The organism is Stenotrophomonas sp. PAMC25021 (genome assembly GCF_004795795.1).
Lineage (GTDB): Bacteria > Pseudomonadota > Gammaproteobacteria > Xanthomonadales > Xanthomonadaceae > Stenotrophomonas > Stenotrophomonas muris.
The window spans coordinates 2024217-2130000 of the sequence record NZ_CP039255.1 but is presented as its reverse complement, the minus strand read 5'-3'; the positions used below and the strand labels follow the sequence as shown (position 1 = coordinate 2130000).

The following is a 105784-nucleotide window of genomic DNA, read 5'->3' as shown; positions in this document are numbered from 1 at the left end:
CGCGCCACGGTGTGCTGGCCGGCCAGGCGGATCATGTCGGCCGCGCCCATCTTGCCGAACCACTCCGAGTTGAAGCGGACTTCGGTACGGCTGCGGTCGAGCACCTTGAACACCTGTTCCTCGTAGGTACGGGCGTTGGCCAGCACGTCATCGCGGCTGAGCGGCTTGCGGGTCAGGCTCTTGCCGGACGGGTCGCCGATCATGCCGGTGAAGTCGCCGATCAGGAAAATGACCTGGTGGCCCAGGTCCTGGAACTGGCGCATCTTGTTCAGCAGCACCGTATGGCCCAGGTGCAGGTCGGGCGCGGTGGGGTCGAAGCCGGCCTTGATCCGCAGCGGACGGCCTTCCTGCAGGCGCGCACGCAGATCCTCGAGCTTGAGGATCTCGTCGGCACCACGGCCGATCAGGGCAAGGGCTTCTTCAATCGAGGACACGTGACTACTCCCGGCAACGCCGATTCTTGTGTGGGGTGTTAAAGCGAAGTTAACCCGATTGGCTTCACAAAAGCCAATGGGCACAAGGGTTTGACGCGGTTTTCTGAGGTGTCTATGGTAACCGGCGATCAGGCCCGCACTCCCAGGCCGCCAGGAAAAAACCGCCGATGCACAATTCCGAACAAGGGCGCGCACGCAAGCAGCGCTTCCAGGAACGCCTCCACGTCCTGCACGACAACACCCTGCATCGGAAGCTCAGGCAACATCTTCCCGCCGCCTTCAATGAGCGCTGGACCCGCCGCCATTGGATGCATGCCAGCCTGTTTGCGACCATCGGCGCCCTGGTGGCGACGATCGTCCCCGGTTTCTCGCACACCATCGATGCGCCTTACGCCGACAGCCACACCAGCCTGGCGCTGCCGTTGCCGCCGCTGACCATGGCCCGCCAGCAGCAGGTGCCGGGTGACAGCTGGCAGGTGCTGCGCGTGCAGCGTGGCCAGACCCTGAGCGACCTGTTCGACAAGGCTGGCATTCCGGCCACCACCCTGCACCGGGTGCTGGACCACCCCGGCGCGCGTGAGGCGTTGACCAAGCTGCGCCCGGGTGCCGAGATCGCCTTCGACATGCCGCTGTCCGGCGACCTGCGCAGCATCCGTTTCGACCGCGATGCCGACAACCGCGTGGAACTGAGCCTGGCCGGCGATGACATCAAGGAGAAAGTGACCAAGCGCGAGTCCTCCACGCGCACCGTGGTCACCAGCGGCGAGATCACCAGTTCGCTGTATGCCGCGGCCCGACGGGCCGGGCTGTCGCCGTCGGCGATCGCGACGATGACCGACGACATCTTCAAGTACGACATCGACTTCTCCAAGGACCTGCAGCCGGGCGACCGCTTCAGCGTGGTGATGGATGAAACCTGGCGCGAAGGCGAGAAGGTGGACACCAGCAAGATCCTGGCGGCGACCTTCACCACCGGTGGCAAGACCTATTCCGGCTTCCGCTTCGACCGCAACGGCAAGTCCGAGTACTACGACATCAACGGCCGTTCGCTGAAGAAGAGCTTCATCCGCATGCCGATCCCGTTCGCGCGGCTGAGTTCGACCTTCGGCGCACGCAAGCACCCGGTGCTGGGCAAGATGCGCATGCACAAGGGCGTGGACTACGCCGCGCGCACCGGCACTCCGATCATGGCCGCCGGCGATGCCCGCGTGCAGTTCGCCGGCGTGCAGCGCGGCTACGGCAACGTGGTGATCCTCGACCATGGCCGCGGCCACACCACCCTGTACGGCCACATGTCGCGCTTTGCGAACATCAAGACCGGCCAGCGCGTGGCCCAGGGCACGGTGATCGGCTACGTCGGTTCGACCGGCCTGGCGACCGGGCCGCACCTGCACTACGAATTCCGCGTCAACGGCGAGCACCGCAACCCGCTGACCGTGACCATGCCGCCGCCGGAACCGCTGAAGGGCGCCGAGCTGGTCGCCTTCCGCGCGCAGACCGCGCCGGCGATGGCGCGCATCCAGGGCATGGAGAAGCTGATCTACGCCGACGCCAGCCCGGCACCGACCAGCCGCGACGAGGCTGCGCCCGAGGTGGCCAGCGCCAAGGACAAGCAGGCGACCGGCCGCAAGCGCGGCTGAGCGTCTTGCGTTGACGAAGAAGGACGCGGCAGCCCAAGCTTGCCGCGTCCTTTTTTTATGCCTGCCATGAACACGACTGCCGACGCTGACGCCCCCCTGTACCTTGGCCTGATGTCGGGCACCAGCGCCGATGGCATCGATGCCGCGCTGGTGCAGTTCCCCGCCGGCGGTGGCTGCCGCTTCGTGCACGGCCTGACCGCCCGCTGGGAGCCGGTGCTGCGCGCGCGGCTGGTGGCGCTGGGCGAAGGTGGCCCGCTGGAGTCGCTGGAGGAACTGGGCGAACTGGACGCGCGGATCGCGATCAACTTCGCCGGGGCCGCCAATCAACTGCTGGCCGAGGCCGGCGTGGACCGCAGCCAAGTGCGCGCGATCGGCTCGCACGGCCAGACCGTGCGCCACCGCCCGCTGGCCGACCCGGCGTTCACCGTGCAGCTGGGCGACGGCAACCGCATTGCCGAACTGACCGGGATCACGACGGTATCCGACTTCCGCCGCCGCGACGTGGCGGCCGGGGGCCACGGTGCGCCGCTGATGCCGGCCTTCCACCTGGGCATGCTGGGCACCGCCGACGAAGACCGCGCGGTGCTCAACCTGGGCGGCATCGCCAACCTGACCCTGATCCCGCGCGAAGGCGCGGTGCGTGGCTTCGATACCGGCCCGGCCAATGCGCTGATGGACGCCTGGTGCCAGCGCCATACCGGCCGCACCTTCGATGCCGATGGCGCTTACGCTGCCAGTGGCACGTTGGACGAGGGCCTGCTGGCCGGCTGGTGCTCGGACCCGTGGTTCGCGCTGCCGCCGCCGAAGAGCACCGGGCGCGAACAGTTTCACCTGTCCTGGGCCGAAGCCCACATGGGGGAAGGCGAGTACGCCGCTGCCGATGTGCAGGCCACCCTGCTGGAGCTGACCGTGGCGACCGTGGCCGATGCGTTGCTGGCGCAGCAGCCGCAGACCCGGCGCCTGCTGGTCTGTGGCGGCGGCGTGCGCAACCGGCAGCTGATGAAGCGGCTGGCGGCGCGGCTGCCGGAGGTGCAGGTTGAGTCCAGCGCGGTGCATGGGCTGGACCCGGAGTACGTGGAGGCGATGGGTTTCGCCTGGCTGGCGCAGCGGACGATGGACGGGCTGGCGGGCAACCTGCCGAGCGTGACCGGGGCAACGGGCCCGCGGATCCTGGGGGCGATCCACCTGGCGTGAGGTGGGCCGTCCGCGCAGGTGAGGCGCCGTTGTAGAGCCGAGCCCTGCTCGGCTTAGCGCGGGCCGGGCCAAGAGCAGCCGAGCATGGCTCGGCTCTACAAAGGCGCTAATCGAAGCCCTGCCCTGCCGGCAGGGCCTGCAGGGCGGCAATCGCGGCGGAGAGGGCGTCCACTTCGGGATCGCCGAAGCCGGAGCGGACCTCCAGTTCACTGCTGAACAGCCCCTGCTCCAGCAAGGCGGCGCAGGTCTGTTCGTGGGTCCAGCCGCGGGCGACCGCGACCCGTCGGATGCGTTCCAGCAGCAGCGGGTCCAGGTCCCGCAGCACAACGTCGGCCATGCTCACTTCCCCGTTCGCAAGGCACCGCCCCCTCGGCGCGTCGGGGGCGATGATCCCGCAGTCCGGGCGGGCAGGCAATCAGGCGACCGGCGGCGGCCCGCGATCGGCGATCCGCGGCCACAGCCACGCCAGCAGCAGCAGGGTTGGCACCACGGTGATCGAGCTGAGGATGAAGAACGTGCTGTAGGACGTGGCTTCGACGATGTAGCCGGAGACGCCACCGACGAACTTGCCCGGCAGGTTGGCCAGCGAGACCAGCAATGCGTACTGGGTGGCGGTGAAGTTGCGGTCGGTCAGCGACGACATGAAGGCCACCAGCACGGTGCCGGCAAAGCCCTGGAACAGGTTGTCGGCACTGAGCGCGGCGTAGAACGCCCACAGCTTGCCCGGATTGTGCGCCATCAGCAGGAAGGCCAGGTTGGACAGCGCCACGCCAAGCGCGGCCACCAGCAGCATGCGGCGGAAGCCGAACGCAGCCACCGCGATGCCGCCAAGGAACGCGCCGCCGATGCCCATCCACACACCGAACAGCTTGGAGACGGTGGCGATGTCGGCCTTGTCGAACCCCGAGTCGAGATAGAACGGCCCGGCCATCACTCCGATCACCTGGTCGGGAAACTTGAACAGGCCGACGAACGCCAGCAGCACCAGCGCCAGTGCCACGCCATTGCGGCTGAAGAAGCTGGAGATGGGCTGGACGAACGCTTCGGCAATATCGATGCGGCGCTGCACGGCGGTGGCCGGGCGCTGCGGTTCGGCGCACAGCAGGGTGGTGACGATCGGCAGCAGCATCAGCGCGGCCATCGCCAGGTAGGCGACGATCCAGCCTTCGAACTGGGCCAGGTACAGCGCGCCGGCACCGGCCAGGATCAGGCCGATCCGGTAGCCCAGCGTATAGGTGGCGGCCAGCGCCGCCTGGGCGGTCTGCGGCGCGATCTCGATGCGGTAGGCATCGACGGCCGAATCCTGGGTGGCGCCGGCGAACGACGCCACCAGCACCCACATCACCAACGGCCACACGCCCTGTTCGGGCCGCACGAAGGCCAGCGCGACCAGCCCGACCAGCACCAGCACCTGCGACACCAGCAGCCAGGAGCGGCGGCGGCCGAGCCGCCCCAGCAGCGGGAAGGCGTAGCGGTCCAGCAGCGGTGCCCACAGAAACTTGAGCAGGTAGAAGAAGCTGGCCAGGCTGATCAGGCCGATGCTGCCCAGGTCCAGCCCGACGTCGCGCAGGCGCGTGGACAGGGTCTGCGAGGCGATCAGCAGGAACGGCAGGCCACTGCCGAAGCCGAGCATGGCCATGGTCAGCGCCGACGGGGTACCGAAGGCGCGCTTGATGCCGGCCCAGCCCTTGTAGCTGACCGGCGTGGCGGCCTCGGTCACAGGTCGTAGTCCACGGTGAACGGGGCGTGGTCGGAGAAGCGCTCGTCGCGGTAGATCGAGCAGCTGCGCAGTCGGTCACGCAGGCCCGGGGTGATGAACTGGTAGTCGATGCGCCAACCGACATTGTTGGCACGGGCGGCGCCGCGGTTGCTCCACCAGGTGTAGTCCTCTCCGGTGGGGTTGAGCAGGCGGTAGGCATCGGCCCACCCACGGCCGCCGGCGACATCGGTGGCCTGGCCGTGGTCGGCGCACAGCGCGTTGAGCCAGTCGCGCTCCTCCGGCAGGCAGCCGGAGTTCTTCTGGTTGGACTTCCAGTTCTTGATGTCCAGCGCCGAACGCACGATGTTCCAGTCACCGCACAGCACGTAGTCGCGGCCGCTGCGCGCCCACGCTTCGAGGATCGGCCGCAGCCATTCCATCACTTCGAACTTGAAGCCCTGGCGCAGGTCGCCCGAGCTGCCCGATGGGATATAGAAGGAAACCACGCTGAGATTGCCGTAGCGCGCCTCGATGTAGCGGCCTTCGTCGTCGAACGGCGCCCAACCCAGCGAGGTGATGACCTGATCTGGTTCGCGCTTGCTGTAGATCGCCACGCCGCTGTAGCCCTTCTTGGTGATGGCATCGCGATAGAAGCAGTGGTGGCCGTCCGGACGGAACATCGGGTCGGTCAGCTGGTCTTCCTGGGCCTTGGTTTCCTGGATGCACAGGACGTCGGCGTCCTGGGCACGGAACCAGTCGAGGAAGCCCTTGGTCGCGGCGGAACGGATGCCATTGGCGTTGAAACTGATGATGCGCATGCGGGGGACCTGCGGCGGGAAACCGGGCAAGCATACCGGTTGCCTGCAGGGCTGCGCAGTCCGCCAGGCCGGGCCTGGACGGCTTTCACATGGCGCTGGACGAGCGCAAAACGCCCAGCTGGATTAGGATTTGTGCTCCAAATGAAGATGAATCGAGTTTTGATGAGCGACCACCGCCACCGTTTCCTGCAGCTGGCCCTGACTGCCGACGCCCTGCGCTTCGGCCAGTTCACCCTCAAGTCCGGCCGGCTGAGCCCCTATTTCTTCAACGCCGGTCGTTTCGACTCCGGTTCGCTGCTGTCGCAGCTCGGCGCCTGCTACGCCGATGCCATCGATGCCACCGGGATCAAGTACGACGTGGTGTTCGGCCCGGCCTACAAGGGCATTCCGCTGGCCACCGCGATGGCCTGCGAGCTGGCCCAGCGTGGCCGCGACCTGCCGCTGTCGTTCAACCGCAAGGAAGCCAAGGACCATGGTGAAGGCGGCCAGCTGATCGGCGCCGACCTGAATGGCAAGCGCGTGCTGATCGTCGATGACGTGATCACCGCCGGTACCGCGATCCGCGAAGCGCTGGGCATCATCCGCGCTGCCGGCGGCACCCCGGCCGGCATCGTGGTGGCACTGGACCGCCAGGAGATCGCCTCGGAAGCCGACCGTCGCTCGGCGGCACAGTCGGTGGCCGAAGAAGCCGGCATTCCGGTGATCGCCGTGGCGTCGCTGGCCGATCTGCTTGATTTCGCCTCCGGCAACCCGGAACTTGTCGGTTACCGGCAGCCGCTGGAAGCCTACCGGGCCCAGTACGGCGTCCGTTCGATCCGCTGACCGACCAGGGGAAAGGTCATGTCCCGAGTTCCTGCTGTTCTCTTTGCCGGCCTGCTGCTGGCCGTGCCGTTCACCGTGCCGGCGCAGTCGCGCGACGGCGGCAAGGTGGAAAAGAAGCTGTACTGCTGGAACGAGGGCAAGGAGCGGATCTGCAGTGATTCGCTGCCGGCCGATGCGGTCAATCACGCCCGCGAGGAGTTCAACGCGAAGAGCGGCCTGCGCAATGCGCAGGTCCAGCGCGCGTTGACCGACGAGGAGCGCGCCGCAGCCAGCACCGTGGCACAGCAGCAGCAGCTGGACCTGATGGCCGAGCAGACCCGCCAGCGCACCGAGCAGGCGATGCTGTCCACCTATGGCAGCGAGGACGACCTGCGCCGGGTGTTCGCCGAACGCCAGGAAGTGCTGGACAACAACCTGAAGACCGCCGAGTACAACGTCACCAGCCTGCGCGAATCGCTGGTGGCGCTGCTGTCGGCCGCCGGTGACCGCGAACTGGCCGGTGGCAAGGTGGCCGACAAGCAGGCCGAGGCGATCCGCCAGCGGCATATACAACTGCAGTCGCAGCAACGCCTGCAGGCCGGGTTCCTGCAGCAGCAGCAGGCGCTGAAGGCCGAGATCGACAGCACGCTGCAGCGCTATCGCGAGCTGAAGGGCGTGGCGCAGGCGAGCCAGGCGCCGTGATTCGCCTGTAGCGCCGGGCCACGCTCGGCTCCGCGTGACCTTGGGAAAGGGCAGCCGAGCATGGGCTCGGCTCTACAGCAGGCGGCGCCTGGTTACGGGTTGGCCCACGGAATTTATGCACTCTTTACGCGTCGGCCCGGTCCGGCGCGTAGTGCGTTTATGGGCGGCAGGACGACGATGACGGCCTGAGGTGGAGGGGTTCCACCAGGTCGCTATTGAAATGTCCCCCTGGCTGTCTTTGTTGTGTGGCGTGCTGGTGCTGGTCGCCGCCGCCTATCTTCTCTATGTCGTGCTGCGGCCCGAATCGTTCTAACGGAGCCGGCCATGACTGAGATGCTTGCCATTCTTGCCGCCAGCCTGCTGCTGGCGTGGCCGCTGGGCCTGTACCTGGCCCGCGTGATGCGCGGCACGCCGATGAAGGTCGACGTGCTGTTCAACTGGATCGAAAAGCCGTTTTACAAGGTGTTCGGCGTCGATCCCTCGCGCGCGATGTCCTGGCGCGGCTACGTGCTGGCCTTCGTGCTGAGCAACGTGGTGGTCGCTGTGTTGACCCAGGCGGTGTTCATGACCCAGGCCTGGTTGCCACTGAACCCGGACCAGATCCCGAACATGCGCTGGGACACCGCGCTGCACACGATGATCTCGTTCCTGACCAACACCAACCAGCAGCACTATTCGGGCCAGGCGCAGCTGTCCTACCTCTCGCAGATGACCGGCATCACCGGCCTGCAGGTGGTGACGCCGATGATGGGCCTGGCGCTGGCGGTGGCGACGCTGCGCGCGTTGTTCTCGCGTGCGCCGCAGGCTGCGGCGGCCACCGGTGCCGGCGATGACCGCCAGGTGGCGGTAGGCAACTACTACGTGGACGTGGTGCGCCTGTGCGTGCGTTTCCTGTTGCCGCTGTGCCTGGTGTGGACCCTGCTGCTGACCAGCCAGGGTGTGCCGTCGACGATGGCCGGTGGCCCGCAGGCCACGCCGATCGATGCCAGCGCCGGCATGACCGGACAGAAGCTGCCGCTGGGCCCGGTGGCGGCGATGGTCGCGGCCAAGCAGCTTGGCGCCAACGGTGGCGGCTGGTACGGCCCGAACAGCAGCTTCCCGCTGGAGAACCCGACCCCGCTGTCGAACGCGCTGGAAATCGTCGGCATCCTGCTGGTGCCGATGGCGGTGATCTTCATGATCGGCGCGTTCACCGGCCGGCGTCGCTTCGGCGCCCTGGTGTTCAGCTGCATGCTGGGCATGTCGCTGCTTTCCACCGGCGCGATGATGTGGAGCGAAGGGCATAGCGCCAGCGCCGCCACCCCGCTGCTGATGGAAGGCAAGGAGGTGCGCTTCGGCGCCGAAGGCACGGCGCTGTGGGCGGCGGTGACTACCCAGGTCTCCAATGGCTCGGTGAACGGCATGCACGATTCGCTGGCGCCGCTGAGCGGCGGCATCGCGATGGTCAACATGCTGGTCAGCGCGATCTGGGGCGGCATCGGCTGTGGCCTGCAGCAGTTCATCGTCTATCTGCTGCTGGGTGTGTTCCTGGCCGGGTTGATGACCGGGCGCACGCCGGAACTGTTCGGCCGCAAGCTGGAGACGCCCCAGGTGCGCCTGCTGGCCCTGCTGGTGCTGCTGCAGCCGATCACCCTGCTGGTGTTCACTGCGATCACCCTGGCCGTGCCCGGCCTGGCCGGCACCTCCAACCCCGGCTTCCATGGCATCAGCCAGGTGTTCTACGAGTATGTCTCGGCCTACGCCAACAACGGTTCGGGCTTCGAAGGACTGGGTGACGCCACGCTGTGGTGGAACCTGAGCTGCTCGCTGGTACTGCTGCTGGGCCGCTTCCCGCTGCTGATCATTCCGCTGGTGGTGGCCGCACAGCTGGCCGCCAAGCGCCAGGCGCCGGAGTCTGCCGGCAGCCTGCAGATCGAAACCCCGACCTTCGCCCTGACCCTGGTCTCGGTGATCGTCATCCTGACCGTGCTGCAGTTCATGCCGGCGCTGGTACTCGGCCCGATCGCCGATCACCTGAGCCTGGGGCTGCGCTGAGGACACCCTGATGAGTACCCAAGCAAGTTCAACCCGTAGTACCCATGCACCGCGCCCTGCCCTGCTTGATGGCGCCGGCCTGCGCCGTGCGCTGGTCGAAGCGGTGCGCAAGCTGGCGCCGATGCATCTGGTGCGCAGCCCGGTGATGGCGGTGGTGATGGCCGGCACGATCGTCGCCGCGATCGTCACCCTGACCGGCAATGCACCGCTGGGCTTCGGCCTGGCAGTGACCGCCATCCTGCTGGTGACCGTGCTGTTCGGCAATTTCGCCGAGGCAGTGGCCGAAGCGCGTGGCCGTGGCCAGGCCGCCTCGCTGCGCCGTGCCCGCCAGGACCTGGTGGCGCGCCGGCTGGCGGCGCCGCAGCCGGGCGCAGCCGAAGCCCAGGTGCCTGCCGCCGAGCTGCGCCCGGGCGACCATGTGATCGTCAGTGCCGGTGAGCTGGTGCCGGCCGATGGCGAGATCGTGCAGGGCCTGGCCACCATCAACGAAGCGGCAGTAACCGGCGAATCGGCACCGGTGCTGCGCGAGGCCGGTACCGACCGTTCCGGTGTGATCGGTGGCACCAAGGTGCTGTCCGACCAGATCATCGTGCGGGTGACCGCCGAGCCGGGCCACAGCTTCCTGGACCGCATGATCGCGCTGGTGGAAGGTGCCAATCGCCAGAAGACCCCCAACGAGATCGCGCTGACCCTGCTGCTGGCGGCGATGACGCTGACCTTCTTGGTGGTGGTGGCCACGTTGCCGGCGATCGGCGCGGCCGTGGGCGTGCAGGTCGATCCACTGCTGCTGATCGCACTGCTGGTGTGCCTGATCCCGACCACCATCGGCGGCCTGCTGCCGGCCATCGGCATCGCCGGCATGAACCGTGCGCTGGCCGCCAACGTGCTGGCCAAGTCGGGCAAGGCAGTGGAAGTGGCCGGCGACGTCGACGTGCTGCTGCTGGACAAGACCGGCACCATCACCTACGGCGACCGCCAGGCCAGCCACTTCCATCCGCTGGCCGGCATCGACGCCAGCCAGCTGCGCGAGGCGGCACTGCTGTCCTCGCTGGCCGACCCGACCCCGGAAGGCAAGTCGATCGTGCGCCTGGCGCGCGAACAGGGCTGCGCCACCGCCGAGCCGGACCGTGCCGACTACCTGGCCTTCAGTGCCCAGACCCGGATGTCCGGCGTCGATCTGGAACATGGGCGGCAGATCCGCAAGGGCGCTGCCGATGCGATCCGCACCCACGTGCAGGCGCTCGGCGGCAGCGTGCCGGCTGAACTGGCCGGCCGCGTCGAGCAGGTCGCGCGCAATGGCGCCACCCCGCTGGTGGTGGCCGAGGGCCGCCACGTGCTGGGCGTGATCGAGCTGTCGGACGTGGTCAAGCACGGCATGCGCGAGAAGTTCGCACAGCTGCGGGCGATGGGTATCCGCACGGTGATGATCACCGGCGACAACCCGCTGACCGCCGCCGCCATCGCTGCCGAAGCGGGCGTTGATGACTACATCGCCGAGGCCCGTCCGGAAGACAAGCTGGCACGCATCCGCCAGGAACAGGCCGGTGGCCGCCTGGTGGCGATGGTGGGCGATGGCACCAACGATGCTCCCGCGCTGGCCCAGGCCGACATCGGCCTGGCGATGAACTCCGGCACGCAGGCGGCGAAGGAGGCCGGCAACATGGTCGACCTCGATTCAGACCCGGCCAAGCTGCTGGCGGTCGTGGAAGTGGGCAAGCAGCAGCTGATCACCCGCGGTGCGCTGACCACCTTCTCGCTGGCCAACGACGTGTCCAAGTACTTCGCGATCCTGCCGGCGCTGTTTGCCGCTGCGGTTCCGGCCATGGCCGCACTGAACGTGATGCAGCTGTCGAGCCCACGCAACGCGGTGCTGGCGGCGCTGATCTTCAACGCGCTGGTGATTCCCGCGCTGATCCCGCTCGCCCTGCGTGGCGTGCGCTTCCGTCCGGCCACGGCCACCGCGCTGCTGCGCCGGAACATGCTGGTGTACGGCCTCGGCGGCGTGCTGTTGCCGTTCGCGGCGATCAAGCTGATCGACCTCTTCCTTGTCCTGGTATTCGGCGCATGAACCGTTCTGCTTCCACCTCCACCTCCCTGCCCCGCGAACCGAAGGCCGAAGCCCGCGTGGCCAGCCTGCAGGACGGCGCCGGCTGGCGCCCGGCGATCGGCCTGGGCCTGGCCACCCTGCTGCTGGCCGGCGCGGTCTACGCCGGCATCGCCACCGGTTTCGCCGGCCTGGCCTACCCCACCCAGGCCGAGGGCAGCCTGCTGCGCGATGGCAGCGGCCAGGTGCGCGGCTCGGCATGGTTGTCGCAGCCGTTCACCGGCGATGGCTACTTCCAGGCACGGCCGTCGGCGGCCAACTACGACCCGATGGCCGCGGCCGGTTCCAACCTGGCGCGCAGCAACCCGGCGCTGGCCGAGCGTGTTGCCGCCAGCACGGCGGCGGTGGCCGCGCGCGAAGGTGTCGCCCCGGCGCAGGTGCCGGCCGACCTGGTCACCCAGTCCGGCGGCGGGCTGGATCCGCAGCTGTCGCCGGCGGCGGCGCAGCTGCAGGTGGCACGCGTGGCACGTGCCCGCGGCCTGCCGGTCGAGCGCGTGCAGGCCTTGGTGCAGGCACATACTGAAGGGCGCCAGTGGGGCGTGTTCGGCCAGCCGCGGGTGAACGTGGTGACGCTGAACTTCGCGCTGGACCATGCGGCCAAGGCGCCGTGATGCCGGCCTGCATCGGCTGCGCGCACAATGGCGGCCATGACAGCGGCCCCCATGACTGATGCGCGTACCCGCCAGGCCGATGCCCTGGTGGAAGGCCTGCAACGCGAAGCCGGTGGCAAGCTGACCGTGTTCCTCGGCGCTGCGCCGGGTGTGGGCAAGACCTACACCATGCTGACCCGTGCCCAGGAGCAGCTGCGCCGCGGCGTGGACCTGGTGGTCGGGCTGGTGGAAACCCATGGCCGCGCCGAAACCCAGGCCCTGCTGGAAGGCCTGCCGCAGCTGCCGTTGAAGGACGTGGCCTATCACGGCCACGCCCTGCAGGAGATGGACCTGGATGCCGTGCTGGCACGGCATCCAGCGCTGGTGCTGGTGGACGAACTGGCCCATCGCAATGCGCCCGGCAGCCGCCATGAGCGGCGCTGGCAGGATGTGATGGAGCTGCTCGACGCCGGCATCGACGTCTGGACCACGGTCAACATCCAGCATCTGGAAAGCCTCAACGACGTGGTGATGCGCATCACCGGCGTGCGGGTCAGCGAGACCGTGCCCGATGGCGTGCTCGATCGCCTGCACGACATCGTGCTGGTCGATCTGCCGCCGCGCGAACTGATCGCGCGCCTGCAGCAGGGCAAGGTCTATGTGCCCGAACAGGCCGCGCAGGCGCTGCAGGCGTTCTTCTCGTCGGCCAACCTGACCGCCCTGCGTGAGCTGGCGATGCAGGAAGCCGCCGACCGCGTCGACAGCAGCCTGCGTGAAACCCGCGCCGCACGGGGCGAAGGCAACCTGCCGCTGCGGCGCGGCGTGCTGGTGGCCATCGATGGCGGCGGCCAGAGCGAGTACCTGGTGCGGGTGGCGCGCCGCATCGCCGAGCGCCGCGACGCACCGTGGACGGTGGTGACCGTGCAGGGCCGGCGCCAGGACGAGGCCACGCGGCGCGAGATCGATGCGGCCTTCGCCCTGGCACGGCGCCTGGGCGGCGACGCCGAACTGCTGCACGGATCGAGCATCGCCGATGCCCTGCTCGACCATGCAGCGCACAACGGCGTATCGACCCTGGTGCTGGGGCGCACCCGTGAGCGCCCGCTGGCGCGGATGTTCAACCGAACCCTGACCCAGCAGCTGATCCAGCGCGGCGCGCACTACGAGATCACCATCATCAGCACGCCGCAGGCCCGGGCGCGCTCGCGCCGCGAAGGTCTGCTGCCACCGATGCGCGGCATCAGCTACGAGCCGGTACAGGCACTGATCGCCACCGCGCTGGCCTGTGCGGTGGCTTGGCTGGCCGAACGCTGGGTCGGCATGGCCGACCTGTCGATGGTGTTCATCGTGGCAGTGGTGCTGGTGGCGGCGCGCACGCGTGCCAGCGTGGCGGTGATGGCGGCGATCCTGTGCTTCCTGGCCTACAACTTCCTGTTCATCGCGCCCCGCTTCACCTTCGCCATCGGTGCGCGCCAGGGCGTGATCACTGTGTTCCTGTTCCTGGCCGCCGCCTTGGTGGCCGGACGGCTGGCCTCGCGCCTGCGCATGCAGGTCATTGCGCTGCGTGCGGCCAATCGCCATGCACGTGCACGCCAGCAGCTGGGCCGTCAGCTGGCCAGCGCCGCTGGCAACGGCGAGGTGGCACAGGCAGGTCGGCATGCCTTGGAGCAGGCGATGGATGTGCCGGCGTGGCTGCGGATCGGCGCGGACACTGCCGCCGGTGGCCGCAGCCAACCCGGCGATACCGACCTGGCTGCCGCCGACTGGGCGCTGCGCCACGGCCAGCCCAGCGGCCGCTTCACCGACACCCTGGCCGGTGCGCAGTGGTGGTTCCTGCCATTGCTGGATGGCGAAGATCGCGCGATCGGCGTGGCCGGCCTGTACCTGCCCGGCGCACAGGCACGCCTGCTGCCCGAACAGCGGCAGCTTGCCGAAGCGATGGTCGATGACATCGCGCAGGCCGCACTGCGTACCCGGCTGGTGGCCGAACTGGAACAGGCGCATGTCAGCAACGAGACCGAGCGGTTGCGCTCGGCCCTGCTCTCTTCGGTGTCGCACGACCTGCGCTCTCCACTGGCGGCGATGATCGGTTCGGCCGACAGCCTGGCCAGTTACGGCGCGGCGATGGACACGGCCGATCGCCGTGCCCTGCTGGACACCATCCTGGTCGAAGGCGAGCGGCTGGACCGCTACATCCAGAACCTGCTGGACATGACCCGCCTTGGCCACGAAGGTCTGAAGATCAACCGTGACTGGATCGGCGTGGACGAACTGATCGGCTCGGCCGCACGGCGCCTGCAGCGCTACCAGCCCAAGGTGCGGCTGGAGCTGGACATTCCGTCCACGCTGGCGCCGATCTGGGTACACCCGGCGCTGGTCGAACAGGCCGTGTTCAACGTGATGGAGAACGCGGCCAAGTTCTCGCCGCCCGACGCCGCCGTGCAGGTGCAGGCGCGCGAACTGGACGGCCAGCTGCGCATCGACGTGATCGATGCCGGCCCCGGCATTCCCGACGACGAGCGCGCGCGCATCTTCGACATGTTCTACAGCGTCGAGCGCGGCGACCGCGGCCGCCACGGCACCGGCCTGGGCCTGACCATCTGCCAGGGCATGATCGGCGCACATGGCGGCAGCGTGCAGGCGCTGCCCGGACGCGACGGTCGCGGTACCCTGATCCGCATCACCCTGCCCCTGCTCAAGCCAGCCTCCCACGATGAGCCCGACCCCGATTGACGCCAGCGTGCCGGCCGCGCGCGTGCTGGTGATCGATGATGAAACCCAGATCCGCCGGTTCCTGGACATCAGCCTGCGCGCGCAGGGCTACCAGGTGCGACAGGCCGCCACCGGCCAGGAAGGCCTGCAGCTGGCCGCCAGCGAGGACATGGACCTGGTGATCCTGGATATCGGCCTGCCGGACATGGAAGGCCACGAGGTACTTGAACAGCTGCGGCAGTGGAGCCAGGTGCCGGTGATCATGCTGACCGTGCGCGCCGGCGAAGCCGAGAAGGTGCGCGCACTGGATACCGGCGCCAACGACTACGTGACCAAGCCGTTCGGCACGCAGGAACTGATGGCGCGGGTGCGGGCGCTGCTGCGCACGCGCAGCGTACCCAGTGATGGCACGCCGCCGGTGTTCGACGACGGCCACCTGCGCGTGGACCTGGTGCGCCGCGAAGTCGCCCTGCAGGGTGAACCGGTGGCGTTGACCCGCAAGGAGTACGCGTTGCTGTCGCTGCTGCTGCGCAATGCCGGGCGGGTGGTGACACAGCCGCAGATCCTGCAGGAGATCTGGGGGCCGACCCACCAGCACGATACCCATTACCTGCGCATCCTGGTCGGCAAGCTGCGGCACAAGCTGGGCGATTCGGCGCTGGATTCACGCTACCTGTTCACCGAACCGGGCGTGGGCTTGCGATTCAAGGGGTGAGGGTGTGCCGAACAACGGTCGGCACCCACCAAAGCAAATTCGGAAGAGCATCCACGCATGGCGTGGATCTCTGCTGTGTCGACCAAGGTCGACACCTACCAGGAGCAGTTCATGCGGTTCGGACAGATCGCGGAAATCTGTCGAAGGCGGGGTGGGTCCGGTTGCGGGGGCGTGAGCCGCATGGATGCGGCGACCGAGCTTACATGGGTGAGGGCGCTTTGCTTGCGAAGCACTGCTTCGCAAGCGCCCGAACGCCCAGCCGCCAGCGGCTGGGCCGGGCCCCGGAGGGGGACTTGCAGCGTCCCCCGTAACCGGACCCACCCCGCATCCTACGGATAGCCGGCCTTTGACGTTGACGTTGATTCGGCGGGTGCCGGGCGCCGCCCGGCCCCACCTCAGAACCCCAGCGGGGTGTCGCCCAGCACCGGCTGCAGCTGGCTGCGGAACAAGGCCTTGATGCGCTCCAGTGCGGCCTCGTCGTTGCCTTCGAAGCGCAGCACCAGCACCGGCGTGGTGTTGGAGGCGCGCACCAGGCCCCAGCCATCGGCGAAGTCCACGCGCAGGCCATCGATGGTCGACAGGCGGCCCCCCACATACGGGTTGTCCGGCGACTGCGCCGCCGCCACCAGCATCGCCACCAGCGCATGCGGCGTCCCGTCGGCCACCGCTACCTTCAGCTCCGGCGTGGCGACCATTTCCGGCAGTTCGCCCAGCACTTCGTCCGGGGTCTCCTCGCGCTGGGCCAGGATCTCCAGCAGGCGCGCAGCGGCGTACAGGCCGTCGTCGAAACCGAACCAGCGTTCCTTGAAGAAGAAGTGGCCGCTCATCTCACCGGCCAGCTCGGCATCGGTCTCGCGCATCTTCGCCTTCATCAGCGAATGCCCGGTCTTCCACATCAGCGGGCTGCCACCGTTGCGCAGCACATGGTCGGACAGCTTGCCGGTGCACTTGACGTCGTAGATCACCATCGCGCCCGGATTGCGCATCAGCACGTCGGCAGCGAACAGCATCAGCAGGCGGTCGGCATAGATGATCCTGCCTTCGCCGGTGACCACGCCCAACCGGTCGCCGTCGCCATCGAAGGCTACGCCGAGGTCGGCGCCGAAGCGCTTGACCGTCTGCACCAGGTCTTCCAGGTTGGTCGGCTCGCTCGGGTCGGGATGATGGTTGGGGAAGGTGCCGTCGACATCGCAGTACAGCGGAATGACGTCGGCGCCGATTGCTTCCAGCAGCTGCGGGGCCAGTGCGCCGGCCACGCCATTGCCGGCATCGGCCACGACCTTCAGCGGACGGTCCAGCTGCACGTCATCGGCGATGCGCTGGATGTAGTCGGCACTGACATCGCGCTGCTGGTAGTCACCCGGCTCGGCGGACTGCACCAGGCGGCCCTCGACGATGCGCTGGTAGAGATCGGTGATCGCGTCGCCGGACAGCGTCTCGCCGCCGATCACCACCTTGAAGCCGTTGTACTCGGGCGGGTTGTGGCTGCCGGTGACCGCCACGCAGGTGCCGGTACGCAGATGGAAGGCGGCGTAGTACACGAGCGGGGTCGGCGCCAGGCCGATGTCGATCACCGCGCAGCCGGCACGGCGCAGGCCCTCGGCCAGCCCGGCCGTCAGCTCGGGTCCGGACAGGCGGCCATCGCGCCCGATCACCACCTCGCGCAGGCCCTGCTCCAGTGCCACGGTGCCGATGGCCTGGCCGATCAGCGCCGCGGTCTTCGGTGTCAGTTCGCTGCCCACCATGCCGCGGATGTCATAGGCGCGGAAGATGCCGGCGGCCAGCTCTTCGGCAGGCACCGGCGGTGGCGGCGGTGGCGTGGCATCGCCACTGCCGGTCACGGCGGCCACCGGTGGCGGCGCCTGCTGCAGGCTCTCGCTCAGGGTCGGGCCATGGTCGGCCTCGGACGCGGCGGCGCGGCGCGGCAACGGCAGCGACTTCGGCAGCCGGTCGCGCCCCACCACCAGCAACACGGCAATGAACGCCAGCAGCAACGCCACAATGGCGCTGGCCAGCGCGCCCAGGCCGAGCGGACCGGCCTCGACATTCGGCACCGACGCGACCAGCCGCAACGGCGTGCCTGCAACCGGGCGCGCCAGCGCTTCCGCACTTTCGGCCAGGCTCGGGTCGCCCTGGGTGACCAGATCGAATGCTCCCTGGCGCAGGCCGAGGAAGCCGGCGGACGGCGCGCTGACCTGGTCGAGCGGCGACGTCAGCCGCAGCAGCGGTTGGCGGACATAGATGACGGCCGGCCCCAGGCTGCCCAGCTGCACCGGCGCGGCCAGGCCCAGGCGGTTGCCGCCGCCGTCGCGGACCACGCGCAGGCTTGGCCTGGCCTCGGCCAGCGCCGCTTCCAGCAGCGCCAGGCGGGAATACCCGAAGGTGGCCGGATCGGCATAGGCGTTGGCCAGATCGGCCGCCAGCACCTCGACCTGCTCGACTCCGGTCCAGCTCTCGCGAACGGCCAGCGCCGCCGCAGCGGCGTCGCCGGCCTGCAGCGCCTGCTGCACGCGATCGTTCTTCAACTGCTGCTGCAGCTGCTGCAACTGGCCCGCAGCAGCCTGCTGCAGGCCCTGCACGGCCTGGTCACGCGCCTCTTCCAGCGCCTGCCCGTTGGCCTCCTGCCGCCATTGCTGCACCGCGCTCCATCCGAACCAGCCGGCCAACAGGATCAACAGCACCCCCAGTAGAGGTGCACTGCGACCCAACGACCGTCCCCGCTGTCCTTCCCCGATGCCGCTCATCGATGTCCCCTGTCAACGCACCCCGGTATGGCCGAATCCACCCGCGCCCCGCACGCTGTCGGTGAAAGTATCCACTACCTGCAGGCTGACGCGGGCGATCGGAACCACCACCAGCTGCGCGATGCGATCGCCCGGCTCGATGGTGAAGGCCTCGCGGCCACGGTTCCAGACGCTGATCAGCAGCGGCCCCTGGTAGTCGGCATCGATCAGGCCGGTGCCGTTGCCCAGCACGATGCCATGCCGATGGCCCAGCCCGGAACGCGGCAGGATCACCGCGCACAGGTTCGGGTCGGCAATATGGATGGCCAGGCCGCTGGGCACCAGCGCGGTGTCGCCCGGCTGCAGGGTCAGCGCGGTATCCAGCGCCGCGCGCAGGTCCATGCCGGCACTGGCCTCGGTGGCATAGGCCGGCAGCGGCCAGCTGTCGCCGAAGCGCGGATCGAGCAGCTTGACCTGCAGCGGGTGGGAAGTGGATGCCTGGGTCATGCCTGGAGTCTCCGCGCGATCAGCGCCAGCAGTTGTTCGGCCAGCTCGCGCTTGGAAGTGGCCGGGAATACCTGTTCGCCGTCCTGCCAGAAGGCCGTGGCGGCATTGTTGTCGCTCTCGAAACCGCCGCCACTGATGCCGACCTGGTTGGCGATCACCAGGTCCAGGCGCTTGTCGACCAGTTTGCCGCGCGCGTATTTCTCCACGTCGTGGGTCTCGGCGGCGAAGCCGACCACCAGCTTCAGCGACTGCGTCTGTGCAGCGACTTCGGCGAGGATGTCCGGCGTGCGCACCAGTTCGATCACCAGCGACTGGCTGTCGGCGGTCTTCTTCAGCTTCTGCGCGGCGACCTGGCGCGGCGTGTAGTCGGACACCGCGGCGGCACCGATATAGATGTCGGCGGGCAGCGACTTCAGTACGGCATCGCGCATCTGCGCGGCCGAGCGCACGTCGATACGCTGCACGCCCGGCGGCGTCGGCAGCTGTACCGGACCGCTGACCAGCACCACCTGCGCGCCCAGCGCGGCAGCAGCGGCGGCCAGGGCAAAGCCCATCTTGCCGCTGCTGCGGTTGCCGACGTAACGCACCGGATCGATGTCTTCGTAGGTCGGGCCGGCACTGATCAGCAGGCGCAGCCCCTGCAGGGCACGGGTTTCCGGCGCGGCAACCGTCGCAGCGGCGCCGCCATTGGCGGCCAGCGCGGCCACGATGTCGCCGGGTTCGGCCAGCCGGCCGGGACCGGATTCACCTTCGGCCAGCGGGCCATCGACCGGGCCGATCACCTGCGCACCACGCTGGCGCAGCAGGGCGATGTTGGCTTGGGTGGCCGGATGCAGCCACATGCGATGGTTCATCGCCGGGCAGATCGTCAGCGGTGCGGTGCTGGCCAGGCACAGGGTGCTGACCAGGTCATCGGCATGGCCCTGGGCCAGCCGGGCCAGCAGATCGGCGGTTCCCGGCGCGACCACGATGCGGTCCGCCCAGCGGGCCAGCTCGATGTGGCCCATGGCCTGTTCGGCGGCGCTGTCCCACAGCGTGGTGCGGGTCGGCTGCCCGGACAGGGCCTGGAAACTGAGGGGGGTGACGAACTGCTGGGCGCCGGCGGTCATCGCCACCTGCACCTGGGCGCCCGCATCACGCAGGCGTCGCACCAGTTCCAGGGCCTTGTAGGCCGCGATCCCGCCTCCGACGCACAACAGCAGTTTCTGGCCTTCCAGCGCGCGGCCGGGCGCGGGGGAAGCGTTGGGGGAGTCAGCCACCTGGAATTCCTGTGCAAACGAGGGCATTAGCTTACCCGATGGTCGGTAATGTCCCGGTGCACAGCGCACATAGCGGGCAGCTATCAGCAGATGGGACTTGCACCACAGCGCTTCCGGGGTTCAAGACACTGCGATTCGGAACTTTCCTATACCTGTAGGCCGGCCACGTTTGCAGAATCGTCAGTGGCCGCCGCAGGTGTGCCGCTTCGCTTTTCGAGGATTCCGCGTGCACCCGCGCATCATCATCGCCGACGACCATCCCGTCGTCCTGCACGGCATCCGCATCGTGCTGCAGACCCACCTGATGGAGGTCGTCGGCAGCGCGCGTGACGGCGCCGAGCTGCTGCAGCTGGTCGAGCACCACGGCTGCGACGCGGTGCTGACCGACCTCTCCATGCCGGGCACCGGCCCGGATGGCCCGGAACTGATCGCTGAACTGCGCGCACGCCACCCGCGCATGCCCGTGGTGGTGCTTACCGGCGCCCGCCACCCCGGCCTGCTCGATGGCCTGCTGCGTGAGGGTGTCAGCGGCCTGGTCGACAAGTGCGCCGATTTCGGCGAGTTGCCGCAGGCCCTGAACGCGGCCATGGCAGGGCAGGTGTTCGTCTCGCAGCAGCTGCGCCACCACCTGCAGGCGCGCGACCTGATGTTCGCGCGCGAACCGGCGGCGCTGTCCGCCCGCGAACAGGAAGTGCTGGACCTGTTGGCCGCCGGGCTGAAAGTGAACGCCATCGCCGTCCACTGCGGCCGCAGCCCCAAGACGATCAGCCGGCAGAAGGCCGAGGCCAAGCGCAAGCTGGGGCTGCAGAACAACCAGGAGCTGTTCGCCTACCTGCAGTCGCGACGCGACTGAGGCAACGGCCGACCCGGGCATGCGTCCTGCCCTGATGGGCCGCATCGCCCCCACTGGCGATGATGCAGGCATGCCCATCCACGACTGGCCCGAACAGGAACGTCCCCGCGAGAAGCTGATCGCACGCGGCCCCGCCACGCTGTCCGACGCAGAACTGCTGGCACTGTTCCTCGGCTCCGGCTTCGGTGGACGCGATGCGGTGCAGACCGCGCGCGACCTGCTGCAGGCGCACGGTCCCCTGCGTGTGCTGCTGGACCGCCCGGCCCGCGAGCTGGCCCGGTTGCCGGGGCTGGGCCCTGCTCGAAGCTGTGCACTGGCCGCCGGGCTGGAACTGGCCCACCGCTATCTGGCGGCCGAACTTCAGCAGGGCGAGGCCGTCGGCAACAACCCGGCTGCGGTCGGCCGCTATCTGCAGCACCGCCTGCGCGGCCAGGCCCGCGAGATCTTCATGGCGCTGTTCCTGGACAACCGCCACCGCCTGATCGCCTGCGAAGAACTGTTCCAGGGCACCATCAATGCCGCCCCGGTCTATCCCCGCGAGGTGGTGCGTCGAGCCCTGCTGCACAATGCGGCAGCGGTGATCCTCAGCCACAATCATCCTTCCGGCGACCCCGAGCCCTCCGGCGCCGACACCCGCATCACCGATGAACTGCAGCAGGCGCTGGCACTGGTGGACGTGCGCCTGCTCGACCACTTCGTGGTCGGCGAGGGCCGCCCCGTTTCATTTGCTGAACGGGGCCTGCTGTCCCCGCCCCAGCCGCGCCTGTTCGGCTGAACGGCCCTGGTCAGGGCCGGGCGGGCGCCCCGCAGGCATGTCCTGGTCAGCGTGGGCGCGGGCATCTGCGCTAAAATGGGCGATTCCGCCGCTCATTCTCACAGCAGGCCTCGTGAAAAATCTCCTCCGCGCCCTGATCAGCCAAGGCATCGAAGCCTTGCGCGCCAATGGCACCCTGCCCGCCGACTCCCTGCCGCCGGACTTCGTGGTCGAGCGCCCGAAGACCCGTGACCACGGCGACTTCGCCACCAACGCCGCGATGCTGCTGGCCAAGGCCGCGCGCAGCAATCCGCGCGCACTGGCACAGGCGCTGGTCGAGGCGCTGCCGCGCAGCGAGGACGTCAGCAAGGTCGAGATCGCCGGCCCCGGCTTCATCAACTTCCATCTGGCCCCGGCCGCGTACCAGCGCGAAACCGCCTCGGTCATCAAGGAAGCCCACGACTACGGCCGCAACCTGTCCGGCAATGGCCGCACGGTGGGCGTGGAGTATGTGTCGGCCAACCCGACCGGCCCGCTGCATGTCGGCCATGGCCGCGCAGCGGCGATCGGCGACTGCGTGGCCCGCGTGCTCGATGCCAACGGCTGGAACGCCAAGCGCGAGTTCTACTACAACGACGCTGGCGTGCAGATCGAGAACCTGGCGCTGTCCACCCAGGCGCGGATCAAGGGCATCGCACCCGATCAGGACGGCTGGCCGGAAGGCGGCTACCGCGGTGAGTACATCGCCGATGTCGCCCGCGCCTACATGGCCGGTGCCAGCGTCGACCTGGAAGGCAGCACCGTGGTCGGCGCCAAGGACCCGGACGACATGCAGGCAATCCGCCGCTTCGCCGTGGCCTACCTGCGCAACGAGCAGAACCTGGACCTGGCCGCGTTCGGTGTCGACTTCGACATCTACTTCCTGGAAAGCTCGCTGTACGCCGACGGCAAGGTTGCCGAAGCGGTGGCCAAGCTGCAGGCGTCCGGCCACACCTATGAGGAAGGCGGCGCGCTGTGGCTGCGCAGCACCGACTTCGGTGACGACAAGGACCGCGTGATGCGCAAGTCCGACGGCACCTTCACCTACTTCGTGCCGGACGTGGCCTACCACCTGTCCAAGTGGCAGCGCGGCTACGAGCGCGCGATCACCGAACTGGGCGCCGACCATCACGGCTCGCTGGCGCGCGTGCGCGCCGGCCTGCAGGCGATGGAAGTGGGCATCCCGCAGGGCTGGCCGGAATACGTGCTGCACCAGATGGTCACGGTCATGCGCGGCGGCGAGGAAGTGAAGCTGTCCAAGCGTGCCGGCAGCTACTTCACCCTGCGCGACCTGATCGAGGAAGCCGGCCGCGATGCGACCCGCTGGTTCCTGATCGCGCGCAAGCCCGATTCGCAGCTGACCTTCGACATCGACCTGGCGCGCCAGCAGAGCAACGACAATCCGGTGTTCTACGTGCAGTACGCGCACGCCCGTGTCTGCAGCCTGCTGCGCCAGGCGCAGGAAAAGGGCCTGGTGTACGAGCAGGGCAATGGCCTGGCCAACCTTGGCCACCTGGCCGACGATGCCTCGCTGCTGTTGATGAACGAGATCTCGCGCTATCCGGAAGTGGTGGAAGCGGCCGGCGTGGCGCTGGAGCCGCACCTGGTGGCGCAGTACCTGCGTGAATTGGCGCATGCCTTCCACACGTGGTATCACGGGACGCCGGTGCTGGTGGAAGACGCCGCCGATCGCAACGCCAAGCTGACCCTGGCCTGCGCGGCGCGCCAGGTGCTGGCCAACGGCCTTGAACTCCTGGGCGTGAGCGCCCCGGAAAAAATGTAAGCATCAGGAGACGCAGTACACATGGCAGCACGACGCGGCAAAACCCAGGCACGACGCAACAGCAGCAGCCAGGGCACACCCGGATGGGTGTGGCTGGTGGCCGGTGTGGCGATCGCCGCCGTGGTGTTCCTGGCGGCGCCGAACCTGTTCAAGGGCGAAGGCGACGGCTTCCTGCGCGCCGGTCCGCAGCCGAACCCGAACGCGCAGCCGGCCCCGGTTGCTGATGCAGACAGCGATGTCGGCAGCCAGCCAGCCGCGCAGCCGGCCACGCCGAAGCCGGCCGAACCGGAGAAGCCCGCGGCGACGCAGTACGACTTCTACACCCTGCTGCCGGGCAAGGAAGTGGAAATGTCCGACGCCGAACTGGCCGCCAGCGCGCGTGCCGAGGACCAGCGCCGGGCCAAGGCCGAAGCGTCGCGCGCGCAGGCCGCGCTGGAGGGCAAGCCGGTGCCGCCGGCGAGCACGGCCACGCCGGCACCGACCGCAACGGCCAGCGTCGCCAGCACCGCACCGGTGACCGCGAGCAACCGTCCGCTGCCGGCACCGCTGAGCGAGCGCCCGGCCGCGGCAACCCCGCCGGCCAGCACCGCACCGGCGTCGACCAGCACGGCCGCCACCCCCGCGCCGCGCGCGGAAGCCGCGCCCACCGCGCCGGCGACCACTGCCGCACCGGCGCCCGCCGACAACGCCCGCTACATCCTGCAGGCAGGTGCCTTCGGTGCGTCCGGCGACGCCGAAGCCACCAAGGCCAAGCTGGCCATGATGGGCCTGGCGGCACGCGTGGAGTCGGCGCAGATCAACGGCAAGACCGTGTATCGCGTGCGCATGGGGCCGTACGGCAGCGCCGGCGAACTGTCTGAAGCGAAGCAGAAGCTGGATGGCACCGGCCTGCAGGCGATGGCCATCAAGGCGCAGTGACGTTCTGCGGGACTGCATGAAGAAAGCCGGGCATTGCCCGGCTTTTTTTGTTTCTGCCGAGTCGAGCATGGCTCGACTCCACACACGGCGTCAGCCCTCGCGGGCGACCTGGAACCCGGCGAAGGACTGGCTGACCGGCATCAGCTCCAGGCGATTGATGTTCAGGTGCGGTGGCAGCGTGGCCACCCAGAAGATCTGTTCGGCGATGTCTTCGGCGGTCATCGGATTGGCACCGCTGTACAGCTTGTCCGATGCATTCTGGTCGCCATGGGTGCGGACCACGGTGAACTCGGTCTCGGCCATGCCCGGCTCGATCGTGGTCACGCGCACGCCGGTGCCGTGCAGGTCCGAACGCAGGCCCAGCGAGAACTGGCTGACGAAGGCCTTGGTGCCACCGTAGGCGTTGCCACCCGGGTACGGGTAGACGCCGGCCACCGACGAGATGTTGATGATCGCACCCTTGCGCTCCACCAGCTGCGGCAACAGGCGGTGGGTCAGGGTCACCAGCGCGGTGATGTTGGTGTCGATCATCGTGGTCCAGTCCGACAGCCTGGCGCTCTGTGCCGGTGCGGTGCCCTGCGCCAGACCGGCGTTATTGACCAGCAGGTCGATCTCGCCGAAGGCCGGCGGCAGCGCCAGCAGGGCCGCCTCCATCGCCACCGGATCGCGGATGTCGAAGGCGGCGGCGTGCACCACGTCCTTGCCATAGCGCTCGACCAGCGGTTGCAGGCGTTCGCCGCGGCGGCCGGTGGCGATCACTTTCCAGCCGGCCTGGGCGAAGCGGTGGACGGCGGCGGCGCCGAAGCCGGACGTGGCGCCGGTAATCAGGACAGTGCGGGTCATCAGGCAACTCCAGGGGGAAAACCAGATCCCCATTCTGGCACCGTCCGGCAGCACCCGTGTTGCCGGATCGGCCAGATCCGGGGCGGCGACCCCACGTGTCGGGGTGACCGGTACAATTGCGCCATGATCAACAATGATGTCCTGCGCAGCGTGCGCTACTCCCTGGACCTGGGTGACCAGCACGTGGTCACCCTGTGCCAGATGGCCGACCCGGCCTTCGCCGTGGATACCGAGCAGGTGAAGGCCTGGCTGCGCCGCGAGGACGAAGCCGGTTTCGAGGCGATGAACGACAGCGCACTGGCGCACTTCCTCGATGGCCTGATCGTGCACCTGCGCGGTCGCGACGAGAGCCAGCCGCAGCGTGCGGTGGAAACCCGCATCGACAACAACCTGGTGCTGAAGAAGCTGCGCGTGGCCTTCCAGCTGCGCGACGTGGACCTGATGGAGATCTTCGCCAGCGCCGGCTTCAACGTGTCCAAGTCGGAAGTCGGTGCGTTGTTCCGCCAGCCCGGGCACACCAACTACCGGCGCTGCCTGGACCAGATGCTGCGCAACTTCCTCAAGGGCCTGAGCCTGCGCCTGCGCGGCTGAGCACGGCCTCGACGAAGGCGCGCGCGGCCGGCGTCGGCAGCCGCTGCCAGACCAGGTGTACGCGCCGGGTCGGGGTCGGCTGCAGTGGAATCTGAACCACGCCCTGGAAACCTTCGGCGATCAACGCCGGCACGATGCCCACCGCCAATCCGTGGCGGACGAAGCGCTCGACCAGTTCCATCAGGTTGACCTCGAAACGCACCGTGTGCGGCAGGCCAGCGGCGGCGAAGGCATCGTCGGTCTGCCGGCGCGCACCGGTACCGCGCGGGAAGTCGACCAGCGCTTCATCCTGCAGTGCGGTCAATGGCAGCCGCGTGCGCCCGGCGAGCCGGTGCGACGGCGCCAGTACCGCTACCAGATCCTCCTCCTGCAGCACCTGGTGGCAGACGCCATCCAGCGCTGCCGACGGCGCCAGGCCGACCAGTGCCACATCCAGCGCGCGCGACTGCACCTGTGCGATCAGGTCTTCGCTCTTGTCCACGCGCAGCTGGAACTCCACCTGTGGGTGCACCCGCTGGAAGGCCGCCAGCATCGCCACGACGTCGATGTCGGTCAGCGAAGAAATCTGCCCGATGGCCAGCAGGCCACGCACTTCGCCACTGACGGCGGCCACGTCGGCGCGCAGGTGGCGCAGGCTGGCCAGCACCTGGCGTGCGTGCACCAGCAACGTCTCGCCGGCGGCGGTAGCCCGCACCTGGCGTGGCAGGCGCTCGAACAGCGTGGCACCCAGTTCCTGTTCCAGGTGGGCGATCTGGTGGCTGAGCGCGGACTGCACCACGTGGCAGCGCTCGGCGGCACGGGTGAAGTTGCCCTCCTCGGCCAGGGCGACGGCAAACTCGAGCTGCTTGAGGTTCATCCAGCTATCTTGTTTTCAGATGACAAGGATGATGATGATTCATTTCCATCATGACCGCAGCAGGCGGACACTGTGCACCCCGCTTCCTGGAACACCGCGTGAGCCCCTCCCTTCCCCCTCTGCACCGCTGGCAGGTGCTGCTGATGTCGGTCGCCACCGGCGTGGCCGTGGCCAGCAACTACTATGCGCAACCGCTGCTGCACACCATCGCAGATGCCTTCGGCGTGCCGTTCGGCCAGGTCGGCATGGTGGTTACCGCAGCACAGCTGAGCTATGCCGCCGGACTGATCCTGCTGGTGCCACTGGGTGACCTGTTCGAGCGCCGCCGCTTGATCGTGGTGATGAGCCTGCTGTCGGCCGGTGGCCTGGTGATCAGTGCCTGCGCGCCGTCGCTGGCCTGGCTGCTGGTCGGGACCGCAATCACCGGACTGTTTTCGGTGGTGGCACAGGTGCTGGTGCCGTTCGCGGCCACGCTGGCCGCGCCGGAACATCGTGGCCGCGTGGTCGGCACGCTGATGAGTGGCCTGCTGCTGGGCATCCTGCTGGCGCGTACCGTGGCCGGCCTGCTTTCCAGCCTGGGTGACTGGCGCCTGGTGTATGCCATCGCTGCCGGCACCCTGGTGCTGACCGCACTGGCATTGCAGCGCGGCCTGCCGCGATTCCACCACAGCGCCGGCCTGGGCTATTTCGCCTTGCTGCGCTCGATCGGCGTGCTGTTCGTGCAGGAGCCGGTGCTGCGCCAGCGCACCCTGCTGGGCGCCTGCAGCTTTGCCATGTTCGCGATTTTCTGGACCCCGCTCGCGTTCCTGCTGGCGCAGCCACCGTACGCCTACAGCGATGCCACCATCGGCCTGTTCGGGCTGGTCGGTGCAGCCGGTACGCTGGCGGCCGGCCTGGCCGGGCGCATGTCCGATCGCGGCCAGACCGGACGCGCCACTGCCATCGCGCTGGTGCTGTTGCTGCTGTCGTGGCTGCCACTGGGGCTGTCGGCCCACTCGCTGCTGGCGCTGCTGATCGGCGTGGTGGTGCTGGACCTGGCCGCACAGCTGCTGCACGTCAGCAACCAGAATCTGATCTATGCGCTGCAGCCCGCGGCGCGCAACCGCCTCAATGCCGGCTACATGACCGGCTACTTCATCGGCGGCTCGCTGGGTTCGCTGCTGTCGGCGCAGGTCTACCAGCGCTACGGTTGGACCGGCGTCTGCGTGGCCGGTGCCGCCGTGGCCGTGCTGGCCCTGCTGCTGTGGCTGCCCGGCGCGCTGCGCGCGCGCCAGGCGGCATCGTCGAACTAGAAGCTGCCCTGCAGCGCCAGCTCCCAGCGTCCACCGGCATTGCCCGGGAACAGTCGCTTGGCCGCGCTGTCGGTGTCATGCACGGTGGCGCGCAGCTCCCATGCCGGAGTCAGCGTGGCAATGGCACTGAGCTGGCCATGCAGGTAATCCGGGCCCTGCGCGGTGGCCAGCCAGTACTGGCCCACCGCTGCTTCCAGGCGGACGCGTTCGTGCAGCGGCACACGCACGCCCAGCTGGGCATAGGTTCCGCGATGGCCACCGGCCAACGCATCGTTGGAATGCGCGACCTGCAGCCAGGCGCGCTGCTTCCAGGTCACGGTGGTGTTGAGTTCGGTCCAGTCCAGCGCACGACCGGTACCCGGATACACATAGCGGGTCAGGTTCGCATCCAGCGTCCAGTCCGGTGCCAGCGCGCCGGACCAGCCCGCCACCAGGTCGAACTCGCTGCGCGCGCCATTGTCCGGCTTGAACGAGACGTTGGACCCCCACACGCTGGCGTACCAGCCCGATGGGATCGAGATCTTCGCGCCGGCTTGCACCGCCGGGTCACCATCGCTCTGCGAGCTGCCGCGCCACACGTAGTCACTGGTCAAGGCCGCACTGCCACTGACCTGCACCTGTGCCTGCGCGCTGCCCATGCCAAGCAGCCCTGCCAGGGCGGCCACCACCGCCGCCATCATCCCCTTGCTGTTCACTGCACTGTGTTCCTCGTCGAAGGCGGTCATGCCGCCGGGACGGCAGTGTCCAGCGCGTGGCCGTAACGGATCGAGGGTGCGGCCCGGGCCGCGGCGCAAATTCGGCGTAAATCCCGTGGATCGGGGCCATGCGCCAGCGGCGCGGTATCATGGCGCCCTGTTTCCAGGAACCAACCGCGTGGACGCCATCCTGACCCCGGTATCGATCGGCGAGCTGATCGACAAGATCACCATTCTCCAGATCAAGGCCGAGCGCATCGACGATGCCGCCAAGCTGGCCAACGTGCGCACCGAGCTGGACGGCCTGCTGCCCCTGTTGCAGCAGCAGCTGCAGGCACAGCCGGCCCTGGCCGCGCTGCAGCAGCAGTTGAAGGCGATCAACGAGCGTATGTGGGACATCCAGGACCAGCTGCGCGACAAGGAAGCGGCCCAGGTGTTCGATGATGCATTCATCCAGCTGGCACGCGGTGTCTATGGCACCAATGGCGAGCGCGTGCAGGTGAAGAACGAGATCAACCGCTTGGCCGGTTCTGCACTGGTGGAAGAGAAGCAGTACCAGGGCGAGTAACGCCGCTCATCCGCATTCCAGCAGGTGGCGGAAGCGGAACAGGTCACCGTCCCCGCGGATGCCGAGCTTGCGGTAGGCCGAGGTTTTCTGCGAGCTGATCGTGCTGGCTGAACGCCCCGATCGCAGGGCCATTTCGCTGGTGCTGACCCCTTTCAGCACCAGCCCGAGCACTTCCCGTTCGCGCTGGCTCAACGGCACCAGTGCCGGGGCCGGCATTCTGCGTGCACGCGTGCCCGGCAGGTTCAGTTCCGCGCGCAGCTCTGGTGGCACGAAGCGCCCTCCCCGGGCGACCACATCAATGGCACGCAGCAGCACGTCCGGTGGCGTCGACTTGGACAGGAAGCCGCGCGCACCGGCACGCATCGCGGTGGCCACCGTGCTGGCATTGCAGTGTGCCGAGAGCACCAGCACCGGCAGTGCCGGCCAGCGCTGCGACAGCACGTGCAACAGGGCCAACCCATCGCCCAGGTCGCCCATGGGCAACGCATCGATCAGCAGCAGGTCGACACACGTCGGGCTGCGCTCCAGCAGGTGCAGCAGGTGCGCCTCGCTGGACAGGCTCACCCGTACCTGCACACCCGCGTGCTGGCGCAGCAGCACTTCCACGCCCAACCGCAGTACCGGGTGCGGGTCCAGCAGCGCCAGGCGTCGTGGCCGATCAGGCAGCAGAGGCGGGAGGGTCAGCGGCATTGCGGCATGTCCAGGCAACATGGGACATCCAACGTAGGTCGGTGCCCGCAGCGGCGGAATCCAATTCCTTGCAATGGCTGGCCCGCGCATTCCGCCAGTCAGACAGCATTCCGGTTTGCCACGGCGCAAACGCAACAGGCCCGGCAAATGCCGGGCCTGTTGGGGCGTCTCCAGCGCGCAATCGCGCCGAGGCAGCAATTACCAGCTGAAGCGCGGGCCGACGGTGTATTCCTTGTCGCCGTGGCGGTTCATCTTCAGCTCGCCGTTCAGGCCCCAGTTCTGGTTCAGCTTGACCTGACCACCCAGGCGGCCGTACCACTGGCCATCCGGATTGACGCCGTGCTTCTTGGCGTAGTCTTCGTAACCGACCATGCCGTAGACCTCGGCGTGGGCGCCGAAGGCAGTGCGGATACCGGCTTCAGCGCTGTAGCCGTTGAAGTCCAGACCGTGCTTGCGGTCGAACTTCTGGTAGGCAACGCGGGCAACGAAGTCGGTGCTCGGAGCGATTTCAACGTTGTAGCCGGCACCGACCTTCCACTGGTCAACCTTCAGGTTGGTGTGGTCGATTTCCTGGCGGCTGTATTCGCCGAAGGCGTGGAAGTTCGGCAGGAAGCCGTAGGAACCCTTCACGCCCCAGCCGTCGGCCTTGATGCCTTCAACGTCGGTCTTGGCGTAGTCGGCTTCGGCGTAGTTGTAGGACAGGTTCTCAGCAGCCGAAGCGGTGAACGGCAGGGCAGCGGCCAGGGCCAGAGCAATCAGCGAATTCTTCATGGGGGTACACCTTTACTTTCTTATGGTGTGCAGCAGCGCCAGGGCGCCATCGCATCGGGAATGTAAATTCTCCGTTATTCGCCACAACGCTCCCTGAAAACAGCGGTCTTCGCATTGCTGAATTTTTTGGCTTGATTCAGGCTGCGTCTGGCATACGCGCGCGGCGCGCGTGCATTTTTCAGGTTTCTTCACCGTCCACCGTTGTCGATCCCCGATCCCCTGGTTCGTCGTGTACCTGAAGGCCGTGCATGTGGCACGGTCCATCCGGAGGCAGGCAATGAGCTACATCGACGGTTTCGTCCTGGCGGTGCCCACCGCCAACAAGGAGAAGTTCCTCGCCCATGCACGCACAGGGGATCCCGTTTTCATCGAGTACGGCGCGCTGCGCGTGGTCGAGTGCTGGGGCGATGACGTGCCGCACGGCAAGACCACCGACTTCTTCGGCGCGGTGAAAGCCACGCCGGATGAGACGGTGGTGTTTTCCTGGATCGAATGGCCGGACAAGCCGACCCGCGACGCCGGCATGAAGAAGATTATGGAGGACCCGCGGTTTGATCCAACGAAGAATCCGATGCCGTTCGACGGCGCGCGGATGATCTACGGCGGCTTCGTGCCGCTCTACGAGCTGACGCGCTGAACCCGGCGGACGTGCTCAGCGCGCGTCCGTTTCATCGCTGGCAGCAGCATGGCCGGCGCCCAGTGCGGCGCCGGCACCGAGGCCCATGCCGCCCATGCCGGCGCCCATTCCACCACCACCGCCACCGCCTGCACGGCCGCCCTTGGCATCGCCGTCGTTACGGCCCTTGCCGCCACCACTGGCAACGGGCCGGGTCGGCCCCTGCGGTGGAATCTGCAGATCGGCCGGAATCGGGGCCAGATCCAGCGCTTCGCGCACGAAGTCGCGCAGCGAGACCACCAGTTCGTGGGTATGCACCGGCCGCCCCTGTGCCAGTTCGTTGGCGGCACGCGTGGCCAGCCGCACCTGTTCGTCGGTGCCCAGCAGCAGGATGTCCGACAGCGCGGCCTCGACCGCATCGCGGATGCGCCGCGCACGGTCCGAGCGCGGCTCGGCGATGCCGTCGGCATCTTCGCGCTGGCGCAGGTCGCGACGATGGCTGGGATCCACGCCCAGCTCGCCGGTGAACGAACCGCCCAGGGTCTTGTAGGCGGCCATCAGCGTGCGCAGCCGTTCGTTGATCTGCCGGTTCTCGCGCTCGCGGCGCTGCTGCAGGGTCTGCATCACCAGCAGGCGGATGCCGACGCCGAGCAGGGTGATCAGGACCAGGCCGGCCAACGTGGACAGCACGCCCTGCCAGGAACTGAAGTCGATACCGCGCATGATCGGGGCTCCGGCGGGAAGAACCTGCATCTTGCCCCAGGTAGCGCCCCAGAAACGCGAAAGGCCCTACCACCCGGTGGGTGGCAGGGCCTTCGGTCACGGCGCGATTACTTGCGCTTGGCGACCTTGCGCACGGCCTTCTTGGCCGGAGCCTTCTTGGCGGCGACCTTCTTCAGCGGCGCAGCCTTCCTGGCGACCGTCTTGCGGGTGGCGGCAACCTTCCTGCCCACCGCCTTCTTGGCGACGGCGGTCTTCTTGCCGACAGCCTTCTTGGCGACGGCGGCCTTCTTGCCAACAGCCTTCTTGGCGACGGCAGCCTTCTTGCCGACAACCTTCTTGGCGGCCGCGGTCTTCTTGGTGGCGACCTTCTTGGTGACGGCAACCTTCTTGCCGACAACCTTCTTCGCAGCCACGGCCTTCTTGCCGGCGACCTTCTTGGCGGCGACGGTCTTCTTGGCCACAGCCTTCTTGGCGGTGGCGACCTTCTTGCCGACCACCTTCTTGGCGGCCGCGGTCTTCTTGGCAACGGTCTTCTTCGCGACGGCGGCCTTCTTGGTGGCGGCCTTCTTCACGGTGGCGACCTTCTTGCCGGCAGCCTTGGTGGCCTTCTTGGCGGCAGCGGCCTTCTTGGTCACAGCCTTGCCTGCAGCGGCCTTCTTCTTGGCCACTTCCTTCTTCAGGGCAGCGGCTTCGGCCTTGGCGTTCTTCTTGGCCGCTTCCAGCTTCTTCTTGGCATTGGCAACGGTCTTGCCGACCGACTTGGCGGCCTTGTCGGCCTTCTTGGCAACGGTCTTCTCGACCTTGGCCACGGCCTTCTTGGCCTTGGCAACGCGGGTACCGGCCGCCTTGGTGGCGCGCTTGACGGTCTTCTTGACCGACTTCACGGCGTCTTCGGCGGCGTGGGCGATGGTCTCGCCAACGTTGGTGGCGGCTTCTTTGACGTTCTCGACGGCGTCGGTCACGACCGACACACCATTACCGTTGCTCATGTTGCCCTCCTGGGGGCCTTAAGTATCAAAACGGGGCGATGCTATACCGACATTGACGATCGTGGAACGGGGCACGCGCCCGCAATCGCATCTGATGCGACGGCCATGGTGTAGCCCACCACTGCCGCAGAAGCGGCGGGTTCACAGGAAACCCCTTTTTTTAAGGGCTACGCCACAGCAAGCGCGTGGTCGAAGATGGCCGTTGCGTGCCGTTGCACGGACGCGGCATCCGATGCGTGCTGTGGCGCATTGCGGCACCCGGTTGCGCGGAACTGCGCAGGTATCGGTCTGTGTCGGCGCCCCCGGCGATCGTCTTCGGTGGTGCAGGCGTCGCCTGTGCGGTGTCGCCACAGCCATGCTGTCAGCCTCCTCACTCGCCTTTCGCGGCCTGCGGTTTTCATGGCGCATTTATCCAGATCGCGACACACTCATTCAGCTTGTTTTACCGTAGGGCCGAATCGCCCCCACCCACGCCAGCGAACCGACAACCATGCGACCGCTTCCCACCCTGCTTACGCTCGCAATCGCCGCCGCCTTCGGTGGCTTCGTTGCCACCGGCATCAATGCCCACCTGGACAACCGTGCCGATGCAGCACCGCTGCCAGCGGTGCTGCCGACCACCGCCGCGTTGCCGGCCGCGGTGGCCGGACAGGCGGTGCCTTCGCTGGCGCCGATGCTGGAAAAGGCGATGCCGGCCGTGGTCAGCGTCAACACCAAGCAGGTGGTGCGCGTGCGCAACCCGTTCTTCAACGACCCGTTCTTCCGCCGCCTGTTCCCGGATATCCCGCAGGAGCGCATCAACGAATCGCTGGGCTCGGGCGTGATCATCGACGCCAAGGAAGGCCTGGTGCTGACCAACCACCATGTCATCGACAACGCCGATGACGTGCAGGTGACACTGGCCGACGGGCGCACGGTGAAGGCCGAGTTCCTCGGTTCGGACCGCGATACCGACATCGCGCTGATCCGCATCCCGGCGCAGAACCTGACCGACATCAAGCTCGGCAACAGCGACCAGCTGCGGGTCGGTGACTTCGTGGTGGCCATCGGCAACCCGTTCGGCTTCAGCCAGACGGTCACCTCGGGCATCGTCTCGGCGGTGGGCCGCAGCGGCATCCGTGGCCTGGGCTACCAGAACTTCATCCAGACCGATGCGTCAATCAACCCCGGCAATTCCGGTGGCGCCCTGGTCGACCTGCAGGGCCAGCTGGTCGGCATCAATACCGCCAGCTTCAACCCGCAGGGCAGCATGGCCGGCAACATCGGCCTGGGCCTGGCGATTCCGTCCAACCTGGCGCGCAGCGTGGTCGACCAGCTGGTCAAGCACGGCGTGGTGGTACGCGGCACGCTGGGCGTGGAGAGCCAGAACCTGACCGCGCAGATCGCGCAGGGGCTGGGCCTGGGCGAAACGCGCGGTGCGCTGATCACCCGCGTGCTGGCCGGTTCGGCGGCCGCCGCGGCCGGGTTGAAGCCGGGCGACGTGGTGGTCTCGGCCAACGGTCAACGCGTGGACAGCGCCGAAGCCCTGCACAACGTGGAAGGCCTGGCTGCGGTCGGCAGCCCGATGACGCTGGATGTACGCCGCGAAGGCAAGCCCGTGCAGATCAAGGCCACGCTGAAGGAACAGGCGCGTGCGGTCACCGGCGAGAGCCTGGACCCGCGGTTGACCGGTGCCACCTTCGTCGACCTGCCCGAGTCGCTGCGACAGTCGGGTGTCGGCGGCGTGCTGGTCAGCGAGGTCAAGCGTGGCAGCCGCGCGGCCAGCAACGGCCTGCAGCAGGGCGACATCATCACCGACGCCACCGTGGGTGAATTCGCCGACCTGGCCAGCTGGCGCGCCAACTTCCAGCAGCGCCCGCCGACCCTGGTGGTGCGCGTGCTGCGCAACAATGGCCAGCAGCAGGGCCAGCTCGTGATGCGCTGATCGCCCTGCCGTAACACCCCCTATACCCCGGCAATGCTATTGCTGTCAGTCCAGGTCGGCACCGCCGACACCCGTTCCCCCATCGCAACAGGAGTGATTCGATGAGCCCCACCAATACCGAGAACCTGAAGGAACACCTGGGTGAAGCCGGTTCCCACCTGAAGCAGGCCGCCACGGCCGCCGGCGGTGCGATCAAGGGCGCAACCGGTGCCGCGACCGACGAGCTGCGCATCGGCAAGGCCAACGTCAAGGCCGAACTGTCCGACAGCGCACTGTCTGGCCTGGCCGCCGCCGAATTCGGTGGTGCCGCTGCCAAGGAACAGGTTGACGCGTTGATGGACAAGGGCAAGGACCTGATCGACAGCGCCGCCGAGTTGATCCGTGAGCGTCCGCTGGCTTCGTTCGGCGTCGCCTTCGCTGCCGGCTGGATCATCGCCAAGCTGGCCCGCGGCAGCAGCGACAAGTAAGCCGCGGCGTGAGCGAAGACAACGCGCAAGCCCCTGATCCGGCGGCCACCCCGCCGCTGGATGAGAGCATCCGCCAGGTCGGCGCGGCCGGTCGTGCAGCCGCCGATTCGGCCAAGCACACCGTGCGCTCGCTGCGCCGGCTGGCCTCGGCCGACTTCGCCCTGGCCCGCAGCGCCTTCGGCCGTGCGCTGGCCTGGGCCGGCGTGGCGATCGTATTTGGTGCCTCGGCCTGGCTGCTGATGGCGGCCACCCTCATCGCCCTGCTGCAGAGCTGGGGCCTTAGCTGGCTGCAGGCGCTGCTGATCACCTCGCTGCTGAGCCTGGCCGTCACCGGCTACGCGATCTGGCGGGTGTCCTACTTCTTCCACCACACCGGCATGCATGCCACCCGGCGCCAGCTGTCACGCCTGGGCCTGTTCGACGAGCCCAGCGAAGACGACCCCGATGCCGGCGTGCAGCTGCCCGAGGGCAAGCCATGAAGTTCGGCGCGCTGCAGCGGCGGGTGAAACGCTGCGAACAGGTGGTGACCGTGCGCTTGGGCGAGACCCAGGACCACTGGTCCACGCTCAGCGACGTCTGGCGAAAGGGCTGGTCGCCGTTGCGCATCGTGGTGGTCGGCCTGGCCGGTGGCTTCATCGCCGGCAAGCTGGAAGTGCCCGGCAAGGTCAACGGTGCGCGCTGGCTGCAGATGGTCGGTTCGGTCTCGAACCTGTTCGCCAGTGCCCAGGCGGCGTTTGCCACGGCGATGGCGGCACAGGCTGCAGCGACCGCCGACGACGCGGCCGAAGAAGCCGACGATGCCAGCGAACAGGCACAGGCGGCGGCCTCCGCCGCCAACGCACGGCCGGCACCTGCCCCCCGCCCGGAACCCGAACCGGAACCGCGCGAACCGCGCCCGGCCGAAGCCGCCACCGAGCTGTCCGAACGTTGATCCATGCACTCCGCCGCGCCGATCGCGGCCGGCGGATAATGCGCTCCCCTTCCCGGTTGGTGCGTCGATGAGCGAGTCCCTCCTGTCCCCGTCACCAGCCGATCCGCAGGATGCGGAGGCACCGCTGCCGCCCCCGTCGCGTCCACGCGGGCCGATGTCGCTGGTGGTCCTGGCCACCCTGGCGGTGGGCTACACGCTGTGGGCCGCGCAGGACATCATCCTGCCGGTGCTGCTGGCGGTGTTCTTCGCACTGGTCGGCAACCCGATCCTGCGCCTGCTGCAGAAGCTGTGGATTCCGCGCGCGCTGGGCGCACTGCTGATCCTCGGCGCCGGGCTGGGCGTGACCGGGTCGCTGGCGGTGCAGTTGATCGGTCCGGCGATGGAATGGGCGCAGGAAGCACCGCAGCAGCTGCGCAAGGTGGCCCGGCAGGTGCAGGACCTGACCAAGCCGGTGCAGCAGGCCAACCAGGCGGCGGAAAACTTCGCCCGCGTGGCCGGCGGTGACAGCAACCACAAGGTGCAGGTGATCCGCACCCAGCTGGACGATCCATACCGCATGCTGACCCGTGCACCGCGCCTGGCCGCGTCGGTGCTGGCGGTGGTGCTGCTGACCCTGTTCTTCATGATCTACGGGCAGAGCCTGCAGCGCGCAGCGATCGCCCTGTTCCCGAACCGCCAGCAGCAGCGGTTCACCACCGACATCCTGCGTTCGATCGAACGGGAGGTCTCGCGTTACGTGCTGACCATCAGCGTCATCAACACCCTGGTCGGGCTGGTGTTCGCCGGCGTGCTGATGCTGCTCGGCATCGGCCTGCAGGAAGCACTGCTGTGGGGCACGGTGGCTGCACTACTGAACTTCGCCCCGTACGTGGGTCCGCTGATCGGCGTGGCGCTGATGCTGTTGATGGGCTTCGTCGAGTTCCGCGACCCGCTGCAGGCCCTGCTGCCGGCCGCCGCCTACCTGGGCCTGCACACCCTGGAAGGGCAGATGGTGACCCCGATCGTGCTGGGCCGTCGGATGAAGCTGTCGCCGCTGGTGCTGATCCTGGCGCTGATGGTGTTCGGCTGGGCCTGGGGCATGATCGGGCTGCTGCTGGCAGTGCCGCTGCTGGTGTGCATCAAGCTGGTGCTGGCACGCCTGGATGGCATGCAGGGCTGGGCACGCCTGCTGGAGTGACGGCATCAACAACGGATGGACGCAGGTGGCGGAACCAGAAACAGGGACGAAGTGGCAGACTATGGCGCCCTACCCGGATGGATCCGCTCGTATGAACTCTCTCGCCACGCGTTGCCTTGCCTTGGCCTGCATTGCCGCTCCCGCGTTCGCCGCGACGCCGCCGACTGCCGATCAGGCGCGCACCCAGCTTGCTGAGGCGGTTACCTGCAAGCGGCACCTCACGCCCATGCAGTTCGACGCCATGGCCCGGATGCTGGCACCGGCCCCGGCAAGGGCGCAGGACGGCGAATCCAGCGGCGAGTTCCGGCTGACCACGCCCTTGATGGTGCTGGGCCAGCCCGTGAACCGGCTGCAGTCCTATGACGGCGACAGCGGCGAGGATGGCATCGACAGTTTCACCGCGTACTTCAGCTCGGCCAGTGTGGAACAGGTCGCGGCACTGGCGAAGATGTCCGACCCGGTGGCAGGCACCTACACGAAGGAAGTTGGGCGGCACAACCTGGACGTGCAGCAGTTCGACGGCCAGACCACCATCGCCTGCTCGTACAACCTGCGCTGACCCGGCCCAGCCACAGTGCCCACCCGCCCGCCGCGCCGCATGAAAGCCCGCGCGGGCAGGGGTAGAATGGCGAGGTGAATTTCCCCGTCCAAGCCATCACCCTCGACCTTGACGACACGCTGTGGCCGTTCGCTCCGATCGGCGCCCGCATCGAACAGGTCCTGCACGCCTGGATGTGCGAACACAGCCCCGCTACCGCCGCGATGTATCCGGTGGAGGCGATGCGCGAACTGCGCGAGCGGCTGTACCACGCCCATCCGCACCTCCACCACGACCTGAGTGCGCTGCGCCGGCTGACCCTGCACGAAGCACTGCACACCAGCGGTGCCAGCCTCGATCTGCTGGAGCCTGCGTATGAAGTGTTCTACGCCGCGCGCAACCAGGTGGAGTGCTATCCCGATGCGATCGACGCGCTGGCGCGCATTGCCGCACGGGTACCGGTGGCGGCGCTGAGCAACGGCAACGCCGACCTGGAGCGGATCGGCCTGGCCCATCATTTCGCCTTCCAGCTGGGTTCGCGCGAACACGGCGCGGCCAAGCCCGAAGCCAGCATCTTCCATGCCGCGTGCACCCGCCTGGGTGTGGCACCGGCACAGGTGCTGCACGTCGGCGACCATGCCGACATGGACGTGGCCGGGGCGATTGCCGCCGGCCTGCGCGGCTGCTGGATCAACCGCGACGCAGCCACCTGGACCCATCCGCAGCTGCAGCCGGACCTGCAGTTCGACACCCTTACCGGCCTGGCCGACTGGTTGGATGCCAACCTCGACGCCGCCGCACCCCGGAGTACCTGACGCATGAGCGAGATCACTGGTTTCACCGCCGACACCGCTGCGGCGCTGCCGTTGTACGTGCTGGACCGCGAGCAGTTCGCCGCCTGGAAGGACAGCCAGCCGGCTGCCACGCAGGCGTGGCTGGCATCGCAGGGCTTCAACGCCGGCGCCCACAGCGTGGCACTGCTGCCGGGCGCCGATGGCCTGGCCGGTGCCGTGATGGGCGTGGGTGATCGTGCCGATGCCTACAGCTATGCGCATGCGCCGCACGCGCTGCCGGAAGGCAGCGTCTGGCAGCTGGCCAATGAACTGCCGGCCGCCGAACTGGCGCTGCTGCAGCTGGGCTGGGGCCTGGGCAGCTACCGCTTTGACCGCTATCGCAAGCGCAACCGCGCACCGGCGCAGCTGGCGGCCTCGCCGACCGGCGAAGTGGCCGACCTGATCGCCGCCAGCCTGCGCGTGCGCGACTGGGTCAACACCCCGACCGAAGACATGGGCCCGCAGCAGCTGGAAGACGCCGCGCGCGCGCTGGCCGATGCACATGGTGCGCACATCGAGGCGATTACCGGCGACGAACTGCTGAAGCAGAATTTCCCGGCCATCCACGCCGTGGGCCGCGCTTCGCATCGTGCGCCGCGTCTGGTCGTGCTGCGCTGGGGCAGGGAAACCGACCCGGCGCTGGTGCTGGTGGGCAAGGGCGTGTGCTTCGATACCGGCGGGCTGGACATCAAGCCGGCCGACGGCATGCGCAACATGAAGAAGGACATGGGCGGCGCCGCGCACGCACTGGCCCTGGCCGGCCTGGTGATGGCACGTGGGCTGCCGGTGCGGCTGACCCTGCTGGTGCCGGCGGTGGAAAACGCGATCGGTCCGGATGCCTTCCGCCCGGGCGAAGTCATCGCCACCCGCAAGGGCCTGAGCGTGGAGATCGACAACACCGATGCCGAAGGCCGCGTGATCCTGTGCGATGCGCTGACCTTCGCCGGTGAGCAGAAGCCGGACCTGGTGCTGGACTTCGCCACCCTCACCGGTGCCGCGCGCATCGCACTGGGCCCGGACCTGCCGGCACTGTTCAGCAACGACGACACGGTGGCCCAGCAGTGGCTGCAGGCCGGTGACGCGACCCGCGACCCGGTCTGGCGCATGCCGCTGTGGCGCCCCTACCTGCGCTACCTGAGCAGCGGCATCGCCGACCTGGCCAACGCCGGTTCGCGCATGGCCGGCTCGGTGACCGCCGCGCTGTACCTGGAACGCTTCCTGGAAGACGGCCAGCGCTGGGCGCACCTGGATGTGTATGCCTGGAACGACGGCGAGCGCCCGGGCCGTCCGGCCGGTGGCGAAGCGCTGGCGCTGCGCTCGGCGTGGGCGATGCTGAAGCAGCGCTACAGCTGATCGGGTGGGTGCCGACCGTTGGTCGGCACCCCGTCCCCGGAAAATCTGACGAAAAATTGAATTTCGGCCCCGGCCGGGTTCTGCGAGGATGTGTGGGTCGACCACCCACACGCTCCGTGAAGGCAGGACTCCGACCATGTCGCTCTTCCGCTACACCCGCGCTGGCCAGACGCCGGGCGCGCCACGCAAGCATTCACCCCTGCTCTGGATCGCACTGATCGCACTCATTCTGGGTGCGGTCGCGCTGGCCTTCGCCTGGCTGGCCGGCTGGATTGGAAACCGCCTGACCGCGCAGCGCTTCACCGACACCATCGAGGCCACCGGCCCGGCCCACCCGGGCTTCCGCCGCGCGCACAGCAAGGGCATCTGCGTGAGCGGCTGGTTCGAACCCAGCGCGCAGGCCCCCACCCTGTCCAGCGCACGGGTGTTCTCGCAACGCCGCGTGCCGGTGATGGGCCGCCTGTCGATCGGCGGCGGCGACCCCTACGGCGCCGACAACACCGCACGCGTGCGCAGCCTCGCGGTGCAGATGGTCAGCGATGATGGCCAGGAATGGCGCATGGCGATGAACAGCTTCCCGTTCTTCGCCGTGCCCAGCGCAGAGGCGTTCTACGAGCAGACCCGCGCCTCCATTCCCGACCCGGCCACCGGCAAGCCCGATCCGCAGAAGATGGCCGCGGTGCTGGCCAAATACCCCAGTGCGCAGGCTTTCCAGCAGTGGGCCAAGACCGCGCCGTGGACCAGCAGCTGGGCCGACACCACCTTCAACAGCGTCAACAGCTTCTGGTTCACCAATGCGCAGGGCCAGAAGCGCGCGGTGCGCTGGCGCTGGCAGCCGCAGGCGCCGGTGGTGGAGATGGATGCGGAAACCCGCAAGCAGGCCAGCGTCGATTTCCTCAGCCAGGAACTGCAGCAGCGCCTGGCCAGCGGCCCGGTGCGCTGGAACCTGGTCGTGACCACCGCCGAGCCGGGCGATGCCATCGATGATCCGTCGGTACCGTGGCCCGAATCGCGTGATCAGGTAGTGGCCGGCGTACTCAGCCTGGACCGCATGCAGTCGCAGGAACAGGGCGCCTGCGGGCAGATCAATTTCGATCCGCTGATCCTGCCCAGCGGCGTGCGTGGCAGTGACGATCCGATCCTGGCGGCCCGCTCGGCCGTGTATTCGCAGTCCTTCAACCGCCGCGAACGCGAGCGCGCCACCGGCAACGTCGAGCAACGGAAGGAGGCCGCACGATGAGCACCGGCAACGGCCACTTCAACCTGCTGGCGCGGGTGCTGCACTGGTCCATGGCGCTGATGATCGTCGCCATGCTGTTCATTGGCGTGACCATGGTCGCCTCGCTGCACCTGCGGCCGATGCTGATCGACCTGCACCGCCCATTGGGCATCACTATCGGCGTACTGGTGTTGCTGCGCCTGTACAACCGGCTGCGTCATCGCCCACCGCCGCTGCCGGCGGATCTTCCTGTGTGGCAGGTGATGGCGGCCAAGGCCTCGCACTGGATGCTGTACGCGCTGATGCTGGCGATGCCGCTGATCGGCTGGGCGATGCTGTCGGCCGGCGGTTACCCGATCGTGCTGTGGGGTGGCCTGCACCTGCCGCCGATCGTGCCGCATACCCCGGCGCTGTATGCCGCGTTGCGCAATGCGCACAGCCTGCTGGCCTATGTGTTGTTTGCCACGGTGCTGATGCATGTGGGTGCGGCGCTGTTCCACCTGTGGGTGCGGCGTGACGGGGTGTTCCAGGCGATGGCGCGCGGGAAGAATTGAAAGGATTCGCCGGGCGTTCCCGGCGGATTGTTTCCGCGACCGCGGGGGGTGTCACTTTTCTTTTCGCGCGAAAAGAAAAGTAACCAAAAGAAACGCGCCGCCAGAGCGCGAGCCGGTGCTGCGCACCGGTGCCCTGTGCTTCTCGGTGAATCAGGGGACGGCGCCGAACTCGCTACGCTCAAACACCGGCGCCTCTTCGCCCCTGATTCCCCTGCGATGCTCGGCTCGCTCAAGGCGGACCCAACATCAAGAGCGACAGCTGCACCCAGTAGATCCACGCCATGCGTGGATGCTGTTGCCGTTGATCTTGACCTTCCAGTCCGCCTTGAGCGAGCCGAGCACCGCAGGTCCGGCGAGGGCGAAGAGGTGCGGGTGTCTGAGCGCAGCGAGTTCCCGCGCCGTCCCTCGACGGACCGAGGAGCGCAGGGCACCGGCGTGCGAAGCACGCCGGCTCGCGGCCGGCGGAGCGCTTCTTTGGTTACTTTCTTTGCGCGCAAAGAAAGTGACATCCCTCCGTGGTCGCGGAAACGAAATCACCGGGAACAGCAGGACGCCCCTACAACCACCCCTTCTGCCGCGCCAGCCGGTACGCCTCGATCCGGTTGGCCACGCCCAGCTTGCCGATGCACTCGGACAGGTAATTGCGCACCGTACCGTGCGACAACCCCAGCTGCTCGGCGATCTCGCTGGCGGTGCGGCCCTCGCCCGCCAGCCGCAGTACGCGGCGCTCGCGGTCGGTCAGCGGATCGGCCTGCGACCACGCATCCAGTGCCAGCTGCGGGTCGATCGCGCGGATGCCCTGTTTCACCTTGCGCAGGGCATCGGCCAGGTTCTCGGCCGGTGCATCCTTCAGCAGGTAGCCCAGCACGCCGGCTTCCAGCGCGCGGCGCAGGAAACCGGCGCGGGCGAAGGTGGTCACGATCACCACCTTGATCGGCAGCTCGTGGCGCGCGATGCGCTGGGCAAGCTCGAGCCCGGACAGGCCGGGCATCTCGATGTCGGTGACCAGGATGTCCGGTTGCAGCTGCTGCAGCATCCGCCACGCGGTTTCGCCATCGGCGGCGCTGCCCAGCACCTCGATATCCGGCTCCAGGCCCAGCAACGCCGACAGTGCACCGCGCACCATCGCCTGATCCTCGGCCAGCAGGATGCGGATCATGCGGCACCGTCCTGTGCCAGCGACGGCGGCGCTCCCGGCGGCAACGGTGTGGTCGCGGCAGCCAGTGGCACGCGCACGGTCAGTCGCGTGCCCTCGCCCTTTGCGGACTGTACCTGCAGGCTGCCCCCCAGGGCGGCCACGCGTTCGCGCATGCCGCTCAGCCCGTTGCCCTCGGCCTGCACGCCGCCACGGCCATCGTCGCGGATCTGCATCGCCAGCATGCGTCCCTCCAGCATGAACTCCACCCGTGCCTGTGTCGCCTGTGCATGGCGCACGATATTGGTTGCGGCCTCGCGCAGCACCAGCGCCAGCCCGCGTTCGACATCCACCGGCATCGCCGGTGGTGGTGCGTATTGAAGGTGGACCTGCTGGCATTCCAGCAGCAGCCGCGCCGATGCCAGCTCACCGGCCAGGTCGCTGGCGCGGATGCCGGTAACCGCGCTGCGCACCTGTGCCAGCGCTTCGCGGGCGATGGCCTCGGCCTCGCCGATCTCCAGCCGCGCGCGCACGTCGCCGCGGTCGTGCAGCTTGCGCGCCAGCTCCAGCTTCAATGTGATCAGCGACAGGGTGTGGCCGAGCAGGTCATGCAGGTCGCGGCCGATGCGTTCGCGCTCGGCAGTGGCCGCCAGCCGCCGCACCTCGTCCTGCGACAGCTGCAGTGCCGCATCCTTCTGCTGGTTGAGCGCTTCCACGTTCACGACCAGCCCCACGATGTAGGCCACGGCCGGGATCCAGACCAGGCTCTGCCACGGGTACTGGAACAGCAGCGCGAGGCTGCAGAACAGAAGGTTCAGGCCAGTGAGCTGCAGCAGATACTGCCACCAGCCACCGCGTCCGCTCACCCGCAGCAGCACGCAGCCGAACACGAAGTAGGTCAGCCCGGACGGATACCAGGGCAGCAGCACCAGCGACATCGCGATCAGGCCCAGCGCATAGCGCGGAGCGTGATGGCGCGGCGCCACCATCACCTTGGCGTACAGCAGCAGGAACACCGGATAGCTGGCCAGCGTCAGCAGCAGCCAGCGCAGGGTGAAGCCGTGGCCAAGCAAGGGTGTCAGGAAGATCCACACCGACCACAGCAGGTGGACTGCCTCGCTCCAGGGCGATTTTCCCCGGCGCAGCGTATCGGCCACCGCCGAGTCCGGCGCGGGGCGCAGCAGCGAGGCAAGCCATGTCGACGGCACGGGCGGTTCCAGGCGGGGACGATCGCCGCCGATCATGCCAGTTCAGCCGCCTGCGCGCAGGCGCCACCACCGGCCGGGCGGCACCGGCGCAACCGAGCGCGGATCACGGTACGCTTGGCGGCGCGGCTGTGGCGGGCCAGCGACGGGGTGATCGGATCCATGGGCGGTACCGGTAGCGGGGACGTTGCCATCCTGTGCCGCCGTGGTCACGTTTCGCAGTTGCCGCCGTCAGTGTCATCGGGTGACAGCTGTCACTGCCGTCATCGCTGTGCCTGCCTGCATGCTGTGCCGCACGCTCCACCGCCGGAACCGCCGCCGTCCGCCCTTCCGGCCACACCCGCCCAAACGCCTGTGATGGAACGAATGAACGCTTCTGCCGAGCTGTTGAAGGAACTCCGTATCGACCGCAAATCGCCGCCGCCCGCCTCCGGCGGCAGTGGCGGTGGCCGCCGCTGGCTGTGGATCGCGATCATCGTGGTCGTGTTGTTGCTGGCCGCTGTCGGCTTCGCCCTGTTCGGGCGTACGCCGGCAGTGGACGTGGAAACCGCCCCCGCCGTGGCCATCCAGCAGGGCAGCGCCAGCAGTTCGGTGCTCGATGCCAGTGGCTACGTGGTCGCCCGGCGCATGGCCACGGTATCGGCCAAGATCACCGGCAAGGTGCGCGAGGTGATGATCGAGGAAGGCATGCGCGTGGAACAGGGCCAGATCATGGCCACCCTGGACCCGATCGATGCCGACGCGCAGCGCAGCCTGTATGCCTCGCAGCTGCAGGCCGCACGCAGCCAGGTGGCCGGGCTGGAAGCGCAGCAGAGGCAGGCGGCCGCTGAAGCCAGCCGCCTGCAGGCACTGGTCGGCCAGCAGCTGGTGTCGCGCTCGCAGTACGACCAGACGGTGGCCCAGCGTGACAGCCTGCGTGCACAGCTGGACACCGCACAGCGCAACGTCAAGGTGGCCAACGACCAGCTGGCCATCGCCGATCTGGGCGTGGACAACAACATCGTGCGCGCGCCGTTCTCCGGCGTGGTCACTGCCAAGGCCGCGCAGCCCGGCGAAATCGTCTCGCCGCTGTCGGCGGGCGGTGGGTTCACCCGTACCGGCATCGGCACCATCGTCGACATGGACTCGCTGGAGATCGAAGTCGAGGTCGGCGAGGCCTTCATCGGCCGCGTGCAGCCGAAGATGCCGGTCGAAGCCACGCTCAACGCCTATCCGGAGTGGAAGATTCCGGGCGAGGTGATCGCCATCATCCCCACCGCCGACCGCGGCAAGGCCACGGTGAAGGTGCGCGTGGCGCTGAAGGTGAAGGACCCGCGCATCGTGCCGGAGATGGGCGTGCGCGTCAGCTTCCTGGAGCAGGCGCAGCCGCAGGCGGCCGCCAAACCGCAGGGCGTGCGCGTGCCGGCGGGCGCCGTGGTCCAGCGCGAGGGCGCCTCGGTTGCCTTCGTGCTGGGTGACGAAAGCCGCGTGCAGCAGCGCACGGTCGAGGCCGGCCAGGCGATGGGCAAGGACCGCCAGATCCTCAAGGGCGTGAGCGCAGGTGAATCGGTGGTACTGAACCCGCCGGACACCCTGCGCGATGGCGCCAAGGTGCAACAGAAACAAGCGCAGTAGCGGCCTGGCGCCCACGGGCGCCGCCGGCAGCACCGCTCGACGCACGCCTGCGGCCCCTGCCGTGGCGCTTCCCCGTTTCCCGCCTTCCGTGGAGAACCACCCATGTCGACCCTGGTTTCACTGCGCAACATCACCAAGACCTACCAGCGTGGCCCCGAGAAAGTGCAGGTGCTGCACGGCATCGACCTGGACATCGCCAGCGGCGACTTCGTCGCGCTGATGGGCCCGTCCGGCTCGGGCAAGACCACCCTGCTCAACCTGATCGGCGGCCTGGACAACCCCAGCGGCGGCGAGATCAGCATCGAGGGCGAGCGCATCGACCAGATGAGCGGCGGCCAGCTGTCGACCTGGCGCAGCCACCACGTCGGCTTCGTGTTCCAGTTCTACAACCTGATGCCGATGCTGACCGCGCAGAAGAACGTGGAACTGCCGCTGCTGCTGACCCACCTCAATGCGGCGCAGCGCCGCCGCAACGCCGAGATCGCGCTGACCCTGGTCGGCCTGGCCGACCGCCGCAGCCACCGCCCGAATGAACTGTCCGGCGGCCAGCAGCAGCGCGTGGCAATCGCCCGGGCGATCGTCTCCGACCCGACCTTCCTGATCTGCGACGAACCGACCGGCGACCTCGACCGCCAGTCCGCCGAGGAGATCCTCGGCCTGCTGCAGCAGCTCAACCGGGAGCATGGCAAGACCATCATCATGGTCACCCATGACCCGAAGGCCGCCGAGTACGCCACGCACACGGTGCACCTGGACAAGGGCGAGCTGGCCGACGCGCCGCTGGCCCACTGACGGAGGCCACGGCGATGAAATACTTCTCGTTGGTGTGGGCGCAGCTGTTCCGCAGCCGTACCCGCACGTTGCTGACCCTGCTCTCCGTGGTGGCCGCGTTCCTGCTGTTCGGCATGCTCGATTCGGTGCGCGTGGCATTCACCTCCGGCGGCAGCGTGGAAGGCGCCAACCGCCTGGTGGTCGCATCGCGGCTGTCGATCACCCAGTCGCTGCCGATCCGCCTGGAGGCCCAGGTGCGGCAGGTGGCCGGCGTGCGCGACGTGGCCTATGGCATGTGGTTCGGCGGCATCTACCAGGACCCGAAGAACTTCTTCCCGAACTTCTCGGTGTCCCCCAACTACTTCGATGTCTACCGCGAGCTGCAGATCGACCCGGCACAGCTGGAAGACTGGAAGCAGACCCGTACCGGCGCCATCGTCGGCGAAACCCTGGCCAAGCAGTTCGGCTGGAAGATCGGCGACACCATCCCGCTGCAGGCCACGATCTTCCCGCGTGGCGGCAGCAACGACTGGCCGCTGGTGCTCAAGGGCATCTACCGTTCCAAGGACCGTGCGCTGGCCGCCAACGAAGAACGCCAGTTGATGATGAACTGGAAGTACTTCGATGAATCCAACGACTACATCAAGAACCAGGTGAGCTGGTACACGGTAACGCTGGACAACCCGGACCACTCTTCGCGGGTGGCGCAGGCGATCGACGCGATCTCGGCCAACTCCGACCACGAGACCAAGACCCAGACCGAATCGGCGTTCCAGCAGGCCTTCGTCAAGCAGTTCGCGGATATCGGCATGATCGTCACCTCGATCATGGGCGCGGTGTTCTTCACCCTGCTGCTGTTGACCGGCAACACCATGGCGCAGGCCGTGCGCGAGCGCGTGCCGGAGCTGGCCACGCTGAAAACGCTGGGCTTCAAGGACAGCACCGTGCTGACCCTGGTGATGGTGGAATCGGTGCTGCTGATCGGCCTGGGCGGCCTGATCGGCATGGGCCTGGCCGCGCTGATCCTGCCGGCCATCGGCCCGAAGAGCATGGGCATGCTGCCGCCGCACGTGCCGACGCCAACCTGGCTGATGGGGCTGGGCCTGATCGTGGTGATCGGCATCATCGTCGGCCTGTTGCCGGCGCTGCGTGCCAAGCGCCTGAAGATCGTCGACGCACTGGCCGGTCGCTGAGGAGAACACAGACATGTTCAAGAGCAAACTCAAGAAGTGGCTGGGCAACGGCGTGACGGTGCTGCTGCTGGCGGTCGGCCTGGTGCTGTGGATCAGCCTGCCGTGGACCGGCGTGCTGGCCGTGACCGTGGTGGTGGCCCTGTGGCTGCTGCTGACCCGCGGGGGGCGACTGGCGCTGGCCGCCACCCGTATCGGCGTGGCCAGCCTGCCGCAGCGCTGGGGCGCGTCCTCGGTGATCGTGGTCGGCATCGCCGGCGTGGTCGGCGTGCTGGTGGCAATGCTGGCGATGGGCGAAGGCTTCCAGGCCACGCTCAACAACACCGGCGATGACACCACTGCCATCGTGCTGCGCGGTGGCTCGCAGGCCGAGACCAACTCAGTGATCACCCGCGAGCAGGTACCGATGCTGTCCACCCTGCCCGGCATCAGCCGCGATGCGCAGGGCCGGCCGCTGCTGTCGCCGGAGCTGTCGCAGGTGGTCAACCTGGTGTCGAAGTCCGATGGCACCGACGTCAACGCGCAGTTCCGCGGCGTGGGCCCGCAGGCATGGGCGGTGCATGACAAGGTCAGGATCGTCGAGGGGCGCAAGTTCGCCACTGGCCTGCGCGAGATCGTGGTCGGCCAGGGCGCCAAGGGCCAGTTCCGCGACATGGAGGTGGGCAGGACACTGACCCTGGGCAACCAGACCTGGACCGTAGTGGGTGTGTTCGCCACCGGCGATGCGCATGATTCGGAACTGTGGACCGACGCCGATACGCTGGCCACCACCTACCAGCGCAGCGCCTGGCAGTCGATCAGCGTGCGCACCGAGGGCAAGGCAGGCTTCGATCAGTTCAAGGCCGCCGTCGCCGCCGACCCGCGCCTGAAACTGGACGTGGAAACCACCCGCGTGTACTACAGCAAGCAGGGCGGCGGGCTGACCAAGTTGATCGACATCCTTGGCAAGGTGATCGGCACGATCATGGCGGTCGGTGCGGTGTTTGGCGCGCTCAACACCATGTATGCGGCCGTCGCCACGCGCGCCCGCGAAATCGCCACCATGCGTGCGATCGGCTTCCGCGGCCTGCCGGTGGTGACGGCAGTGATGCTGGAGACGATGCTGCTGGCGCTGCTCGGTGGCCTGCTCGGCTGTGCGGTGGCGTGGCTGCTGTTCAACGGCTACAGCGTGTCCACCATCGGCAGCAACTTCAGCGCAGTGGTGTTCAAGTTCCATGTGTCGCCGGAACTGCTGTGGACCGGCCTGAAATGGGCACTGGGCATCGGCCTGGTCGGCGGCCTGTTCCCGGCACTGCGCGCGGCACGTCTGCCGATCACCACGGCGCTGCGCGAAACCTGAGCATCGCGCAGCGGTGGACTGCGCATCACGCAAGGGGACGGAGCGAAGGCTCCGTCCCTTTCACGTTGCCGAACTCAGAAATCCGCCGCCGCAGCATCAGACGGCGGGGCCGCGCGCGGCCAGATGCTGGCGAAGGACCTCCTCGGGCGGATACGCCGTGCCCAGCGCGTGCTGCTCGCCTGTGTGCCGGTCGACGAAGATCGGCCCATTGCCGGCCAATGCATCCGAGATTTCGCCGGATTGCAGGTAGCGCAGCGACTGGAAGCAGAACAGCCAGCCTTCGACCACTTCGTGCTCATGCGTGATGGCAACCGGCTCATCGTCGCTGGCAAGTGCAGCCTCCACGCGACGGCGTGCTTCTTCAAGCTGGATCATTCCTTCGTCTCCTGCCTTCGATGACAAGGCGAAGAGCATTTCATGCGGGCAGGTGCATCACAACGCCTGCGCGCCTGCATACAAGCGCGTACTGCGACGCGTTGTCGCAACCACTCAAGCGTGCCAGCTTCGTGCCGCTATCGATGCCTCTGCCCATCGCAAACGCAGCGCGCGTGACGCTGCGCACAGCGCATCTGTGGATTGTTGGTTGCGATTCATTTTCGCGCACTTCCAGCAGCGCCGAGACAAACAGTTACGAATGGAAACATTCTAGAATCGCGCCCCCCACGTTGGTTTGCAGCACCCCACGCGCCCATAGAACGGGCGCTTGTTTTTACCGAAACACGAGATTTCACGGATGTCCCTGAAAACCAATCCGCTGCGCAACGCGATCGTCATCGCGCTGGCCGCCAGCTGCACCACCCCCGCCTTCGCACAGAGCACCAGCGATACCCCGACCAACCTCGACCGCATCGAAATCACCGGCTCGCGCATCCGCCAGGCCAGTGTCGAAACCGCACAGCCGGTGGTCGCGCTCAACCGCGCCGAGATCGAGAAGAAGGGCTACGTCAACGTCGCTGACATCCTGCAGGACATTCCTGCCGCCGGTGCGCCGAGCATGAGCCGCGCCTCGTCGCTGACCTCCTCGCGCGACTTCGGCGGCATGTACGTCAGCCTGCGCAACCTGGGCCCGGAACGCAGCCTGGTGCTGATCGACGGCCGCCGCATGGGCGTCAGCGCCGGCGGTTACTCCGACCTGGCCTCGATCCCGTCGTCCATCGTCGAGCGCGTGGAAGTGCTGACCGACGGCGCCTCCGCGCTGTACGGCTCCGATGCCATCGCCGGCGTGGTCAACATCATCACCCGCAAGAATTTCGATGGTAGCGAAGCCAGCGTCTATGTCGGCCAGTACGGCCAGGGTGACGGCCAGAAGCGCGCCTACAGCGCGACCTTCGGCAAGACCTTCGAGCGCGGCTGGTTCAGCGTGGGCGCCGAGCGCACCAAGGAAGATGAGGTGCTGGGCAAGGACCGCGAGTTCAGCCGTTACACCAACGGCCCGCGCCACCCCAACGATGGCCTCAATGGCAACACCCCGTGGGGCTACGTCACCGTCGGTGGCAAGAACCTGACGGTAGGCCCGGGCGGCGACCCGGGCAAGGCCGGCAACTTCCATGCGCCGGACCCGGCTGATGGTGCCAACACCAAGTCGAACATGAGCCTGCTGACAGGCCTGGAACGCACCTCGGTGTTCGCCAACGGTGGCTTCTCGATCACCGACAACCTGCGCATCGTCGCCGACGCGTTGTACAGCAAGCGCGAGTCGACCAAGCACCTGGCCGGTTACCCGTACTCGGTCAGCGCCGCACAGGCCCGCAATGGCAGCCGTGCCGCCCTGTCCAAGGACAGCGCGTTCAACCTGTGGGGCCAGGATGCGCTGTTCGCGCACCGTACCGAGGAACTGCCGCGCGGCACCGAGAACAACCTGGAAACCAAGCGCGCCAGCATTGGTCTGGAAGGCAGCTTCGAAACCGGTTCGCGGTACTGGGACTGGAACGTCAACTACATGTACAACCGCAACGAAGGCGAGCGCATCGGTACCGGCAGCATGTACCAGCCGCACGTCAACCTGGCCGTCGGCCCGTCCTTCATGGACGGCAACGTGGCCCGCTGCGGTGCGCCGGGCGCGGTGATCGCCGGCTGCGTGCCGTGGAACCCGGCCGCCCCGATGGGTTACACCGGACCCGGCTCGCTGAGCAACCAGGACGTGCAGGACTACCTGTTCACCCGCTTCGTCGACAAGATGCAGAGCACCACCAAGGTCGCCAGCGGCAACATCTCCGGCTCGCTGTTCACCCTGCCGGCCGGCGACATCCTGGCCGCGATGGGCTTCGAGCACCGCAGCGAAGAAGCCAGCTACACTCCGGACACGATGGTGCAGAAGGGCGAGATCGCCGGCACCAGCGGCCAGCCGACCCGCGGCAACTACTCGCTCAACGAGGTCTACCTGGAGCTGCAGGTGCCGCTGCTGGCCGACCTGCCGTTCGCCCGCGAACTGTCGCTGGACATGGCCGGCCGCTACTCGGACTACAACAACTTCGGTTCGACCACCAACAGCAAGTTCGGCCTGAAGTGGAAGCCGATCGACAGCCTGCTGGTGCGCGCCACCTACGGCACCGGCTTCCGTGCGCCGACCGTGGATGACCTGTACGGCGGCACCGTCAGCAGCCGCGACTCGTTCACCGATCCGTGCGATACCTCCTTCGGTACCGCCGCCACCAGCCCGACCGTCGCTGCCCGCTGCCAGGCGCTGAAGGTGCCGGCCAACTTCCGCCAGCTCAACAGCGATGGCAGCGTGGCCACCAAGCCCGGCCAGCAGGCCACCACCGATTTCAGCTCGGGTTCCAACCCGGGCCTGAAGCCGGAAACCGCCAAGACCTGGACCGTCGGCCTGGTCTACAGCCCGGACTTCGTGCAGGGCCTGGACGTCAGCCTGGACTGGTGGAAGATCCGCATCGACAACGCCATCGTCGGTGAGTCGGCCACCAACATCCTGGAACAGTGCTACGTGCAGGGTTCGGATGCCGCCTGCGGCCGCTTCACCCGTGGCAGCAACGGCCAGGTCAACTCGCTGGACCGCTCGCTGGTCAACGCGGGCTACCGCGAAACCGCCGGCTATGACATCAACGTGCGCTACCGCCTGCCGGAAACCGCGTTCGGCAAGTTCGCCGTCAACTGGAACACCACGTACACCGACTACCTGGAGCAGCGCAACGACAGCGCCGCGACCACCCCGGTGGAACAGCGTACCGGTTGGGCCGGCGACTTCCGCGTGCGCTCCACCTTCAACCTGGATTGGCAGTACGGCGACCTCGGCATCGGCTGGACCGCGCGCTACTACTCCAGCATGAAGGAGAAGTGCTCGTACATGGATGAGTGCAACATGCCGGGCTTCAACTCGTCGTACACCAGCGCGTCGCCGACCAACAAGGTGGGCTCCAACACCTTCCACGACCTGCAGCTGCGTTACAGCCTGCCGTGGGATGGCACCGTGTCGCTGGGCGTGAACAACGTGTTCAACCACCAGGGTCCGATCATGTACAGCCAGCCGAACAGCAGCTTCACCTACTACGGTGGCTTCGACATCGGCCGCTTCATGTACATGAAGTACCAGCAGCGCTTCTAAGCCTGCAACCGCGTTCCCGCCACGGCCATCCCTCTCTCCTGGCCGTGGACGGAAGCAGAACGGCGCCCCTCGGGGCGCCGTTCTTTTTTGGGTGGAAGCGGGTCGGATCCCTTCGCCCTGCGAAGGGCTCTGACCCCCCGCGACGGATAGAACAGGGTCAGAGCCCTCCGCGTTGCGGAGGGATCCGACCCCGCAGCCCCGCCGGCGCTAGCGCTTGGCGCGCATCGTGCGGATGTTGTCGCCGACGAACAGGATCAGGCCGGCCCAGATCGCGGCAAAACCGATCGCCTTGGCGGTATCGAACGCTTCGTGGAAGAAGAACACGCCCAGCAGCAGCTGCAGGCTCGGTGCGATGTACTGCAGGATGCCGACCAGCGACAGTGGAATGCGCTTCACGCCGTAGGCAAAGCCGATAAGCGGTACGGCGGTGACTGCGCCACCGAAGATCAGCAGCAGGTCGTTGCGCCAGCCCCAGCCATGGAAGAACGCACCGCCATGGCCGTTTTCCGCCCAGATCGCGAAGGCCAGCGCCGGCAGGAACAGGTACATGCTTTCCACGCCCAGGCCGGCCACCGGGTCGACCGAGACCAGCTTGCGCAACAGCCCATACAGGCCGAACGAACAAGCCAGGCCGAGCGCGATCCACGGCGGTGTGCCGGCGTCGATGGTCAGCCAGGCCACGCCCACCGCCGCCATCGCCACCGCCACCCATTGCAGGCGGCGCAGGCGTTCCTTCAGCACCAGCACGCCCAGCAGCACGTTCACCAGCGGGTTGATGAAGTAGCCCAGGCTGGTCTCGATGACATGGCCGGCGTTGACCGCCCAGATGTACAGGCCCCAGTTGAAGGCGATGGTCAGGCTCGACACCAGCAGGATCGGCAGCGCGCGCGGCTGCGCGGCGATCTTCTGCCACCAGCCCAGGCGCGAGCTGATCAGCAGCCAGCCCAGCACCAGCACGGTGCTCCAGATGATGCGGTGGGCGATGATCTGGAACGAAGGCACCTCGTTGAGCAGGTGCCAGTACACCGGCACCAGGCCCCAGATCACGAAGGTGGACGCGGTGACCAGCAGGCCCCGGCGTTGTTCTTTCTCGTCCATGCTCATCTCTTTCGCGTCCTTGCCATCGTCAGTACCACCACACCCAGGAGAATCACCGCCATCGCCAGCAGGTCGCGCCAGCCGAAGCGTTCACCGTTGAGCAGCGCGCCGAGCAGCACCGCGATCACCGGGTTGACGTACGCATAGCTGCCGGCCAGCGCCGGACGCACGTTCTGCAGCAGCCACACGTAGGCAGTGAACGCGACGATGGAGCCGAACACGCACAGGTACGCCATCGCCAGCAGGCCACCGGTATCGGGCAGCGTGCTCGGGCGCTCGCCGACCGCCAGGCCGATCAGCACCAGCAGCACGCCACCGCAGATCATCTGCCCGGCCGCGGTCATGAACGGGCCCGGCAGGTCCAGCCCGCGTGCCCACACCGAACCGAAGGCCCAGCCGATCGGCGCGATCAGCAGCAGCACCAGCCCGGTCGGCGAGGCGGTCAGGCTGCTGCCGGCATTGAGCCAGACCACACCGAGGAAGCCGATGGCGATGCCCAGCCACTCACCGCGGCTGGCATGCTGCCCGCGCAGCGCCGAGAACAGCGCCATCCACAGTGGCACCGAGGCCACCGCGGTGGCGGCCAGGCCCGAGGACACCTCACGCTCGGCCAGCACCACCATGCCGTTGCCCAGCACCAGCATGGTCACGCCCATGATGACCAGGTTGCGCCATTGCCGCAGGGTCGGGTTCGGCAGCTTCCAGAACAGGCGCAGCGCCAGGAACATCAGGCCGCCGGCAATGATGAAGCGGCTGCCGGAGACCATCGTCAGCGGCAGTGCGCCGCCGTGCAGGGCCTTGGCGATGCCCAGGTAGGTCGAGCCCCAGACCACGTAGACCAGCAGCAGTGCCAGCGCGACAAGGCCACCCCGGGGGGCAGCCGCAGACGAAGAGGGGGGAACCGACATGACACACCAGGGAGCCGGGGGAAGGCGGATTCTAGGACGTTTTGAGTATGGTCCGGGACCCCATACGGTGGCACGCTGTCATCCATCCATGCACCCTGCTCTGGTCTGCTACCCCGTGTTGACGGTCGATGCAGTACCAAGAGGGCTGCCCGGCCGCGCCGCCCCAAGGCCGGGCGCCGTTTTCCCTGCGCACGGACGCGCCGCATCGAGGATTCCCACCCAGATGAGCACCACGCCCCAACCTGCTGTCCCCGCGAACGACCGCGCCGCCCTGCGGCGGTCGATCTCCAACACCCTCAAAGGCTCCGCCGGCAACCTGGTGGAGTGGTACGACGTCTACGTGTACTCGGTGTTCGCCGTGTACTTCGAATCGCAGTTCTTCTCGCCCGACGACAAGAACTCCACGATGTACGTGTGGGCGATCTTCGCCGCGACCTTCCTGATGCGCCCGATCGGCGCCTGGTTCTTCGGCCGCTTCGCCGACCGCCATGGCCGCCGCCTGGCGCTGACCGTCTCGGTCACGCTGATGGCGCTGTGCTCGTTCCTGATCGCCATCACCCCCACCGCCGCCAGCATCGGCATCTGGGCCGCGGTCATCCTGCTGTTCGCACGGCTGCTGCAGGGCTTCGCCACCGGTGGCGAGTACGGCGCCAGCGCCACCTACATGTCCGAAGCCGCCATTCCCGGCCGCCGCGGCTTCCTGTCGTCCTTCCACTACGTCACCCTGGTTGGCGGCCACGTGCTGGCCCAGCTGACCCTGCTGCTGATGCTGACCTTCTGGGGCAAGCCGGAAATCTCCGAGTGGGGCTGGCGCATCGCCTTCGGCATCGGCGGCATCGCCGCGGTGGTGGTGTTCTGGCTGCGCCGTGGCATGGACGAGTCGCTGTCGGAGTCGTCCATCGAGGCCGCGCGCGAGGGCAAGGCGCAGAAGTCCGGCTCGATGTACGAGCTGTTCGTGCACCAGTGGCGACCGCTGCTGCTGTGCTTCCTGATCACCGCCGGCGGCACCGTGGCCTTCTACACCTACTCGGTGAACGGCCCGAAGATGATCCAGAGCGCCTTCGCCGGCAACGATCCGATGACCGGCACCCTGATCAACCTGGGCGTGCTGGCCTTCCTGATGGTGCTGCAGCCGGTCGGTGGCTGGCTGTCGGACATCATCGGCCGCAAGACCCTGCTGGTGTTCTTCGGCGTCGGCGGCGTGCTGTACAGCTGGTACCTGATCACCCAGCTGCCGCACCAGCATGACGCCACCCTTGCCTTCCTGACCCTGGCGCTGGCGTTCGTCATCCTCACCGGCTACACCTCCATCAACGCGGTGGTGAAGGCCGAACTGTTCCCCACCCACGTGCGTGCACTGGGCGTGGGCCTGGGCTATGCGCTGGCCAACTCGCTGTTCGGCGGCACCGCCCCGCTGCTGTACCAGGGCGCGCTGAAGACCGGCCACGTCGATTGGTTCGCCCTCTACGTGACTGCCACGATCGCGGTATCGTTGGTGGTCTATGTGTTCTTCCTCACCAACAAGGGCCCGAACTGGCTCGACGGCACCCGCAAGTAAGCGCGTTGCCCTGATCGCGGCCACCGGTGCAATGCCGGTGGCCGCTGCGTCTCCCGCTCCTCCACTGATGTGGATCGCGGTGACGCTGGCCGCAGCCACGGCACTGGCCTGGCTGCTGCGCCGCCCCAGCGCACAGGCCGCATGGCCACGCATCGGTTTCGGGATCGCCCTGCTGCTGTTCTGCGCCGCACTGGCGCTGCAGCTGGCAGTGGACCTGGGCAGCGGCCACAGCTCGCTGCAACTGCGCCTGCATCGCGGCGTCAACGGCGGATCGCTGGTCGGCCTGCGCACGATGGTGGCGTGCTATCTGGCAGCGCTCGCCGCCAGCGGCTGGGGCGCGTGGAAGCTGCTGCGCCGGCGCTGACGAACACCCGGTCGTGCCGCCCGCTGGCCGACACCTCCACATTCTTTCGGTCGTGCCGGCCGCTGGCCGGCAACTCAACATTCCTTTGGTAGTGCCGGCCGCTGGCCGGCAACCTCATGAACCTCCGGGAAGAGCAGGGACTTGCCGGCCAGCGGCCGGCACCACCTCAGCGGCGGGCCGCTTCGCTCTTGTCGCGCGCGCCGCGGAACTCCGATTCCTTTTCCCACGTCGGCCAGCGGCGGCTGTTGGCCAGCTCCGCGCCCAGATCGTAGACCAGCAGGGTATCGGCAGCGTGGCCGCTCGGGTCCCAGCGCGGCGTCCAGGCATCGCAGGCCTGGTGGTAGCAATCGGCGAAGTACTTCTCGCGCAGCGCGCGGCCGGCTTCAACCCCACCGTCCAGCTTGTCCAGGCCCGGGCCGATGGTGATTGCCGGCACGCCCAGGCGGGCGAAGGCGAAGTGGTCAGCGCGGTAGAAGAAGCCCGCTTCCAGGTTCGGGTCCGGGCTGTAGCTGCGGCCACGGGCCTTGGCCACGCGTTCCAAGTCGCCTTCCAGCGAGACCCGGCCCTTGCCCCACGACGCGATGTCGCGGGTCGGGCCATCCGGGCTGAACATCTCGATGTTCAGCACCGCGGCGGTCTTGTCCAGCGGCGCCAGCGGGTGCGCGGCGTAGTAGCTGGCGCCCAGCAGGCCCTTCTCTTCGGCGGTCAGCGCCACGAAGTACAGCGTGCGCTGCGGCTGCGGGCCGGCGGCGAACACCCGGCCCAGTTCCAGCACCGTGGCCACGCCGGTGGCGTTGTCGATCGCACCGCGGCGGATGCGGTCGCCCTTGGCGTCGGGCTGGCCGATACCGAAGGCATCCCAGTGCGCAGAGAAGATCACCGCCTCGTCGCCATGCTCGCCACCGGGCAGCTTGGCCACCACGTTGCGGGTCACCACCTGCTCGCGCTTCAGCGCGAAGTCCACGCTCAGCTTGGCGTTGTCCAGTGCCACAGGACGGAAGTCGGCGCGCATCGCCTTGCGCTTCTCGGCATCGAAGTCGAGGCCGGCGTCGGCGAAAATCGCCTCGGCCAGCTCGCGCTGCATCCAGCCACGCAGCGGCGTGTGCTGCGCCATCGCCTCGTCCTGGCCGCGCTCGATGTCGAACAGCGGCGATGTGCCCGAGCTCTTCACCGTGGCCCAGCCGTAGGCGGCCGGCGCGGTCTCGTGCACGATCAGCACGCCTTCGGCACCACGGCGTGCGGCTTCCTCGAACTTGTAGGTCCAGCGGCCGTAGTAGGTCACCGCCTTGCCGTCGAATGCGCCCGGTGCATCGGCTTCGAAATCGGCATCGTTGATCAGTACCACGGCGATCTTGCCGTGCAGGTCCACGTCCTTGTAGTCGTTCCACTGGCGTTCCGGCGCATCGATGCCATAGCCGACGAACACCAGCGGCGCATTCCTGATCTGCACGCGCTTGCGCGGCTGCAGGCTCTGCAGGGTCACGTCCACGCCATTGGCCAGCGCACGCTTGCCCTGCTTCAGCGACAGGCTGGCCTTGGCCGGGCCGTCCAGCTGCGCGCGCGCACCAACGGGACCGGCTGCACCCAGCTGCCATCCACGCCGCCGGGCTGCAGGCCGTAGCTGCGGAACTGCTCGATCAGGTACTGCACCGTGCGCTCTTCACCCTCGGTGGCCGGCGCGCGGCCTTCGAATTCATCCGACGCCAGAACGCGCACATGGCGCGACAGCGCCTGCGGATCGATGCCGCCACCCGGCAGGTCGTTGGCCGCATGGGCAAGGCCACCGACGAACAGGCAGGACGACAGCAGCAACACGCGCATCGGATTCACGGCAGTACCACGGCTAGCTTGGAAGTCACCAGAGTGTAACGTGGTCGTGACATCACGGCGCGGCTTGGGCCTGCGTCATCCACGCAGGGCGTGGATCTACCTGCTGATGCGATCCAGCCAGCAGGCCAGGCCCTGTGCGTTGAGCTCGATATCCATCGCCAGCACGGTGGTCACTGCCGCATCGTCCAGCGCACAGCCATGCAGCTGTGCACGTTCCAGATACAGCGCCTGCAACGCGGCCAACAGGCAACGATGGCGGTCCGGTCGACCGTCGCACTGGCGGCCAATGGCGGCCATCGCATCGATCTGCTCGAACAGGTCGCCGGCCAGTTTCTCCACCTGTTCCACACGACCGTAGTGGGTCAGGTACATCGCCTGCGGGCCGTAGCCCAGCATGCGCTGGATCGAGGCCTTCATCGCCTCCGGGTCGAACTGCACCGGCGAGGAGGTCGGGAAGATGAAAGCGCCCTGCGCGCTGTCCAGCTCGCGGTAGGAGATACCGAAGGTATCGCCGGTGAACCAGCTGCGGCTGCGCGCATCCCATACGCAATAGTGGTGCAGCGCGTGACCCGGCGTGTGCAGCAGCACCAGCTCGCGGCCGGCCAGATCGATGCGGTGGCCGTCTTCGGCCACCACCACGCGCGACTCCGGAATCGCCTCGATGCGGCCATAGCTGCGCGCGATCTCGTCGGCGCCATACACCGCCGTGGCACCGGCGATCAGCCGGGTCGGGTCGATCATGTGCGGCGCACCGCGCGGGTGCAGCACCGCCTTTGCGTTGGGCAGCTGCTGCATCAGCAGGCCGGCGCCGCCGGCGTGGTCCAGGTGCACGTGCGTGAGCAGCAACCAGTCCACCGCTTCCACGCCCAGGCCGGCATCCGCCAGCGCCTGCAGCATCGCCGGCACCGACAGGCCGGTGCCGCAGTCGACAAACGCGGCGCGGCCGTTTTCAACGATCAGGTAAGCCGCGTCGAAGTCCGGGCGCTGGAAGCCGGTATCGATGGTGTGGATGCTGGGGTCGGCGGTCATCGGCACGCACCTGGCAGGATCGGGAACAGACGCCCATGGTAGGCGCGCAGGCGGCCCGGGTTCGATGCGGCTTTGGTCGGAGTCCAGATTCCGTAGAGCCGAGCCCATGCTCGGCTGCCTTTCTGCCAGACATCAGCCGAGCATGGGCTCGGCTCTACAGAGGGCGCGTGCAGTCGAGCATGGCTCGACTCTGCAAAGGCGGGGTTACCGGTCCAGCCAGCGCGGTCGCAGCAGCAACGCCAGCACCAGCACCGCCAGGAACGCGCCGTAGGCGTACAGCACCGCCAGCACCTGCGGCCAGATCGGGCCGGCGCCGGGTTGCACCACGCCGATGCGGTAGCCCCACAGCATCGACACAATGCTCAGCGCGAACGCCAATACCAGGGTGGTGCCATCGAACAGGCGCCGCCGCGCGGTACGCGGCTGGCGCGGGAACAGCCAGTACAGGCTGCCCAGCAGCAGGAACCAGGGCAGGAACAGCAGCAGCGACAACCAGGCCATCGCAGACTCCATGTCATCGCGCCGGCGGCGCGCGGACATCATGCCATGGGTGCTGTGCCACGGTCGTGCCGGCGGGGGGCTTCCCTGTAGAGCCGAGCCCATGCTCGGCTGCGTTGCTACCCAGCCGAGCACGGGCTCGGCTCCACAGGGGCGGAGCAAAGTCGAGCATGGCTCGACTCTACAAAGGGCAGGCAGGCCCGGCGATCAGGCCGCTTCGCGCAGCACGGCCAGTGCGGCCAGCACGGCGTCCACCTCGGCGTCCAGCTTGAACAGCTCGCTCTGCAGCTGGTCGCCCTGCTCGGCCTGCTTGATCACGGCAATCAGCTGGCCGGCATCACGCGGCGAATCGAAGCCTTCGCTCTGGATCAGCAGCGTGCCGTCGCCGGCGGTCAGCTTGAAGTAGAACCGGCCGTCCTTCTCGCGGTACTGCTTGAACTGCGGCGGCGCCACGCGGGCCACGCCGGCATCTTCGCTGGCGATGTTGCCCGCCGTGGACAGGTCGCGCAGGCCCACGGCGTGGCGCAGTTCTTCCAGCAGCGGTGCCGCCAACTGCTCGCGCAGCTGCTGCCCACGGCGCTTGAGCAGCGCTTCGATCTTCTCCGGCTCGGCCATCAGCGCGTTGTAGCGCTCGCGCAGCGGCGACAGTTCACTGTCGATGCGCTCGAACAGCTGCTGCTTGGCGTCGCCCCAGCTGATGCCGGCAGCGAACGCCTTGGCGAACTCTGCGGTCTGTTCCGGCGTGGCGAACGCCTGGTACATCTGGAACAGCGCCGAGCCTTCGGTGTCCTTCGGCTCACCCGGTGCGCGCGAGTCGGTCAGGATAGAGAACACCAGCTTCTTCAGCTCCTCGCGCGGCACGAACAGCGGAATGGTGTTGTGGTAGCTCTTGCTCATCTTGCGGCCATCCAGGCCGGCCAGCGTCGCCACCTGCTCATCGATCACCACGTCCGGCAGCGGGAAGTACTCCTTGCCGTACACGTGGTTGAAGCGCTGGGCGAAATCGCGCGCCATCTCGATGTGCTGGATCTGGTCACGGCCCACCGGCACCTGGTTGGCCTTGAAGATCAGGATGTCGGCGGCCATCAGCACCGGGTACATGAACAGGCCGGCGCTGACGCCTGCGTCCTCGTCCACGCCTTCCTCGCGGTTCTTGTCCACTGCCGCCTTGTAGGCGTGCGCCCGGTTGAGGATGCCCTTGCTGGCGATGGCGGTCAGGAACCACATCAGCTCGGTGGTCTCGCGGATGTCGCTCTGGCGGTAGAACCACACGTGTTCCGGGTCCAGGCCGCAGGCCAGCCAGCTGGCCGCGATCTCCAGGGTCGCGCGCTGGGTGCGCTGCGGGTCCTGCGACTTGATCAGGCTGTGCAGGTCGGCCAGGAAGAAGAAGCTCTCGATCCCCGGCGCGCGGCTGGCGGCGATGGCCGGACGGATGGCGCCAACGTAGTTGCCCAGGTGGGGCGTGCCGGAGGGGGTGATGCCGGTAAGGACTCGGGTCGTCATGACTGCGTGGGGTAACCTTCGATGAACGGGGCCAGTTTACCTTGCACGCCACCAACCCCGTCAGGGCCTGCGGCGCGTTCATTCACCCAACCCCGCTGGAGACGCCCGATGAAACGCCTGCTGCCCCTGCTGCTGATCCTGCCCCTGGCCGGCTTCCGCCCGGCGCCACCTCCGCCACCGGCCTACGAAGGCGGCCCGGTGCGCATGACCCTGGTCGACCGCGACCGTGGCACCGAACTGCGCAGCTACCCCGCCGACGGCCAGCGCTGGGTGGCCGGCGAGCGCGGCCACCGCTACGCCGTGCGCCTGTACAACGACAGCCCGCGCCGGGTGCTGGTGGTGCTGTCGGTGGACGGCGTCAACGCCATCTCCGGCGAGGATGCCGATCCCTCGCAGACCGGCTACGTGCTCAACCCCGGCCAGCGCGCCGACATCACCGGCTGGCGCAAGAGCCAGGACGAAGTGGCGCAGTTCGTGTTCAGCAGCCCCAGCGGCAGCTATGCCAGCCGCACCGGCCGCCCGGACAACATCGGCGTTGTGGGCGTGGCGGTGTTCGAAGAGGCACGTCGCTGGCGCCCTGAGCCGATCCTGCGCCGTGGCCTGCCGCTGCCGGCCCCGGCGGCCGAAGCGGCGGCCGATGCCAGTGCCAGTGCCAGTGCCAGCCGCATCGAAGGCTACGCCAGCAAGTCGCAGGCCCCAGCGCTGGGTACCGCCCATGGTGCGCGCGAGCAGTCCTCGGTGCGCGATACCGACTTCGAGCGCGCCAGCCGCAGCCCCGCACAGGTATTGCAGCTGCGCTACGACAGCGCCCGCAACCTGCGTGCGCGCGGCATTCTGGTGGATTCGCCCTCGCGCCTGCCGCGCGAACCGCAGGCGTTCCCCAACCGCTACGTGCCGGACCCGCCGGCGCGCTGATCGTCCCGCGCAGACAACACGACGCCCGCAACCTCACGGTGCGGGCGTCGTGTTGTGGGGGAAACCGAAGCGCTTACTTGTAGTCCGGGTAGTCCTTGCTCACCGCGTCCTGGAACTCGCGCACTTCCTTCTCCGCGCGGTCCTTGGCCCAGCCATAACGTTCCTGCAGGCGGCCGGCCAGATACTCGGCATTGCCTTCGGCCACATCGAAGTCGTCGTTGGTCAGATCGCCCCACTTGGCCTGGGCCTTGCCCTTCAGCTGCGACCACTTGCCGGAAATGATGTCTTTGTTCATTGCTGGGAGTCCTTGGTTGCAACGGCGTTCTTACCGTGGCTACAGCTTCGCGCAGCGGCTGTTGAGTACCGGTCAACCGGCAATGAAATACATGCTCACCTGCTTGAATGGTTCACTCCGCTTCGACGGCCATGCGGCAAAGAGCGCGCACAAAAAAGGCCGGGAAGATTCCCGGCCTTTTCGCTTCCAATCCGCGGCGGGCTCACTTGCCCTTGGCGGCGTCCTCAACTTTTTCACCGGCCTTCTGCACGTCCTTGCCGGCACCGGCAACGGTATTGCAACCGGCCAGCAGGGCCACCGAGAACATCGACAACAGCATCAGGGCAACTACGCGCTTCATGGGCTTCTCCTTGGGTTCGCCGCTACACCGCTTCATTCGCGGATGGGGTTCTGTCGCTCGGCGGGAGGGCACACTGCCACCGCCGCCGCGTGAAGTGCAATCTGGCGGCAGCGGCGTGGAGCGGGTGTGAACGGATCGGCGATCCGTTCAGGCCAGGCCCTCAGTCGCGCATCAGGGTAGACTTGCCGAACAGGCTTTCGACCAGGTCCACGGCCAGTTCGGCGGTGGCATTCTGCTTGTCCAGCAAGGGGTTGAGCTCGACGATGTCCAGCGATCCCATGCGCCCGGTGTCGGCGATCATCTCCATCACCAGCTGCGCCTCGCGGTAGTTCACCCCACCCGGCACCGTGGTGCCCACGCCCGGCGCGATGCTCGGGTCGAGGAAGTCCACGTCGAAGCTGACATGCAGGTGGGTGTTCTCATCGATGCCGGCCAGCGCCGCCTCCACCGCGCGCTTCATGCCGTTCTCATCGATGTAGCGCATGTCGTACACATCCACCTTGTGGGTCTTGATCAGGCGCTTCTCCTCCGGGTCCACCGAGCGGATGCCGATCTGGTGCATCTGCGCCGGGGTGATCGCCGGTGCGCTGCCGCCCAGGTGGGTCAGCGCCTCCGGGCCGAGGCCGCACAGGCAGGCCACCGGCATGCCGTGGATGTTGCCCGACGGGGTGACATCGCTGGTGTTGAAATCCGAGTGCGCATCCAGCCACAGCACGCGCAGGGTCTTGCCCTGCTCGCGGCACCAGCGCGCGACGGCGGTGATCGAACCGATCCCCAGGCAGTGGTCGCCGCCGAGCATGATGGGCATGCGGCCGGCCTGCAGCTCGGCGTAGCTGGCTTCCATCAGTGCATGGTTCCACGCCACCACTTCATCCAGATGGCGGTAGCCTTCCACCGGCGCGGTCCACGGGTTGCGCGGGCCATCCAGATTGCCCACGTCACGGACGTCCACACCACGTGCTTCCAGCGCCTCCGGCAGGCCCGCCACGCGCAGCGCCTCCGGCCCCAGCCGTGCACCGCGATGGCCCGCACCGACGTCGGTGGGAACGCCAATCAGGGATACGGAGATGGTATGGGCCATGGGTGCCTCCTGCGGTGGGAAAAAAGAAGCACAGTCTAGCCAGAGCTGTGTGACACCACTCGCGGCGGTGCAGCAGGGCAATACCCGGATCGCCGCGAGCACAAAGGCGCCCCGGTCAGGCATTCCAGTGCTGAGCGGTCAGAAATCCGCCCTTCCTTGATCCACTTCACACCCGAGTCGGCATCGCCTCTTACCCACGGCGGTCCTTGTGTCCAACCTGCGTCGGCACCCGGACGGTGCGACTTCATTTCCCCAACCCTGGAGAACGACGCACATGAAACATGCACTCAATGGATTTGCGGTACTGGCAATTGCCCTGGGCGGACTGTTTCCGGCAGCTGCCAATGCCTCCTCGCAACGCATCACGCATACGGTGACCACCGACGCGTATCCCATGCAGACGGCGAGCGCACGCCAGGTGCTCGACTGGGTGGCGCAGCGGGTAAAGCCGTCGTTCGCCCCGCAGGGCTACGGCAACGTACAGGTGGAACGGCGTGCATTCTCGGTGGGGCGCGCGTCTGCACGCGCGGATGAATCGATTCCGGGAAAGCTGCCGGAGCAGGGCATTCCCGGTGAGATCTACCGGGTGGAAAACCTGCTTCCCGACGGCTCCCTGCAGACGTGGGAATTCACCTGGGTGGAACCCTCGTCCGGCCATGGCGGCGGCTGGGATGTCACCGGGTACACCTACAAGAAGGGAAATGACCCGGTAAACCAGCAGTAGCGGGACGCTGCCCTGCCCCGCCCCTGGCACGACGCCGCGGAATCTCGGCAAATCGGCGTCAGGCGCGCGGCAAGCAGGCCCCCGAACAATCGCGAGGACCTGCTGCAGCCTGTGGCTTGACGACCGATCAGGAACGAATCGGTACCGATAGCGGCATTCGGGAGGGGTAGAATCCGTCCATGATCTTCATACTCCGACTAGCACGACTGGCCGCCGTTTCGCCCCTCCTTGTCGCCTGCTCTGCGCCCGTCACTACTGCAGATGCTGCGGCTCCGGTTGATGCGACAACGAAGCAGATCCTCATCGAGGAATATGGCGACTCCACGACCGTAGGCTACACCGCCACGCCTTCCGGAACGATCATCGCCGCGATGAATCAGCCCAACACACTGCAGCGTTTGCTGCGGACAGAGTACGGTGATCGTGTCGTTGTGAAGAACGAAGGGATTGGCGGAATTCAATCCTCAGATGCGCTGAACGGGACCGACGGAATTCACCAGTCGTGGGAGTCTGTCATGGCGAAATCCCATGCCCAGATCGTGACTCTGAACTTTGGGCTTGGCGATGCCTATCTGTTCTCCCGTCCAGAGTCTGGGAAGATCTCCGCATCACCACAGGAATACAAGCGCGTGATGGGCGAGCTGGTTCGTATTGCAAGAGAACATGGCAAAACCGTGGTGATCTACGAGCCCAATCCATCGTGCCACCCCGCCCGAGAAACAGGGATGCCGTACTACGTGATGCATCTCGATCAGTTGGGCCACGAGATGAACATACCAATAGCTTCCCAATTCTGGGCATTGCTTGCCACGCCCAATTGGCGAGAGCTGCTGTCTGACTGTACACACCCTACTCCCGAGCTCTACCAGCTGAAAGGTGAGAACGCGTACAAGGTGCTTCGACCAATCGTGAAGCAGATCATCGACGCCAGCTGACATCCTATGCAATCGGAGAATGCTGTAAGTCCCAGGTTTCAACCGAACCTGAGCGCAACCTCCGTCAAGTCCACAATGAAGATAGCGGTGGTTCGCGGCCCCATCGTTACGCCGCCGACCGGGAACGTGTTGGGGGTTACGACGACGTACAGGTGGAACGGCGCGCGTTCTCCGTAGGGCGCGCGTCTGCACGCGCGGATGAATCGATTTCGGGAAAGCTGCCGGAGCAGGGCATTACCGGTGAAATCTACCGGGTGGAAAACCTGCTTCCCGACGGCTCCCTGCAGACGTGGGAATTCACCTGGGTGGAACCCTCGTCCGGCCATGGCGGCGGCTGGGATGTCACCGGGTACACCTACAAGAAGGGAAATGACCCGGTAAACCCGCGCTGACCTCCGTCCTGGCGTGCCGCAGCGGTGCAGCAGTGAAACGGCATGGCATGATGCCGCACTGACCTGCCGCCTTTCATGGAAGATTGTGATGTCGCCCTTTATCAACACCGCCTGGCCACGCTTCTTCATCGTCGCGCTGCCCATCGCTTTTTTTGCGGTTCTGTTGAACAGCTTGATCGATGCGTCGCCGAACGGCTGGCTGATGCAGGCGGCGCTGCTGCTGACGCCATTCTCGCTTCTGCTGTTCTTGGCGTTCGGTTGGCAGCGTCTGCGCAAGGCGCACGCTGAGTATCCGATTCTGACAAGCGAACTGGACCGCATGTTGGCGGCGTTGATCGGCAACGTTAAGGTGGCCGCGGCGTGGTTCGGCCTGACCGTCATTGGTGTGTTCACCCTGATACTGGCATGGGTGCTACTGCGAACACCAGGCGGCTGACGGAGGCCCCCGCCCACGGCGAACTCAACCGCCGCGGCGACGAACCGGCGTCAGGCTCTGCACCTGGCCGTTGTTGCGCATCATGCACAAGAAGCGGCCATCGGGGTAATCGATGATCAGTTCCTGGTAGTCGCTACCCACCGGCATCCGGGTCACCAGCGTGCCCTGCGCGCCCTTGCGCAAATTGCAGGAGCCCAGCGCGGTATCACCCGCCGGCGCGCTGTACGCCACCTTGGACACATTGCGGAACACCGCCCGGCACCCGCCGTTCACCCATACCGAGTGCCGCGACAGGCCCCAGTTCTGCCCTTGTTCGCAGCGGGTGTGGCTCAGCTGGCGCACCACCTCCACGTTGCCGCGCGTATCCATCTCGCACGACACCTGCTGTTGGTCGGTGGATTCGCAGGTCACCTCGCGCGGCAGCGCCGCATCGCTGTCGTCATCGTGGCGACGGCGATCGCGATGCTCTTCCCGCGCCGGCGTTCCGCTGGCACTGACCTGGCAGATGCCATTGGCGCCGCCACGGCCGGTGTAGCTGATCTGCGGCGTGCCATCCTCGCTGCTGCTGATCGACAACGTGATGCCGCTATTGGCATCGCGTGCTTCGACGTAGCGGTCGTTGAAGCGCTTGAGCGCCGCCTCGCGGCCCTGCACGTAGACGGGGCCGCCTTCGTCGGCGTGCACATCGACACCGCCCGGGCAGCTGGCGTTGAAGAACGGCACCGCGGCCATGGCCGGGGCCACGAAAGCGGTGGACACCAGTGCGACGGTGAGCGACAGGGCATGGCGACGCATGTGCGGATCCCGAAGGGGCCCAGGTGGGCGTGTAGCCGCAGTATGCGGTGGGCGCTGCGGGCGGTCCGTGAGGAATATCAAGATCCGGGTAGCGCGCGTGGGGATTCACGCCTGGTATCGTTGCCTTGGTGCCTTACCGAGGCTGTTAAGCCAGCTTTACGTCGCACAGTGGCGCGGCCCGGATGGCCGATGATGACGGCACTGCGCGATATGTCGCTTCTGGCATTGCAATGCTCGAAACAGGCCAAACGCGATAATTCATTTTTCCTTTCAGATCACCCGATGCCATCAAAACAAACGACTGGCAGGCGGGGATTTCGCGTGCGCATGATGAATCGCCACCTGCAAAAGGTGGTCGGGACTTCCAAGCCCGTGTTGTCAACGATGTATACGCTTGCCAGCCGGCGTCGTCCTTTCAGGGGCGGCGCCGGCTGGCAATCCGTTAGCCGATCGACGGCGGGCGGTGCGTGGGGGCCTCGTGCCAGCCGATTCGTTGACCCGGTCTTGGAAGCCACGCATCGCCCGCCACCCTCTTCGGGTGGCACCTCTGTTGCCGACGAGGACGCCCGCATGCCCAAGACCCATCACCCGTACCTGAGCGCCACCCTTGGCGAGGCCGCGCTGCGCCTGCCACCCGAACTGGCGCAGCCGTTGGAAGCCGCTTTCGCCGCTGCGAACGAAGCCCCCGCACCGATCAATCTGCCCGGCTGCCTGCAGCGCATCCAGGCCGGTGACGCCGCCGATGGACAGCCGTGGCCGGGCCCGCCAGCACACCCGGCCAAGCCGTGGCCGCCGCTCGCCGGGACCGCGCTGCGGTGGGTCTGGTGTCGTTGTTGGAGCTATATCACGCCGCCGAACGCGTGCGCGTGGACGGGGAAGAGAAAGACGATATCGGCGACGGTGTGCGCGAGGGGCTGATGCTGGCCTGCCGGGGGCTGGCGGAGTATGTGGCGCTGCAGGTGGGTGGGGCTCAGTAATGCAGAACATTGAGATCCCCAATGCACAGGTTCACAACGTCACTGCCCAGGCTAGCGAATCAGGCAGACCCGCTGCTGGAATGAGCACACCCTATCCAAACCTGAAGCCTGTTCTCGTTGAGCTGCGGCTGGACGAAGTGGATTCGCGCGGCGGCGCTGTTGCCGAGATGATCGCCTCCACCGCGCGCCCCATGGCGCTTTCGATAAGCCCTGAACTTATGTGGTACGGCTTCGTCTTGAATGACTGCGGCATCACCCGGATCACGCCGGGAACGCTGGCACACTGCACGATCTCATTCATCAACCACGACGGTGCGAAAGAGGTATTCCCCTGTGGCACGGTGGCCGCCTTCGGAGACGGATCGTCGACAAGAGGGTTGATCCGCATCATTCGGTTTGATTTAGGCTGATCGCACCAGACTTCTTGAGGCGGCGGAAGTGGAGCGCAGTGCCTTGATGCCTCACACGGCACTGGCATGCAGGCGCACACCCAAAGCGCGGGTCACCTTCAGGATGGTGGCGAAATCAGGGCTGCGCTCGCCGGACAGTGCGCGGTAAAGACTCTCGCGCGACAGGCCCGCCGCGCGCGCAGCCTTGCTCATACCCTGAGCGCGCGCGATGTCGCCGAGCGCCTTGGCGATGAACGCGGAATCGCCGTCGCTTTCCTCGATGCAGGCGTCGAGATAGGCTGCCATTTCTTCGGGTGTCCGAAGGTGTTCGGCCACATCAAATGCTTTGAGTTCGACTTTTTTCTTAGTGGCCATGATGGAATAGCTCCAGTACTTCGGTATTGACTCGTTTCGACTACAGCCGGTTCGACGCTCACAGGGCACGTGCAATCACCACTTGGCATGCCACAAGACGGTCTCAATGTCCGCTTCCGGCCAAGAGCAGACTCTCCCAGCTATCGGATGAGCTCTCGCATCAGGTCACAAAAGGGCTATTCCATCGCCAGGGCCGGAGACCGGACCAGCAAATATCGGACCGGTTCGGCGGCTGAGGCGAGCCTGCCCAATCTGCTTGCATTGCAAGGATCCGGGCAAGAAGCCAATATGCAGAAGTCATCCGAGCAAGGAGCTGAGGACGTGCTGAAGATCCCCAAGAAGGTAATGGAAAGGTGGCCTGCGGCGGTGAAGTCTCTGGTAACAGTAGCGGTATCCCACAAGACGAGAGATGTTTCCGAAGCTGACACGGTAACTCTAGTCAAGGACATGCTCGCCGAGATCTTCGGCTATGACAAATACAACGAGCTGACTGGAGAGCAACAGATAAGGGGTACGTTCTGCGATCTTGCCGTAAAGATCGACGGCAAGATCCGCGTGCTGATCGAGGTGAAAGCTGCGGCGATCGCTCTAAACGAGACTCATCTACGCCAAGCAGTAAATTACGGCGCCCATGAGGGCATCGAGTGGATTGTGCTCACCAATGCACTTGAGTGGCGACTCTACAGGATCAAGTTTGGCCAGCCCATTGACTACGAGCTGGTTTCATCTCTGTGCATTGCCGACGTAAACCTAAAGAACGAAGAAGACCAACGCCGACTCTTCCTTCTTTGCAGAGAAGGCATCACATCAGATGCAATGGGCTTGTACCATCAGCACATCTCTGTGCTCAACAAATTCACCGTCGCCCAAGTTGTGCTCGGCGAGCCCGTTGTCTCCGTCATTCGCCGGGAGCTTCGTCGCCTTTTCCCAGAACTTAAGATTGAATCGGAGGCGATTGTTGAACTTCTCAACAATGAAATCCTGAAGCGTGAAGTGCTGGATGGAGAGAAGGTTAAGGACGCCCAACAGCGAATTCGACGAGCGGCGTCTAAGAACGCCAAGGCCCAGGCGAAGAAAGATGCTTCGTCAAGTGCCGCCCCGGCCTCAGTCGAGACATAGGACCGACCGTAGAGCCTTGCTAAGCTCCATTCAGTAGGGTGCGATCGGCTCAGCCAGGCCGATCGCGCGAGATGGAGCTCCCAGCGTTCCCCCAGCCCATAGGCCTCACCGGATTCCAATTGCTCCCATTAGGCCGACAAGCTGGGGAACATAGCTAGAAAGCACGCCACCAGCTGCTCCCTCCAGAACCGCTCGTAGCGATTTCAGAGACTCCTCCACGACTCCCCGCTTGGGAGACTCGGACTGGAGTTGAATCAGAAGCGTGTCAATGTCCACGGCTACTTGAGCCGGGACACCGTCGAATGTGGCGTGATCTTTGATCTGCTCCAAGAGGGATACAAGCTCGTCGCGCCTCTCCATCATCTGGTACGACTGCTGCCCTGCAGACAGCTGCTGAAGCTGCGAGTTGTGCATCGTGCCAATGTTGTTGGTGATGTTTGTAACATGCTGGGCAGCCCTTACATCGGTAGGGCTGAAGCTCATACCGTCACCAACTACTCCTGCGGACTCAAGATCGAGCGCCCACTGGAGAACGCGGTTTCGGACGGTGTCCAAGACACCGTGGAAAACACTTTTAGAGATAAAGAGCGAAGGCTGCATTTGCACTTCCATATGCTTCAGGAAGTAAGCCGTGACCTTTGGTGGAAAGCTGAAGCGAAGCTCGTCCTCCGCTCCTCTGAGAAGCGCCTCCACCTCTGCCACGCTGAATCCCATGGGTAGCCTACAGAACTTCTGCTCCATCTCCGCTGGCATGTTAAAAGGCAAGTAGCCATGATAGTGATTGTGTACCTGAGGGAGCCCACGCAGATCTCTATAGGCAGGCAGCTCAGCATCATCGGTGTAGCCTGAAAGCTCGGCCTTGATCCAAGCGGTGTCCTCACTGATCTTGAGCTTGGTTGACACCACCAACGCCTTTCGAAGCAGGTCACTGACGCCGGTCTTAGGGTCTAGCGCGTCGCGCTGGATTTCCTGCACCAAACTGGACATACATCTCCCAAAATTTGTCTAGTGGGCTCGTTTGCTAGCAGCCACGTCTACGATCAAACCAACACATGCAAAAAAAGGCTGAAAGCCTCCTGTACCGTAGCCATCCTCTACCCTGCACACATCTTCAGCACCACTGCGAACAATGCGCCGGCTATTACGACTGGCCAGCACCCGGCGTTGGATGAGACAGGCCTGGGAGGAGCGCCCCCGGGGACGGGTGGTCGATGTGGTGGCCTCGGGGGGGGAGTCGTTGACTGCCGCTGCATTCCCCCTACGATCGCTTGATTCCGACTCTGAGATGGCGACGGATTCGGGCTTGGCTGAGGGAGCGGTCCAGGGCTTGGCACCGCTCCGCCCATCCCCTTGATGATGTTGGCATTTGGGCTGTTTGCTTGCGTCGTGACACCGCCCAAGGCAGCTCTAACAGGCTTCCCTGCTACCAGAAGCCGGAACCTTGCATCCTTCTCGACAAGTGTTTGTATCTGACCAGGAGAAGTAATCGTAATCGACAGGTGGGTATAGCTAATCGACCGAGAACTGTTCTTGACGCGAACACTGTTGCTGTAAGGCGGATCAACTAGGCCCATTACCGAAACCCAGCGCCCAACCCAGGATGCATCGGGCATGCCGGTCTTGATGGCGTCTATCCCGTCGGACCAGATCGACAGCTTCACCGCCAGCCCTCGCCAGTCAGCGAAGTTCACGAAGATGTATGGCTTGCCGTTCCTGGCACGGCCACGCCTTACCTCCTGGACGCGCCCGACGAGCTCCACTCGATTGCCGACCTGCAGCAGTACCTGTCCGTAGTTGGCGGCGTCAGCGACCACATAGGGGCCCTGATAGGTTAGTACTCTGGGCGCCGCGCTGATCGAAATCGGCCCCGCCGGTATACCATTCCCCTTAAGGAACTCGGCTAGCGAAGGAACATTCGAAAAGGGAGCTGCAGCAACTTTGGCTAAATTTTCCACATGAACGCGAGCGCCAGGAATGGCCACAGCACTCTGGAAGGACGTGGATTGGGTCGGGTCCAGAAAATCGTTGCGGCGGAATACGACAGCGCTTGGCTCAGATTTAGTAGACGCCCACATCGTCGGAGCCGCAATTAGAACCTGCAGCGCCACATCCAGCGTCAAGAAGGAGAAACGATCCAACGTGGGACCGAAATCGTTCGCCGAACGCTGCGGGTGCTGGAAGTTGAGCTGGCCCAGCTCGGTCGCCTTTGCTCCCGTAAGTGATTCCACATACAGGCCGTCGTAGTCAATCAGCTGAACAGTGCCGCCATCAGCACTGACCATCAGGTTCTCTGGCTGGATGTCTCCATGAGCAACATTATTCTGCTCTAGGTAAGCAGCCAATGACATCAAAGCAGCCCGCAGCCTAGTCAGCGCCGCCTTGTCAGCGTGCTTCGCCTCAAGAAACTCAGCCAACGTGCTCCCGCTGGCCCACGCCATCTTGACGGTAGGGTAGGTGCCCCCCTGAATCCGGATGCCCGCAGGATTGAACTCAAAATTTAGGAAGTACGGACTATTAAGCTGCTTCAGTCTTGACGAGATCGCCTGATAGCGATGCTCCAGCTCACGAGATTCTTTGTGGAAACAACGCAAAGCATATTTTTTGGAGCCTACCGTCACCTCGTACGTCAGCGCGAACCCGCCGCACAGCGCCAAGGGCAGACCGAGACCAGTGGTTCTCAGCGCACCGCGCTTGAGCTCAGGATCCAGTAGCACCAGCTGAGGGGACTGCAGTGCCTCGTTGTACTGCTCTAAGGACGGGTAGGCCATGGTCAGATCCTCCTCATGACCTGGTAACCGAAGCGATGATCAGTGTTGAGTCATCGCGACGCATTCGGCCCGCGGCACGCTCCTTCTCTACGAGCTCAACAAGCTCATGCGATTCTCGGATACTGCACAAGGATTCCAGTGCTGACGCATCTCCTCTCTCTTGATGGGACAGAAGCCAGGCACCAAGCGCATCGGTCATGCACAGGAGGAACCTGTGCCCTTGCTCCTCATACTCCCATTCGTGCACAGAACAGTGCAGACCGTCCGGCTCGTTCAGATCGATCCTTGTAGACAGCAACGTCGGCCTGTCCAGAAACTGCTCCGAGCTGCCATATGGGACTGATGCCAGCATCTTGTCCCCATCGAGCCATACGGCAAGGCTATCTCCGACGGCGGAGATCCTAACCAAGTTTGATTCAGGGAGGTCCTGAACGACTAGCAGCGTGGCAAAGCTTCCCCGCTGGTATGCGGCTGCCTTTGACCAGGTGAGCTGCTCCGGGTCATGCATAGCCTCGTAGGCCTGCGCACAGGCCCCGACCGCAGCCACCGATAGATCTTCATCAGCCATGCGGTCAACAAGGAGCTGCGCCCAATTGCGGGCGTCAAAAGACTCTGACGCCCCATCGGCCAGAACGATCCTACCCACGTCGGGGGCTAGGCGGTAGGCATCCTCATTGTCGCTCGGTGACTCTTCGTGCTTAGCCACCGTCCCCTCAAACAGAACCGACAGGGCCATGATCAGCGCAGCTGCGCGGCCCTCGTACCGATGTCGAAGAAGTCGACGATCTCTGCGATTTCACCATTGAACACGAAGCCCTTCGATTCCATAGTTGCCTTGATACCCTTTTCCTCGGCAACCTTTTGGAGATGCGGAGGCAGAGCACTGGACATCCGGTACAGCAACTTCGCGTAAGAGTCACTCAAGCCAGCGTCGGAACTTGGGAACTTGACCGGATCTCCACCGCTCGTGCTCACATGCAGATTGAACAGCAGCACGCTTCCATCGTTAGTGCTGATCTGCTGCAATTGATGCGCAAGCGACTCGGGATCGCCATCTGTCGACTCACCATCAGTAACGTGAAGTACCGTCGGAGGGTAGCTGTCTGGGTGCGCATCACACCAAGCAGCCAGCTCACCAGCCGCGGCGGTGATTGCGGTGCACATCGGAGTGCCGCCGGAGGCACTGGCCTCAAACCAGACCGGGAACTTGATCGACTGATCGACGAGTCCGCCAGCACCGTCGTCAATGCGCTTGGTTCGGTTCTCCACACGGAGCGGATTGGCTTCAATCTCGGAAATGGGATGGAGAACTGTCGACGCGAGCCCACCGCTCAGGCCATTGCTGGCAGAGGATCCTGAATAGCCCAGGACACCGACCTCGAAGTAGTCCCGGGTGCCTTCGGACTTAGTGCATCGAGTGATCAACGTAGCGAGCGTGCGATTGAGCACGTCCGCAACGAATTGTGCCTTGGATTTGCCGTTCTCCATGTTGTCCTGCATGGAACCGGACTGGTCGACAAGGAAAAGGAAAGCCGTTGGGCTGGTCCTACTAATCTCAGCGGTGTAAGTCATCAATATCCCCTGGAGTCTGAAAGGTGTGAGGCAGTGACGATCTCGACAAAATTAGACCAGATCGCCCCCTCTCCTTATCATGCCGCGCCCGCGCAGAAACCTCCACCAGCGACCTCACGCAGGCGGGTGGGATTTTTCTGACAACCTAGGCAAGGGTCAACTGAGCAACTCTGCCCAAAGCAGTGGGGTCTCCGGCCAGAGACCAAATGCTTGAGCGGGCCAGCGTCGCCGAACTGCCGGGACTGCGTCTAAGGCTCTCTCGCTGGAACACTGAACCCCGGTACGCAGCGCGCAGTCGTGACGATGATCCGGTAGAGCTTTCGCAGGAACATCCGCTTAACTTTTTAATTGACGATGGTGTTCCAGAACTCCATCTCCTCGCCAGCAATTAACTTAGGCAGCTCACATAACACGTGATAGCGAACACCAGACTGTGCGCGGCTCCTGACATGGCGCGGCGACGCTCGACATACCCCATGCCGAAGGTGGTGTAGTCCAGCGCCAGCTGCGAGAACGCCTCGCGGCTCAGCAGCCGGTGCGGTCGGAACGTGCGCACCAGCATGTTGCGTTTGAATGTCAGGCCGCTGTGCAGATACGGGTTGGAGCGCGTGGTGCGCGACAGCCCTTGCAGATCCGTGGACCAAGGATCTGCGCGCGGGCCGTGAAGTGTCTACAGAGCTACCGAGACGAACGAATGCAGGCCCATGGGCGGCCGGTACCGATCAAACCTGAGCAACGACGCCTTCTGGTTTCAGAGTCCGGCACCCCTCTCACGAAATCAGCCCTCGACAGCACCTGGCAACGCCTGATCCGCCGCGCGGTTGCGGAGGACGTGATCGAGAAGGAGCAGCGGTTCGCGCTCCATGGCCTGAAGCATCGGGGAATCACCGACAACGAGGACAAGGCCGCTGGCGGCCACGTGACCGAGGCCATGCGTCAGCTGTACGACCATTCCGTACTGGTGGTAAGAGCGGCCGTGAAACCAAAAAGAGTCGCTAATTTTCCCAGTAGACGAACAAAGGCCAGCGCACCGCACTGGCCTTTTCCGTTGAAACCCCTGTTTTTAAGGGGTCTCGGCGCTTCCCGAGTGGTGCCGCTTATCCGAATCGAACGGATGACCTACTGTTTACAAGACAGTTGCTCTACCAACTGAGCTAAAGCGGCATGGGTGGTGCACCGGCGGCAGCGCCGCGGTCCGGGGATTCTAGCGCAACCGCGTGCATTCCAGCGACCGGCTCTGTGCCGCCCCGCTGCGCTGCTGGGCCTGGGCCGGCTGCGTGCCCGCCGCCAGTTGTCCTTCCAGCCACCATTGGCCGGCGTCGCCGCTGGCCACCAGGCGCGGCTGGAAGCCGGCGGCCTGCACCGCTGCCATGCGGCGCTCGGCGCCTTCGCGATTGCGGTACTGGCCCAGCGCCACGGCGTTGGCCTCCTCCCCCTGGCTGATGATGTAGTAGTCGCTCAGGCCGGCGGCGACGATACGTTTCACGGTGGCCTGCGCTTCATCACGATTGGCGGCGGCCGGCAGCATCACCCGGTAACGGGCGCTGCCGCTGGCAGCGGGCTGTTCGCGCAGGCGCACCTGGCTGAGCAGCGTGCCGGCCTTGCCTTGCGCACCGGTCGCGGCAGCGCGGTCGGCGAACGGGCCCAGCGCGACGCAGCGCGGCGGCTCGGCGGCCGCGGGCGGGGTTACGGGCTTTTCCGGTGCCGGAACGGGTGCAGGCGGTGTTGCCGGCTTGGCGGCGGCAGCAACCGGCGTAGCGTCAGCCGTCTGCGGCTTGGGAATTTCCGGCTTGGCCAGCACGGCCGGCGCGGGTGCGGGCGTCGCAGCCACTGCGGTCTTCGCGGCCGGTTCGCGCTCCATCAGCGGTGCGGTCGGGGCGGCGGCGGTGGCCTCGGCTGCGGCATTGGCATCCGCGCCACCGGGCACCCAGCGCAGCTCGGCCACACCAGCGGGTTGCGGCGGCGGCGCAGGCTTCTGCGGTGCATCGCGCAGCAGCCACCAGCAGGCGACGCCAAGATTGAGAACGGCCAGTACGACGATCAGGGCACGGGTCAGCATGCGCGGATACTAGCCTGCGGGCTGGTGCACCGCCCAGCGGGCGAGGCCATCCAGCACCAGCGAGGGGTGGTAGTCGGCGCCCGGCAGCAGCGGCATCAGCGCCGGTGCGCCGCCGCCGTGCACCAGCAGCGACGGCGCTACGCCCAGCAGCGCGTGCGCCTGCTGCGCACTGCGTTCAATCAGCGCCACCGCAGCGCCATCGCAACCGGAGGCCAGCGCATCGGCGGTGTCGTTGGCGAACTCGCTGTAGTCGCCGCCGGTAGCCGGCAGCTGCACGGCGCGGGCGTGCAGCGCTTCGCGCATGGTCGTGGGCGACGCGGAAATGCGGCCACCGTGGTGCTGGCCGTCGGCGTCGAGCAGGTCAATCGTCAGCGCGGTGCCCACGCCGACCACCAGCACCGGGCGCTGTGCCTTTGCGGCAGCCAGCAGGGCCAGGAAGCGGTCGACGCCGAACTTTTCCGGCTTGGCGTAGGCAATGCGCACACCGGCGCATTCGGCGCTGGTGCGCACCACGTGCACGTTTTCGAAGCGGCGTTGCAGCTGGTCCAGCATGGCGCTGGTCAGCGAGGGTGCGGCCACGCTGGCCACGAACGCGGTGGTACCGCTGGGCAGGCTGTGCGGCGGCTGCCCGGCCATGCCTTCGGCGCCATGCGCCCAGGCCTGCACGTCACCGGCACGATCTCCCTGCAACGGCGCGAACTTGAAGCGCGAGTTGCCGAGGTCGAACAACCAATCGCTCATGCTGCCCTCACGCTGACTTCGCCGGCGTGCAGCAGGCGCTCCTGGCCATCGATGCGCACGCGCAATGCGCCGTCATCGGCCAGGCCAAGCGCGGTACCGTGCTGCCACTGCCCGTCCAGTTCCACGCGTACTTCGCGGCCGGCCAGCATGTCGAAGGCGGCGTAGCGCGGCAGGAACGGAGCGAGGCCTTCGCGATCGAATTCCTCCAGCGCCGGCAGCAGACGGGCCAGCACGGCGGCAACGACCACGTTGCGGTCCACCGGCTTCCCGGCCAGGGTGTCCAGGTCCACCCACGGCTGGCTGATCTGCTCGGCGAACGACGGCGGCATGTGCGTGTTGATGCCGATGCCGATCACCGCGCGCGCCGGGCCGGCGTATTCGCCACCGCCTTCTGCGAGCAGGCCGACCAGCTTGCGCTTGCCATCGACGATCAGGTCGTTCGGCCACTTCAGCTGTGCCTGGGCATAGCCCAGGTCGTGCAGCGCTTCAGCCACGGCGATGCCGGCCACCAGGCTCAGCCCGGCCAGGCGGCCGAGGCCACCGGAGTACAGGCGCAGCACCGACAGGTAGATATGCGCGGCCAGCGGCGAGGCCCAGGTGCGGCCACGACGGCCACGGCCACCGGTCTGGCGTTCGGCCAGCAGCACGCTGACCCCGCGCTGGGGCGCGCTGCACCGCAGCAATTCAGCGTTGGTGGAGTCCACCGTCCAGGCCACCTGCAGGTCGTGCAGCAGCGGCAGAACCCCGGCCGGCAGGCCAGCACGGATCGCCGCCGGGTCCAGCAGGTCAACCGGGCGGGTCAGGCCATAGCCCTCGCCGGCACGGCCCTCGACATCCACACCGGCGGCCCTAAGTCCTTGAATACGCTTCCAAATAGCCGCCCGGGTCTGGCCCAGCTCACGAGCCAGGGCGTCGCCGGACAGGCGACCGGCAGCGAGTTTGGCCAGCAATTGGCGATCGTCCACGGCAGCTTCCACGAAGTCAGGCAGGAATTATGCGGGAAAGCCGCCAGCGACGCCCGCCACGCTGGGTTCCGCGGGGGCTTCCAACGGGGCGACGGGTTCGGGCTAGAATCGGGAACTCACCCTCCCTTAACGTGGATGTCGTCAATGCGCCGTTATGCCCATTGCCTGATCCTGCTGATGATGCCCTTCGCGGCGTCTGCGACGGCAGCGCTGGACGACAGCCGCGGCGCCTGCGTGTCCTCCAACGGTGATGCCGCCTCGCAGCGCGCGCCGACCGCGACTGCCTCGGCTGCGACCACCAAGCCGGCACCGGTACGCCCTGCGGCCAGCAGTGCCACCAGCACCGGGGGCGGCGGCAGCGACGATGACGTGCTGCAGCGCATCCGTGCGCCGAAGTGGCACAGCTACCTGCCGGGAATGTTCCGCTGATCAAGTCGTTGCTGCAGTGGCTGCGGCCTACGCCGCGGCCGATCAACGATGCACTGTGGGAACACGCCTGCCGCCGCGCGGCCTGGCTGGACGGACTGGACGACGAACGCCGCGCGCGCCTGCGCGTACTGGCCACGCGCTTCCTGCACGAGAAGACCATCACCCCGATCGGTGAGCTGCAGCTGCAGGCCGGTGACGGCGTGCTGCTGGCCGCGCTGTGCTGCCTGCCGCTGCTGGCGTTCGGTGAGGTGGGGCTGGAGGGCTGGTCGCAGCTGATCGTCTACCCCGATGCCTTCCGCGTGCACCGCAGCCACATGGATGCGGCTGGCGTGCTGCACGAGTGGGATGACGAGCTGATCGGCGAGTCGTGGGACAGCGGTCCGTTGATCCTGTCCTGGGCCGATGTGCAGGCCGACCTGGCGGCGCCGCACGAGGGCTACTGCGTGGCGGTGCACGAGATGGTGCACAAGCTGGATGCGCTCGATGGTGCGATGGACGGTACGCCGCCGCTGCCGCGCGAATGGCAGCGCGAGTGGGCGGGCACGTTCCAGCGCGCCTACGACGCGTTCTGTGCGCAGGTGGACGCAGGCGAAGAGACGCTGATCGATCCGTATGCGGCCGAGGCGCCGGAAGAGTTCTTCGCGGTGGCCAGCGAGTACCACTTCTCGGCACCGGATCTGCTGCAGCAGGCGTTGCCGGAGGTGGCGGCGCAGCTGCGACGGTTCTACGGCGAGCCGCCCAGGATCGCAATGCGGTAGTGCCGGCCGCTGGCCGGCAACCCCATGATCTTCGATGGCATTGCTTGGTTGCCGGCCAGCGGCCAGCACTACCGATCAACGAGGCTTACGGCCCTGGCGGCAGGCGCACTTCGAAGCGGGCGCCGCCCAGTTCGGCCGAACGGCCCACGGTCAGTTCGCCGCGGTAATCCTTGATCAGGTCCTGCACGATCGACAGGCCGATGCCGTGGCCCTGCACGCGCTCGTCGCCACGCACGCCACGCTGCAGCACCTTGCCGATGTCGTCCGGGGCAATGCCCGGGCCGTCGTCATCCACCGCCAGCAGCAGGCCGGCGCGGCGCGCGTTCGGGGCCGGCAGCGGCTGCGCGGTCAGCAGCACGCGGCGGTTGGCCCACTTGAAGGCGTTCTCCAGCAGGTTGCCGAGCAGTTCCTGCAGGTCGCCCGGTTCGCCGTGGAAGCGTGCGGCCGGATCGATATCGAATTCGCACAGCACGCCCTTGGAAGCGTAGACCTTTTCCAGGCCACGCACGATTTCCTCGGCATTGGACTCGATCGGCAGCGGCGCGGAGAACAGCTTGTGGCCCGACGAGGCCGCGCGTGCCAGCTGGTACGAAACCAGGTTGTTCATGCGCTGCAGCTGCACGTCCAGTTCCTCACGCAGCGCGCCGTCGCCGGCACCACTGTCCATCTGCGTGCGCAACACGGCAATCGGCGTTTTCAGGCTGTGCGCCAGGTCGGCCAGGGTGTTGCGCTGGCGCTCGAGGTTCTCGCGCTCGCTTTCGATGAAGGCGTTGATGCTGTCGGTCAGCGGTTCCAGCTCGCGCGGGTGGCGCTCGCTCATGCGCTCGGTCTCGCCGCGCTGCACCTTGGTCAACTCGGTGATCACCCGGCGCAACGGGCGCAGGCTCCACTGCAGGATGACGGTCTGCAGCAGCAGCAGGATCAGGCCGATGCCGCCCAGGTAGAACCAGACGCGGCCACGGAACACGCGCAGCTGGGCACCCAGCGCGCGCGAGTCTTCCATCACATAGATGGTGTACGGGAATTCGGTGGCAGGATCGGCGTCGGCGCCCCAGACCAGGCCGAGGCCGTAGCGGTACACCGAGCCTTGGCTGCCGTCGATCTGGATCATCGGCAGCGGGCCTTCGAACACCTCCTGACGCGGTGCCAGCAGGCCGCCGCCGACGGTGGGCAGCATCGGGCCTTCAGCGGACATCGAATTGCCCTTGCCGTGCGGCATCACTACCTGCAGGTACAGGCCACTGCCGGGCACGTCGAAGCGGGAATCCGGCGGCTGCTCGCGGATGTACAGCGAGCGGTCGCGGGTGAAGTCGATGCCGGCCGCGTAGGAGGTGGCGTAGTTCTTCAGGCGCTCACGCAGGTTCGCCTTCGCCGTGTCGGCGAAGGCGGCGTCGAGCGCGTAACCGGCCAGGGCCAGGAACGCCACCAGGCCCACGGACGCGGCGAGCATCTGGCGCGCCTGCAGTGAGCGCGGCCGCCAGCGTCGGAAGAACCACAGACGGCCGGACATCGTGTTATCGCCAGGGTGAGCCGGCTCAGCCCTCGTTGCGCGGGATCGCGAAACGGTAGCCGCGACCGCGTACGGTCTCGATCGGCTTCAGTTCGCCATCCGGGTCCAGCTTCTTGCGCAGGCGACCGATGAACACCTCCAGCACGTTCGAGTCGCGGTCGAAGTCCTGCTGGTAGATGTGCTCGGTGAGGTCGGCCTTGGAGACCAGTTCACCGGCATGCATCATCAGGTACTCCAGCACCTTGTACTCGTAGCTGGTCAGGTCGACATTGCTGCCGGCCACGCTGACGGTCTGGGCGGCGAGGTCCAATGCGACCGGGCCGCATTCCAGGGTCGGCTTGCTCCAGCCAGCGGCGCGGCGCAGCAACGCGTTGACGCGGGCCAGCAGCTCTTCGACGTGGAACGGCTTGACCAGGTAATCGTCGGCACCCTGCTTCAGGCCCTCGACCTTGTCCTGCCAGCTCGAACGCGCGGTCAGGATCAGCACCGGGAACTTCTTGCCTTCATCACGCAGGGCCTTGATCAGCTCCATGCCCGACATCTTGGGCAGGCCGAGGTCGATGATGCCGACATCGAACGGAACTTCGCGCCCCATGTAGAGGCCTTCCTCGCCGTCCTGCGCAGCATCGACGGCAAAGCCTTCGCGCTTGAGCCGGGCTGCCAGGGTCTCACGCAGCGGGGCTTCGTCTTCGACCAGAAGGATACGCATGAACTCTCCCTAGTGTCCTGGGTGTGGCCCGGAGGCCTGTGGGGTACGGGTTGATAGCGACAACTATCCCTGTTCAGGGGTTATCGCCGCGTAGTGATGACATATCCGACCGCGGCGTGCGCGGCTGTGAACGCGACGGGGCGGGGTCGTCCATGTAGCGGACCCGGCCCCGGTCGTCCATGTACTTCACCCGGTTGATATCACGACCATCGAACGGCACGCGCTCGGCACCGAGGATGTGACCACCCGTGGTGCGCTGCACGCGGCGCACGGCATCGGACAGCGAACGCTCGTCGCCACGGTTGCCGCGCTCGCCCCGCTCCATCATCTCCGCACGCCCCTGCTCACCCCGCGGCGGCTGCTGTGCCAGCGCCGACGACAGCGGCACGGCCGACAGGACCACGCAGGTGGCCAGGGCAATGCGGCGATGGAAGGGAGCGGAAGACATCGATGCGATCCTAGCCGAGCACGGCGATTCGTTCAAAAGTCGTAAATCCGGATGCCGGGTTCGGGGCCCGGCGCTTTACAAATCCTTTGCAAATTCTTGGTTTGGGGCAGTGAATCCGGTCTGAACTTTTCCGGCCGCGACCCCGCGATGTTCAGCTAGGTGAACATTCGGAACGAATCGCCGCGCCTTGTCAAGTCAGGAATGTGACAGCGGTCACGCTGCGGCGCGATCAGCGTCGCGTTCGGTCGCGGCAAGCGCCTGCTCGACCAGGCTCCAATCGGCGCCCGGGCGGTGTGCGCCCTCGCTCAGCACCTGGCGGAATGCGCGGCCACCGGGCTGGCCATGGAACAGGCCGAGCAGGTGGCGGGTGATGTGCTTCAGCGCCAGGCCTTCGCCCAAGCGCGCTTCCACGTAGGGGCGCAGCGCGCGCAGCAGGTCGCCGCGGGCCTGCAGCGGGGCGCCGGTCTGCAGCGCCTCCAGCTGATGCAGCAGGTAGGGATCGTGGTAGGCCGCGCGGCCCAGCATCACGCCATCGACGTGCGCGGCCTGCGCCTGCACCACCTCGACGCTGGCCAGGCCGCCGTTGAGCACCACCGGCAGCGCCGGGCGCTCCTGCTTCAGGCGGTAGGCCCAGTCGTACTTCAGCGGCGGAACCTCGCGGTTCTCCTTCGGCGACAGGCCCTTCAGCCACGCGTTGCGCGCGTGCACCACCACCATCGCGGCACCTGCGGCGACCTGGCGGTCGACGAAGGCGGCGAACACGTCGTAGTCGTTGTCCTCGTCCACGCCCAGGCGGCACTTCACCGTCACCGGGATCTCGACGGCATCGACCATCGCCGCCACGCACTCGGCCACGAGCATCGGCTCGCGCATCAGGCAGGCGCCGAAGCGCCCGGCCTGCACGCGGTCGGACGGGCAGCCGCAGTTGAGGTTGACCTCGTCGTAGCCCCAGTCGGCAGCGATGCGCGCAGCCTGCGCCAGCAGCGCGGGATCGCTGCCCCCCAGCTGCAGCGCCAGCGGCTGTTCGCTGCGGTCGAAGCCGAGCAGGCGCTCGCGATCGCCGTGGATGACCGCGTTGGCGTGCACCATTTCCGTGTACAGGCGCACACCCGGTGCCAGCACGCGATGGAACACGCGGCAATGGCGATCGGTCCAGTCCATCATGGGGGCAACGGACAGGCGCAGGGAATCGGCGTAACGGGCGGTGGCGGACGGCATCGGGGTGTTGATCGCGAAGACTGGCATTGCCAGTGAGATCAATAGTTTACACCGGACGGCTGAATGGCGGCGGGTGGCTCCGGGGCTGGCCGCTCGACCGGCCCCGGGGATACCGCGTGGCTTACAACCCGCGGTTGCGCACCTGTTCCTGCTGCTGTTCCTGCGCACGCTGGTTGAACTGACTGTCCAGCGCTTCGCTCTGCCGGCTGCTGGCCTCGACCGAGTGCGACACCGCCTGCTGGCGGTCGACGAAGGTCCGCTGCGCTGCCGGGTCACCCAGCTCGCCCTGCACCGCGAACAGGCCGGTGCCGTCCGGGCGGGCCACGACATGGTCGATCTGGCGCATGCCGGACACCTTGCTTTCGTAGGCCAGCTGGCCAGCCGCTCGTTCGGCTTCCTGCGGGTTGGCGAACAGCGGCTTCAGGCCGGCCTGGGCGCGCTGCTGTTCGAGCGCCTGCAGCTTCTCCAAAGCCTGGCCGAAACGCGCGTTGTCGGCATGCCCGGCGTCGCGCATGCTGGCCGGCGCTGCAGGTTCGGCCTGGGCCGGTGCCGCCGGCGCGATACCGGCCTTCACCGCGTTGGGCGCATCCACCTGCGCCAGGGTCCTGCGGCCGGCCTTGCCATCGTCGTCCAGGCCATTGTTGGCCTGGAACTGCTTGACCGCTGCAAAGGTGTCCTTGCCATACACGCCATCGGCGTGCAGCGGCTTGCCGTCGGCCCCGGCGTAGCCCAGCGCCGCCAGCTTGCCCTGCAGGGCCTTGACCTCATCGCCGCGCTCGCCCTGCTTCAGCACGCCATCGGCCATCGGCGCCTGCTGTGCACTGCGTGCGGCCTGCGCGGCCTCGGGGCCCTGCGCGTGGACCTTGCCGCCCAGGGTGATGCGGTCGTTGAGCATGTCACCTAGGAACCTGCGGTACTGATCGGGCTCGAGCTCGATATGAGCGTGCACGGCACCCGGGGTACCGGCATCGGACTGGCGGATCAACGGCGCACCGTACTCGACGAAATCACCGGTCTTGTAAGGGGTGGTTCCACGCGCACCGTGCAGCACCTGCCCGACCAGTTCGCGCTGCGGATGCCCGGCCCGATGGCTCCAGATGCTGATCGAATTCCACTTGTCATTGTTGACCTGGACATACCCGGCGACCGGATTGGGAATCATCACCTCCCGATCGCCGCGCGCATTGCTCAGGATCAGATCCTTGTGCACCAGCGGGATGCCGTTGCGATCACCGCGGGTCCGTACCGTTTCCAGTTCGCCCTCGACCATGGCCGACGGGCGGTCAGCCTTGGCGGCATTGCCGGTGCGCACGGCCTCGGCATTGGTGTTGGGGTGATGGATCTTCAGTTCGCGATAGGCATCCTCGCCACTGGTGCCATGGCGCAGTGTGCGGTTGCTGCTGCCGTTGCCAAAGGGTTCGACCACGACGATGCGCTGGCCACCGGGCGCGGCGGCGGCATCGGCTTCCCGCGCAGTCGCGGGTGCGGGTGCCGCAGCAGGAGTGACCGGTGCAGGCGTGGCCGGTGCCACAGGCTGCGCCGGCGTGTGCTCGCGTACCGCCGTATCCAGGGCCTGCAGGGTCTGCCGGCCGGCCTTGCCATCGACGGTCAGCCCATGCGCCTGCTGGAACTCGCGCACTGCATGCTCGGTATTGGCACCGTAGTGGCTATCGGCTGTCAGCGGTTGCCCGTTGCGACCGCTATGGCCGGCCTGGATCAGCTTGGCCTGCAGGGTCTGGACCTCGGTACCACGCTCGCCGGGTGCCAGCACGCCGTCGGCCATCGCCGATGCCGCCGCACGCTGGCCGCGCTGGCCGGGCTCAGGTTCACCGAACACCTGCTGGTAATCCTTGCCCCGGTAAGCCTCGGGGTTGTGGTTGACCTGGTCGTAGCGCGCCAGCCCGACCAGTGCGGTCTTCTCGGTGAGCGCACGATCACGCAGCGAATCCCACAGGGTGGGCGAGCTCTGGAAGTGCACCTGCACATTGGCGTGCTTGTAGTCCTGCACCGCGCGGACGATCTGCTCGTCACTCAGCTCAGTCAGCTTGAAGTCTTCGCCATAGGCCTGCTGCAGGCCCTTCTGGAACACCGACCGGGTCATGCCGCGGTACTGCACCGAGGTGCTCCACAGCGCATCCTGCACGGCCGCACCACGGCCGGAGAGATCGATGCCCACATCCTTCAGGCGGCCCATCTGCACGTCGTAGTACTTGTGCTGGATGAAGTCGTGCTGGTCCCTGGCAAACCCTGCCGGATCGGCGGCCGCCACTTCCTTCCAGCGTTCGGTGAAGGCCGGGGTTCCTGCCTGCAGGCCGTTGAAGCGGTTGCCATAGCGCGAGGCGGCGACGTACTCATCCACGCCGCCAACGTTGGTGGCGTACTGGTAACTGCCATACGACACGCCGCCATGGTCGCCCCTGCCGGTGGAAACGTGGCCGGGGCCGCGACCTCCGGTTTCGAAATGCGCCGACGTCTGGCCGCGATGCCAGTTGTCCATTGCCTGCTTTGCCTGGGTCACAACATCCATTTTCCTGCACTCCTTTGCGGGGGAATTACTTCGAGGTCAGTGCCTGCAGCACGTCGGCACGGTTGGCGGTGCGATTGATCCGGCAGGACTGCGCGTCCAGCATCTGCCCCTGCCCGTCTTCGGCAGGGTTCCAGCTGCAGTAGCGATTGGTATCGGACATGTAGGCGGCCTGCTCGTCCATCAGCCTATCCTTGTCCTTGCCATCGGGACCGTCGACGATCTTCATGAAGGCCTGCTCGAGTCGCTGCTCCTGCCAGGCAAGCTCCTCATCGCCACACGCCTGCAGTGCGGGGGTCTCGCCGCCGCTGGAGTTCACGCACGTGGCGTACTGCGGCCGCAGCGTGGCTTTGTTGTAGGAATCATCCGGGCGCTGCGGCGGCATGTCCTGATCATCGGCATCGGCCGCTGTCGTGGCAGGTGCGGCGCGTGCAGGCTCTGCAGTGGCGGGCGGCGATGCGGTGGCGGGCGCGGCGGCGGCGGGGGCAACTGCCGTATCCGCCTCCGGGCTCTTGGCCTGGCATGCTGCCAGGCTGAGGCCCAGGGCCAGCGCAAGCGCGGTGGCCCCGGCCCTGCCGAACGTTTCGCGGGGGGCCGCTGGAAGGTGGTTTGTTCCCTGCATTGCTTGCATCTCCTTGGCATCCAGGCACGTGGCCCGTCAACGCGGGGCCGTCCATCGGCCCCATCACGCGGGCAATGCTACGACAGCGACGGTTTCAGGTGCCTGACCGGCTTCAGAATGCGTGCGCGTCGTCTCAGACGCGAACGCGGAAGCGTCAGTGCCCGCCGCCGCCCCCGCCCACCTGTTCGATCAACTCGAGCAGGCCGATCTCGGCCAGCATGGCCGACACTAGTAGCCGGTTACATCAAGCACCGCGAGGGCTGCATTGTTCCCGGTATAGGTGAACCGGGTGGGTAGAGGTAGTCCGTAGTAGGGGCCGTAGGTACGCCGCGCCGTCTGCGTCATCCCGAACGTGATGGTTCCACCGTTGACCGCCCCTCCGGAAACACTTACGTCCTCGTGTTGCAGGTATTCCTGCGGATCGCCCCATCGCTGGAACGTGTTCGCCGAATCGTACGCGTGAACCAGGGGCATCACTGCCCAGGCACGTCCAGGATCAAACTGGGCGCTCCCCTGCCAGCCAGGCCGTGTCGACGCAGAACGAAGGCCAGCCACCCGCGCGGCTTTCCGGCCTGCGTCGAACATCAGGCGGCCGGCACCGTCACGGATGATCAGTCCAAAATTGCTTGGTGGCTCCTGCGGTGGCGCGTACACATACCACTGCACCACTGCGCCGGGCGGACCAAACAGATACAGCCCAGCCGAATAGCCGTCGATCTGATTGTAGTACTGGCTTCCAACCACCGAGGTCGAACGCACGGCAACCATGCCGGCATGGTTGCCGATGTACCTGCTTCCTTCGCCATCCAGCGTGGTAGTGCCTTGAGCCAGCATGGCGAGTGTCGGGAAGGCATCGTCGATCAGTACGGTGCCCCAGTCATTGATGATCTTGATTCCTGCAGTCATATCAGCGGGCCCATATTTCGACGATGCCGGGATAGCGGTCCTTGGCGGGAACATTGACGTGACGCCAGCTGACGATGCCGGAGGCCACGTCGATGGAGAAGTCCGGGGCATACCTGCCGCGAGCAACCGCCGTCAGATCGGTATCTTCCGGTTGCCGGGAGAAGGCTGCGCTGCCGTCGACCGTGCTGTACTGGATGCTTGCAAGCACGCGGAACAACCTGCCTTGCGGGTCATAGCCCAGACTGCCATCCGCATTGAAAACCTGGATTCCGACTGGCATTACCACACCCCCATCTGCACGCGCAGCGTTCCTGCTGCATCAAATACCTGGATCACGTTGTTGACGATGGTCAGATAGCCACCATTGTCGGGGCCGGTCATCGTCATCGCGCCGCTCTTGTCCAACCGCCAGCGTGGCTGCCCTCTCGCACCCACCGCGTTGGACTGGATGAAATCACCGATCATCGCGTTCTGGATCCTGCCGTTCCCGATCAATGCCTGACTGATGAAGGTCTGGCCGTTCTCGACCACGAAGGGCGTGGTGATCTGTCCATTTCTCTCGTTGATCAGCGCGAAGCGATCGGCCTGCATCAGGATCTGGCTCTGGTAGCTGCCATCTGGCTGCTGCTCCACGCCCAGACCCATGCCGGCCATGTAGATCTGCCCGGCGCTGGTGATCTGCGCCTTGACCGTATAGGTCGCGCTGACCTTGCCATCCAGGTTGACCACGGCCTGCGAGACCTGCTGGACCGCGGCGCTGACGCCCTCGATTTTGCCTGGAACACCTTCGATGGACGCTTCGACCGTGTCCACGCGCTTGGCCAGTGCCGCGTCCTTCTCGGCCATCACGCTGTAGACGGTGATGGCGCCGGCGCTGACATCGTTCTCGCCGACGTTGTAGTCCTCCTCGCCGGCACTGTGGTCGCTGACCTGGGCGAACAGGCCATCGACCTTCTGCCCCTGCGCAGCCACCTTGCCATCGACGTCGGTCACGTCCATTTCCAGCTGGTCGACACGGCCGACGATGGCGCCCGCCTCGGCGATCGCGTCGCCGATGCTCTTCCAGTGGCTGCCCGGCGGCGTCTCGTTGCCTGCAGCGGCGCCCTGCCAGCTCCAGATCCGGCCGTCGTGGATGACGGTCTGGCCCGGGGTGTAGATTGCCGAGGCATCCCAGACCAGCGGCAGCACTTCGGTGACGCGCTCGATCTTGCCCTTCAGCTGTTGACCCAGCGCGCTTTCGTTGATGCGGCCGGCGAAGTAGGCGTCGTAGTCATCCGGGTTGCTGCTGGACTCACCCATCACCCCGGCTTGCGCCGGATACCACGGGCCGATGTTGCCACTTCGATCCACCAGCCGTCCCCAGAACCAGAAGCGCGCGCCAGCGGCCAGGCCGTTCATCTGGTGCTGGGCCTGCGGGTAGGCGAAGTCGCCCAGCTTGATCGCGCTCTCGCGATTGGGGCCAGTGCTGTACCAGAGTTCGGTCCGTTCGGTATCGGTTGCACCTGCGGGGAAGCCCCAGGACAGTGCGATGCCGAAGGGGCGGGCAGTGCTGGTCAACGATGCCAGCGAGGGGGGCGGCGTCGTCTTGCCTTCAATGGTGGTGAGCGCGCTGAGCGTCGGCTGCGACACCGCGCCCAGCGCATTGACCGCGCGTACGCGGGCCAGATACTCGCCTGCGTAGACGCCCCGCACTTCCAGGCTTTGCGTCCCGACGCGACCAGCGCGGACCCAGTTGAGATCGCCACGGCGCCATTCCACGTCATAACCGATCGCCTTGTCCGCAGCATCCCACTCGATCGTGAGCACGGAGGTAGCGATGCCCTGGTCGACCACCACATGCGAGGCCATCCGCACGTTGGCCGGTGCCGGCTGCACGCTGGGCGGGATGATGCTGATCGGCGGCTGATCCAGGCGCGTGCCGTCGTCGATGGCGGCGTACTTGCCCGGCACGTGCTTGAGCGCGGTGATCTGATAGGTCAGGTCCTCGCCTTCGCTGATCGACAGCACGCGATAGTGCTGCAGGGCCAGCTCCGGCGATTCCAATGCCCAGACCGACTGCGCCACCGGCACCGCCGACCACGGCGCGCTGACGGTCACCGTCTCGCCGTCCACCGACTGCACCGTGCGTGCTTCGGTCTGCCCGCTGGGCAGGGTGGCACGCAGGGTGTCACCGGCCGCGATCTGTTCCGGCATCCGGTCCAGCACCAGGCTGCGCGTGCCCGCACTACGGATGCGGCCCGCATTGCGGCGGCCGGCGCGGTTCGGGTCGGCCACCTGGATCACATCACCGGGCATGCAGCCCAGCGCATCCAGGCCCACCGAGAAGCTGATCGTCTCGGTTTCCAGCATCTCGGTATGCAGGATGTGGTTGCCCACGCGCTGCGCCTGCGAACGCGAGTGGCAGCCCACCGCCGTCACTTCGGTCTGGTTGATGCCGTAGCGGGCCACGCCAGGCAGGTGCTGCACCACTTCGACCTTCTGCCGGCCGAAGTCGTCCGGATCGATCCACGACACCAGGGCCACCGTGTGCCGCGCCGTTCGGCTGCTGCCGGCATAGTGGAAGCGCCCTTCGATGACGTTGGCCTGGCTGTAGGTCAGCACCGGGTCCTTGGGCATGTCGGCCGAGGCCATCACCTGCCCCGCCGCATAGAAGCTGATGCCGCGGAACATGGTGGCGATGTCCTGCAGCACGCGGTAGGCCTCGGCGCGGGTCTGCAGATACAGGCTGCAGGTGAAGCGCGGCTCCTTGCCGCCCTGGCCATCGCTGACCAGTTCATCGCAGTAGCGCGCGATCTGGTACAGCCGCCACTTGTCCACCCAGTCCAGCGGAACACGATGGCCCAGGCCGAAGCGATCGTTGGTGACGATGTCGAAGAACACCCAGGCCGGATTGTTGGTCCAGCCACTCTTGAAGGTACCGTCCCACACACCGCTGTAGAGACGGCTGAGCGGATCGTAGTTGGAGGGGATGCGTACGATGCGGCCCCACAGCTGGTAGGACCGGGTGGGAATGTTCTGGAACTGGCTGGCATCAACCTGCACCGCCGCCAGCGCACAGTTCGGATAGCGCAGCTTGGCATCGATGATCTCGGTCATCGACAGCACGTTGATGGTATCGGCGATGGTGCTGCTGTTGGCGTTGGCGGTCAGCCGGCGGATGCGCACCTGCCACTGGCTGCCGGCAGGCAGATCGATGCGGCGGCTGCGCTCGTACTGGCTGGTGGTCTTGCCGCTGAAGGCATCGGTCAGCACCGTGCTGAACGGGCCGCCGTCGGTGGACAGATCCACCGCGTACATGATCCGGTAGCCTTCAGTGTCGCCGTTCTCGGTGTTGGTCTTCTGCAACGCCGGCACCGCAAAGCGGATACGGACGGCTGACAGATCGGCACCCGATACGGTGCGCACCACCGGCGCATCGCTGCGCAGCTCGACGTTGACCCCGACTTCGTTCTCGATGGAGGGGAAGCCGCTGATGTGCTCCTGGTCCTGGGTGCCGGAGCGCGTCTGCACGTCCACGCCGGAGAAGTTCAGCGTGCCGTCCGGATTCTCGATCGGCACCTGGTCCAGGTAGATCGACTGCTTGCCGGCAACCAGGCCACGGATCTCGCCCTCGCTGGCGAGGTCGATGATGCGGGCCACCGCCATCGAGTGCAGGCTGTCGGCGGTTTCGACCGGGGTTCGGGCGTTACTCGCGCCCTTCTTGGCACCCGCCAGCACTGGCGTGGCTGCGCCGCGCGTGCGCGGCGTGGGATGAGTGGTCTGATTCAAAACTGGTCCTCCGCCAGGATGCCGCCGCTGATCACGGCCGAGCCGATGAACATGCCCTTGGTGTCATGGCCGCCATAGGCGACCGGCACGGGGTTGCCTTGCGCCTGCGTGTTGACGGTGCCGTTCATGCTGTAGCTGGGCGCGTTTTCGGGTGTGTCTTTGGCACCCAGGCCTTTTGGCTGGGGGGAGAGCATCTGCACAACGCCACCGGCAATCATGCTGGCACCGGCAACGATGACGTTGGGGCCATAAGCCGCAGCCGGCGTGTAAAGCATGATGATGCCCACGACAACCATGACAACGCCCGCAATCGTCTGCAACACGCCCCCACGCTTGCTACCCACCATCACCGGCGCAATACGGATGTCATCCTGTCCCGGCGGGTCGTGCAGCTGATCCCGCGACAGGTTCTGCCGCCCGTTGAACACGGCAAACTCCATGCCCTTGGCCTTTGCGCCCATCAGGTACTGCTGGAATCCCGGCAACATCGTGCACAGCGCATGCACCGCCTCGGCCGGGCTGTTCACCGCCAGCCGGAACCTGCGCCCAAAGCGCGCACCCAGCTTGCCGTACAGGCGGATCGTACGAAGACGGTCAGTCATGGCGCACCTCGCGATGGCGGACGATGCAACGGGTGCGCTCGGCCCACATGCCGCCGTACGGTACGGTCTCGGACAGGCGGCCATGCAGGTGATGCAGCATCTGCCCGTCGCCGAGGTAGATGCCCGCGTGGTTGGTGACCGGCGAACGGATCTGCATCAGGATCATGTCGCCCCGCTGCGGCTCGCCCTCGATCAGGTCGAAGCCCTCGGCGTGCAGCCGTTCAAGGCTGTACAGGTCCTGGCCGTGGCTCCACCAGTCGTCCTGGCGTTCGTACTCGGACAGCGGGATGCCCAGTTCGCGTGCGTGGAAATCGCGGACCAGGCTGTAGCAGTCCAGCACACCGTGGGCGAACTGGCGACCGACCAACGGTGCCATGTAGCCCATGGGATGCAGGGTCTGCAGATCACCGCACAGCGGTGCCTCGCCTGTTACCTGGCCGACGCTGACGATGTGCCAGGTCAGCCCGCTGCGCTCGCACATGACCCGATCGGCGTCGGACGGCGTTGCGGCGGCATCGGGATGGCTGTGCACAAGGGCCAGCACCTCGCCCTTGTCCTCGGCCACGGCATAGTCCTCAGCGGGCAGGCGGAAATGCTCGCTGGGCGTGGCGGCCACGTTGCGGCAGGGAAGATAGCGTTCGTGGCCTTCAATGGCCACGATCAGCCCGCAGCATTCGCGCGGGTACTCGGCCACGGCGTGCGCCTGGATGGCCTGCAGGGTTGTCGGTTGCATGTTTCACCCATGAAAAAGGCCCGCGCGGGCGGGCCTGGAAAGTGGAATCGGGAGGGGATCGATCAGGAGCGCAACAGGCCCGCGGCGGGGAAGCCGCCATAGGGCAGCGGCTTGTCCTGGCCGAAGCGCAGCTTGCAGCTGCGTACCCGACCGCCGCACTGGTCACGCGCCGGATCATCGGTGGCGACGTCGTCGCTGTCGGCCACCGCTGGACCGTTGTAGCCGCAGTACGCGCCGCGATAGCCGCCACGCACCAGCCAGCCACACATGCCGGCGATGATCTGCCTGCCCGGCAGCTGCTGCCCATTGAGATCGATCGCGGTGGTCAACTCGAATTCGACCATCTGCTTGTCCTCACCTATCTTGCGCTCGATGAACCAGACTTCATCAGGGAAGTGCTCGCCAGGATCCGCGCTGGGATTGCCTTCCTCGAAGTTGGCGGCATCCAGGTACTTGGCCAGCGTCTGCCGGCGGATGATGCGTGCACCGACCAGGTCATCGAACAACAGGCACATGGCGGTGATGCGGCCATCGATGTTGCTCACGCGCAGGCGCGGGTTCGGCGGCTGGTCGCTGGTGCGCTCGAAGCCGCTGGCCTCGATCGGCCAGGGGCCATATTCCTGGCCCTGCCACCAGATGAGGCCACTCTGCAGGTGCGCGTGGAAGAAGAGCTTGTCGGCGCCGAAACTGCTGGCGTCAAGTTCATAGACGGTGATGCGGCCACCCGGCTCAAGCTGCTGGGCATCGGCGGTGATCATGGGGTGTTCTCCTGTGCGGCATTGGGAAGAGGGGGTGGCACGGGGTACCGTTCCTGGCCGCACGGTACGATGACGTGGTGGCCTGGGCGCAGCGAAGCAGTGGTGGTGAAGCAGGCGTGCTTTGGCGCCTGCGGAGCGGGGGTTGTCATGGCTCAGAGCTCCGCATCGGCCTGGACCAGCACCTGCGAGGTGGTCGACCACACCACCACCGCGCCCCAGAGCTGCATGTTGTTCGGCATCGAGGCGATGACTGCCGCGTCAACCGTGGACTGCCAGCTGGGCGCTCCGCCGTCGAAGTTGACCAGGTTGCCGGCATTGCCGAAGCCCACCAGGTTCAGCGCGGTGGACGGCGAGGAGATTCTGGGTGCTGAGCGTTTGCGCACCTTGAACGGGATGCACGCTCGCGTGTCGCCGTTGGCGGTGTAGGTGATGCCGATGATCCGGTTTACATCCACCGTCTCGTAGTAGCGCTGGCACAACAGCAGCTCCAGTGCTTCGGACCGGCGGTCGAAGTCGGTGGCGGTATCGCCTTCTTCGATCTGCACTTCGGCCACTTGCACGCTGCCGCTCTTCTGCCCGGCGGCGAACGCGCGGCCGCCGAAATCGGCACCTGCGTCCAGCCAGAAGCTCAGTTGCAGGTAGCTGTCCGGGCCCAGCGTCTTGCCGGCAAGACCGGGAACTTCCACGGTGACCTGGTGCCATCGCCACAGCGTATCGAGCACGACCGAGGCGCCGATGCTGTCGCGCGCGGTAGACCCACCCGTTCCGTAGGACTGCTGCAACTCCACGCCGATGCGGAAGTCGTCCACCGAGGCGCGCGCCTTGAAACTGATCGTGACGGTGCGCCCGGCCAGTGTCCGGACATCCTCGATGCGCTGTTGGACCAGCGCCATGTTGCCGGCACCGGCAACGCTCTGCACCTCCAGCCGAAGCAGGTGGCGCGACCCAGCCAGCAGGCGCCCTCCCTGGCCGCCGCCTGGAGGCACATCCTCGCGTGAGGCAGCCACCCTGGTGCCGATGGCATTGACCGCCCAGCGGTCAGCGATGTGGCGAGAGCCCGTGGATGCAGGGAACGCTGCACCGCGCTGCCAGAACCGGAAGTCGCCGTTGATGAGCGGGTTCCTTCCGGCCATGCGGCCTTCCAGATGCATGAGCGCCGATTGCGCGTCGTCCAGACCAGCGTAGATCTCGGCGAAGTTGTCGTTGATCTTGGTGAATGCCGGCCGCTGGGTCTCACCCCGCTTGCCGTTGGGCTGGACGGTGTCCAGTTCGATGATTCTTCGTGTCATGTGCAGTCCTCGCTGCGTGCGCCGGTGTTGACGGCCAGGGGGTCAGATCTCGGCGTCAGCCGCCCAGTTGCCGCCCACCAGATAGGCATAGAACGGCGTCAGGCCAGAACCGAAATCAAGCTGAAGCGTGAATCCATCGGGACGAAGGAACAGCGGGACAGCCATTCCGCGTGACCACCCGTTGCCGTTGAACAACGACCAGTAGCCGAGGGCCGGCGCCACTTCACTGTTGGAGTAGAGCGTGAGCGCAGGCACAGTGCGTTTGGCGACCTTGAAGGAGATCTGCTCACTGCGCGCCAGGCCTGCCTGGAACGCGGCGGCGACGCCCTGCGGTGACGGCATGCCAAGCTGCGGTGCCTGTTCCAGCGGGAAGCTCTTCTCGTAGTACCGCTGGCACAGCATCAACTCGGTTGCGTCATCACGCATGTCGTAGTCGGTAGGTGTCGCCCCCTTCTCCAACTGCATGCAGGTCAGCGAGAAGGACCCAGACTGGCCGACAAGCTGTCCGCCATAACCACCGGGCGTCGCAAAGTCGACGATGACGTGCAGCTTGCTGTTGGCTCCCACGGTCTTGCCAGCAATGGATGGCAACTCGACGGTGAAGTACCTGAGCGCGGCCGCGGTGCCGATCTCCTGGACGCCTGCCCGGACCGTCACATCCGGAGACCCATTGGTACCAAACGTCTGGATGAAGCGAACGCCGATGCGGCAGCCCGGCGTCGCGGCCCATGCCTGCATGCTCAGCGTCACGGTACTTCCCGCGAGCGTCTGCACGCCTTCCACCGGCTGGGTGACGAACGCCTCGGTCGCGGCCGTCGATCCGGTGAGATCGCAGTTCATGAATCCCGTGACCCCGAATGCCGGGGCATCGAAGCTGCGGCGTGACACCGCGACCTGCCCCGCCCCAGTGCATACCACCTGGAAGCGATCGGGAACATACACCGCCAGAGGCGACACCACAGTGCGGCTGCTGCCCCGTTGCCAGAACCTGAAGTCACCGTTGATCAGCCGGTTCCGGCCGTTCTGCCTGCGCCGGAGATCCTGCACCGTGGTTTCGAGTTCATCCAGATCCGTGTAGAGATCGGCGAAGTTCTCATTGACCTTGGTGAAGGCCGGCCGTTGCGTCTCACCCCGCTTTCCGTTCGGCTGCACGGTATCAAGGTCGATTGTGCGTCGTGCCATGCGTCGTCCTCCTCAGCCGCCGATGATTTCCGGCGCCTGCTCGGCAGGCCAGCCGAATGCATCCGGCTGCGGCAGTTGCGCCTGGACCTGCCGCCAGTCCGGCGCGGTCTCCTCGGCGGTGGACTCGATAGTCTCCAGTGCGAGGTTGACCCCGTCGCGCCAGGCAATCATGGCGATGGCGTCCTGCGCATAGCGCGGCACCGCACTGCCCGCGTAGCTGCAGCAACTCTCGATGCTGTCATAGCCGCGATCGCGGGCGCACTGGGCCATCCACTCCCACGCCTTTCCGCGGATGAAGCGATGGAACTGCGCCGAGCCGGGTACGAACAGCGGCGGTACCGGCTCCGGCTCATTGCCTGCCGTACACCAGGCTTCATAGTCATTCCACAGACGGTGGCCACGTGGAATGAACGCGCCGGTCTGCAGGCACTTGATGGTGTCGATCTCTTCGGTCAGTTGATACATGTCATAGCTCCGCGTCGGCGGTCCAATGGAAGGAGGAGCCCCAGTTGCCTGCGGCGGATTGGTAATTGACCTGTGCGCCGGACTGGCCGGCATATACGATGGACGTCACCGTGCCGATGCCGCCGCTTGCGCCGGATATGCGCCCTGCCTGCCCGTTCACATCGCTGTAGACCGTGTAGGCTGGGATGGCCCGCTTGGGGACGCGACACCGGATATGCGAGGTGCTGCCGACGCCGACGCTGCGGTCGTAGAACTGGTTGTCGCGTCCGATGCCATCGGCCGTGCCAGGCGGCACATCCAGGTTGTAGCTCTTCTCGTAGTAGCGCTGGCACAGCTGCAGCTCGTGGGCCAGCGGGCGCAGGTCGAATGCCGTTGCCCTGTCGCCGCGCTCCAGCTGCATCATCGCAAGGCCGAACTCTCCGCTCTGACCGGAGATGACACCGCCATAGGCATCGGCGCACAGATCCACCACCAGCCACAGGAAATCGCTGTCGGCATTGCTGCCCAGCGTCTTCCCCTTCACCGATGGCAATCGCGCACTGAGCTGGAAATAGGTCCAGGACGCGGCGGTGACCGCTACGGTTCCCAGCTCTACGCTGACCGCGGCGGACGGCGAACCACCGGTGCCAAAGTGCTGGATGAGACGAACACCGATGCGTTTTCCTGGCGGGCCATAGGCGAAGCCGGAAACCACCACTTCGCCGTCGGACAGCGTGGCGACCCCTTCGACCTTCTGTGCGACATAGGCGCTGCTGCCTGCACTGACCTTGGAGACAACGCTGTTGAGGAAACGGCGCGATTCCGGCGCGGCTCCGCCGGCAGGAAGATTGGCCCCGCGATTTGCGGTATGCGTGCAGCTCAGCGCTGCCACGGTCCAACGATCGGCCACATAGATCTCGCCGCCTTGGGTGGTGCCAGTGCTGGCCCGCTGCCAGAAATCGAAGTTGCCGTTGATCAGGCGGTTCCTGCCTGGAGCCGCGCTATGCAAAGCGCTTTCCAGCGAATCCAGCGCGCCATACACTTCGGCGAAGTTGTCGTTGATCTTGGTAAACGCCGGGCGCTGTGTTTCACCCCGCTTACCGTTCGCCTGAACGGTATCGAGGTCGATGATTTTTCTCGTCATTGCTGTCTTCCTGTTCCCTGCGGGCGCCCCATCAAAGCTCGGCGTCGGCCCACCAATGCCACCAGCCGCCCCAGCGGCCTGGATTGTTGGTCCAGCTGACTTCGTACCCGGAAGGCGAGGCGTAGTTGACCAGGCAGGGCACGCGGGAGATGTTGTCTTCCGCGATGTGTCCATCCTGCTGGATGTTGTCGGCCGAGATGATCATCACGTAGGGATGAGCGCGCTTTGCCGTCTGGAATCGCACGCTCTGGTAATGCGCCATTCCCGGTGAGTTGATCGAGAATGCCTCGCGCCCTTCGTTGTGCGCCGTGTTGGGTACGATGTCGAGGTTGTAGCTCTTCTCGTAGTAGCGCTGGCACAACGCCAGTTCCACACCTGGCGGCCGCCAGTCGAATCGTGTCGCTGCGCGGCCCGATTCGACCTGGAACTGGGTGAAGCCGAACGAGCCGTTCTGTGCCACCAGCTCGCCCTTCTGACCAGCACCGCACAGGTCGAACACTACGTAGAGATGGTCGTTGCCGTTGCTGCCGAGCACCTTTCCCCGCGTACTTGGCAACGTCACCGTGACGCTGTGACGTTTGGCGGTGGTGCCCAGTGTGAGTACACCGGCTTCCAGCACCACCTGCGGCGAGGGTGAGCCGCCGGTTCCGAAATCCTGGATGACACGCACGCCCACACTGCGACCGGGCGCATCAGAGTTCGCCCATACCGAGATCGTGATGTCTCCACTTGCACTGCCGACACCCTCGATCTTCTGCCCCATCCAGGCGCCACTTCTGGCGATGGCCTCGGATACGGTGCAGACCAGAATCGACCGTGTATCTTCCGGAAATCCGGCCTGCCCGTCGTACGCCACGCGCTGCACGTCGTGGTTGCAGACCAGCGCCGAGTTCGTGAAACGGTCGGCGAAGAACACTTCCGCGCCCAGCGTCCCCGACCCACTGCCAACACGACCAGATGTACGGCGCTGCCAGAACTGCAGGGCACCATTGATGAGCAGATTCCTGCCTGGAACGCGGTCGGTGATGGCATTCGCCACGGTTTCCGGGATCTTCGCGACCTCGGTCAACGCGTCGTAGACCTCGGCGAAATTCTCGTTGATCTTGGTAAACGCCGGGCGCTGTGTTTCACCCCGCTTTCCGTTCGGTTGAACGGAATCGAGGTCGATGATCTTTCGTGGCATTTGTGCTGTTTCCTTGATGGTTTCGGTTGCGAAGGAACGCTCTCCAGCCCTCCCGCGGACCTCAGATTTCGGCATCCATGGTCAATCCAGTGCCCTCCGCTGCCGAATCTCCGCTCTGCAGGATGCCGGCCTGACCCGCTGCGGCAGTGTTCAGCGCACCGATGATGGTCATGCGGGTCGACGTAACTTCCGCCGCACTGAGCGCTGTCAGGCTGGTTGCACCGTCTCCCGTGAGCAGCCGCCATTGCGATGGGTTCGAGAAGGCGACCGCGGGTACCGACCGCATTCGCTGATTGAATCGGTAGGTGAGGTACACCGCGTTGTCGCCCCGAATCAGGCCCACGCCAGCGTTGAAGCGCGATCCACCGTCGAACGGCACGCCAGTGGCATCCACCTGGTAGTAGCGTTGGCACAGCCGCAGCTCTTCCCCCTTCGGCCTCCACTCGAACGGCGTCGCGAGCGGGCCCGCCTCCCACTGGAACTCTCCGAAGTACAGCTGGCCCTGTTGCGCGCCCAGTCCTGCGGTGCGGCTGGCGAACTGCGTGCCCGCCGTTACCCATATGCAGACCACGGCCGCACCGTCACCGGACAGTGCCTTCCCTGAGATGGAAGGCAGGGTCACCGTCCTGCGGATCCGGTTCAGGCCGGAGGCCAGCTCGACCACCTCCGGCGCGATTCCCAGCACAGGCGTGCTTCCCCCCGCGCCAAAGGTCTGGGCGAATTCAAGGGCGATCTTCCGCCCGGCGGCGCCGGCGTTGAACACCAGGAACGAAACGGTGCTCTCCACGCCCGCGAAGTTGCGGACGTCTTCCACGCGCTGCTCGAAGACAAAGAAGTGGTTTGTGCCATCCGTATTGCCACTCGAACTGACCGACAACGTGAAGGTGCTGAACGGGAAGTTGTTGTCGCCTGCCGCTGCGGGATTGCGCTTGAACACGGCGTCTTCGACGTTGCCCATCTGCAGGAACCATCGGTCGGCTGTGTAGTTCCCGGAGATGCCGAAGCTGCTGCCGCGCTGCCAGATGTCGAAATTGCCATTGATCAGGCGATTGCGCCGTGCCGGCGCGCGCATCATGGTATCGGCGAGCTGCCCGGGCAGGCCGTCGACTGCCTGACCAACCTGCTGGAAGTTCTGGTTGATCTTGGTGAAGGCCGGCCGCTGGGTCTCCCCACGCTTTCCGTTGGGCTGGATGGTATCCAGGTCGATCCGTTGAAGATCCATGCTCATGCCTACGCGTGGAAGGTCTGCTCGAAGGTGGCGGTGATGGTCGATACCTGGCCGCCGAGATGGCTGTCGGTGTAGGAATCACACATGTACAGCCCCTGCCCCAGTGGCCCTTTCCACAGGAAGCTGCGGCCGGCATGACCATCCAGGAAGGTCACGATCTCGTTGATCGTTTTGCGGTTGCCGACGAACTGCAGCTGGTAACTGCGTGAAGTGGCGTTCAGGCCATCGGCAGCGGCCTGCGCATAGCCATCTCCGAACTTCGCGCGCTTCACTGCGGCGGTGGTGGTTCCAGTACTCTGGCTGGTTGCCGGCCAGGTGAAGGTGTCGGTCATTGCATGGCACTCCTGCTGAGCACACCACCTGCCTTCAGGTCACGACTCTGCAGCTCGCGGTACTTGCGTTCCACGAACTGGCCGATCTCGTTGCCGAACTGCTGCAGCATGCTTTCGTTGGTGGTGACTTCCTTGCCACCGTTGTTGTCGATGCGGATGCTGACTCCCACTCCGCCGCCACCGCCGCCACCGTACGCGGCCACACCCAGGCGGCCGTCCGGCCCGCGCCGCAGCGGCATGATCGCTTCCGGTCCCGCTTCGCCGAACACGCCGGCGCCCTTGGCGAAGGCGAACAGCTGCGGAGTGTTGTAGACACCGCCGGAATAGGCCGACAGGCTCGGCGACTGGTAGACGCCACCGTTGGCGTTGGCCTCCACCCCCGTGCCATATCCGAACAGGCCCGCGATCTTTTTGACGCCCCAGACGATTGCCTGTTGGATGGCGATCATCTTTAGATCGGCGATGATCGACTTGGCCAGATCCTTGTAGTTGGACTTGCCCGTCTTCACGAAGCTCTGCAGTGCCGCCTCTGCGCCGGTGAACGCCTTGGAAAAGGCATCCTGGGTGGACTTGGCGGAGTTCTCGGTCTTTTCCATGTACTCGCCGAGCGCGCTGCCGAAGCCCTTGCGGAACCCCGAAAGTCCTGTGGTGCCCTTGGTGTCCTTGGCGTCCTTGGTTTCGCCCGCCTTGGCATCACCGGCCTTGGCGTCCTTGGCAGTCGCCACGCCTGCAGCCACCGCCGCCGCGTCCGTCGCTGCATCCTTGGGCGTCAGGTCGACCCCCATCAAGCCGGCGATCTTCCTCGCCCCCCAGACCAGTGCCTGCTGTGCGGCGATCATCTTGAGGTCGGACAGGATGGACTGGGCCAGTTCCTTGTACTTGGACTTGCCGGTGGTCACGAAGCTCCTCAACGCTTCGTCGGCGCCAGTGAATGCTTTTTCGAAGGCTTTCTTGGCAGCCGTGGCGGTGTTTTCGGTCTTGCCGATATAGTCGCCGAGCGCGCCGCCCAGGCCCTTGCGGATGCCTGCCAGGCCCTTGTCGTCCTGTTGGGCCTTCTCTTCCTTCTTTGCAGCCTTGCCGGCGTCCGCGCCCGCTGCGGTTGTTCCTGCCTTCGCCGCCGCCTGCAGCTGCGTGTTCAGGGCGGTCAGTTGCGTGGACAGTGCGGTGACCAATGATGCGCTGGTGGTCAGCACGGCATTGAAGGCCTGCTGCACCGTGTTGATCTTCTCCAGCTGCCGCTGGAACTCCTGTGTGGTGCCGGTCATCTCGGTCATGCCGCGCCTTGCTGCCTGCATGGCCGTTTCCAATGCGTTGCTGGCCTCCACGGTGGTCCGTGTGCTGCCAGGCGATGTAGTGCTCATTGAGTGTTCCTCGGGAGAGTCGGCTCCGCTTCGGCGGAGCCGGGATCGGCCATCGGCATTGCCGCGATGGCCGGCTCATTCCTGTTGCATCTGCTCCAAGGCAGCGCGTTCGATGATGCGGATGGCCGCCATCACCTCGTCATGCTGGTCGCCGTCGAGCGCTTCGCGCTCCAGCTCCCGGTAGACCACGTTGTAATCCAGCCCGATCGGGCCACCTGCGCCGACGCGCCACTGGGTGGCAACCCGCGAAAAAAGTTCGATGGGAAGCACGCACTCCGGCCACAGCTCGACCTGCGGTGGTGGAAAGTGCTTTGCCTTCAATCCAAGCTTCATCAGCTCGGACTCGGTGGGGGCCCGCCAGTACAGGGCCCCCACCGCCTCGATCAGTTTCCCTTGCGTGCGACCTGCAGGGCCTGGGTGTAGCCACCGATGATGGCGCCATCCAGGCCGGCCTGCTGCTGCAGCGCCAGCTCGACGCCGGCGGTGTCCAGCGCCACATCGGCATCCCAGTCCACCACGATGTCCAGGATGGCCTGGGCCACGCTCAACGTGTCATCGCCCAGACGCTCCAGCAGGCTGGCGTAGTCGGCTACCGACAGGTGCCGGTAGGTCAGGTTGAGCTTCTGCTCGCGGCCGTGACCGACGATGGTCAGGGTGCTCTTGAAGCTCTCCGGCGCCTTGACCTGGAACATCAGGCGCCCTCGACCAGGATGGAGTCTGCCAGCGCGGTGAAGGTCGCGGTGGTGCCCATCGGGGTGTTGGCGGCCATGGTCGGGTCGCCGTTGTAGCTCAGGTAGCCGTACCAGTACAGCACGTCGCCGCCGACCAGCTTGGCCCGCAGGATCACCGGCTCGCCCTTGGCGTCAGCGTTCTTCAGTGCCGAATACCACGGCTTCTTCGGATCGTAGAACAGCGGCAGGGTGATGGTCTTGGCGTTCTTGAAGGTCGGCATCTGAACCTGGCGACCGGTCGGGTCTTCGAGCAGCGTGCCGCTCCAGTACTGCTGCTCGCCACCGGCGGTGGTCGGGTCACCCTGCTGGTCCAGGTCGACGAAGGCGCCCGCCTTGCGCAGTACACCGGCACCGCTGGTACCGGGGAACAGCACGGTATCGGTGGTGTCGATGCCCAGTAGTTCAACGCTGCCGGTGGCTTCAGCACCGGCGCGGGTGGCGCGGTTGTTCAGGGCCGGCCAGCCCGGCAGTTCAATGACCACCACATCGCCGGTGTCGACGCTGTTGGCGGCAACGCTGGCCAGCGCCGGCGCAGCCTTGGAGATCGCGCTGGTGGCGATCGCGGTGGAGACGACCGGTGCGAAGCCGAACTGGGTGCCCTTGGGAAGCTTGAGTGCCATGGTGTATTTCCTCGTTGGATAAAAAAATGCCCGGCGAATGCCGGGCTGGGGTGTTGCACGGGTGATGCGGTTTACGGGTCGACGTACCACAGGCCGAAATCGAGCCGCGCGCCGTACTTGTGCAGCATCGGCTCATGCACGGCGATTGCAGCGCCGAACGATTCGGCGGTCGGCAATCCTGCGCATACCTGATCCTCGATGTTGCGGATCAGGGCGTTGGCCTGGGCGCGGCTGTCTGCCCAGACGGTCAGCTGCACGCGAGCGTGCTTCTGTTCGGGAATGGAACCTTCGTTGAACCACACGGACTGTCCACCCATCTGCTGGTAGACGGCACACGGATAGATGACCGGTTCCGGCGGAAGGTCGGGATACAGCCGGCCCTGTAGCAGCGGGGCCAGCAGCGCGTGCAGCTGTGCTTCGTAACTCATCGCGGTGTCCTGGTTGGCGTCGCTCAGGCGATGCCTGAAGACTGTTCGGTGAACAGCACCGTGGTCTGGCGCCGGCTGAAGTCGGGCGCAACGCCGGTGATGTTGAAAACACGACCGTCATGCACGATGCGCATGCCGGCCTGGATGCCTGCCTGTCGTGCGGCTGCCAATCGGACATGGAAGCGCTGGCGCCGGATCGTTGCCGGCAGGCGGCTTGCCAGCGTCAGCCGCTGCACGCTGTCTGCGCGGTCGGCGATGATGGCGGCCCACAGTTCTGCCGCCGGCTGCCAGGCGTCCAGCGGCTGCCCCCACGCATCGAGCTGGCCGTCCTGGCGCTCGATGCGGATGCGGCGATTGAAGTGGCCGGCGTTCATGGCGTTGCTGCCGATCGGTACGGATCAAGCAGCGCGGCCACGCCGAACGGCAGCTCCAGTGCGATGGCCGTGGCGCCTGCCGGTGCATCGAACGTCTGCGCAGAGACGACCACGGCTTCGCGATGGGCGTACAGGTGGCCCAGCAACAGGCGCACCGCTGCACGGATGCTGTCGTTGACCGGCATGCCCTGCAGCAGGCGCGTACTGCGCGCGGTCGCCACGGCCAAGCGGCGATCGGCCACATCACGCATGGCCTTGGCCTTGGCCGCGTTGGTCTCGGCATTGGCGGCGGCAACCGCGGCTTCATGCCCGGTCACCGCCGCCGCCATGTCCTGCGGCAGCTGGTCCAGCGCCTGGTCCAGCGCGGCCTGGTCGGCGTACAGCTCGCGGCCCAGGTAGGCCGCGGCTGCGTCGCTGGCTGCGGCCAGCAGGTCACCCAGGATGGCGTCGTCAAAATCGCCGTCGATACGGCAGTGCGCGCGGCACTGCTCAAGGGTCAGCAGGGGCATCGAATCCTCCTTCGTTGATGGATGTGGAGTGCCCCGATCCTGCGCGCACGGCGGCGCCCCACACGATCACCAGGACGGCGCGGGAAAGGCAGGATCGGGGCGGAAAACAGAACGGCTGCGACGGGGACGTCAGGGCCGGTGGCGGTGACCTCGCAGCGCGCGACGGCGCAAACGAAAGAAGCCCCCGGGGTCACCGGAGGCTTCTATGTCATCGTGGTACAAACGATACGCTTCGGGTGTGCACCCGTCAATCCGCAAACGGTTACCAGTCTGGTGACTTTTCCTGGCGCTGTGCGGGCGTGGTCATGGCGACGTGCCGCAGGCTGGATAGAATGGCAACGCGCTGCTTCCGCAGCCCATTTCCCGCTGGATTCCCGCATGCCTGCCACCCCCGAACGCTTCTTCGATGCGCGTACCGAACAAGGCGTGCTGCGCCTGTCCATCGCAGGCTCATTGCTGCTGGCTGCCGCTGCGGTGGTATTTGGTCTTCTGGCCAATTCCTCGCTGATCATCTTCGATGGCATCTACGGCCTGATCGATGTGGTGATGACGTGGCTGTCACTGCTGGTCGCGCGTCTGATCGCACTGTCCACCAGCACCGACGCGCTGCAGTCGCGGCTCAACCAGCGCTTCACCATGGGCTTCTGGCACCTGGAGCCCATCGTGCTGGGGGTGAGCGGCACGCTGATGATCGGCGCGGCACTGTATGCGCTGGTCAATGCGGTGGATGCGCTGATGTCCGGCGGCCGCCACATCGCACTCGGCCCAGCCATCGCCTTCGCCGGGTTGTCGATCATCGGCGAAGGTGCGCTGGCCTGGTTCGTGCTGCGCGCCAACCGCCGCATCGGTTCGGAGTTCATCGCGCTGGACGCGAAGAACTGGGTGATCGCCGCCAGCATGTCGGCCTGCTACCTGCTGGCCTTCCTTGGCGGCGTACTGGTGCGCGGCACCTCGCTGGCCTGGGTCGGGCCGTACATCGACCCGGCCATCCTTGCCTTCGTCTGCGTGCTGGTGATGATCGCCCCGCTCGGGACGGTGCGCCGGGCGCTGGCCGGCATCCTGCTGGTCACCCCGCCGGAACTGCAGGCGCACGTGGACGCGGTGGCACGCGCGATCGTGGCCAAGCATGGCTTCGTCGAGCATCGCAGCTACGTCGCCCAGGTGGGGCGTGGCGAGCAGATCGAGTTGTTCTTCGTGGTACGCGAGGACGACCCGCCGCGGCCCCTGCTGGAATGGGACCAGCTGCGCGACGAGATCGGCGATGCGCTGGGCGAGGCCTCGCCGGACCGCTGGCTGACCATCATGTTCACCACCGACCGCGAGTGGACGATCTAGGCCAACAGGACGATCAATCAAGTTTTTCGTACGGACTGCAACCCAACGTACGCAGAAACCGGGCAAAGTAGGCTCCATAGCAGTACCCACCCACTGACCAGGAGCATCCCGATGTCCATCGAAAAGGTTCTGTATACCGCCCAGGCCACCTCCACCGGCGGCCGTGAAGGCCGTTCCGTCTCGTCCGACAACGTGCTGGACATCCAGCTGTCGACCCCGCGCGAGCTGGGTGGTGCCGGCGGCCCGGGCAC

Annotated in this window: 108 protein-coding genes, 1 tRNA gene and 3 pseudogenes (2 of these 112 only partly in view); 47 read left to right on the top strand and 65 right to left on the bottom strand. The window is 66.5% G+C overall.

Features of this window, described 5'->3' with window-relative positions:
- A protein-coding gene (gene tyrS, locus E5790_RS10075) for a tyrosine--tRNA ligase (protein ID WP_049441862.1) crosses the window boundary here: on the bottom strand, window positions 1-434 show its 5' portion. The gene continues 778 nt to the left of window position 1, outside the view; 434 of the gene's 1212 nt are visible here — the first part of the coding sequence; its start codon is at window positions 432-434; its stop codon lies beyond the left edge, outside the window.
- Between the two features lie 167 nt (window positions 435-601).
- Here tyrS and E5790_RS10070 point away from each other — a divergent pair, with 167 nt between their 5' ends.
- Window positions 602-2074, top strand: coding sequence for a peptidoglycan DD-metalloendopeptidase family protein (locus E5790_RS10070; protein WP_014645680.1), 1473 nt, complete (start codon window positions 602-604; stop codon window positions 2072-2074).
- A gap of 66 nt (window positions 2075-2140) precedes the next feature.
- Window positions 2141-3268: an anhydro-N-acetylmuramic acid kinase gene (locus tag E5790_RS10065; RefSeq protein WP_080355816.1), complete on the top strand. Its 1128-nt coding sequence runs from the start codon at window positions 2141-2143 to the stop codon at window positions 3266-3268.
- Between the two features lie 106 nt (window positions 3269-3374).
- Here E5790_RS10065 and E5790_RS10060 read toward each other — a convergent pair whose 3' ends face one another.
- The 3 genes from E5790_RS10060 to E5790_RS10050 all read right to left on the bottom strand — a co-directional run bounded on the left by E5790_RS10060 (window position 3375) and on the right by E5790_RS10050 (window position 5785).
- On the bottom strand, window positions 3375-3605 hold the full coding sequence (locus E5790_RS10060; protein ID WP_014645678.1) for a hypothetical protein: 231 nt from the start codon (window positions 3603-3605) through the stop codon (window positions 3375-3377).
- A gap of 78 nt (window positions 3606-3683) precedes the next feature.
- Window positions 3684-4988 carry an MFS transporter gene (locus E5790_RS10055; protein WP_014645677.1) on the bottom strand — a complete coding sequence of 435 codons (1305 nt, stop codon included), beginning with the start codon at window positions 4986-4988 and terminating at the stop codon, window positions 3684-3686.
- Window positions 4985-5785, bottom strand: a complete 801-nt coding sequence (locus tag E5790_RS10050; RefSeq protein ID WP_041862998.1) for an exodeoxyribonuclease III — start codon at window positions 5783-5785, stop codon at window positions 4985-4987. Before E5790_RS10050 ends, E5790_RS10055 begins: the two co-directional genes overlap by 4 nt.
- A 162-nt stretch (window positions 5786-5947) precedes the next feature.
- Here E5790_RS10050 and pyrE point away from each other — a divergent pair, with 162 nt between their 5' ends.
- From pyrE to E5790_RS10010, 8 genes are all read left to right on the top strand, one after another.
- The gene (pyrE, locus tag E5790_RS10045; protein WP_032961411.1) at window positions 5948-6607 is read left to right on the top strand and encodes an orotate phosphoribosyltransferase; all 660 of its coding nucleotides are present in this window, start codon (window positions 5948-5950) and stop codon (window positions 6605-6607) included.
- 18 nt (window positions 6608-6625) lie between these two features.
- Window positions 6626-7288, top strand: a complete 663-nt coding sequence (locus E5790_RS10040; RefSeq protein WP_014645674.1) for a hypothetical protein — start codon at window positions 6626-6628, stop codon at window positions 7286-7288.
- A gap of 220 nt (window positions 7289-7508) precedes the next feature.
- The gene (locus E5790_RS10035; RefSeq protein ID WP_005407770.1) at window positions 7509-7601 is read left to right on the top strand and encodes a potassium-transporting ATPase subunit F; all 93 of its coding nucleotides are present in this window, start codon (window positions 7509-7511) and stop codon (window positions 7599-7601) included.
- Window positions 7602-7612: 11 nt separating this feature from the next.
- The gene (kdpA, locus tag E5790_RS10030; protein WP_111206145.1) at window positions 7613-9322 is read left to right on the top strand and encodes a potassium-transporting ATPase subunit KdpA; all 1710 of its coding nucleotides are present in this window, start codon (window positions 7613-7615) and stop codon (window positions 9320-9322) included.
- A 10-nt stretch (window positions 9323-9332) separates the two neighbouring features.
- On the top strand, window positions 9333-11390 hold the full coding sequence (kdpB, locus tag E5790_RS10025) for a potassium-transporting ATPase subunit KdpB (protein ID WP_014645672.1): 2058 nt from the start codon (window positions 9333-9335) through the stop codon (window positions 11388-11390).
- Window positions 11387-12037 (top strand): potassium-transporting ATPase subunit KdpC, encoded by a 651-nt coding sequence (kdpC, locus tag E5790_RS10020; RefSeq protein WP_075076360.1) that lies wholly within the window; start codon window positions 11387-11389, stop codon window positions 12035-12037. The genes kdpB and kdpC overlap by 4 nt, the downstream gene beginning before the upstream one ends.
- A gap of 51 nt (window positions 12038-12088) precedes the next feature.
- The gene (locus E5790_RS10015; protein ID WP_136191738.1) at window positions 12089-14749 is read left to right on the top strand and encodes a sensor histidine kinase KdpD; all 2661 of its coding nucleotides are present in this window, start codon (window positions 12089-12091) and stop codon (window positions 14747-14749) included.
- Window positions 14730-15443 (top strand): response regulator transcription factor, encoded by a 714-nt coding sequence (locus E5790_RS10010; protein ID WP_032961423.1) that lies wholly within the window; start codon window positions 14730-14732, stop codon window positions 15441-15443. The genes E5790_RS10015 and E5790_RS10010 overlap by 20 nt, the downstream gene beginning before the upstream one ends.
- Window positions 15444-15838: 395 nt before the next feature.
- Here the strand turns inward: E5790_RS10010 and E5790_RS10005 are convergent, their stop codons facing one another.
- The 3 genes from E5790_RS10005 to coaBC are packed head-to-tail and all read right to left on the bottom strand — an operon-like array spanning window position 15839 to window position 19959.
- On the bottom strand, window positions 15839-18187 hold the full coding sequence (locus E5790_RS10005) for a phosphomannomutase/phosphoglucomutase (protein ID WP_111206466.1): 2349 nt from the start codon (window positions 18185-18187) through the stop codon (window positions 15839-15841).
- A gap of 12 nt (window positions 18188-18199) precedes the next feature.
- Window positions 18200-18673 (bottom strand): dUTP diphosphatase, encoded by a 474-nt coding sequence (dut, locus tag E5790_RS10000; protein ID WP_014035700.1) that lies wholly within the window; start codon window positions 18671-18673, stop codon window positions 18200-18202.
- On the bottom strand, window positions 18670-19959 hold the full coding sequence (gene coaBC, locus E5790_RS09995) for a bifunctional phosphopantothenoylcysteine decarboxylase/phosphopantothenate--cysteine ligase CoaBC (protein WP_014645667.1): 1290 nt from the start codon (window positions 19957-19959) through the stop codon (window positions 18670-18672). Before coaBC ends, dut begins: the two co-directional genes overlap by 4 nt.
- Window positions 19960-20158: 199 nt before the next feature.
- Here coaBC and E5790_RS09990 point away from each other — a divergent pair, with 199 nt between their 5' ends.
- From E5790_RS09990 to E5790_RS09975, 4 genes are all read left to right on the top strand, one after another.
- Window positions 20159-20785: a response regulator transcription factor gene (locus E5790_RS09990; protein ID WP_014645666.1), complete on the top strand. Its 627-nt coding sequence runs from the start codon at window positions 20159-20161 to the stop codon at window positions 20783-20785.
- 70 nt (window positions 20786-20855) lie between these two features.
- The gene (gene radC / locus E5790_RS09985; RefSeq protein ID WP_014035697.1) at window positions 20856-21560 is read left to right on the top strand and encodes a DNA repair protein RadC; all 705 of its coding nucleotides are present in this window, start codon (window positions 20856-20858) and stop codon (window positions 21558-21560) included.
- Between the two features lie 112 nt (window positions 21561-21672).
- Window positions 21673-23361 (top strand): arginine--tRNA ligase, encoded by a 1689-nt coding sequence (gene argS, locus E5790_RS09980; protein WP_032961431.1) that lies wholly within the window; start codon window positions 21673-21675, stop codon window positions 23359-23361.
- 21 nt (window positions 23362-23382) lie between these two features.
- Window positions 23383-24279, top strand: coding sequence for an SPOR domain-containing protein (locus tag E5790_RS09975; protein ID WP_046428160.1), 897 nt, complete (start codon window positions 23383-23385; stop codon window positions 24277-24279).
- A gap of 90 nt (window positions 24280-24369) precedes the next feature.
- Here the strand turns inward: E5790_RS09975 and E5790_RS09970 are convergent, their stop codons facing one another.
- Complete coding sequence (locus E5790_RS09970; RefSeq protein WP_014035694.1) at window positions 24370-25122, bottom strand: SDR family NAD(P)-dependent oxidoreductase; 753 nt, start codon at window positions 25120-25122, stop codon at window positions 24370-24372.
- Between the two features lie 123 nt (window positions 25123-25245).
- On the opposite strand from E5790_RS09970, the gene E5790_RS09965 reads away from it, so the two are divergent.
- A complete protein-coding gene (locus E5790_RS09965) occupies window positions 25246-25713 on the top strand; it encodes a DUF1456 family protein (protein ID WP_014645662.1) in 468 nt (155 codons plus the stop codon).
- On the opposite strand, the gene E5790_RS09960 is transcribed toward E5790_RS09965, so the two are convergent.
- Window positions 25682-26569: a LysR family transcriptional regulator gene (locus E5790_RS09960; protein WP_111206468.1), complete on the bottom strand. Its 888-nt coding sequence runs from the start codon at window positions 26567-26569 to the stop codon at window positions 25682-25684. The two genes, E5790_RS09965 and E5790_RS09960, sit on opposite strands and share 32 nt — an antisense overlap.
- A 143-nt stretch (window positions 26570-26712) precedes the next feature.
- Here E5790_RS09960 and E5790_RS09955 point away from each other — a divergent pair, with 143 nt between their 5' ends.
- A complete protein-coding gene (locus tag E5790_RS09955; RefSeq protein ID WP_329768298.1) occupies window positions 26713-27861 on the top strand; it encodes an MFS transporter in 1149 nt (382 codons plus the stop codon).
- Here the strand turns inward: E5790_RS09955 and E5790_RS09950 are convergent.
- On the bottom strand, window positions 27858-28586 hold the full coding sequence (locus E5790_RS09950) for a TorF family putative porin (protein ID WP_111206470.1): 729 nt from the start codon (window positions 28584-28586) through the stop codon (window positions 27858-27860). The two genes, E5790_RS09955 and E5790_RS09950, sit on opposite strands and share 4 nt — an antisense overlap.
- A gap of 148 nt (window positions 28587-28734) precedes the next feature.
- On the opposite strand from E5790_RS09950, the gene E5790_RS09945 reads away from it, so the two are divergent.
- Window positions 28735-29124: a DUF6165 family protein gene (locus E5790_RS09945; protein ID WP_046428155.1), complete on the top strand. Its 390-nt coding sequence runs from the start codon at window positions 28735-28737 to the stop codon at window positions 29122-29124.
- A gap of 6 nt (window positions 29125-29130) precedes the next feature.
- Here the strand turns inward: E5790_RS09945 and E5790_RS09940 are convergent, their stop codons facing one another.
- Entirely contained in the window at window positions 29131-29814 is a 684-nt protein-coding gene (locus E5790_RS09940) for a response regulator transcription factor (RefSeq protein WP_032961444.1), read from the bottom strand.
- 198 nt (window positions 29815-30012) lie between these two features.
- Window positions 30013-30585 (bottom strand): Ax21 family protein, encoded by a 573-nt coding sequence (locus E5790_RS09935; RefSeq protein WP_014645657.1) that lies wholly within the window; start codon window positions 30583-30585, stop codon window positions 30013-30015.
- 277 nt (window positions 30586-30862) lie between these two features.
- Between E5790_RS09935 and E5790_RS09930 the strand changes: the two genes are divergently transcribed.
- On the top strand, window positions 30863-31222 hold the full coding sequence (locus tag E5790_RS09930; RefSeq protein WP_111206472.1) for a DUF1428 domain-containing protein: 360 nt from the start codon (window positions 30863-30865) through the stop codon (window positions 31220-31222).
- Between the two features lie 15 nt (window positions 31223-31237).
- Here E5790_RS09930 and E5790_RS09925 read toward each other — a convergent pair whose 3' ends face one another.
- Both E5790_RS09925 and E5790_RS09920 read right to left on the bottom strand, forming a co-directional pair.
- Entirely contained in the window at window positions 31238-31924 is a 687-nt protein-coding gene (locus E5790_RS09925) for a hypothetical protein (protein ID WP_014645654.1), read from the bottom strand.
- Window positions 31925-32031: 107 nt separating this feature from the next.
- Window positions 32032-32913, bottom strand: a complete 882-nt coding sequence (locus E5790_RS09920; RefSeq protein WP_111206474.1) for a histone — start codon at window positions 32911-32913, stop codon at window positions 32032-32034.
- Between the two features lie 490 nt (window positions 32914-33403).
- On the opposite strand from E5790_RS09920, the gene E5790_RS09915 reads away from it, so the two are divergent.
- The 10 genes from E5790_RS09915 to E5790_RS09870 all read left to right on the top strand — a co-directional run bounded on the left by E5790_RS09915 (window position 33404) and on the right by E5790_RS09870 (window position 41909).
- Complete coding sequence (locus tag E5790_RS09915) at window positions 33404-34837, top strand: Do family serine endopeptidase (protein WP_014645652.1); 1434 nt, start codon at window positions 33404-33406, stop codon at window positions 34835-34837.
- A 101-nt stretch (window positions 34838-34938) separates the two neighbouring features.
- Complete coding sequence (locus E5790_RS09910; protein WP_004153835.1) at window positions 34939-35304, top strand: hypothetical protein; 366 nt, start codon at window positions 34939-34941, stop codon at window positions 35302-35304.
- A gap of 8 nt (window positions 35305-35312) precedes the next feature.
- Window positions 35313-35783 (top strand): phage holin family protein, encoded by a 471-nt coding sequence (locus E5790_RS09905; protein WP_014645651.1) that lies wholly within the window; start codon window positions 35313-35315, stop codon window positions 35781-35783.
- Window positions 35780-36235 (top strand): hypothetical protein, encoded by a 456-nt coding sequence (locus E5790_RS09900; RefSeq protein WP_014645650.1) that lies wholly within the window; start codon window positions 35780-35782, stop codon window positions 36233-36235. Before E5790_RS09905 ends, E5790_RS09900 begins: the two co-directional genes overlap by 4 nt.
- 67 nt (window positions 36236-36302) lie before the next feature.
- Window positions 36303-37412, top strand: a complete 1110-nt coding sequence (locus E5790_RS09895; RefSeq protein WP_111206475.1) for an AI-2E family transporter — start codon at window positions 36303-36305, stop codon at window positions 37410-37412.
- A gap of 91 nt (window positions 37413-37503) precedes the next feature.
- Window positions 37504-37971, top strand: a complete 468-nt coding sequence (locus tag E5790_RS09890; RefSeq protein ID WP_032961458.1) for a hypothetical protein — start codon at window positions 37504-37506, stop codon at window positions 37969-37971.
- 74 nt (window positions 37972-38045) lie between these two features.
- Window positions 38046-38765, top strand: a complete 720-nt coding sequence (locus E5790_RS09885; protein ID WP_049441851.1) for an HAD-IA family hydrolase — start codon at window positions 38046-38048, stop codon at window positions 38763-38765.
- Between the two features lie 3 nt (window positions 38766-38768).
- Entirely contained in the window at window positions 38769-40136 is a 1368-nt protein-coding gene (locus E5790_RS09880; RefSeq protein ID WP_111206477.1) for a M17 family metallopeptidase, read from the top strand.
- A 136-nt stretch (window positions 40137-40272) separates the two neighbouring features.
- Window positions 40273-41376, top strand: a complete 1104-nt coding sequence (locus tag E5790_RS09875; RefSeq protein ID WP_032961465.1) for a catalase family peroxidase — start codon at window positions 40273-40275, stop codon at window positions 41374-41376.
- Window positions 41373-41909 (top strand): cytochrome b, encoded by a 537-nt coding sequence (locus E5790_RS09870; RefSeq protein ID WP_049441850.1) that lies wholly within the window; start codon window positions 41373-41375, stop codon window positions 41907-41909. Before E5790_RS09875 ends, E5790_RS09870 begins: the two co-directional genes overlap by 4 nt.
- A gap of 556 nt (window positions 41910-42465) precedes the next feature.
- On the opposite strand, the gene E5790_RS09865 is transcribed toward E5790_RS09870, so the two are convergent.
- The 3 genes from E5790_RS09865 to E5790_RS22185 are packed head-to-tail and all read right to left on the bottom strand — an operon-like array spanning window position 42466 to window position 44413.
- Complete coding sequence (locus tag E5790_RS09865) at window positions 42466-43068, bottom strand: response regulator transcription factor (RefSeq protein WP_014645643.1); 603 nt, start codon at window positions 43066-43068, stop codon at window positions 42466-42468.
- Complete coding sequence (locus tag E5790_RS09860; protein WP_049441848.1) at window positions 43065-44288, bottom strand: sensor histidine kinase; 1224 nt, start codon at window positions 44286-44288, stop codon at window positions 43065-43067. Before E5790_RS09860 ends, E5790_RS09865 begins: the two co-directional genes overlap by 4 nt.
- Complete coding sequence (locus E5790_RS22185) at window positions 44285-44413, bottom strand: hypothetical protein (RefSeq protein WP_257473236.1); 129 nt, start codon at window positions 44411-44413, stop codon at window positions 44285-44287. Before E5790_RS22185 ends, E5790_RS09860 begins: the two co-directional genes overlap by 4 nt.
- A gap of 202 nt (window positions 44414-44615) precedes the next feature.
- Here E5790_RS22185 and E5790_RS09855 point away from each other — a divergent pair, with 202 nt between their 5' ends.
- The 4 genes from E5790_RS09855 to E5790_RS09840 all read left to right on the top strand — a co-directional run bounded on the left by E5790_RS09855 (window position 44616) and on the right by E5790_RS09840 (window position 49163).
- Window positions 44616-45863: an efflux RND transporter periplasmic adaptor subunit gene (locus E5790_RS09855; protein ID WP_049441846.1), complete on the top strand. Its 1248-nt coding sequence runs from the start codon at window positions 44616-44618 to the stop codon at window positions 45861-45863.
- A 102-nt stretch (window positions 45864-45965) separates the two neighbouring features.
- Window positions 45966-46655, top strand: a complete 690-nt coding sequence (locus E5790_RS09850) for an ABC transporter ATP-binding protein (protein WP_004137569.1) — start codon at window positions 45966-45968, stop codon at window positions 46653-46655.
- Window positions 46656-46669: 14 nt separating this feature from the next.
- Window positions 46670-47827, top strand: coding sequence for an ABC transporter permease (locus E5790_RS09845; protein ID WP_014035671.1), 1158 nt, complete (start codon window positions 46670-46672; stop codon window positions 47825-47827).
- A 13-nt stretch (window positions 47828-47840) separates the two neighbouring features.
- Window positions 47841-49163, top strand: a complete 1323-nt coding sequence (locus E5790_RS09840; protein WP_111206479.1) for an ABC transporter permease — start codon at window positions 47841-47843, stop codon at window positions 49161-49163.
- A 96-nt stretch (window positions 49164-49259) separates the two neighbouring features.
- On the opposite strand, the gene E5790_RS09835 is transcribed toward E5790_RS09840, so the two are convergent.
- On the bottom strand, window positions 49260-49538 hold the full coding sequence (locus E5790_RS09835) for a YrhB domain-containing protein (RefSeq protein ID WP_019661820.1): 279 nt from the start codon (window positions 49536-49538) through the stop codon (window positions 49260-49262).
- A 358-nt stretch (window positions 49539-49896) separates the two neighbouring features.
- Between E5790_RS09835 and E5790_RS09830 the strand changes: the two genes are divergently transcribed.
- A complete protein-coding gene (locus tag E5790_RS09830; protein ID WP_136191737.1) occupies window positions 49897-52722 on the top strand; it encodes a TonB-dependent receptor in 2826 nt (941 codons plus the stop codon).
- Window positions 52723-52929: 207 nt separating this feature from the next.
- On the opposite strand, the gene rarD is transcribed toward E5790_RS09830, so the two are convergent.
- Entirely contained in the window at window positions 52930-53826 is an 897-nt protein-coding gene (gene rarD / locus E5790_RS09825; RefSeq protein WP_014645638.1) for an EamA family transporter RarD, read from the bottom strand.
- The gene (gene yedA, locus E5790_RS09820; protein WP_049441840.1) at window positions 53823-54728 is read right to left on the bottom strand and encodes a drug/metabolite exporter YedA; all 906 of its coding nucleotides are present in this window, start codon (window positions 54726-54728) and stop codon (window positions 53823-53825) included. The genes rarD and yedA overlap by 4 nt, the downstream gene beginning before the upstream one ends.
- A gap of 223 nt (window positions 54729-54951) precedes the next feature.
- Between yedA and E5790_RS09815 the strand changes: the two genes are divergently transcribed.
- Both E5790_RS09815 and E5790_RS09810 read left to right on the top strand, forming a co-directional pair.
- Window positions 54952-56286: an MFS transporter gene (locus E5790_RS09815; protein WP_014645636.1), complete on the top strand. Its 1335-nt coding sequence runs from the start codon at window positions 54952-54954 to the stop codon at window positions 56284-56286.
- A gap of 67 nt (window positions 56287-56353) precedes the next feature.
- A complete protein-coding gene (locus E5790_RS09810; protein WP_014645635.1) occupies window positions 56354-56650 on the top strand; it encodes a hypothetical protein in 297 nt (98 codons plus the stop codon).
- A gap of 166 nt (window positions 56651-56816) precedes the next feature.
- On the opposite strand, the pseudogene E5790_RS09805 reads toward E5790_RS09810, so the two are convergent.
- The 4 genes and pseudogenes from E5790_RS09805 to E5790_RS09790 form a co-directional block, all read right to left on the bottom strand.
- Window positions 56817-58471 (bottom strand): annotated as a pseudogene (locus E5790_RS09805) (M28 family metallopeptidase).
- A 105-nt stretch (window positions 58472-58576) separates the two neighbouring features.
- Complete coding sequence (locus E5790_RS09800) at window positions 58577-59509, bottom strand: MBL fold metallo-hydrolase (RefSeq protein WP_014645633.1); 933 nt, start codon at window positions 59507-59509, stop codon at window positions 58577-58579.
- Between the two features lie 204 nt (window positions 59510-59713).
- Window positions 59714-60010 (bottom strand): hypothetical protein, encoded by a 297-nt coding sequence (locus E5790_RS09795; RefSeq protein ID WP_032956243.1) that lies wholly within the window; start codon window positions 60008-60010, stop codon window positions 59714-59716.
- A gap of 204 nt (window positions 60011-60214) precedes the next feature.
- Window positions 60215-61510 carry a tryptophan--tRNA ligase gene (locus E5790_RS09790; protein WP_014645631.1) on the bottom strand — a complete coding sequence of 432 codons (1296 nt, stop codon included), beginning with the start codon at window positions 61508-61510 and terminating at the stop codon, window positions 60215-60217.
- A 108-nt stretch (window positions 61511-61618) separates the two neighbouring features.
- Between E5790_RS09790 and E5790_RS09785 the strand changes: the two genes are divergently transcribed.
- Window positions 61619-62425, top strand: a complete 807-nt coding sequence (locus tag E5790_RS09785; protein WP_111206483.1) for a hypothetical protein — start codon at window positions 61619-61621, stop codon at window positions 62423-62425.
- 73 nt (window positions 62426-62498) lie between these two features.
- Here the strand turns inward: E5790_RS09785 and E5790_RS09780 are convergent, their stop codons facing one another.
- The 3 genes from E5790_RS09780 to rocF all read right to left on the bottom strand — a co-directional run bounded on the left by E5790_RS09780 (window position 62499) and on the right by rocF (window position 64141).
- On the bottom strand, window positions 62499-62720 hold the full coding sequence (locus E5790_RS09780; RefSeq protein ID WP_004153772.1) for a CsbD family protein: 222 nt from the start codon (window positions 62718-62720) through the stop codon (window positions 62499-62501).
- Window positions 62721-62922: 202 nt separating this feature from the next.
- The gene (locus E5790_RS09775) at window positions 62923-63060 is read right to left on the bottom strand and encodes an entericidin A/B family lipoprotein (RefSeq protein WP_014035659.1); all 138 of its coding nucleotides are present in this window, start codon (window positions 63058-63060) and stop codon (window positions 62923-62925) included.
- A 160-nt stretch (window positions 63061-63220) separates the two neighbouring features.
- Window positions 63221-64141 carry an arginase gene (gene rocF / locus E5790_RS09770; RefSeq protein WP_111206485.1) on the bottom strand — a complete coding sequence of 307 codons (921 nt, stop codon included), beginning with the start codon at window positions 64139-64141 and terminating at the stop codon, window positions 63221-63223.
- Window positions 64142-64415: 274 nt separating this feature from the next.
- On the opposite strand from rocF, the gene E5790_RS09765 reads away from it, so the two are divergent.
- From E5790_RS09765 to E5790_RS09750, 4 genes are all read left to right on the top strand, one after another.
- Entirely contained in the window at window positions 64416-64865 is a 450-nt protein-coding gene (locus E5790_RS09765) for a hypothetical protein (RefSeq protein WP_046428110.1), read from the top strand.
- Between the two features lie 179 nt (window positions 64866-65044).
- On the top strand, window positions 65045-65800 hold the full coding sequence (locus tag E5790_RS09760; protein ID WP_111206487.1) for an SGNH/GDSL hydrolase family protein: 756 nt from the start codon (window positions 65045-65047) through the stop codon (window positions 65798-65800).
- 152 nt (window positions 65801-65952) lie between these two features.
- Window positions 65953-66192, top strand: coding sequence for a hypothetical protein (locus tag E5790_RS09755; RefSeq protein ID WP_229653733.1), 240 nt, complete (start codon window positions 65953-65955; stop codon window positions 66190-66192).
- Between the two features lie 88 nt (window positions 66193-66280).
- On the top strand, window positions 66281-66628 hold the full coding sequence (locus tag E5790_RS09750) for a hypothetical protein (RefSeq protein WP_111206489.1): 348 nt from the start codon (window positions 66281-66283) through the stop codon (window positions 66626-66628).
- A 24-nt stretch (window positions 66629-66652) separates the two neighbouring features.
- Here E5790_RS09750 and E5790_RS09745 read toward each other — a convergent pair whose 3' ends face one another.
- Window positions 66653-67423 (bottom strand): DUF3011 domain-containing protein, encoded by a 771-nt coding sequence (locus E5790_RS09745; RefSeq protein ID WP_111206490.1) that lies wholly within the window; start codon window positions 67421-67423, stop codon window positions 66653-66655.
- A gap of 570 nt (window positions 67424-67993) precedes the next feature.
- Between E5790_RS09745 and E5790_RS09740 the strand changes: the two are divergent.
- Window positions 67994-68400: pseudogene (locus E5790_RS09740) on the top strand (hypothetical protein).
- Complete coding sequence (locus E5790_RS09735; RefSeq protein WP_229653732.1) at window positions 68400-68810, top strand: hypothetical protein; 411 nt, start codon at window positions 68400-68402, stop codon at window positions 68808-68810. The pseudogene E5790_RS09740 and the gene E5790_RS09735 overlap by 1 nt, the downstream one beginning before the upstream one ends.
- Window positions 68811-68861: 51 nt before the next feature.
- Here the strand turns inward: E5790_RS09735 and E5790_RS09730 are convergent, their stop codons facing one another.
- Window positions 68862-69164, bottom strand: a complete 303-nt coding sequence (locus E5790_RS09730) for an addiction module antidote protein (RefSeq protein ID WP_111206494.1) — start codon at window positions 69162-69164, stop codon at window positions 68862-68864.
- A gap of 147 nt (window positions 69165-69311) precedes the next feature.
- Here E5790_RS09730 and E5790_RS09725 point away from each other — a divergent pair, with 147 nt between their 5' ends.
- Window positions 69312-70283 (top strand): type I restriction enzyme HsdR N-terminal domain-containing protein, encoded by a 972-nt coding sequence (locus E5790_RS09725; RefSeq protein ID WP_168708237.1) that lies wholly within the window; start codon window positions 69312-69314, stop codon window positions 70281-70283.
- Between the two features lie 105 nt (window positions 70284-70388).
- Here the strand turns inward: E5790_RS09725 and E5790_RS09720 are convergent, their stop codons facing one another.
- From E5790_RS09720 to birA, 10 genes and pseudogenes are all read right to left on the bottom strand, one after another.
- Window positions 70389-71270 carry a hypothetical protein gene (locus E5790_RS09720; protein ID WP_111206498.1) on the bottom strand — a complete coding sequence of 294 codons (882 nt, stop codon included), beginning with the start codon at window positions 71268-71270 and terminating at the stop codon, window positions 70389-70391.
- Window positions 71271-71377: 107 nt separating this feature from the next.
- Window positions 71378-73051 carry a protein kinase family protein gene (locus E5790_RS09715; protein ID WP_111206499.1) on the bottom strand — a complete coding sequence of 558 codons (1674 nt, stop codon included), beginning with the start codon at window positions 73049-73051 and terminating at the stop codon, window positions 71378-71380.
- A gap of 13 nt (window positions 73052-73064) precedes the next feature.
- On the bottom strand, window positions 73065-73787 hold the full coding sequence (locus E5790_RS09710) for a hypothetical protein (RefSeq protein WP_111206501.1): 723 nt from the start codon (window positions 73785-73787) through the stop codon (window positions 73065-73067).
- 2 nt (window positions 73788-73789) lie between these two features.
- Complete coding sequence (locus E5790_RS09705) at window positions 73790-74623, bottom strand: vWA domain-containing protein (protein WP_111206503.1); 834 nt, start codon at window positions 74621-74623, stop codon at window positions 73790-73792.
- Between the two features lie 454 nt (window positions 74624-75077).
- Window positions 75078-75254, bottom strand: a pseudogene (locus E5790_RS09700) (Presumed portal vertex protein); the annotation flags it as partial.
- Between the two features lie 147 nt (window positions 75255-75401).
- Window positions 75402-75575 (bottom strand): hypothetical protein, encoded by a 174-nt coding sequence (locus tag E5790_RS21910; RefSeq protein WP_168708236.1) that lies wholly within the window; start codon window positions 75573-75575, stop codon window positions 75402-75404.
- Window positions 75576-75711: 136 nt separating this feature from the next.
- Window positions 75712-75787: transfer RNA gene (locus E5790_RS09690), tRNA-Thr, on the bottom strand.
- A 40-nt stretch (window positions 75788-75827) separates the two neighbouring features.
- The gene (locus E5790_RS09685) at window positions 75828-76682 is read right to left on the bottom strand and encodes an SPOR domain-containing protein (RefSeq protein WP_111206505.1); all 855 of its coding nucleotides are present in this window, start codon (window positions 76680-76682) and stop codon (window positions 75828-75830) included.
- Between the two features lie 9 nt (window positions 76683-76691).
- Window positions 76692-77423 (bottom strand): type III pantothenate kinase, encoded by a 732-nt coding sequence (locus E5790_RS09680; RefSeq protein ID WP_088480267.1) that lies wholly within the window; start codon window positions 77421-77423, stop codon window positions 76692-76694.
- Window positions 77420-78388 carry a bifunctional biotin--[acetyl-CoA-carboxylase] ligase/biotin operon repressor BirA gene (birA, locus tag E5790_RS09675; protein ID WP_014645623.1) on the bottom strand — a complete coding sequence of 323 codons (969 nt, stop codon included), beginning with the start codon at window positions 78386-78388 and terminating at the stop codon, window positions 77420-77422. The genes E5790_RS09680 and birA overlap by 4 nt, the downstream gene beginning before the upstream one ends.
- A 144-nt stretch (window positions 78389-78532) precedes the next feature.
- On the opposite strand from birA, the gene E5790_RS09670 reads away from it, so the two are divergent.
- Together E5790_RS09670 and E5790_RS09665 are read left to right on the top strand one after the other, a co-directional pair.
- Window positions 78533-78817, top strand: a complete 285-nt coding sequence (locus E5790_RS09670) for a hypothetical protein (RefSeq protein WP_014645622.1) — start codon at window positions 78533-78535, stop codon at window positions 78815-78817.
- Entirely contained in the window at window positions 78784-79575 is a 792-nt protein-coding gene (locus E5790_RS09665; RefSeq protein ID WP_168708235.1) for a M90 family metallopeptidase, read from the top strand. The genes E5790_RS09670 and E5790_RS09665 overlap by 34 nt, the downstream gene beginning before the upstream one ends.
- 85 nt (window positions 79576-79660) lie before the next feature.
- Here the strand turns inward: E5790_RS09665 and E5790_RS09660 are convergent, their stop codons facing one another.
- The 26 genes from E5790_RS09660 to E5790_RS09535 form a co-directional block, all read right to left on the bottom strand.
- Entirely contained in the window at window positions 79661-81085 is a 1425-nt protein-coding gene (locus E5790_RS09660; RefSeq protein WP_014645620.1) for a sensor histidine kinase, read from the bottom strand.
- A 25-nt stretch (window positions 81086-81110) separates the two neighbouring features.
- Window positions 81111-81794, bottom strand: a complete 684-nt coding sequence (locus E5790_RS09655; protein WP_004136763.1) for a response regulator transcription factor — start codon at window positions 81792-81794, stop codon at window positions 81111-81113.
- A 73-nt stretch (window positions 81795-81867) separates the two neighbouring features.
- On the bottom strand, window positions 81868-82242 hold the full coding sequence (locus E5790_RS09650; RefSeq protein ID WP_014645619.1) for a hypothetical protein: 375 nt from the start codon (window positions 82240-82242) through the stop codon (window positions 81868-81870).
- Between the two features lie 213 nt (window positions 82243-82455).
- Entirely contained in the window at window positions 82456-83487 is a 1032-nt protein-coding gene (dusA, locus tag E5790_RS09645) for a tRNA dihydrouridine(20/20a) synthase DusA (protein ID WP_168708234.1), read from the bottom strand.
- Between the two features lie 94 nt (window positions 83488-83581).
- Window positions 83582-85987, bottom strand: a complete 2406-nt coding sequence (locus tag E5790_RS09640) for a peptidoglycan-binding protein (RefSeq protein ID WP_111206514.1) — start codon at window positions 85985-85987, stop codon at window positions 83582-83584.
- A gap of 25 nt (window positions 85988-86012) precedes the next feature.
- The gene (locus tag E5790_RS09635; RefSeq protein ID WP_111206516.1) at window positions 86013-86606 is read right to left on the bottom strand and encodes a lysozyme inhibitor LprI family protein; all 594 of its coding nucleotides are present in this window, start codon (window positions 86604-86606) and stop codon (window positions 86013-86015) included.
- Window positions 86607-86834: 228 nt separating this feature from the next.
- Window positions 86835-87512, bottom strand: coding sequence for a hypothetical protein (locus E5790_RS09630; RefSeq protein WP_032956264.1), 678 nt, complete (start codon window positions 87510-87512; stop codon window positions 86835-86837).
- 1 nt (window position 87513) lies between these two features.
- Window positions 87514-87792 (bottom strand): hypothetical protein, encoded by a 279-nt coding sequence (locus tag E5790_RS09625; protein WP_049405458.1) that lies wholly within the window; start codon window positions 87790-87792, stop codon window positions 87514-87516.
- The gene (locus E5790_RS09620) at window positions 87792-91280 is read right to left on the bottom strand and encodes a DUF1983 domain-containing protein (protein ID WP_111206517.1); all 3489 of its coding nucleotides are present in this window, start codon (window positions 91278-91280) and stop codon (window positions 87792-87794) included. Before E5790_RS09620 ends, E5790_RS09625 begins: the two co-directional genes overlap by 1 nt.
- On the bottom strand, window positions 91277-91882 hold the full coding sequence (locus E5790_RS09615) for a tail assembly protein (protein WP_111206519.1): 606 nt from the start codon (window positions 91880-91882) through the stop codon (window positions 91277-91279). The genes E5790_RS09620 and E5790_RS09615 overlap by 4 nt, the downstream gene beginning before the upstream one ends.
- Window positions 91875-92615 carry a C40 family peptidase gene (locus E5790_RS09610; RefSeq protein WP_111206521.1) on the bottom strand — a complete coding sequence of 247 codons (741 nt, stop codon included), beginning with the start codon at window positions 92613-92615 and terminating at the stop codon, window positions 91875-91877. The genes E5790_RS09615 and E5790_RS09610 overlap by 8 nt, the downstream gene beginning before the upstream one ends.
- Window positions 92616-92677: 62 nt before the next feature.
- Window positions 92678-93373, bottom strand: a complete 696-nt coding sequence (locus E5790_RS09605) for a phage minor tail protein L (protein ID WP_014645608.1) — start codon at window positions 93371-93373, stop codon at window positions 92678-92680.
- A gap of 152 nt (window positions 93374-93525) precedes the next feature.
- Window positions 93526-94662, bottom strand: coding sequence for a hypothetical protein (locus E5790_RS09600; RefSeq protein WP_136191736.1), 1137 nt, complete (start codon window positions 94660-94662; stop codon window positions 93526-93528).
- A 42-nt stretch (window positions 94663-94704) separates the two neighbouring features.
- A complete protein-coding gene (locus E5790_RS09595; protein ID WP_053494634.1) occupies window positions 94705-95844 on the bottom strand; it encodes a hypothetical protein in 1140 nt (379 codons plus the stop codon).
- A gap of 12 nt (window positions 95845-95856) precedes the next feature.
- Complete coding sequence (locus E5790_RS09590) at window positions 95857-96309, bottom strand: hypothetical protein (RefSeq protein ID WP_111206525.1); 453 nt, start codon at window positions 96307-96309, stop codon at window positions 95857-95859.
- A 1-nt stretch (window position 96310) separates the two neighbouring features.
- On the bottom strand, window positions 96311-97432 hold the full coding sequence (locus E5790_RS09585; protein WP_111206527.1) for a hypothetical protein: 1122 nt from the start codon (window positions 97430-97432) through the stop codon (window positions 96311-96313).
- A 31-nt stretch (window positions 97433-97463) separates the two neighbouring features.
- A complete protein-coding gene (locus E5790_RS09580; RefSeq protein ID WP_111206529.1) occupies window positions 97464-98615 on the bottom strand; it encodes a hypothetical protein in 1152 nt (383 codons plus the stop codon).
- A 61-nt stretch (window positions 98616-98676) separates the two neighbouring features.
- Entirely contained in the window at window positions 98677-99843 is a 1167-nt protein-coding gene (locus E5790_RS09575) for a hypothetical protein (protein ID WP_069118138.1), read from the bottom strand.
- Window positions 99844-99845: 2 nt separating this feature from the next.
- Window positions 99846-100175, bottom strand: a complete 330-nt coding sequence (locus E5790_RS09570) for a phage tail protein (protein ID WP_049441818.1) — start codon at window positions 100173-100175, stop codon at window positions 99846-99848.
- Window positions 100172-101536 carry a phage tail tape measure C-terminal domain-containing protein gene (locus E5790_RS09565; protein ID WP_111206531.1) on the bottom strand — a complete coding sequence of 455 codons (1365 nt, stop codon included), beginning with the start codon at window positions 101534-101536 and terminating at the stop codon, window positions 100172-100174. The genes E5790_RS09570 and E5790_RS09565 overlap by 4 nt, the downstream gene beginning before the upstream one ends.
- Before the next feature lie 75 nt (window positions 101537-101611).
- Complete coding sequence (locus E5790_RS09560) at window positions 101612-101911, bottom strand: DUF1799 domain-containing protein (RefSeq protein WP_227863846.1); 300 nt, start codon at window positions 101909-101911, stop codon at window positions 101612-101614.
- Window positions 101912-101919: 8 nt separating this feature from the next.
- Entirely contained in the window at window positions 101920-102228 is a 309-nt protein-coding gene (locus E5790_RS09555) for a phage tail assembly chaperone (RefSeq protein ID WP_014645599.1), read from the bottom strand.
- On the bottom strand, window positions 102228-102887 hold the full coding sequence (locus tag E5790_RS09550; protein ID WP_014645598.1) for a phage tail protein: 660 nt from the start codon (window positions 102885-102887) through the stop codon (window positions 102228-102230). The genes E5790_RS09555 and E5790_RS09550 overlap by 1 nt, the downstream gene beginning before the upstream one ends.
- Before the next feature lie 71 nt (window positions 102888-102958).
- Window positions 102959-103315: a DUF3168 domain-containing protein gene (locus E5790_RS09545; RefSeq protein ID WP_053494639.1), complete on the bottom strand. Its 357-nt coding sequence runs from the start codon at window positions 103313-103315 to the stop codon at window positions 102959-102961.
- A gap of 23 nt (window positions 103316-103338) precedes the next feature.
- Entirely contained in the window at window positions 103339-103689 is a 351-nt protein-coding gene (locus tag E5790_RS09540) for a head-tail adaptor protein (RefSeq protein WP_111206533.1), read from the bottom strand.
- Window positions 103686-104198: a head-tail connector protein gene (locus tag E5790_RS09535; RefSeq protein ID WP_111206535.1), complete on the bottom strand. Its 513-nt coding sequence runs from the start codon at window positions 104196-104198 to the stop codon at window positions 103686-103688. Before E5790_RS09535 ends, E5790_RS09540 begins: the two co-directional genes overlap by 4 nt.
- Window positions 104199-104576: 378 nt before the next feature.
- On the opposite strand from E5790_RS09535, the gene E5790_RS09530 reads away from it, so the two are divergent.
- Window positions 104577-105533: a cation transporter gene (locus tag E5790_RS09530; protein WP_032956286.1), complete on the top strand. Its 957-nt coding sequence runs from the start codon at window positions 104577-104579 to the stop codon at window positions 105531-105533.
- A gap of 111 nt (window positions 105534-105644) precedes the next feature.
- Window positions 105645-105784 carry the 5' portion of an organic hydroperoxide resistance protein gene (locus E5790_RS09525; RefSeq protein ID WP_004153735.1) on the top strand. The gene runs 286 nt beyond the window's last position, so 140 of the gene's 426 nt are visible here — the first part of the coding sequence; its start codon is at window positions 105645-105647; its stop codon lies beyond the right edge, outside the window.

Bases quoted from the DNA above. Each gene is read 5' to 3' on its own strand.
- E5790_RS09835 (WP_019661820.1), bottom strand. From the start codon at position 49,538: ATGATCCAGCTTGAAGAAGCACGCCGTCGCGTGGAGGCTGCACTTGCC.
- radC (WP_014035697.1), top strand. From the start codon at position 20,856: ATGCCCATCCACGACTGGCCCGAACAGGAACGTCCCCGCGAGAAGCTG.
- E5790_RS10005 (WP_111206466.1), bottom strand. From the start codon at position 18,187: ATGAGCGGCATCGGGGAAGGACAGCGGGGACGGTCGTTGGGTCGCAGT.
- E5790_RS09720 (WP_111206498.1), bottom strand. From the start codon at position 71,270: ATGTCCAGTTTGGTGCAGGAAATCCAGCGCGACGCGCTAGACCCTAAG.
- yedA (WP_049441840.1), bottom strand. From the start codon at position 54,728: ATGTCGGTTCCCCCCTCTTCGTCTGCGGCTGCCCCCCGGGGTGGCCTT.
- E5790_RS09860 (WP_049441848.1), bottom strand. From the start codon at position 44,288: ATGATCGGCGGCGATCGTCCCCGCCTGGAACCGCCCGTGCCGTCGACA.
- E5790_RS09760 (WP_111206487.1), top strand. From the start codon at position 65,045: ATGATCTTCATACTCCGACTAGCACGACTGGCCGCCGTTTCGCCCCTC.
- E5790_RS09865 (WP_014645643.1), bottom strand. From the start codon at position 43,068: ATGATCCGCATCCTGCTGGCCGAGGATCAGGCGATGGTGCGCGGTGCA.
- E5790_RS09935 (WP_014645657.1), bottom strand. From the start codon at position 30,585: ATGAAGAATTCGCTGATTGCTCTGGCCCTGGCCGCTGCCCTGCCGTTC.
- E5790_RS09900 (WP_014645650.1), top strand. From the start codon at position 35,780: ATGAAGTTCGGCGCGCTGCAGCGGCGGGTGAAACGCTGCGAACAGGTG.
- E5790_RS09635 (WP_111206516.1), bottom strand. From the start codon at position 86,606: ATGCAGGGAACAAACCACCTTCCAGCGGCCCCCCGCGAAACGTTCGGC.
- E5790_RS09810 (WP_014645635.1), top strand. From the start codon at position 56,354: ATGTGGATCGCGGTGACGCTGGCCGCAGCCACGGCACTGGCCTGGCTG.
- kdpB (WP_014645672.1), top strand. From the start codon at position 9,333: ATGAGTACCCAAGCAAGTTCAACCCGTAGTACCCATGCACCGCGCCCT.
- E5790_RS21910 (WP_168708236.1), bottom strand. From the start codon at position 75,575: ATGGTCGTACAGCTGACGCATGGCCTCGGTCACGTGGCCGCCAGCGGC.
- E5790_RS10070 (WP_014645680.1), top strand. From the start codon at position 602: ATGCACAATTCCGAACAAGGGCGCGCACGCAAGCAGCGCTTCCAGGAA.
- coaBC (WP_014645667.1), bottom strand. From the start codon at position 19,959: ATGCCCTCGTTTGCACAGGAATTCCAGGTGGCTGACTCCCCCAACGCT.
- E5790_RS09625 (WP_049405458.1), bottom strand. From the start codon at position 87,792: ATGCCAGTCGGAATCCAGGTTTTCAATGCGGATGGCAGTCTGGGCTAT.
- E5790_RS09950 (WP_111206470.1), bottom strand. From the start codon at position 28,586: ATGACCGCCTTCGACGAGGAACACAGTGCAGTGAACAGCAAGGGGATG.
- E5790_RS09895 (WP_111206475.1), top strand. From the start codon at position 36,303: ATGAGCGAGTCCCTCCTGTCCCCGTCACCAGCCGATCCGCAGGATGCG.
- E5790_RS09890 (WP_032961458.1), top strand. From the start codon at position 37,504: ATGAACTCTCTCGCCACGCGTTGCCTTGCCTTGGCCTGCATTGCCGCT.
- rarD (WP_014645638.1), bottom strand. From the start codon at position 53,826: ATGAGCATGGACGAGAAAGAACAACGCCGGGGCCTGCTGGTCACCGCG.
- E5790_RS09580 (WP_111206529.1), bottom strand. From the start codon at position 98,615: ATGCCACGAAAGATCATCGACCTCGATTCCGTTCAACCGAACGGAAAG.
- E5790_RS09775 (WP_014035659.1), bottom strand. From the start codon at position 63,060: ATGAAGCGCGTAGTTGCCCTGATGCTGTTGTCGATGTTCTCGGTGGCC.
- E5790_RS09595 (WP_053494634.1), bottom strand. From the start codon at position 95,844: ATGGCACGACGCACAATCGACCTTGATACCGTGCAGCCGAACGGAAAG.
- E5790_RS09975 (WP_046428160.1), top strand. From the start codon at position 23,383: ATGGCAGCACGACGCGGCAAAACCCAGGCACGACGCAACAGCAGCAGC.
- E5790_RS22185 (WP_257473236.1), bottom strand. From the start codon at position 44,413: ATGGATCCGATCACCCCGTCGCTGGCCCGCCACAGCCGCGCCGCCAAG.
- E5790_RS09630 (WP_032956264.1), bottom strand. From the start codon at position 87,512: ATGACTGCAGGAATCAAGATCATCAATGACTGGGGCACCGTACTGATC.
- E5790_RS09955 (WP_329768298.1), top strand. From the start codon at position 26,713: ATGTCGGTCGCCACCGGCGTGGCCGTGGCCAGCAACTACTATGCGCAA.
- dusA (WP_168708234.1), bottom strand. From the start codon at position 83,487: ATGCCAGTCTTCGCGATCAACACCCCGATGCCGTCCGCCACCGCCCGT.
- E5790_RS09735 (WP_229653732.1), top strand. From the start codon at position 68,400: ATGCAGAACATTGAGATCCCCAATGCACAGGTTCACAACGTCACTGCC.
- E5790_RS09660 (WP_014645620.1), bottom strand. From the start codon at position 81,085: ATGTCCGGCCGTCTGTGGTTCTTCCGACGCTGGCGGCCGCGCTCACTG.
- E5790_RS09610 (WP_111206521.1), bottom strand. From the start codon at position 92,615: ATGCAACCGACAACCCTGCAGGCCATCCAGGCGCACGCCGTGGCCGAG.
- E5790_RS09795 (WP_032956243.1), bottom strand. From the start codon at position 60,010: ATGGCCTGGTTGTCGCTGCTGCTGTTCCTGCCCTGGTTCCTGCTGCTG.
- E5790_RS09535 (WP_111206535.1), bottom strand. From the start codon at position 104,198: ATGCCCCTGCTGACCCTTGAGCAGTGCCGCGCGCACTGCCGTATCGAC.
- E5790_RS10050 (WP_041862998.1), bottom strand. From the start codon at position 5,785: ATGCGCATCATCAGTTTCAACGCCAATGGCATCCGTTCCGCCGCGACC.
- E5790_RS09585 (WP_111206527.1), bottom strand. From the start codon at position 97,432: ATGACGAGAAAAATCATCGACCTCGATACCGTTCAGGCGAACGGTAAG.
- E5790_RS09650 (WP_014645619.1), bottom strand. From the start codon at position 82,242: ATGTCTTCCGCTCCCTTCCATCGCCGCATTGCCCTGGCCACCTGCGTG.
- kdpA (WP_111206145.1), top strand. From the start codon at position 7,613: ATGACTGAGATGCTTGCCATTCTTGCCGCCAGCCTGCTGCTGGCGTGG.
- E5790_RS09780 (WP_004153772.1), bottom strand. From the start codon at position 62,720: ATGAACAAAGACATCATTTCCGGCAAGTGGTCGCAGCTGAAGGGCAAG.
- E5790_RS09615 (WP_111206519.1), bottom strand. From the start codon at position 91,882: ATGACTGACCGTCTTCGTACGATCCGCCTGTACGGCAAGCTGGGTGCG.
- E5790_RS09850 (WP_004137569.1), top strand. From the start codon at position 45,966: ATGTCGACCCTGGTTTCACTGCGCAACATCACCAAGACCTACCAGCGT.
- E5790_RS09670 (WP_014645622.1), top strand. From the start codon at position 78,533: ATGCGCCGTTATGCCCATTGCCTGATCCTGCTGATGATGCCCTTCGCG.
- E5790_RS09710 (WP_111206501.1), bottom strand. From the start codon at position 73,787: ATGGCCCTGTCGGTTCTGTTTGAGGGGACGGTGGCTAAGCACGAAGAG.
- E5790_RS09530 (WP_032956286.1), top strand. From the start codon at position 104,577: ATGCCTGCCACCCCCGAACGCTTCTTCGATGCGCGTACCGAACAAGGC.
- E5790_RS09830 (WP_136191737.1), top strand. From the start codon at position 49,897: ATGTCCCTGAAAACCAATCCGCTGCGCAACGCGATCGTCATCGCGCTG.
- E5790_RS09605 (WP_014645608.1), bottom strand. From the start codon at position 93,373: ATGATCACCGCCGATGCCCAGCAGCTTGAGCCGGGTGGCCGCATCACC.
- E5790_RS09880 (WP_111206477.1), top strand. From the start codon at position 38,769: ATGAGCGAGATCACTGGTTTCACCGCCGACACCGCTGCGGCGCTGCCG.
- E5790_RS09685 (WP_111206505.1), bottom strand. From the start codon at position 76,682: ATGCTGACCCGTGCCCTGATCGTCGTACTGGCCGTTCTCAATCTTGGC.
- E5790_RS09960 (WP_111206468.1), bottom strand. From the start codon at position 26,569: ATGAACCTCAAGCAGCTCGAGTTTGCCGTCGCCCTGGCCGAGGAGGGC.
- E5790_RS09575 (WP_069118138.1), bottom strand. From the start codon at position 99,843: ATGAGCATGGATCTTCAACGGATCGACCTGGATACCATCCAGCCCAAC.
- E5790_RS09715 (WP_111206499.1), bottom strand. From the start codon at position 73,051: ATGGCCTACCCGTCCTTAGAGCAGTACAACGAGGCACTGCAGTCCCCT.
- E5790_RS09845 (WP_014035671.1), top strand. From the start codon at position 46,670: ATGAAATACTTCTCGTTGGTGTGGGCGCAGCTGTTCCGCAGCCGTACC.
- pyrE (WP_032961411.1), top strand. From the start codon at position 5,948: ATGAGCGACCACCGCCACCGTTTCCTGCAGCTGGCCCTGACTGCCGAC.
- E5790_RS09590 (WP_111206525.1), bottom strand. From the start codon at position 96,309: ATGTATCAACTGACCGAAGAGATCGACACCATCAAGTGCCTGCAGACC.
- kdpC (WP_075076360.1), top strand. From the start codon at position 11,387: ATGAACCGTTCTGCTTCCACCTCCACCTCCCTGCCCCGCGAACCGAAG.
- E5790_RS09785 (WP_111206483.1), top strand. From the start codon at position 61,619: ATGAAACGCCTGCTGCCCCTGCTGCTGATCCTGCCCCTGGCCGGCTTC.
- E5790_RS10015 (WP_136191738.1), top strand. From the start codon at position 12,089: ATGACTGATGCGCGTACCCGCCAGGCCGATGCCCTGGTGGAAGGCCTG.
- E5790_RS09800 (WP_014645633.1), bottom strand. From the start codon at position 59,509: ATGACCGCCGACCCCAGCATCCACACCATCGATACCGGCTTCCAGCGC.
- E5790_RS09640 (WP_111206514.1), bottom strand. From the start codon at position 85,987: ATGGATGTTGTGACCCAGGCAAAGCAGGCAATGGACAACTGGCATCGC.
- E5790_RS09725 (WP_168708237.1), top strand. From the start codon at position 69,312: ATGAGCTCTCGCATCAGGTCACAAAAGGGCTATTCCATCGCCAGGGCC.
- E5790_RS09570 (WP_049441818.1), bottom strand. From the start codon at position 100,175: ATGACCGACACCTTCACCTGGCCGGCAACCAGCCAGAGTACTGGAACC.
- E5790_RS09555 (WP_014645599.1), bottom strand. From the start codon at position 102,228: ATGTTCCAGGTCAAGGCGCCGGAGAGCTTCAAGAGCACCCTGACCATC.
- E5790_RS09925 (WP_014645654.1), bottom strand. From the start codon at position 31,924: ATGCGCGGTATCGACTTCAGTTCCTGGCAGGGCGTGCTGTCCACGTTG.
- E5790_RS09565 (WP_111206531.1), bottom strand. From the start codon at position 101,536: ATGAGCACTACATCGCCTGGCAGCACACGGACCACCGTGGAGGCCAGC.
- E5790_RS09875 (WP_032961465.1), top strand. From the start codon at position 40,273: ATGTCGCTCTTCCGCTACACCCGCGCTGGCCAGACGCCGGGCGCGCCA.
- E5790_RS09745 (WP_111206490.1), bottom strand. From the start codon at position 67,423: ATGCGTCGCCATGCCCTGTCGCTCACCGTCGCACTGGTGTCCACCGCT.
- E5790_RS09750 (WP_111206489.1), top strand. From the start codon at position 66,281: ATGTCGCCCTTTATCAACACCGCCTGGCCACGCTTCTTCATCGTCGCG.
- E5790_RS09920 (WP_111206474.1), bottom strand. From the start codon at position 32,913: ATGAGCAACGGTAATGGTGTGTCGGTCGTGACCGACGCCGTCGAGAAC.
- E5790_RS09915 (WP_014645652.1), top strand. From the start codon at position 33,404: ATGCGACCGCTTCCCACCCTGCTTACGCTCGCAATCGCCGCCGCCTTC.
- E5790_RS09870 (WP_049441850.1), top strand. From the start codon at position 41,373: ATGAGCACCGGCAACGGCCACTTCAACCTGCTGGCGCGGGTGCTGCAC.
- E5790_RS09940 (WP_032961444.1), bottom strand. From the start codon at position 29,814: ATGCCGCTGACCCTCCCGCCTCTGCTGCCTGATCGGCCACGACGCCTG.
- E5790_RS09680 (WP_088480267.1), bottom strand. From the start codon at position 77,423: ATGAGCGATTGGTTGTTCGACCTCGGCAACTCGCGCTTCAAGTTCGCG.
- E5790_RS09970 (WP_014035694.1), bottom strand. From the start codon at position 25,122: ATGACCCGCACTGTCCTGATTACCGGCGCCACGTCCGGCTTCGGCGCC.
- E5790_RS09765 (WP_046428110.1), top strand. From the start codon at position 64,416: ATGAAACATGCACTCAATGGATTTGCGGTACTGGCAATTGCCCTGGGC.
- E5790_RS09815 (WP_014645636.1), top strand. From the start codon at position 54,952: ATGAGCACCACGCCCCAACCTGCTGTCCCCGCGAACGACCGCGCCGCC.
- dut (WP_014035700.1), bottom strand. From the start codon at position 18,673: ATGACCCAGGCATCCACTTCCCACCCGCTGCAGGTCAAGCTGCTCGAT.
- E5790_RS09965 (WP_014645662.1), top strand. From the start codon at position 25,246: ATGATCAACAATGATGTCCTGCGCAGCGTGCGCTACTCCCTGGACCTG.
- E5790_RS09790 (WP_014645631.1), bottom strand. From the start codon at position 61,510: ATGACGACCCGAGTCCTTACCGGCATCACCCCCTCCGGCACGCCCCAC.
- E5790_RS09550 (WP_014645598.1), bottom strand. From the start codon at position 102,887: ATGGCACTCAAGCTTCCCAAGGGCACCCAGTTCGGCTTCGCACCGGTC.
- E5790_RS10040 (WP_014645674.1), top strand. From the start codon at position 6,626: ATGTCCCGAGTTCCTGCTGTTCTCTTTGCCGGCCTGCTGCTGGCCGTG.
- E5790_RS09910 (WP_004153835.1), top strand. From the start codon at position 34,939: ATGAGCCCCACCAATACCGAGAACCTGAAGGAACACCTGGGTGAAGCC.
- E5790_RS09730 (WP_111206494.1), bottom strand. From the start codon at position 69,164: ATGGCCACTAAGAAAAAAGTCGAACTCAAAGCATTTGATGTGGCCGAA.
- E5790_RS09655 (WP_004136763.1), bottom strand. From the start codon at position 81,794: ATGCGTATCCTTCTGGTCGAAGACGAAGCCCCGCTGCGTGAGACCCTG.
- E5790_RS10035 (WP_005407770.1), top strand. From the start codon at position 7,509: ATGTCCCCCTGGCTGTCTTTGTTGTGTGGCGTGCTGGTGCTGGTCGCC.
- E5790_RS09540 (WP_111206533.1), bottom strand. From the start codon at position 103,689: ATGAACGCCGGCCACTTCAATCGCCGCATCCGCATCGAGCGCCAGGAC.
- E5790_RS09855 (WP_049441846.1), top strand. From the start codon at position 44,616: ATGAACGCTTCTGCCGAGCTGTTGAAGGAACTCCGTATCGACCGCAAA.
- E5790_RS10065 (WP_080355816.1), top strand. From the start codon at position 2,141: ATGAACACGACTGCCGACGCTGACGCCCCCCTGTACCTTGGCCTGATG.
- E5790_RS09600 (WP_136191736.1), bottom strand. From the start codon at position 94,662: ATGACACGAAGAATCATCGAACTGGACACCGTCCAGCCCAACGGCAAG.
- E5790_RS09545 (WP_053494639.1), bottom strand. From the start codon at position 103,315: ATGAGTTACGAAGCACAGCTGCACGCGCTGCTGGCCCCGCTGCTACAG.
- E5790_RS10010 (WP_032961423.1), top strand. From the start codon at position 14,730: ATGAGCCCGACCCCGATTGACGCCAGCGTGCCGGCCGCGCGCGTGCTG.
- rocF (WP_111206485.1), bottom strand. From the start codon at position 64,141: ATGGCCCATACCATCTCCGTATCCCTGATTGGCGTTCCCACCGACGTC.
- E5790_RS09840 (WP_111206479.1), top strand. From the start codon at position 47,841: ATGTTCAAGAGCAAACTCAAGAAGTGGCTGGGCAACGGCGTGACGGTG.
- E5790_RS09705 (WP_111206503.1), bottom strand. From the start codon at position 74,623: ATGACTTACACCGCTGAGATTAGTAGGACCAGCCCAACGGCTTTCCTT.
- E5790_RS10060 (WP_014645678.1), bottom strand. From the start codon at position 3,605: ATGGCCGACGTTGTGCTGCGGGACCTGGACCCGCTGCTGCTGGAACGC.
- E5790_RS09930 (WP_111206472.1), top strand. From the start codon at position 30,863: ATGAGCTACATCGACGGTTTCGTCCTGGCGGTGCCCACCGCCAACAAG.